Annotated in this window: 101 protein-coding genes, 7 tRNA genes and 1 pseudogene (2 of these 109 cut by a window edge); 36 read left to right on the top strand and 73 right to left on the bottom strand. The window is 52.5% G+C overall.

Going from position 1 to position 115,343, the window contains the following annotated elements; all coding sequences use genetic code 11:
- Positions 1–620 carry the beginning of a TonB-dependent siderophore receptor gene (locus OGV71_RS21300; protein ID WP_003835658.1) on the bottom strand. 1,654 nt of this gene lie to the left of the window's left edge, so only the first 620 of its 2,274 coding nucleotides appear in the window; it begins with the start codon at positions 618–620; the stop codon falls past the left edge of the window.
- A 253-nt stretch (positions 621–873) separates the two neighbouring features.
- On the opposite strand from OGV71_RS21300, the gene fes reads away from it, so the two are divergent.
- The 4 genes from fes to wzz(fepE) all read left to right on the top strand — a co-directional run bounded on the left by fes (position 874) and on the right by wzz(fepE) (position 7,589).
- Positions 874–2,091, top strand: a complete 1,218-nt coding sequence (fes, locus tag OGV71_RS21305; protein WP_204583920.1) for an enterochelin esterase — start codon at positions 874–876, stop codon at positions 2,089–2,091.
- 30 nt (positions 2,092–2,121) lie between these two features.
- On the top strand, positions 2,122–2,340 hold the full coding sequence (locus tag OGV71_RS21310) for an MbtH family protein (RefSeq protein ID WP_003022015.1): 219 nt from the start codon (positions 2,122–2,124) through the stop codon (positions 2,338–2,340).
- The gene (gene entF / locus OGV71_RS21315; protein ID WP_286533988.1) at positions 2,337–6,227 is read left to right on the top strand and encodes an enterobactin non-ribosomal peptide synthetase EntF; all 3,891 of its coding nucleotides are present in this window, start codon (positions 2,337–2,339) and stop codon (positions 6,225–6,227) included. Before OGV71_RS21310 ends, entF begins: the two co-directional genes overlap by 4 nt.
- 228 nt (positions 6,228–6,455) lie before the next feature.
- Complete coding sequence (gene wzz(fepE) / locus OGV71_RS21320; RefSeq protein ID WP_054528176.1) at positions 6,456–7,589, top strand: LPS O-antigen length regulator Wzz(fepE); 1,134 nt, start codon at positions 6,456–6,458, stop codon at positions 7,587–7,589.
- Positions 7,590–7,635: 46 nt separating this feature from the next.
- Here wzz(fepE) and fepC read toward each other — a convergent pair whose 3' ends face one another.
- The 3 genes from fepC to fepD are packed head-to-tail and all read right to left on the bottom strand — an operon-like array spanning position 7,636 to position 10,426.
- Positions 7,636–8,433, bottom strand: a complete 798-nt coding sequence (gene fepC / locus OGV71_RS21325; RefSeq protein ID WP_003022023.1) for an iron-enterobactin ABC transporter ATP-binding protein — start codon at positions 8,431–8,433, stop codon at positions 7,636–7,638.
- The gene (gene fepG, locus OGV71_RS21330) at positions 8,430–9,422 is read right to left on the bottom strand and encodes an iron-enterobactin ABC transporter permease (protein WP_003022026.1); all 993 of its coding nucleotides are present in this window, start codon (positions 9,420–9,422) and stop codon (positions 8,430–8,432) included. The genes fepC and fepG overlap by 4 nt, the downstream gene beginning before the upstream one ends.
- Positions 9,419–10,426 carry a Fe(3+)-siderophore ABC transporter permease gene (gene fepD / locus OGV71_RS21335; RefSeq protein WP_204583916.1) on the bottom strand — a complete coding sequence of 336 codons (1,008 nt, stop codon included), beginning with the start codon at positions 10,424–10,426 and terminating at the stop codon, positions 9,419–9,421. Before fepD ends, fepG begins: the two co-directional genes overlap by 4 nt.
- A gap of 109 nt (positions 10,427–10,535) precedes the next feature.
- On the opposite strand from fepD, the gene entS reads away from it, so the two are divergent.
- Positions 10,536–11,771 carry an enterobactin transporter EntS gene (entS, locus tag OGV71_RS21340; RefSeq protein WP_204583914.1) on the top strand — a complete coding sequence of 412 codons (1,236 nt, stop codon included), beginning with the start codon at positions 10,536–10,538 and terminating at the stop codon, positions 11,769–11,771.
- Positions 11,772–11,832: 61 nt separating this feature from the next.
- On the opposite strand, the gene fepB is transcribed toward entS, so the two are convergent.
- Entirely contained in the window at positions 11,833–12,789 is a 957-nt protein-coding gene (gene fepB, locus OGV71_RS21345) for a Fe2+-enterobactin ABC transporter substrate-binding protein (protein WP_003835643.1), read from the bottom strand.
- Positions 12,790–12,976: 187 nt separating this feature from the next.
- Between fepB and entC the strand changes: the two genes are divergently transcribed.
- From entC to entH, 5 genes are read left to right on the top strand one after another with little or no spacing between them, the layout of a single operon-like run.
- The gene (gene entC / locus OGV71_RS21350; protein ID WP_071696161.1) at positions 12,977–14,152 is read left to right on the top strand and encodes an isochorismate synthase EntC; all 1,176 of its coding nucleotides are present in this window, start codon (positions 12,977–12,979) and stop codon (positions 14,150–14,152) included.
- 31 nt (positions 14,153–14,183) lie between these two features.
- Positions 14,184–15,794: a (2,3-dihydroxybenzoyl)adenylate synthase gene (gene entE, locus OGV71_RS21355; RefSeq protein ID WP_204583912.1), complete on the top strand. Its 1,611-nt coding sequence runs from the start codon at positions 14,184–14,186 to the stop codon at positions 15,792–15,794.
- A 13-nt stretch (positions 15,795–15,807) separates the two neighbouring features.
- The gene (locus tag OGV71_RS21360) at positions 15,808–16,665 is read left to right on the top strand and encodes an isochorismatase (protein WP_204583910.1); all 858 of its coding nucleotides are present in this window, start codon (positions 15,808–15,810) and stop codon (positions 16,663–16,665) included.
- Positions 16,665–17,420 carry a 2,3-dihydro-2,3-dihydroxybenzoate dehydrogenase EntA gene (gene entA / locus OGV71_RS21365; protein ID WP_071696163.1) on the top strand — a complete coding sequence of 252 codons (756 nt, stop codon included), beginning with the start codon at positions 16,665–16,667 and terminating at the stop codon, positions 17,418–17,420. Before OGV71_RS21360 ends, entA begins: the two co-directional genes overlap by 1 nt.
- A gap of 2 nt (positions 17,421–17,422) precedes the next feature.
- Entirely contained in the window at positions 17,423–17,836 is a 414-nt protein-coding gene (gene entH, locus OGV71_RS21370; RefSeq protein ID WP_003022055.1) for a proofreading thioesterase EntH, read from the top strand.
- A 116-nt stretch (positions 17,837–17,952) separates the two neighbouring features.
- Here the strand turns inward: entH and OGV71_RS21375 are convergent, their stop codons facing one another.
- Positions 17,953–22,308, bottom strand: a complete 4,356-nt coding sequence (locus tag OGV71_RS21375) for an autotransporter outer membrane beta-barrel domain-containing protein (RefSeq protein WP_286533992.1) — start codon at positions 22,306–22,308, stop codon at positions 17,953–17,955.
- Positions 22,309–22,901: 593 nt separating this feature from the next.
- Here OGV71_RS21375 and cstA point away from each other — a divergent pair.
- Positions 22,902–25,007, top strand: coding sequence for a pyruvate/proton symporter CstA (cstA, locus tag OGV71_RS21380; protein ID WP_003022061.1), 2,106 nt, complete (start codon positions 22,902–22,904; stop codon positions 25,005–25,007).
- A gap of 63 nt (positions 25,008–25,070) precedes the next feature.
- Positions 25,071–25,268: a YbdD/YjiX family protein gene (locus OGV71_RS21385; RefSeq protein ID WP_204583908.1), complete on the top strand. Its 198-nt coding sequence runs from the start codon at positions 25,071–25,073 to the stop codon at positions 25,266–25,268.
- A gap of 114 nt (positions 25,269–25,382) precedes the next feature.
- On the opposite strand, the gene OGV71_RS21390 is transcribed toward OGV71_RS21385, so the two are convergent.
- On the bottom strand, positions 25,383–26,471 hold the full coding sequence (locus tag OGV71_RS21390; RefSeq protein WP_204583906.1) for an oxidoreductase: 1,089 nt from the start codon (positions 26,469–26,471) through the stop codon (positions 25,383–25,385).
- A 131-nt stretch (positions 26,472–26,602) separates the two neighbouring features.
- Between OGV71_RS21390 and OGV71_RS21395 the strand changes: the two genes are divergently transcribed.
- Positions 26,603–27,763, top strand: coding sequence for a pyridoxal phosphate-dependent aminotransferase (locus OGV71_RS21395; protein ID WP_204583904.1), 1,161 nt, complete (start codon positions 26,603–26,605; stop codon positions 27,761–27,763).
- On the opposite strand, the gene OGV71_RS21400 is transcribed toward OGV71_RS21395, so the two are convergent.
- The 4 genes from OGV71_RS21400 to dsbG form a co-directional block, all read right to left on the bottom strand.
- On the bottom strand, positions 27,764–28,381 hold the full coding sequence (locus OGV71_RS21400) for an IbrB-like domain-containing protein (RefSeq protein ID WP_046669852.1): 618 nt from the start codon (positions 28,379–28,381) through the stop codon (positions 27,764–27,766). It lies immediately after the preceding gene.
- Positions 28,366–29,589, bottom strand: a complete 1,224-nt coding sequence (locus tag OGV71_RS21405) for a phosphoadenosine phosphosulfate reductase (protein ID WP_286533996.1) — start codon at positions 29,587–29,589, stop codon at positions 28,366–28,368. The genes OGV71_RS21400 and OGV71_RS21405 overlap by 16 nt, the downstream gene beginning before the upstream one ends.
- A 150-nt stretch (positions 29,590–29,739) precedes the next feature.
- A complete protein-coding gene (gene citR / locus OGV71_RS21410) occupies positions 29,740–30,660 on the bottom strand; it encodes a DNA-binding transcriptional repressor CitR (protein ID WP_286533998.1) in 921 nt (306 codons plus the stop codon).
- A 204-nt stretch (positions 30,661–30,864) separates the two neighbouring features.
- Complete coding sequence (gene dsbG / locus OGV71_RS21415) at positions 30,865–31,611, bottom strand: thiol:disulfide interchange protein DsbG (RefSeq protein WP_204583900.1); 747 nt, start codon at positions 31,609–31,611, stop codon at positions 30,865–30,867.
- A 366-nt stretch (positions 31,612–31,977) separates the two neighbouring features.
- On the opposite strand from dsbG, the gene ahpC reads away from it, so the two are divergent.
- The 6 genes from ahpC to OGV71_RS21445 all read left to right on the top strand — a co-directional run bounded on the left by ahpC (position 31,978) and on the right by OGV71_RS21445 (position 38,627).
- Complete coding sequence (gene ahpC / locus OGV71_RS21420; RefSeq protein ID WP_002894394.1) at positions 31,978–32,541, top strand: alkyl hydroperoxide reductase subunit C; 564 nt, start codon at positions 31,978–31,980, stop codon at positions 32,539–32,541.
- 154 nt (positions 32,542–32,695) lie between these two features.
- The gene (gene ahpF, locus OGV71_RS21425) at positions 32,696–34,261 is read left to right on the top strand and encodes an alkyl hydroperoxide reductase subunit F (RefSeq protein WP_003835619.1); all 1,566 of its coding nucleotides are present in this window, start codon (positions 32,696–32,698) and stop codon (positions 34,259–34,261) included.
- A 223-nt stretch (positions 34,262–34,484) separates the two neighbouring features.
- The gene (locus OGV71_RS21430; RefSeq protein WP_003022087.1) at positions 34,485–35,039 is read left to right on the top strand and encodes a TorD/DmsD family molecular chaperone; all 555 of its coding nucleotides are present in this window, start codon (positions 34,485–34,487) and stop codon (positions 35,037–35,039) included.
- Entirely contained in the window at positions 35,036–37,306 is a 2,271-nt protein-coding gene (locus tag OGV71_RS21435; RefSeq protein WP_204583898.1) for a molybdopterin-dependent oxidoreductase, read from the top strand. The genes OGV71_RS21430 and OGV71_RS21435 overlap by 4 nt, the downstream gene beginning before the upstream one ends.
- On the top strand, positions 37,303–37,860 hold the full coding sequence (locus tag OGV71_RS21440; protein ID WP_003022094.1) for a 4Fe-4S dicluster domain-containing protein: 558 nt from the start codon (positions 37,303–37,305) through the stop codon (positions 37,858–37,860). Before OGV71_RS21435 ends, OGV71_RS21440 begins: the two co-directional genes overlap by 4 nt.
- Positions 37,860–38,627 carry a dimethyl sulfoxide reductase anchor subunit family protein gene (locus OGV71_RS21445; RefSeq protein ID WP_071696173.1) on the top strand — a complete coding sequence of 256 codons (768 nt, stop codon included), beginning with the start codon at positions 37,860–37,862 and terminating at the stop codon, positions 38,625–38,627. Before OGV71_RS21440 ends, OGV71_RS21445 begins: the two co-directional genes overlap by 1 nt.
- A 69-nt stretch (positions 38,628–38,696) precedes the next feature.
- Here the strand turns inward: OGV71_RS21445 and uspG are convergent, their stop codons facing one another.
- A complete protein-coding gene (uspG, locus tag OGV71_RS21450; RefSeq protein WP_003022101.1) occupies positions 38,697–39,125 on the bottom strand; it encodes a universal stress protein UspG in 429 nt (142 codons plus the stop codon).
- 183 nt (positions 39,126–39,308) lie between these two features.
- Complete coding sequence (gene rnk, locus OGV71_RS21455) at positions 39,309–39,719, bottom strand: nucleoside diphosphate kinase regulator (RefSeq protein WP_057064786.1); 411 nt, start codon at positions 39,717–39,719, stop codon at positions 39,309–39,311.
- 578 nt (positions 39,720–40,297) lie between these two features.
- Here rnk and OGV71_RS21460 point away from each other — a divergent pair.
- Both OGV71_RS21460 and OGV71_RS21465 read left to right on the top strand, forming a co-directional pair.
- Positions 40,298–41,128 (top strand): alpha/beta fold hydrolase, encoded by an 831-nt coding sequence (locus OGV71_RS21460; protein WP_204583896.1) that lies wholly within the window; start codon positions 40,298–40,300, stop codon positions 41,126–41,128.
- A gap of 96 nt (positions 41,129–41,224) precedes the next feature.
- Entirely contained in the window at positions 41,225–41,848 is a 624-nt protein-coding gene (locus OGV71_RS21465) for a flavin reductase family protein (RefSeq protein ID WP_003022109.1), read from the top strand.
- Between the two features lie 41 nt (positions 41,849–41,889).
- Here OGV71_RS21465 and rna read toward each other — a convergent pair whose 3' ends face one another.
- The 8 genes from rna to citC form a co-directional block, all read right to left on the bottom strand.
- Positions 41,890–42,696, bottom strand: coding sequence for a ribonuclease I (rna, locus tag OGV71_RS21470; protein WP_003022111.1), 807 nt, complete (start codon positions 42,694–42,696; stop codon positions 41,890–41,892).
- Between the two features lie 110 nt (positions 42,697–42,806).
- Complete coding sequence (gene citT, locus OGV71_RS21475) at positions 42,807–44,270, bottom strand: citrate/succinate antiporter CitT (RefSeq protein ID WP_003022114.1); 1,464 nt, start codon at positions 44,268–44,270, stop codon at positions 42,807–42,809.
- 25 nt (positions 44,271–44,295) lie between these two features.
- Complete coding sequence (gene citG / locus OGV71_RS21480; RefSeq protein WP_003835603.1) at positions 44,296–45,201, bottom strand: triphosphoribosyl-dephospho-CoA synthase CitG; 906 nt, start codon at positions 45,199–45,201, stop codon at positions 44,296–44,298.
- On the bottom strand, positions 45,170–45,724 hold the full coding sequence (gene citX / locus OGV71_RS21485; protein WP_003022118.1) for a citrate lyase holo-[acyl-carrier protein] synthase: 555 nt from the start codon (positions 45,722–45,724) through the stop codon (positions 45,170–45,172). The genes citG and citX overlap by 32 nt, the downstream gene beginning before the upstream one ends.
- Before the next feature lie 3 nt (positions 45,725–45,727).
- On the bottom strand, positions 45,728–47,260 hold the full coding sequence (gene citF / locus OGV71_RS21490; RefSeq protein WP_003022120.1) for a citrate lyase subunit alpha: 1,533 nt from the start codon (positions 47,258–47,260) through the stop codon (positions 45,728–45,730).
- A gap of 9 nt (positions 47,261–47,269) precedes the next feature.
- Entirely contained in the window at positions 47,270–48,178 is a 909-nt protein-coding gene (locus OGV71_RS21495; RefSeq protein WP_003022123.1) for an aldolase/citrate lyase family protein, read from the bottom strand.
- Positions 48,175–48,471, bottom strand: a complete 297-nt coding sequence (citD, locus tag OGV71_RS21500) for a citrate lyase acyl carrier protein (protein ID WP_003022125.1) — start codon at positions 48,469–48,471, stop codon at positions 48,175–48,177. The genes OGV71_RS21495 and citD overlap by 4 nt, the downstream gene beginning before the upstream one ends.
- Positions 48,468–49,544, bottom strand: a complete 1,077-nt coding sequence (gene citC, locus OGV71_RS21505; RefSeq protein WP_032948797.1) for a [citrate (pro-3S)-lyase] ligase — start codon at positions 49,542–49,544, stop codon at positions 48,468–48,470. The genes citD and citC overlap by 4 nt, the downstream gene beginning before the upstream one ends.
- A 389-nt stretch (positions 49,545–49,933) precedes the next feature.
- Between citC and dpiB the strand changes: the two genes are divergently transcribed.
- Together dpiB and dpiA are read left to right on the top strand one after the other, a co-directional pair.
- A complete protein-coding gene (gene dpiB / locus OGV71_RS21510) occupies positions 49,934–51,595 on the top strand; it encodes a sensor histidine kinase DpiB (protein WP_109544346.1) in 1,662 nt (553 codons plus the stop codon).
- Positions 51,564–52,244 (top strand): two-component response regulator DpiA, encoded by a 681-nt coding sequence (gene dpiA, locus OGV71_RS21515; RefSeq protein ID WP_003022133.1) that lies wholly within the window; start codon positions 51,564–51,566, stop codon positions 52,242–52,244. The genes dpiB and dpiA overlap by 32 nt, the downstream gene beginning before the upstream one ends.
- Positions 52,245–52,360: 116 nt before the next feature.
- On the opposite strand, the gene dcuC is transcribed toward dpiA, so the two are convergent.
- Complete coding sequence (gene dcuC / locus OGV71_RS21520) at positions 52,361–53,746, bottom strand: anaerobic C4-dicarboxylate transporter DcuC (protein WP_003022136.1); 1,386 nt, start codon at positions 53,744–53,746, stop codon at positions 52,361–52,363.
- A 462-nt stretch (positions 53,747–54,208) separates the two neighbouring features.
- Between dcuC and pagP the strand changes: the two genes are divergently transcribed.
- Together pagP and cspE are read left to right on the top strand one after the other, a co-directional pair.
- Positions 54,209–54,772, top strand: a complete 564-nt coding sequence (pagP, locus tag OGV71_RS21525) for a lipid IV(A) palmitoyltransferase PagP (protein WP_048219344.1) — start codon at positions 54,209–54,211, stop codon at positions 54,770–54,772.
- 189 nt (positions 54,773–54,961) lie between these two features.
- Positions 54,962–55,171: a transcription antiterminator/RNA stability regulator CspE gene (cspE, locus tag OGV71_RS21530; RefSeq protein ID WP_000034825.1), complete on the top strand. Its 210-nt coding sequence runs from the start codon at positions 54,962–54,964 to the stop codon at positions 55,169–55,171.
- 52 nt (positions 55,172–55,223) lie between these two features.
- On the opposite strand, the gene crcB is transcribed toward cspE, so the two are convergent.
- On the bottom strand, positions 55,224–55,607 hold the full coding sequence (gene crcB, locus OGV71_RS21535) for a fluoride efflux transporter CrcB (protein WP_003831281.1): 384 nt from the start codon (positions 55,605–55,607) through the stop codon (positions 55,224–55,226).
- Between the two features lie 90 nt (positions 55,608–55,697).
- On the opposite strand from crcB, the gene OGV71_RS21540 reads away from it, so the two are divergent.
- Both OGV71_RS21540 and tatE read left to right on the top strand, forming a co-directional pair.
- Positions 55,698–56,486 carry a deaminated glutathione amidase gene (locus tag OGV71_RS21540; protein WP_061548066.1) on the top strand — a complete coding sequence of 263 codons (789 nt, stop codon included), beginning with the start codon at positions 55,698–55,700 and terminating at the stop codon, positions 56,484–56,486.
- A gap of 128 nt (positions 56,487–56,614) precedes the next feature.
- The gene (gene tatE, locus OGV71_RS21545; protein ID WP_003022699.1) at positions 56,615–56,818 is read left to right on the top strand and encodes a twin-arginine translocase subunit TatE; all 204 of its coding nucleotides are present in this window, start codon (positions 56,615–56,617) and stop codon (positions 56,816–56,818) included.
- Positions 56,819–56,916: 98 nt separating this feature from the next.
- On the opposite strand, the gene lipA is transcribed toward tatE, so the two are convergent.
- From lipA to OGV71_RS21595, 10 genes are all read right to left on the bottom strand, one after another.
- Positions 56,917–57,882 (bottom strand): lipoyl synthase, encoded by a 966-nt coding sequence (lipA, locus tag OGV71_RS21550; RefSeq protein ID WP_003022702.1) that lies wholly within the window; start codon positions 57,880–57,882, stop codon positions 56,917–56,919.
- A gap of 206 nt (positions 57,883–58,088) precedes the next feature.
- Complete coding sequence (gene lipB / locus OGV71_RS21555) at positions 58,089–58,730, bottom strand: lipoyl(octanoyl) transferase LipB (protein ID WP_003022703.1); 642 nt, start codon at positions 58,728–58,730, stop codon at positions 58,089–58,091.
- A 114-nt stretch (positions 58,731–58,844) separates the two neighbouring features.
- The gene (ybeD, locus tag OGV71_RS21560; protein WP_003022706.1) at positions 58,845–59,108 is read right to left on the bottom strand and encodes a DUF493 family protein YbeD; all 264 of its coding nucleotides are present in this window, start codon (positions 59,106–59,108) and stop codon (positions 58,845–58,847) included.
- 106 nt (positions 59,109–59,214) lie between these two features.
- Entirely contained in the window at positions 59,215–60,426 is a 1,212-nt protein-coding gene (dacA, locus tag OGV71_RS21565; RefSeq protein ID WP_003022711.1) for a D-alanyl-D-alanine carboxypeptidase DacA, read from the bottom strand.
- 142 nt (positions 60,427–60,568) lie between these two features.
- Positions 60,569–61,696, bottom strand: coding sequence for an endolytic peptidoglycan transglycosylase RlpA (gene rlpA / locus OGV71_RS21570; RefSeq protein WP_286534004.1), 1,128 nt, complete (start codon positions 61,694–61,696; stop codon positions 60,569–60,571).
- 10 nt (positions 61,697–61,706) lie between these two features.
- The gene (mrdB, locus tag OGV71_RS21575) at positions 61,707–62,819 is read right to left on the bottom strand and encodes a peptidoglycan glycosyltransferase MrdB (protein WP_003022718.1); all 1,113 of its coding nucleotides are present in this window, start codon (positions 62,817–62,819) and stop codon (positions 61,707–61,709) included.
- A gap of 2 nt (positions 62,820–62,821) precedes the next feature.
- The gene (mrdA, locus tag OGV71_RS21580) at positions 62,822–64,723 is read right to left on the bottom strand and encodes a peptidoglycan DD-transpeptidase MrdA (RefSeq protein WP_286534006.1); all 1,902 of its coding nucleotides are present in this window, start codon (positions 64,721–64,723) and stop codon (positions 62,822–62,824) included.
- 30 nt (positions 64,724–64,753) lie between these two features.
- The gene (rlmH, locus tag OGV71_RS21585) at positions 64,754–65,221 is read right to left on the bottom strand and encodes a 23S rRNA (pseudouridine(1915)-N(3))-methyltransferase RlmH (RefSeq protein WP_003022725.1); all 468 of its coding nucleotides are present in this window, start codon (positions 65,219–65,221) and stop codon (positions 64,754–64,756) included.
- A 3-nt stretch (positions 65,222–65,224) separates the two neighbouring features.
- Positions 65,225–65,542, bottom strand: coding sequence for a ribosome silencing factor (rsfS, locus tag OGV71_RS21590; protein ID WP_003022728.1), 318 nt, complete (start codon positions 65,540–65,542; stop codon positions 65,225–65,227).
- Between the two features lie 254 nt (positions 65,543–65,796).
- Entirely contained in the window at positions 65,797–66,408 is a 612-nt protein-coding gene (locus OGV71_RS21595; protein ID WP_016149777.1) for an adenosylcobalamin/alpha-ribazole phosphatase, read from the bottom strand.
- Positions 66,409–66,504: 96 nt separating this feature from the next.
- Here OGV71_RS21595 and cobD point away from each other — a divergent pair, with 96 nt between their 5' ends.
- Positions 66,505–67,599, top strand: a complete 1,095-nt coding sequence (gene cobD / locus OGV71_RS21600) for a threonine-phosphate decarboxylase CobD (protein WP_204583892.1) — start codon at positions 66,505–66,507, stop codon at positions 67,597–67,599.
- Here cobD and nadD read toward each other — a convergent pair.
- Genes nadD through leuS form a run of 4 tightly spaced genes read right to left on the bottom strand, consistent with a single transcriptional unit; the run spans position 67,574 to position 72,444 of the window.
- A complete protein-coding gene (gene nadD, locus OGV71_RS21605) occupies positions 67,574–68,215 on the bottom strand; it encodes a nicotinate-nucleotide adenylyltransferase (RefSeq protein WP_003022738.1) in 642 nt (213 codons plus the stop codon). The genes cobD and nadD overlap by 26 nt on opposite strands.
- A 1-nt stretch (position 68,216) precedes the next feature.
- Positions 68,217–69,248 (bottom strand): DNA polymerase III subunit delta, encoded by a 1,032-nt coding sequence (gene holA, locus OGV71_RS21610; protein WP_003022740.1) that lies wholly within the window; start codon positions 69,246–69,248, stop codon positions 68,217–68,219.
- A complete protein-coding gene (gene lptE, locus OGV71_RS21615) occupies positions 69,248–69,847 on the bottom strand; it encodes an LPS assembly lipoprotein LptE (RefSeq protein WP_003022742.1) in 600 nt (199 codons plus the stop codon). The genes holA and lptE overlap by 1 nt, the downstream gene beginning before the upstream one ends.
- Positions 69,848–69,861: 14 nt before the next feature.
- Positions 69,862–72,444 carry a leucine--tRNA ligase gene (leuS, locus tag OGV71_RS21620; RefSeq protein WP_048998184.1) on the bottom strand — a complete coding sequence of 861 codons (2,583 nt, stop codon included), beginning with the start codon at positions 72,442–72,444 and terminating at the stop codon, positions 69,862–69,864.
- Positions 72,445–72,679: 235 nt separating this feature from the next.
- Between leuS and OGV71_RS21625 the strand changes: the two genes are divergently transcribed.
- Entirely contained in the window at positions 72,680–73,162 is a 483-nt protein-coding gene (locus OGV71_RS21625; protein WP_003022748.1) for a zinc ribbon-containing protein, read from the top strand.
- Positions 73,163–73,258: 96 nt separating this feature from the next.
- Here the strand turns inward: OGV71_RS21625 and rihA are convergent, their stop codons facing one another.
- From rihA to miaB, 10 genes are all read right to left on the bottom strand, one after another.
- Complete coding sequence (gene rihA, locus OGV71_RS21630) at positions 73,259–74,194, bottom strand: pyrimidine-specific ribonucleoside hydrolase RihA (RefSeq protein WP_204583890.1); 936 nt, start codon at positions 74,192–74,194, stop codon at positions 73,259–73,261.
- A 116-nt stretch (positions 74,195–74,310) separates the two neighbouring features.
- Positions 74,311–75,036 carry a glutamate/aspartate ABC transporter ATP-binding protein GltL gene (gltL, locus tag OGV71_RS21635; protein WP_003022754.1) on the bottom strand — a complete coding sequence of 242 codons (726 nt, stop codon included), beginning with the start codon at positions 75,034–75,036 and terminating at the stop codon, positions 74,311–74,313.
- Positions 75,036–75,710, bottom strand: coding sequence for a glutamate/aspartate ABC transporter permease GltK (gene gltK, locus OGV71_RS21640; protein ID WP_003022757.1), 675 nt, complete (start codon positions 75,708–75,710; stop codon positions 75,036–75,038). The genes gltL and gltK overlap by 1 nt, the downstream gene beginning before the upstream one ends.
- Positions 75,710–76,450: a glutamate/aspartate ABC transporter permease GltJ gene (gene gltJ / locus OGV71_RS21645; RefSeq protein WP_003022759.1), complete on the bottom strand. Its 741-nt coding sequence runs from the start codon at positions 76,448–76,450 to the stop codon at positions 75,710–75,712. The genes gltK and gltJ overlap by 1 nt, the downstream gene beginning before the upstream one ends.
- A gap of 159 nt (positions 76,451–76,609) precedes the next feature.
- Positions 76,610–77,518, bottom strand: a complete 909-nt coding sequence (gltI, locus tag OGV71_RS21650; RefSeq protein WP_003022762.1) for a glutamate/aspartate ABC transporter substrate-binding protein GltI — start codon at positions 77,516–77,518, stop codon at positions 76,610–76,612.
- 356 nt (positions 77,519–77,874) lie between these two features.
- Positions 77,875–79,413, bottom strand: coding sequence for an apolipoprotein N-acyltransferase (gene lnt / locus OGV71_RS21655; RefSeq protein WP_204583888.1), 1,539 nt, complete (start codon positions 79,411–79,413; stop codon positions 77,875–77,877).
- Between the two features lie 24 nt (positions 79,414–79,437).
- Entirely contained in the window at positions 79,438–80,316 is an 879-nt protein-coding gene (gene corC, locus OGV71_RS21660) for a CNNM family magnesium/cobalt transport protein CorC (RefSeq protein ID WP_003022770.1), read from the bottom strand.
- Between the two features lie 158 nt (positions 80,317–80,474).
- A complete protein-coding gene (gene ybeY, locus OGV71_RS21665; protein ID WP_003022773.1) occupies positions 80,475–80,948 on the bottom strand; it encodes an rRNA maturation RNase YbeY in 474 nt (157 codons plus the stop codon).
- On the bottom strand, positions 80,945–81,991 hold the full coding sequence (locus OGV71_RS21670) for a PhoH family protein (protein WP_192474639.1): 1,047 nt from the start codon (positions 81,989–81,991) through the stop codon (positions 80,945–80,947). The genes ybeY and OGV71_RS21670 overlap by 4 nt, the downstream gene beginning before the upstream one ends.
- Positions 81,992–82,197: 206 nt before the next feature.
- Positions 82,198–83,628 (bottom strand): tRNA (N6-isopentenyl adenosine(37)-C2)-methylthiotransferase MiaB, encoded by a 1,431-nt coding sequence (gene miaB, locus OGV71_RS21675; RefSeq protein ID WP_048219325.1) that lies wholly within the window; start codon positions 83,626–83,628, stop codon positions 82,198–82,200.
- Positions 83,629–83,773: 145 nt separating this feature from the next.
- On the opposite strand from miaB, the gene ubiF reads away from it, so the two are divergent.
- Entirely contained in the window at positions 83,774–84,949 is a 1,176-nt protein-coding gene (gene ubiF / locus OGV71_RS21680) for a 3-demethoxyubiquinol 3-hydroxylase (protein WP_204583886.1), read from the top strand.
- A gap of 120 nt (positions 84,950–85,069) precedes the next feature.
- On the opposite strand, the gene OGV71_RS21685 is transcribed toward ubiF, so the two are convergent.
- The 12 genes from OGV71_RS21685 to nagB form a co-directional block, all read right to left on the bottom strand.
- Positions 85,070–85,144 (bottom strand) — tRNA-Gln (locus OGV71_RS21685).
- A 36-nt stretch (positions 85,145–85,180) separates the two neighbouring features.
- Positions 85,181–85,255, bottom strand: a tRNA-Gln gene (locus tag OGV71_RS21690).
- A 43-nt stretch (positions 85,256–85,298) separates the two neighbouring features.
- Positions 85,299–85,375 (bottom strand) — tRNA-Met (locus OGV71_RS21695).
- A 21-nt stretch (positions 85,376–85,396) separates the two neighbouring features.
- Positions 85,397–85,471, bottom strand: a tRNA-Gln gene (locus tag OGV71_RS21700).
- A 37-nt stretch (positions 85,472–85,508) separates the two neighbouring features.
- Positions 85,509–85,583, bottom strand: a tRNA-Gln gene (locus tag OGV71_RS21705).
- A gap of 23 nt (positions 85,584–85,606) precedes the next feature.
- A tRNA-Leu gene (locus OGV71_RS21710) sits at positions 85,607–85,691 on the bottom strand.
- 9 nt (positions 85,692–85,700) lie between these two features.
- Positions 85,701–85,777 (bottom strand) — tRNA-Met (locus OGV71_RS21715).
- A gap of 223 nt (positions 85,778–86,000) precedes the next feature.
- Positions 86,001–87,665: an asparagine synthase B gene (asnB, locus tag OGV71_RS21720; RefSeq protein ID WP_003835552.1), complete on the bottom strand. Its 1,665-nt coding sequence runs from the start codon at positions 87,663–87,665 to the stop codon at positions 86,001–86,003.
- A 299-nt stretch (positions 87,666–87,964) separates the two neighbouring features.
- Positions 87,965–88,717: a ribonucleotide monophosphatase NagD gene (nagD, locus tag OGV71_RS21725; RefSeq protein WP_003022792.1), complete on the bottom strand. Its 753-nt coding sequence runs from the start codon at positions 88,715–88,717 to the stop codon at positions 87,965–87,967.
- Between the two features lie 166 nt (positions 88,718–88,883).
- A complete protein-coding gene (nagC, locus tag OGV71_RS21730; RefSeq protein ID WP_003022796.1) occupies positions 88,884–90,104 on the bottom strand; it encodes a DNA-binding transcriptional regulator NagC in 1,221 nt (406 codons plus the stop codon).
- A gap of 8 nt (positions 90,105–90,112) precedes the next feature.
- On the bottom strand, positions 90,113–91,261 hold the full coding sequence (nagA, locus tag OGV71_RS21735; RefSeq protein WP_003022800.1) for an N-acetylglucosamine-6-phosphate deacetylase: 1,149 nt from the start codon (positions 91,259–91,261) through the stop codon (positions 90,113–90,115).
- 60 nt (positions 91,262–91,321) lie between these two features.
- Positions 91,322–92,122: a glucosamine-6-phosphate deaminase gene (nagB, locus tag OGV71_RS21740; RefSeq protein ID WP_003022803.1), complete on the bottom strand. Its 801-nt coding sequence runs from the start codon at positions 92,120–92,122 to the stop codon at positions 91,322–91,324.
- Positions 92,123–92,467: 345 nt separating this feature from the next.
- Between nagB and nagE the strand changes: the two genes are divergently transcribed.
- The 4 genes from nagE (at position 92,468) to OGV71_RS21760 (ending at position 98,495) form a co-directional block, all read left to right on the top strand.
- The gene (nagE, locus tag OGV71_RS21745) at positions 92,468–94,417 is read left to right on the top strand and encodes a PTS N-acetyl glucosamine transporter subunit IIABC (protein ID WP_003847374.1); all 1,950 of its coding nucleotides are present in this window, start codon (positions 92,468–92,470) and stop codon (positions 94,415–94,417) included.
- Positions 94,418–94,603: 186 nt separating this feature from the next.
- Positions 94,604–96,271, top strand: coding sequence for a glutamine--tRNA ligase (glnS, locus tag OGV71_RS21750; protein ID WP_071696184.1), 1,668 nt, complete (start codon positions 94,604–94,606; stop codon positions 96,269–96,271).
- A 435-nt stretch (positions 96,272–96,706) separates the two neighbouring features.
- Complete coding sequence (gene chiP, locus OGV71_RS21755) at positions 96,707–98,113, top strand: chitoporin ChiP (protein ID WP_003022813.1); 1,407 nt, start codon at positions 96,707–96,709, stop codon at positions 98,111–98,113.
- Between the two features lie 49 nt (positions 98,114–98,162).
- The gene (locus tag OGV71_RS21760) at positions 98,163–98,495 is read left to right on the top strand and encodes a ChiQ/YbfN family lipoprotein (RefSeq protein WP_003022817.1); all 333 of its coding nucleotides are present in this window, start codon (positions 98,163–98,165) and stop codon (positions 98,493–98,495) included.
- Between the two features lie 54 nt (positions 98,496–98,549).
- Here OGV71_RS21760 and OGV71_RS21765 read toward each other — a convergent pair.
- The 9 genes and pseudogenes from OGV71_RS21765 to ybfF all read right to left on the bottom strand — a co-directional run.
- Positions 98,550–99,215: pseudogene (locus OGV71_RS21765) on the bottom strand (MFS transporter); the annotation flags it as partial.
- Between the two features lie 53 nt (positions 99,216–99,268).
- The gene (gene tcuB / locus OGV71_RS21770) at positions 99,269–100,408 is read right to left on the bottom strand and encodes a tricarballylate utilization 4Fe-4S protein TcuB (protein WP_204583884.1); all 1,140 of its coding nucleotides are present in this window, start codon (positions 100,406–100,408) and stop codon (positions 99,269–99,271) included.
- Complete coding sequence (gene tcuA / locus OGV71_RS21775) at positions 100,395–101,798, bottom strand: FAD-dependent tricarballylate dehydrogenase TcuA (RefSeq protein WP_016149788.1); 1,404 nt, start codon at positions 101,796–101,798, stop codon at positions 100,395–100,397. The genes tcuB and tcuA overlap by 14 nt, the downstream gene beginning before the upstream one ends.
- 97 nt (positions 101,799–101,895) lie before the next feature.
- Positions 101,896–102,822, bottom strand: coding sequence for a tricarballylate utilization LysR family transcriptional regulator TcuR (gene tcuR / locus OGV71_RS21780; RefSeq protein ID WP_044701004.1), 927 nt, complete (start codon positions 102,820–102,822; stop codon positions 101,896–101,898).
- Positions 102,823–102,951: 129 nt separating this feature from the next.
- Positions 102,952–103,398: a ferric iron uptake transcriptional regulator gene (gene fur / locus OGV71_RS21785; protein ID WP_003022836.1), complete on the bottom strand. Its 447-nt coding sequence runs from the start codon at positions 103,396–103,398 to the stop codon at positions 102,952–102,954.
- Positions 103,391–103,477: a ryhB-regulated fur leader peptide gene (locus OGV71_RS21790; protein ID WP_049259739.1), complete on the bottom strand. Its 87-nt coding sequence runs from the start codon at positions 103,475–103,477 to the stop codon at positions 103,391–103,393. Before OGV71_RS21790 ends, fur begins: the two co-directional genes overlap by 8 nt.
- A gap of 210 nt (positions 103,478–103,687) precedes the next feature.
- Positions 103,688–104,218 (bottom strand): flavodoxin FldA, encoded by a 531-nt coding sequence (gene fldA, locus OGV71_RS21795; RefSeq protein ID WP_003022839.1) that lies wholly within the window; start codon positions 104,216–104,218, stop codon positions 103,688–103,690.
- A 155-nt stretch (positions 104,219–104,373) separates the two neighbouring features.
- A complete protein-coding gene (ybfE, locus tag OGV71_RS21800) occupies positions 104,374–104,661 on the bottom strand; it encodes a LexA regulated protein (RefSeq protein ID WP_003022842.1) in 288 nt (95 codons plus the stop codon).
- A 128-nt stretch (positions 104,662–104,789) separates the two neighbouring features.
- Positions 104,790–105,563, bottom strand: coding sequence for an esterase (gene ybfF / locus OGV71_RS21805; protein WP_204583882.1), 774 nt, complete (start codon positions 105,561–105,563; stop codon positions 104,790–104,792).
- Between the two features lie 194 nt (positions 105,564–105,757).
- On the opposite strand from ybfF, the gene seqA reads away from it, so the two are divergent.
- Together seqA and pgm are read left to right on the top strand one after the other, a co-directional pair.
- Positions 105,758–106,300 (top strand): replication initiation negative regulator SeqA, encoded by a 543-nt coding sequence (gene seqA, locus OGV71_RS21810; protein WP_003022848.1) that lies wholly within the window; start codon positions 105,758–105,760, stop codon positions 106,298–106,300.
- Between the two features lie 24 nt (positions 106,301–106,324).
- Positions 106,325–107,965 carry a phosphoglucomutase (alpha-D-glucose-1,6-bisphosphate-dependent) gene (pgm, locus tag OGV71_RS21815; RefSeq protein WP_003022854.1) on the top strand — a complete coding sequence of 547 codons (1,641 nt, stop codon included), beginning with the start codon at positions 106,325–106,327 and terminating at the stop codon, positions 107,963–107,965.
- A 100-nt stretch (positions 107,966–108,065) separates the two neighbouring features.
- Here the strand turns inward: pgm and kdpE are convergent, their stop codons facing one another.
- The 5 genes in view from kdpE to kdpA are tightly spaced (at most 20 nt apart) and all read right to left on the bottom strand, a layout consistent with a single transcriptional unit that may run on beyond the window.
- Entirely contained in the window at positions 108,066–108,743 is a 678-nt protein-coding gene (gene kdpE, locus OGV71_RS21820) for a two-component system response regulator KdpE (RefSeq protein WP_204583880.1), read from the bottom strand.
- A complete protein-coding gene (gene kdpD, locus OGV71_RS21825; RefSeq protein WP_204583878.1) occupies positions 108,740–111,424 on the bottom strand; it encodes a two-component system sensor histidine kinase KdpD in 2,685 nt (894 codons plus the stop codon). Before kdpD ends, kdpE begins: the two co-directional genes overlap by 4 nt.
- Before the next feature lie 10 nt (positions 111,425–111,434).
- A complete protein-coding gene (kdpC, locus tag OGV71_RS21830; RefSeq protein ID WP_032948832.1) occupies positions 111,435–112,001 on the bottom strand; it encodes a potassium-transporting ATPase subunit KdpC in 567 nt (188 codons plus the stop codon).
- An 8-nt stretch (positions 112,002–112,009) separates the two neighbouring features.
- Complete coding sequence (gene kdpB / locus OGV71_RS21835) at positions 112,010–114,058, bottom strand: potassium-transporting ATPase subunit KdpB (protein ID WP_061548073.1); 2,049 nt, start codon at positions 114,056–114,058, stop codon at positions 112,010–112,012.
- 20 nt (positions 114,059–114,078) lie between these two features.
- Positions 114,079–115,343: the 3' portion of a potassium-transporting ATPase subunit KdpA gene (gene kdpA, locus OGV71_RS21840; RefSeq protein ID WP_003022865.1), read on the bottom strand. The gene runs 415 nt beyond the window's last position; the window shows 1,265 of its 1,680 coding nt (coding positions 416–1,680); its start codon lies beyond the right edge, outside the window — the gene reads right to left on this strand; it ends in the stop codon at positions 114,079–114,081.

The following is a 115,343-nucleotide window of genomic DNA, read 5'->3' on the forward strand; positions in this document are numbered from 1 at the left end:
CCATTCAGGCTAAAGTTGGTGCGCTTGGTCGATCCTTCGTCTTTGTGTTCCGGGGCGTTGAAATAGGTATCCCAGGAACCGTGCCATTCATTGCTGCCTTTTTTGGTGATGATATTCACCACGCCGCCAGCTGCGCCATTGCCATAGCGTGCCGCGGCAGGACCGCGCAGCACTTCAATACGCTCAATCATTTCCGGTGGAACCCAGGCGGTATCGCCGCGGGTATCACGCTCGCCGCGCCAGCCCTGGCGTACGGAGTTACGGCTGGTAACCGGTTTACCGTCGATCAAAATCAGGGTGTTTTCTGGCCCCATGCCGCGAATATCGATCTGGCGGTTGTTGCCGCGCTGACCGCTGGTTGAGTTACCGGTCAGGTTAACGCCAGGCATGGTACGGATGATTTCCGACACATCGCGAGCGGGAGGGTTCTTACGAATTTCATCAGCGGTAATGGTTGAAACGCCCGGCGCCTGTAGGTTCTGCTGGGCGGCGGTAACGACGATGGTGTCTTCATGAGAGACAGCTACGCTATCGGTTTGATCTTCTGCCATTGCTGGCAGGGCTACCCCGTAAATCCCTAAATTGACCAATAAGGCCAGTGAATGAATCTTGTTGTTCATTGTATGTCCTGCTGTTCTTTTAGCCACGAGTACCAATGTGCCTCGGTGCGGCATTTGGTCTGATGTCGCCCGCATCTGCGTAAACTATCCATTCCAGAAAAAGTACGCAGTGCCAGGTCGGTTTATAAGTGGTGAAAAACTGTGCGCGCTTCCCACAGCGCGACAATACGCTATTGCAAATGCAAATAGTTATCAATAATATTATCAATATATTTCACGCTAGATCATAAAATTTCACAATAAACATGGGGTTATGGCGGTGACGACGTTAAAGATGGGAAGCGAGGCGTGGTGGCAGTCAAAAAAAGGCCCGGAGTGGGAGCGTGAAGACAACGGAAATTATCGTGTAACCTTCTGGTGGCGTGACCCGCAGGGAACGGAGAAAGAGTCAGCCATTCATCGCGTGTGGGTCTATATCACTGGCGTCACCGATCATCATCAAAACGCTACCCCTCAGTCGATGCAACGCATTGATGGAACAAATGTTTGGTGCTGGCGTGTTTCTCTCAGCGCCAACTGGCGCGGCAGCTACTGTTTTATCCCGACAACACGAAACGATATCTTTTCCTCGCTGGCGGTGGGCGCAGCGCCTGACCGAAGCGCACTGCGTGAAGGCTGGCGGCAATTGCTGCCGCAGGCCATTGCCGATCCCCTTAATCCGCAGAGCTGGCAGGGCGGTCGCGGTCATGCGGTGTCTGCGCTGGAAATGCCGGAGGCGCCCGTACAGCCCGGATGGGATCGACCTGAAAACCCCGATTCACCCGCAGTTTGCCTGCAATGGCGTAGCGCAAGGCTTGGTAATACGCGTCGCGTATGGGTATTTACCACCGGTGAGGCCCAAGCGGAATCTCGTCCGCTGGCTATCCTGCTGGATGGGCAGTTTTGGGCACAGAGTATGCCGGTCTGGCCTGCGCTAACTTCACTTACGCATCGTGGACACCTTCCTCCTGCCGTTTATCTCCTGATTGATGCCATCGACACGACTCACCGTAGCCGCGAACTGCCGTGTAACGCGGATTTTTGGTTGGCGGTACAAGAGGAGCTGTTGCCGCTGGTGAAGACGACGACCGCATTCAGTGACGATCCGCAGCGTACTGTGGTCGCCGGACAAAGTTTTGGCGGGTTGTCATCGCTGTATGCCGGGCTGAACTGGCCCGCGCGCTTTGGCTGTGTTCTTAGCCAGTCGGGCTCTTACTGGTGGCCGCATCGTGGTGGTGGTCAGGACGGAGCGATCGTCGAGCAACTGAAGACCGGGACCATCAGCGCTCAGGGACTGCGTATTGTCCTGGAAGCGGGGATCCGCGAGCCCATTATTTATCGCGCTAATCAGGTGTTATATGCCCAGTTACCTTCTGCACCACAGTCTATTTTCTGGCGTCAGGTTGATGGTGGACACGATGCGCTTTGCTGGCGCGGCGGTCTGATGCAAGGGCTAATGACGCTCTGGCAACCGCTTACCGACACGATTTAACCGGACGACGTTCCACGACAGGAGTTGAGTATGGAATTCAGTAACCCCTTCGATAATCCGCAGGGCCAGTTTTACATTCTGCAAAATCCCCAACGTCAGTTTAGCCTTTGGCCGCAGCAGTGTTCACTTCCTGCTGGTTGGCAAATTGCTTGCGAACCCCAATCCCAGGAAGCCTGCCAGCAATGGCTGGATGCAAACTGGACCACGCTGACGCCCGCGAACTATGTCGATATGCAGGAGGCTCCATGACTCAGCGTTTACCGTTAGTGGCGGCTCAGCCGGGGATCTGGATGGCGGAAAAACTCTCCACATTGCCCTCGGCGTGGAGCGTGGCGCACTACGTAGAATTAACCGGCGAACTGGACGCGTTGTTGCTGGCGAAAGCGGTTGTGGCGGGCCTGGAGCAGGCCGATACCTTGCGAATGCAGTTTAACGAAGATAACGGCGAGGTCTGGCAATGGGTGGATCCTGCGCTCACTTTTGCGCAACCCGAAATCATCGATCTGCGCGAAAAATCCAACCCACATGAGGCGGCGCGTGCGTTGATGCAGGCAGACCTGCAGCAGGACATACGTGCTGACGGCAATAAGCCGCTGGTTTTTCACCAGCTTATACAGGTGGGAGATAAACGTTGGTATTGGTATCAGCGTTACCATCATTTGCTGGTCGATGGCTTCAGCTTCCCGGCCATTACCCGCCAGATAGCCGCAATCTATCGCGCATGGCTAGATGGCGAGTCTACGCCAGACTCGCCTTTTACGCCGTTCGCCGAGGTGGTGGAAGAGTATCAACAGTACCGTCAAAGTGATGCCTGGCAACGCGACGGCGCCTTCTGGCGCGAGCAGCGAAAGCAACTCCCACCTCCTGCTTCGCTGTCGAACAATCCGTTGCCGGGACGCTCGGCCAGCGCGGATATTATTCGCATGAAGTTAACCGCGCCTGAAGGAGCGTTTCGCCGGCTTGCGGCACGCATGCCTGACGTTCAGCGTGCGGATCTGGCCCTCGCGCTGGTGGCATTGTGGCTGGGACGTTTATGCAGCCGAATGGATTATGCCGCCGGGTTTATCTTTATGCGGCGCATGGGCTCGGCGGCGTTGACGTCCACTGGACCGGTTTTAAACGTTCTGCCATTTGGTGTGAGGCTGGATGCGGCAGAAAACTTGCCTGCGCTTGCACAACGACTGGCCGGACAGTTGAAGAAAATGCGTCGGCATCAACGTTATGATGCCGAACAAATCGTTCGCGACAGCGGGCGTGCAGCCGGTGCAGAGCCGCTGTTTGGCCCGGTGCTGAACGTGAAAATATTCGACTATCATCTGAATATTCCCTGCGTTCAGGCGCAAACTCATACGCTGGCGACAGGACCGGTGAACGATCTTGAACTGGCGTTGTTCCCGGATGAAAACGGCGGGCTGAGTATTGAAATCCTGGCCAATAAACAGCGCTATGATGCAGAAACGCTGGCGCAGCATGCCTCGCGTTTAATCGGGCTTATCGAGCAGTTTGCTGACAATCCGTCGCTATGCTGCGGCGACGCCGGGATGCTGTTGCCTACAGAACATGAGCGGCTGGCGAAGATTAACGACACGACCGTGGAGATCCCGTTCACTACGCTTAGCGCACTGGTGACACAGCAGGCCGATAAAACGCCGGATGCCCCGGCGCTGGCCGATGCCCGTTATCAGTTTAGCTATCGCGAAATGCGCCAGCAGGTCGTGGCGCTGGCGAGCCTTCTGCGCGAACGCGGCGTCCGTCCTGGCGACAGCGTAGCTGTGGCATTACCGCGTTCTGTGTTCCTGACGCTGGCGCTGCACGGTATTGTGGAAGCCGGAGCTGCCTGGCTGCCGTTGGATACCGGATACCCGGACGATCGCCTGCGGATGATGCTCGAAGACGCGAAGCCAAAATTGTTGATAGCGACTGAAGAGCAACTGGCGCGTTTTAGCGATATCCCAGGGCTGGAAAGTCTCTGCTATGACTCGCCGCTGCCAGCAGAAGATGCTGCTCCGTTGGCGCTATCTCAACCCAATCATACGGCCTATATCATTTTTACTTCCGGTTCTACCGGTAGACCAAAAGGGGTGATGGTTGGGCAAACCGCCATCGTTAACCGTCTGCTGTGGATGCAAAATCACTATCCGCTGACCGCAGATGATGTGGTGGCGCAAAAAACGCCATGCAGTTTTGACGTCTCGGTATGGGAGTTTTTCTGGCCGTTTATTGCCGGGGCAAAACTGGTCATGGCAGAACCTGAAGCGCACCGCGATCCGCTGGCGATGCAGCAGTTCTTTGCCCGTTATGGGGTGACGACCACGCACTTTGTCCCCTCTATGTTGGCCGCTTTTGTCGCTTCACTGACGCCGGAAACCGCGCGGGAGAGTTGTGCCTCTCTGAAACGGGTATTTTGCAGCGGCGAAGCCTTGCCAGCCGATTTATGCCGTGAGTGGGAGCAGTTGACTCATGCGCCACTGCACAATTTGTACGGACCAACGGAAGCTGCGGTCGATGTGAGCTGGTATCCAGCCTGGGGAGAAGATCTCGCTGCCGTAACCGGCAACAGCGTACCGATTGGCTATCCGGTATGGAATACCGGTTTACGCATTCTGGATGCCATGATGCGCCCGGTGCCTTTCGGCGTAGCGGGTGACCTGTATCTGACGGGGATCCAACTGGCGCAAGGCTATCTGGGGCGTCCGGATCTGACGGCGAGCCGCTTTATCGCCGATCCGTTTAACGTCGGTGAACGTATGTACCGTACCGGAGATGTGGCGCGCTGGCTGGAAAATGGCGCGGTGGAATACCTCGGGCGCAGCGATGACCAGCTTAAAATTCGTGGACAGCGCATTGAGCTCGGCGAGATTGACCGGGTGATGCAGCAGTTGCCTGATGTCGAGCATGCCGTTGCCCATGCTTGCGTATTCAACCAGGCTGCGGCGACAGGCGGCGATGCGCGCCAACTGGTGGGGTATCTGGTGTCGCAATCGGGTTTACCGCTGGATACGGCTGTGTTGCGGGAAAAGCTGCGCGAAAAACTGCCTGCGCACATGGTACCGACGGTATTGTTACAACTGGCGGAGTTGCCGCTTAGCGCGAATGGTAAACTGGATCGTAAAGCGCTACCGATGCCGCAGTTGACGTCGCGTGTTTCCGGGCGCGCACCGCGAGCAGGGACTGAGACCACCATCGCGCAGTCTTTTGCGGCCTTGCTGGATTGTGAGGTGAATGATGTAGAGGCTGATTTCTTTGCGCTTGGTGGGCATTCGCTGCTGGCGATGAAGCTGGCGGCACAGTTGAGCCGCATTTTTGAGCGTCAGGTGACGCCCGGGCAGATTATGGTGGCTTCCACCGTGGAACAACTGAGCGCATTGCTGGAGAGCAATGATGATGAACAGTCGCAGCGTCTGGGGTTCGAGACGCTATTGCCACTGCGTGAAAGTCACGGCCCAACGTTGTTCTGCTTCCATCCGGCGTCGGGTTTTGCCTGGCAGTTTAGCGTGCTGTCGCGTTATCTCAGCCCTCAGTGGTCGATTATGGGTATTCAGTCGCCACGACCGGATGGCCCTATGCAGACGGCGGAAAATCTCGACTCGGTATGCGAACATCACCTGGCAACGCTGCTCAGTCAACAACCTCACGGACCTTACTATTTATTAGGTTATTCGCTGGGTGGCACGCTGGCACAGGGGATCGCCGCGCGCTTACATGCCAGAGGAGAGTCGGTTGCATTCCTCGGGCTGTTGGATACCTGGCCGCCAGAGACGCAAAACTGGCAAGAAAAAGAGGCCAATGGGCTGGATCCAGCGGTGCTGGCGGAGATCGAGCGTGAACGCGAAGCCTTTCTGGCGGCGCAGCAGGGGAATGCGTCAGAGGCCTTATTTAACGCTATCGAAGGCAACTACGCCGATGCGGTTCGCCTGCTCACCACGGCGCACAGCGTGCCGTTTGCAGGTCACGCCACGCTGTTCGTTGCTGAGCGTACCTTAGTGCCGGGTGTCAGCCCTGAACGTAGCTGGGCCCCGTGGATATCCAGTCTGGATGTTTACCGCCACGACTGCGCGCATGTTGATATTATTTCCCCCACCGCGTTTGAGGCGATAGGACTTGTAATAAATACACTGATTAATAAATCTGTGTAACCAGACGAATATTGCAATCGCGATGATCGAACAGCTCCACAATGTAAAAAATATGTTGTGGAGATGTTATTTTTATGCGGTGCAAGGTGATGAAAGGGGTGAATAAATTCCGAATATAATTTTTGGTAGGGCGACAAGCACAAAGAGTGTTTCGGATAATTCTGACTAGCTGGTAGACTTCTCCCACAGAAATGTTTTTCTTTTAGGAAAGTTTTCAGGTCACGCAACATGTCATCATTAAATATTAAGCAAGATAACGTTTCGGAATTTACTGGCTATCCTCAGCCAGCGGCAAACGCAAATGAAATCGATTTAGTGAACCTAATCGAAATCTTATGGCGAGCAAGAACGAAAATTATCGCGACCGTTTTCGCCTTTGCTTGTGTGGGTATTCTGGTATCTTTCCTGCTTCCGCAAAAATGGACCAGTCAGGCAATCGTGACCCCCGCAGAACCGGTCCAGTGGCAGAGTCTCGAGAATACGTTGACCAAATTGCGCGTGCTGGATATGGATATTAGCGTTAGCCGTGGTGATGTGTTTAACCTGTTTATCAAAAAATTCCAGTCGCCTTCATTGTTAGAAGAATATCTGCGCTCTTCACCTTACGTGATGGATCAATTGAAAGGCGCTGATATCGACGAAATGGACCTGCACCGGGCAATCGTGAGGCTCAGTGAAAATATGAAAGCGACCGACAGCAATGCAGCAAAAAAGAATGAAACCTCGCTGTATACCGCATGGACGCTGAGTTTTACCGCGCCGCTAGCCGAAGAAGCCCAGTCTGTGCTGAAGGGCTATATCCAGTATATTTCTGATGTTGTAGTGAAAGAAACGCTGGAAGATATTCGCAATAAACTATCCATCAAAACCAGCTTCGAGAAAGAAAGGCTGGAGATGGATCGCGTCAGGCTCAAGAACCAACTGGAAGCAAATATCCAGCGACTGAACTACTCGCTGGAGATTGCCAATGCCGCCGGGATTAAAAAGCCGGTCTACAGTAATGGCCAGGCGGTGAAGGATGATCCCGATTTCTCTATTTCACTGGGTGCTGACGGCATCGAACGTAAATTAGAAATAGAAAAATCAGTAACGGATGTTGCTGAAATTAACGGTGAATTACGTAATCGGCAGTATCACGTTGAGCAACTGTTAGCGATGAATGTGAGCGACGTAAAATTCACACCGTTTAAATATCAACTTACGCCTTCGCTGCCGGTGAAAAAAGATGGCCCGGCTAAATCAATGATCGTTATTCTGGCCGCATTACTAGGTGGAATGGTGGCGTGTGGTGGCGTTCTGCTGAACTATGCCATGGTGTCGCGTAAGCAAAAAATGACGTTTATTGATCAGCAACTGGTGTGATGAATTATCGTATGGCGGCAAGCCAGCCGCCTTACGATAACGCGTGTTATTTGCTGCGTCCAAGCGGCACTACTAACGGCGTTCCGGCAACTGGATCGTCGATAATCATACAGCGCAGTCCATAGATTTTTTCAATAAGCTGCGCGGTGACGATCTCCTTCGGTGCACCCTCGGCAATAATTTTTCCATCTCGCAGCGCAATCAGATGCGTCGCATAGCGACAGGCCTGATTCAGGTCGTGCAAAACGGCGGCCAGCGTGTAGCCTTTTTCCCGGTTTAACTCACTCAGCAGTTCCAGCAGATCGATCTGATGACTGATATCCAGCCAGGTGGTGGGTTCATCAAGCAGCATAATCGACGTTTCCTGCGCCAGCACCATCGCAATCCATGCACGTTGACGTTGTCCGCCGGAAAGGGTATCCACACTTTGTGATGCCAGGTGGGTGATACCCGTCGCCTGCATGGCGTTTGAGACCGCAATTTCATCCTCTTGCCGCCAGCGGGTAAACAGCGGCTGGTGCGGATAGCGCCCGCGGGCAACCAGCTCCTGTACCGTAATATCTCCCGGCGTGGTGGCGTTTTGCGCCAGCAAACCTATTCTTCGGGCGACTTCCTTGCTGGCATAGTGTTGAATATGCTCGCCGTCGAGCCACACCTTGCCGTTCGCGGGTGTCATCAGGCGACTAAGCGTGCGCAGCAATGTCGATTTCCCGCAGCCATTTGGCCCGATAATCGCGGTGAAGTGACCGTCGGGAATCGACACATTGAGGTTTTCCGCCACGGTAAACTTGCCATAACCCAGCGTTAGCTGGTCGCCACGCAAACGGGCTACTGATTCGGTCATTTTTTGCGGGACTCCTGAATTAACAAGACGATAAGATAAATACCGCCGAGGCTTACGGTGACAACGCCCACCGGAAGCTGATAAGGCATAAACAGCTGTTGGGCGCATAAATCCGCCATCAGCAGCAGCAACGCGCCGCACAGCGCTGACAGGGTTAATCCCCAGCGCGATGTGCCGCTTATACGTCGCGCGATATGCGGCGCGACAAGGGCAATAAACGAGATAGGACCCGCCAGCGCGGTGGCGGCAGCGGTCAGTACAACCGCAACCAGCATCATCATCAGACGCGAGCGCTCAACGCTGACACCAAGCGCACAGGCGCTGTCATCACCCATTTCCAGTAAGCGCATCCGGCGTACCAGCAATGTGGCGCATACCAGCATGATGATAATCAGCGGGGCAGACGGCCAGGTTTTGGCCCAGGTCAGGCCATTGAGCGATCCAGCGTTCCACAGTCCGGCCGTTAGCGCGGTTTCTAATGATGCTTTCAGCAGTAGCCAGGTGTTGAACGCCACCAGCATGGCGCGTATGCCGATACCAATAATAATTAGCCGGAAGGTGTCGATCCCATTGCGCCAGGCGAGCGCCCAGACCACCAGAGAAGTCAGGATCCCACCGAGCATGGCCGCCAGCGCGATTGCGGTAAGATGCTGTCCGAACAGCACCATTGCCACCAGCACACCGCTCCAGGCCCCGGTATTGAAACCCATCACATCCGGGCTACCCAGCGGGTTACGCATCAGCGACTGAAATATTGCGCCGCTCACGCCGAGCGCTGCGCCAATCAATAGCGCCATGAGCACGCGTGGCAAACGCCATTCGGTCACCACCAGGGTAATACTGCGCGGCGCATCGCCGAGCAGGGCGGCAATAATTTGCTGGGTTTCCAGCGTAACAACGCCGCTACGCAGGCTCCATAAACCAATGACGAGACAACCTGCAACCAGCAGCAGGCTGCTGATTATCAGGCGGCGGGAGAGGTGCATCATGCGCCACCCCCGCGCGATTTACGGCGTACCAGAAAGATAAGCACCGGCGCGCCGATGAAAGCGCTGACCACCGACACGCGCAGCTCGCCGGGAACAATCAGGCGACCGATGATATCGGCAATCAGTAACAGAGAAGGGGTTGCCAGCAGGGTGACGGGCAGTGACCAGCGGTGATCCGCCCCCACCAGCCAGCGCGCCATGTGAGGTATCATCAGGCCGATAAAGGCGATAGGACCGACAATCGCGGTCGCGCTGCCGCACAGTACGGTAATCACCAGCAGGCCAATAAACTGTGTGCGAGCGACTTTACTACCAAGCGCGGTAGCTGTGTCGCTCCCGAGGCTCAGGCTATTCAGGGCACGACTGAGGAACAGTGCGACAGCCGCGGCAATCAGTACTGGTACCAATACCACCTTCAGCGTTTGCAGGCTGCGGATATCCAGTGAGCCAGCTTGCCAGAAACGCAGCTGATCGTAAACGTCCGGGTTGAGCAGGGCGATGCCGGTGGATAATCCTTCCAGCACCGCGCCCAGGGCAACGCCCGCCAGCGTCAGACGTACCGGGCTTAACTGCCCACCGCCCTGACTACCGGTAAAAGCTACGATCAGCGACGCAGCCAGCGCACCGCAAAAGGCCATCAGCAGTTGTTCTTGCGCAGAGGAGAAGCCGAACAGCGCGGCCCCCAGCACAATAGCAAAGCTGGCACCAGAGTTGACGCCCAGAATACCGGGATCGGCGAGAGGATTACGCGTGAGCGTTTGCATTAAAGCGCCAGCCAGGCCCAGCGCACCACCGGCGAGTAGCCCTGCCAGCGTGCGCGGCAGACGTGCGTCTAGCACGATGGTGCAATCAGCGCTTTGACAAGTGCCCGTGAGCGCATCCAGCACCACGGAGGCAGGTAGCGACTTGGCGCCAATAACCAGACTTAATACCGTGGTCAGAACAAGTAATAACAATAGTCCGGGCACGGCGAAGGCGCGTGTCGCGGAAACAGAGCATGACATATCAACTTCCCTGATAATGATAGTAATTATCGTTATCGATCTTATTTGGATATGTTAGCATGTGCAGCCATCGAATGGATATTGAAAAAGTACCTGGTAAGGCTCTGTAATGAATCGACAATCATGGCTGCTCAATCTCAGCCTGTTAAAGACCCACCCTGCATTTCGTGCAGTCTTCCTCGCCCGTTTTATTTCCATTGTCTCTCTGGGGCTACTCGGCGTAGCGGTTCCGGTACAAATCCAGATGATGACCCAGTCGACCTGGCAGGTCGGTTTGTCGGTGACGCTGACCGGCAGTGCAATGTTTATTGGCCTGATGGTGGGCGGTGTGCTGGCCGACCGCTATGAGCGTAAAAAAGTGATCCTGCTGGCGCGTGGTACCTGTGGCATTGGCTTTATTGGCCTGTGTTTGAATGCGTTACTTCCCGAACCGTCGTTACTGGCAATTTATCTGCTTGGCTTATGGGACGGTTTCTTTGCTTCGCTGGGCGTGACTGCTTTACTGGCGGCGACGCCAGCGCTGGTCGGGCGGGAGAATCTGATGCAGGCCGGGGCGATTACCATGCTGACGGTGCGTCTGGGATCGGTAATTTCGCCGATGCTTGGCGGGGTGCTGCTCGCGACCGGCGGCGTAGCCTGGAACTACGGACTGGCGGCGGTGGGGACCTTCATTACCTTACTACCGTTGCTGAGTCTTCCCGCGTTGCCGCCTCCGCCGCAGCCGCGTGAGCATCCGCTGAAATCGCTGCTGGCAGCATTCCGCTTTCTGCTTGCCAGCCCACTGATTGGCGGTATTGCACTGCTCGGTGGTCTGTTAACCATGGCGAGCGCCGTGCGCGTGCTGTATCCGGCGTTGGCGATTAACTGGCACATGTCGAGTGCGCAAATTGGCCTGCTGTATGCGGCTATTCCGCTGGGGGCAGCCGTGGGTGCATTGACCAGCGGACAACTGGCGCACAGTCTTCGTCCTGGACTGATTATGCTTGCATCGACCGTGGCTTCATTTCTGGCTATCGGTCTGTTTGGCTTGATGCCCGTTTGGCAGCTTGGTGTGGTTTGTCTGGCGCTGTTCGGCTGGTTGAGTGCGGTCAGCTCTTTGTTGCAGTACACCCTGTTACAGACGCAGACGCCGGAAGCGATGCTCGGGCGAATTAATGGTTTGTGGACCGCACAGAACGTCACCGGCGATGCGATTGGCGCGGCGTTGTTAGGTGGTCTGGGCGCGATGATGACGCCAGTTGCTTCGGCAAGCGTGAGTGGGTTTGGGCTGGTGATTGTCGGTCTTTTACTGCTGCTGTTGTTGGGAGAAGTGCGCCGATTCCGGCAAGTCCCCGTAAATGTCTGATCGCGTTGTGCTCTACGGATTGTAGGCCGGATAAGGCGTTAGCCGCATCCGGCGCTGGCAATTAAAACAGAGCCGACAGACGTTGCAGCAGCAGCATTGCGCTGTAGTAGTCGAGACGGAAGGTTTCCGTACCCAGGGCGTAAACACGTTTATTTTGTACGGCTGGCAGATGCGCCAGAAGCGGATTAGCGTAAATAGCATCGGCATCTTTGCTGTCGCCAGCAAACAGGAACAGCGCTTCGCCGTTCAGGCCTGCCGCCAGGTTCTCACCGCCAAGCTGGATGATATCGTGGCGTTTGCCCTGACTCTGGCTGGTATGCAAGTTGGCAGGCAGCGTTGCCAGCGTGAACCCTAACTGCTCCATCAGCTTGCCTTGCGCTGACTCAGGCGTCCACAGGTTGGCGCTGTGCGCCGCGGCGGTATATACCAGCGCGCTGACCGGCTGTGGTGGCAGGGTAATACGTTGCTTAACTGCCTGTAGTTGCTTATCAAACTCGGCAATACGCGCAGCAGCCTGTTGCTCCTGACCGGTAATTTCACCTAACTGGGTCAGCAGCGACTGCCAGCTTTTATCGTCGTAATTAATGATTAGCGTTGGCGCAATGGTGGACAGCTGATCGTACAGCGCGAGGGCAGAATCGCCCCCGGTGGCGCTTACCAGAATCAAATCCGGCATTTGCGCCGCAACGGCCTCCGCGCTCGGTTCGCCGATATACAGGCGGCTCAGTTTGCGTTCTTTTGCCACTTCGCTCCACTGGCGTAAAAAGCCCTGCGCATCGCCGATGCGATTGTTCGGCGTAGTGGCACCGCTGGCGATGACCGGGGCATCAATCGCCAGCAGCGAACCGGTGAGGGTCACGCTGGTGGAGACAATTCGCTGCGGTTTATGCTCCAGCGTATGCGTGCCGCGGCTGTCAGTAACCTGACGCGGCCAGTCGGCGGCGTGACCTGAAGAAATTCCTGAAAGAGATAAACCTGCCAGTAAGAGCACGGTGCGGCAAAAAGAGGGGAGACTCACGAATCAGCTTCCTGTTATCAATATAAGTAATGCTTCTCATTTTCATTGTTAGCGAGCAAGGATGCAAGCCAAAGTCGCACATTGTGCTACCACAAGAGTTGACATACCGCCGCTTTACTTTTAGGTTAGCGACCGAAAATATAAATGATAATCATTATTAGAGCCTTTATCATTTTTGGAGGATGATATGGATACGTCACTGGCCGAGGAAAAAACGCAGACTATGCCGACGCTCGCTCCCGACAGTTTTTTCTTTATGTCGCCGTACCGTAGTTTTACGACGTCAGGATGCTTCGCCCGCTATGCGGAACCGGCAATTGATGGCGATTCGCCAGACAGCCCTTTCCAACAAAAAATGAACGCACTGTTTGCTGATGCCAAATCGCAGGGTATCGCGAACCCTGTCATGGTCGGGGCGATCCCTTTTGACACCCGCCAGCCATCATCGCTGTTTATTCCCCAATCGTGGCAGAGCTTTTCTCGTACGGCGAAGCAGCAATCATCACGTTACTTTACCGCGCATCAGTCGCTGAACGTCGTGGAACGTAAATCGATCCCGGAACAGGACTTTTTTGAAGATATGGTCGCCCGGGCGGCTGCGCTGACGTCCACTCCGGAAGTCGACAAAGTGGTGTTGTCACGCCTGATCGATATCACCACCGATGCCAACATTGACAGCGGTGCGCTGCTGGAGCGTCTGGTGGCGCAAAATCCAGCGAGCTACAACTTCCATGTGCCGATTGAAGACGGCGGCGTATTGATTGGTGCCAGCCCGGAATTGCTTCTGCGCAAAGAAGGCGAGCGTTTCAGTTCTCTGCCGCTGGCGGGCTCTGCACGTCGTCAGCCTGATGATGTGCTGGATCGCGAAGCAGGGATCCGCCTGCTGGCATCTGAGAAGGACCGCCATGAGCACGAACTGGTGACGCAGGCGATGAAAAATGTATTGCGCGATCGCAGCCGTGAACTGCAACTGCCTTCTTCTCCGCAGCTGGTTACTACGCCGACGCTCTGGCACCTCGGCACGCCGTTTGAAGGTAAAGCCAACGCGCAGGAAAACGCCCTGACGCTGGCGTGCCTGTTGCACCCGACGCCTGCACTGAGTGGCTTCCCACATCAGGTTGCGCGCAAGCTTATCGCCGAGCTGGAGCCGTTCGATCGCGAACTGTTCGGCGGTATTGTCGGCTGGTGTGATGCCGAAGGTAACGGTGAGTGGGTAGTGACGATCCGCTGTGCGAAGCTGCTGCGCAATCAGGTGCGTTTCTTTGCCGGAGCAGGAATTGTTCCAGCCTCTTCCCCGGTTGCGGAATGGCGTGAAACGGGGGCCAAGCTATCCACGATGTTGAATGTTTTTGGACTGCATTAAGAGCCTTGTGGACTGGTTTTAAGGAGCAAAAATGAGTATTCCATTCACCCGCTGGCCGGAAGAGTTTGCCCGCAGGTATCGTGAAAAAGGTTACTGGCAGGATTTGCCGCTGACCGACATTCTGACCCGTCACGCCGACAGCGACCATACGGCGGTTATTGATGGTGAACGCCACCTGAGCTATCGCCAGCTGAATCAGGCCGCTGACAATCTAGCCTGCAGTTTGTGTCGCCAGGGGATTAAACCCGGTGAAACCGCGCTGGTACAACTGGGCAATGTGGCTGAGCTGTATATCACCTTCTTTGCGTTACTCAAGCTGGGCGTAGCTCCGGTGCTGGCCCTGTTCAGCCATCAGCGTAACGAACTCAACGCCTATGCCAAACAGATTGAACCGGCGCTGCTGATTGCCGATCGCCAGCATACGCTGTTTAGCGGGGACGATTTTCTAAACACTTTTGTGGCCGAACACAATTCAGTGCGCGTGGTGCAACTGCACAACGACGAAGGTGAACACAATCTACAAACGGCGATAAGCCAACCTGCGACTGATTTTACTGCTACACCGTCGCCCGCTGATGAGGTGGCGTACTTCCAGCTTTCCGGCGGGACGACCGGGACGCCAAAGCTGATTCCTCGCACTCATAACGATTACTACTACAGCGTACGTCGCAGCAATGAGATTTGCCACTTCACCGGGGAAACGCGTTATTTATGCGCAATCCCGGCGGCGCATAACTACTCCATGAGCTCGCCAGGCGCGCTGGGCGTGTTCCTTGCGGGTGGAACCGTCGTGCTGGCGGCCGACCCGAGCGCTACCCTGTGTTTCCCGCTGATTGAACAGCATCAGGTTAACGTCACGGCGCTGGTGCCACCTGCGGTGAGCCTGTGGCTGCAGGCGATTGCGGAGTGGGGCAGCAATGCGCAATTGGCTTCGCTGAAACTGCTACAGGTCGGTGGAGCGAGACTTTCCGCCACGCTTGCGGCGCGTATTCCGGCTGAGATTGGCTGCCAGTTGCAGCAGGTCTTCGGCATGGCGGAAGGGCTGGTGAACTACACCCGTCTGGACGACAGTCCTGAGCGCATCATCAATACCCAGGGTCGCCCGATGTGTCCTGATGATGAAGTCTGGGTAGCAGACGCTGACGGCAACCCCTTAGCCCTGGGAGAGACCGGACGCCTGATGACACGTGGTCCGTACACCTTCCGTGGTTATTTCAAAAGCCCTGAGCATAATGCCAGCGCCTTTGACGCCAACGGCTTTTACTGTTCCGGCGATCTGATCGCTATCGACCCGGATGGCTACATCACCGTTCAGGGACGCGAAAAGGATCAGATCAACCGCGGCGGGGAGAAGATCGCTGCTGAAGAGATTGAAAACCTGCTGCTGCGCCATCCAATGGTTATCCATGCAGCGCTGGTCAGTATGGATGACGAACTGATGGGCGAGAAAAGCTGTGCCTGGCTAGTGGTAAAAGAGCCGCTGCGCGCGGTTCAGGTGCGCCGTTTTCTGCGCGAACAGGGTGTGGCGGAATTCAAATTACCCGATCGTGTTGAGTGTGTTGAGTCATTACCGCTGACTCCAGTGGGGAAGGTAGATAAAAAACAATTACGTCAGTGGCTGGCATCACGTTCACTGGCCTGAAGGAGAAATAGAAATGGCAATTCCTAAACTGCAGGCTTATGCGCTACCAACGGCGCTCGATGTTCCGGTGAACAAAGTCGACTGGGCATTTGACCCTGAACGCGCCGCGCTGCTGATCCACGACATGCAGGATTATTTTATCGGCTTTTGGGGCGATAACTGTCCGATGATGGAGCAGGTCGTCGCGAACATCGCCGCGCTGCGCCAGTACTGCAAAGAGCATAATATTCCGGTGTATTACACCGCTCAACCGAAAGAGCAGAGTGATGAAGACCGCGCTCTGCTCAATGATATGTGGGGACCGGGCCTGACGCGTTCGCCGGAACAACAAAAGATCGTTGAGGCGCTGGCGCCAGATGAAGCGGATACCATTCTGGTGAAATGGCGTTATAGCGCATTTCATCGCTCCCCGCTGGAACAGATGCTCAAGGAAACCGGGCGTAATCAACTGATCATTACCGGGGTGTATGCGCATATTGGCTGTATGACCACCGCAACTGACGCTTTCATGCGTGACATCAAGCCGTTTATGGTTGCCGATGCGCTGGCGGACTTTAGCCGTGATGAACACTTGATGTCGCTGAAATACGTGGCGGGACGTTCCGGGCGTGTGGTTATGACCCAGGAATTATTACCGGCGCCGGTTCCGGCCAGTAAAGATGCGTTGCGCAGCGTTATTCTGCCGCTGCTGGATGAGTCCGAAGAGCCGATGGATGACGAAAACCTGATCGACTATGGGCTGGATTCCGTGCGCATGATGGCGCTGGCGGCGCGCTGGCGTAAGGTTCATGGTGATATTGATTTCGTGATGCTGGCGAAAAAACCGACCATTGACGCATGGTGGGCTCTGCTCTCCCGCGAGGTGAAGTAATGGCCGGATTTGATTTTGCCGGGAAAACCGTCTGGGTAACCGGGGCGGGAAAAGGGATTGGCTACACCACGGCGCTGGCGTTTGCGAATGCAGGTGCTGAGGTGACTGGATTCGATCGCGAATTTCCTCAGGATAACTACCCGTTTACGACCGAAGTGCTGGATGTGGCGAATGCCGGACAGGTAGCTGAGGTGTGCCAGCGCGTCCTCAAAGCGCGCGAGCGTTTGGATGTGTTGGTCAATGCCGCAGGTATTTTGCGTATGGGTGCCACCGATGCGCTAAGCGCTGAGGAGTGGCAGCAGACGTTTGCGGTTAACGTTGGCGGAGCGTTCAATCTGTTTCAGCAGACGATGGCGCAGTTTCGTCGCCAGCAGGGCGGGGCGATCGTGACCGTCGCGTCGGATGCGGCGCACACGCCGCGTATCGGCATGAGTGCTTACGGTGCGTCAAAGGCCGCGTTGAAAAGCCTGGCGCTGACCGTCGGACTTGAACTGGCAGGCAGCAGTGTGCGTTGTAACGTGGTTTCTCCGGGGTCGACCGATACCGACATGCAGCGTACGCTGTGGGTCAGCGATGACGCGGAGCAACAGCGCATTCGTGGATTTGGCGAGCAGTTTAAGCTTGGGATTCCGCTGGGGAAAATCGCCCGGCCGCAAGAGATCACCAACACTATTTTATTTCTCGCTTCCGATCTGGCCAGCCACATTACATTACAGGATATCGTGGTGGACGGCGGTTCCACGCTGGGGGCATGACGATGATCTGGAAACGTCATTTGACGCTGGATGAACTCAATGCCACCAGTCAGAACACGATGGTGGCGCATCTGGGAATGGTCTATACCCGACTGGGTGATGATGTGCTGGAAGCCGAAATGCCGGTGGATAGCCGAACGCATCAGCCGTTTGGCCTGCTGCATGGCGGCGCGTCGGCGGCCCTGGCGGAAACGTTGGGTTCGATGGCGGGTTATCTGATGACGCGCGACGGGCAGTGTGTGGTGGGGACGGAACTAAACGCCACGCATCATCGGGCGGTATCGCAGGGGAAAGTACGCGGCGTTTGTCAGCCGTTGCATCTTGGGCGTCAAAATCAAAGCTGGGAAATCGTCATCTTTGATGAGCAGGGACGACGCTGTTGCACCTGCCGTTTAGGCACGGCGGTGATGGGGTGAAAGATAAAACGCGTCTGAGCATACCAGACGCGTTTTTGTGTAGATTACCAGCTATAGTGCAGGTTAACGCTGCCACTGAGATCGCTGAAATCGTTGTTTCCTTTCTGCCCTGTTGCCTACGCGCTAATGTTCCATTGATTGTTGATAGCGGCCTGGATCCCGAGTTTTATTTCAGCGCGATCGGCGGGAAGATCCAGGTTTACCGCTGAGTTATCAAAGGATACCGCCATATCATCGGTCATATGTAGCCAGTTGACTTCGGCGAATGGCTGAAGAACCGCATTGGTTGTCGGTGACGAACCCTCGACGCGAAGACCGAGGCGAGTGGTCCAGTTTTCGCTATTTTGACCGTCAATACGCGTATTGTGTGCTTGCACGCTGTCCGCTTTGTAGCTTTGCCAGACAACCTGTAATTGCGGTATCAGACTTAACGATTGGTTACTGGCGAAGTCCATCGTATATCGATAGCCGCTTTCCAGAGAGAGCGCGTTGGCGGTTGAGTCGTAATGTGTTGTTCCTGCATCACCGTTTTCAACGCTATTATCGTAGAAACCATATTGATACCAACTGTCGACATACCAGCCACGATGACGCATAGCATCAGCATACCAGGTTGCGTAAACGCCCAAATTGTAGCCGTCGATATCTCCGGTGGCTGAAAACTGGCTGCCATCTGCGCCGCGGTTTCCTGTGCTATCTGTACTGCCATTGATATAGCTTCCCATGAGTCCCAGCGTCAGACTTTGCTGACCGTTGTTCCAGGTGGCGATATCCCCGCCAAGTTGGAACTGGACGTAATCGCTGTCCATGTCGACATTTCCATCCGCAGCAGTAGAGTCCGCGTTTCCGCCTTTTACACGTAGCCATAAGTCGCCTTCATGTGAACGATACTGGCTATCTTCACGGTCGAAAAGCGTTTGCATTTGTAGCTCGCGAGCCAGCCACTGATTCCCCAGATAAGCGCCGATATCGGCACGGTATTGTGGATTTGATGGTTTACCGTCGCTGCCGCCGTCGTCGGGGTCGACAGGGGTTACGTCGCTGCCGCTGTCGTCGGGGTCGACAGGGGTTACGTCGCTGCCGCCGTCATCGGGGTCGACAGGGGTTACGTCGCTGCCGCCGTCATCGGGGTCGACGGGGGTTACGTCGCTGCCGCCGTCGTCGGGGTCGACAGGGGTTACGTCGCCGCCGCCGTCGTCGGGATCGACAGGGGTGACGTCACTGCCATCGTCGTCAGGATCGACAGGAGTAATATCTCCCCCGTCATCGGGTGTCTCCGCCTGTGAGCGCAAATACCAATTTTCATTATCTTCGTATAAGCGATATTCGTACGGCCCAATCAGGACCCGATTGCCCAGCGAGAAAGCATCATCTGTTGATGTACCGCCAACATTCACAATTTCAATACCCTGGTCGGTGAATGCGCCTTCCCCTCCAGCCTGGTTGATGTACAGCGTGGTTTTACCGTCCACGTCACCCGCTACAATCAGTTCATCGGTCGGCGAGCTATCGTCGCCTAAATAAGTATTGAGTGTCAGGTTACCGCCAGTGCCAGTGTAGTTGCCGTTAATAGTCAATGTATTGCCCGGCGTCGTCCCCGAGCTTGCGATACTGCTCTTGTTGGTGACATTACCGTTTATGATAAAACCGCTTTGGGCGGCAGTATTATCGCCAAAGCGTAATGTTCCAGCGTTGTCCACGTTGCTGTTAACGGCGCCATTGCCACCTAAGGTTGAACCTTGCCCGACGGTGACATACTGCTGACTGCCTGCGGCACCAATAACGCCTGTCTCTGTTAGCCATAACGTCCCCTCCTGCACGGCGGTGGTACCGCTATAGGTGTTATTCGACGTCAGAGTGAGTGTGCCTTCTCCTTTTTTGGTCAGGCTCTTACCGTCCCAACCGCTGCGCGTGTCTGATGCGACGTCTTCCAGTTGGCTATTGACAGTAAACTGCTTGCCGCCATCGAGGGTGAATGTGCCGTGAGCAGGGGTGGCGACGGAGCCAGACTGTCCGGCATACCAGCTCAGGCCAACACCCAATTGGTATTGGGTGTTATCTGTGGCGCTGATTTGTCCGAATACTGACAGGTAATCCGGTATTGAGTCAGTATCCGTTGATAAGCTGGCAAAATCTTCGGTGATTGCAGTGTCTGTATCAATCAACGTAATAGTTTCAATGTCTTGTAATTGAGCGTCAGAGGTGAGTGTGCCGATATCCAGCGCATTGCCGCTATTACTGATATGTAAATCACCGCCTAACGCAATCTCACCCCCGGTAATCAATGGTGCGCTATTGGCGCTGGCCAGGGCTGCTGCGCTAAGATCAACATTCAGGATGCTACTTTCCTGCAACGTCAGGCTATTAGCATGTAATGTGCTGTCGGCTGCCAGTTCTACGGTACCCGCATTGTCCAGCGATGTCAGGGTTGAACTGTCAGTAACGAGCCATTTTCCTTGATCGGCGAGCGTAAGGCTAAGCTCAGAGTCCAGGCCCCGGGTGTTAAAGTCGTGATTGATGGATGTTGCGCCCTCAAAATAAGATCCCGCATCCATTGTCAGATTGATATATCCCCAGCCGCTGTTAACGATGTCGCCGATAATCGTCATTTTTCCCGTACCGTTGATGGTGCCACCGGGCAATATATTGCTGCCGGACGACACTTTAGGTACCCAGATAGCGACTCCATCGTCGTTGGTTTTAATCGTTGTGTCACCACTCAGATTGACGATGCCGCCCTGTTGAACCATAACGCCAGAAGCGTTGATGGCTCCTGTCATGTCGATGTTCATGTTGCTGGCATTAATAATGCCTGCGCGGGTAAAACTGTTATCGCCTATAGCCGAAAGCCCGTAGGAATTGGCTCCGTTCATAATGATGTCGGTATTGGAGATATTAATAGTTGAACCACTAAATTGTGCTGATGCGCCATAGCCTCCCGAGGCATAAATTGTGTTTCGATTATCCTGAGAACCGTTGAAATTGATCGTTGATGGGTCAGAAAAAGATGTGTTGGCTATCAGCCCGTACGTTTTGGCGGTGTCGATTCGTCCGTCGATCGTACTGCCTTCACCAATATTAACGACTGTGGCATACATGCTACTTTGGGCTGTTATCGCTGTTCCTTGCGCTGTTTTTACCGTCAGGTTATCCGCGTCAAGTTCCCCGTATCCTCGGCCAGTGAGGTAAATAGTTGATGCCGTTCCGGTGGCGCTGATGGAACTGCCTGAACCGAGATCTACCAGACCTCCCTCTATACGGATACCTTCGGTTTTGCCGCCGGTTACTTCAATTGTCAGGTTTTCGGCATGTGCTGCGGCAGTGACGTCTTCTTTTTTTGTCGCCGAATAATCTCCGACAAACAGACCATATCCTTCGGAAAAGCCTGCCACGGTTATGGTCGAGTCGTGGCCAAAGTCGATGTTGCCTGAGATGTCTGCGCCGCGGCCACTTGTGTGTTCTGTAGAGGTAGTGGATACATCGATCGTCAGGTTATTAGCAGCGATCTGACTTCCCCTTCCTGACGTCAATCCATAGGCCGTTCCACCTGGAGTGGAGAGCGTTATCTTACTGCCTTCACCCAGATTAATATGGTTGTTTGACCCTGTCTGGATTCCATAAATCATCACGGTATTTGCTGAGTCTGCCGTTGTGACATCGATAACCAGGCCGTTCGCATTGAGCGTTGTATCTTTGCCGAAATAGAGACCACTGCCTCTCTCGGTACCACTGTTGATTTCTATGTGGGTGTTGTCTCCCAGATTGAGCGTGGTTTTCTCTGCCCTGGAGGTATCGATACCCGTCGCTTTACCGGCGGAGTTGGAGGTGACATGAATGGAGCCACCATCCATGGTGAATGTATTACCGCCATCATAGAAAAAGACACCGGTACTATTTCCGTTCTGGGATTCAACGTTGATTTTGCTTCCTTGCCCGAAGTCGAGAGATGAATCCATACCGTGAATATAAACACCATAGGCGGTGTTGTTACTGGCAACGTTAATTAATAGGTTGTTGGCATCGATGCGAGTACCTGGATTTACTTTATTAATGTAAACACCATTTGTTGAGCTTGTAGTGGTTGAACCGGTATCGGTTACGTTAATCTGTGTATCGTTTCCTAAATCATTTATCACACCGTTATCGAGTTTAACGCCGATTGAACCGCTATCCCCCGTAACGTTAATTGATGCCTTACCCTCAATTTGCACTCCTTGACCACCGGTCACGGTGCTATCGATACCCGTCTCTCCTGATAATGACGTTATAGTGTCACCATTGTTCAGGATGATGGTTTCTCCGCTCTGTGGGCCTTTATCTGCGGCAAGGGCGGCGCTGGTCATGATGCCGACGGTTGATAAAAGCACCCCGGCAACGGTGGTTCGTACCCGATTATCGCCACGAGAGCGTTCTGACACGACGATGAACATGTTTCGCGCGATATTCCAGACAATGCGATAGCATTTATTCATTATTTATATCCTTATAAAATTATGCCGCTATTAATGAATAACATTCTGCGTAAAAAGATTTTGGATGTTTCTATGTATGCTTTTTAAATATATGTTAGAAGGTGGTGGTGATATTTTTATGTAATTTCACTTAATCAATGTTGCATTGGATTATAGGTAGGGGGTATCGCTAAAGGTAGCTTTTGATGTCTGATTTTTTATCAGGATTAATAAAAGCATTCCATGTATAAAAAATGAGAATATCCTAAGATTATTAATGGTTTTATAATTAAGGATGTTGCTACTTATGGTTTTAAAATAAGGGCACATCGCCAGAGTGATGAAATGCTAAATAATTATAATTTACTGTAAATGTATCTATGTTGATGATGAATTCTGTAATTGGCCTCCTGGGCAAGCAAAACGCTGGCCCAGCCGCATAAGTAACGTAATTGTTTCAGCTATAGTTGTAGCAAAGGTGATCCAGTTAACAATGCAATGTAAATAGTCAGTGATGTCTCAGGTTTATGTGGTTGTCAGGTTGTTAAAATCAGGAAAGATGTTATAGAAACAAAATGTAACATCTTTCTGGATCACGCAAACGGACAACAACTATGAATAAATCAGGGAAATACCTCCTCTGGACATTGCTCTCCGTTATCGGAGCATTTGCCCTGGGATATATTGCGTTAAATCGTGGTGAACAGATCAACGCGTTGTGGATAGTCGTGGCGTCAGTCTGTGTCTACCTTATCGCTTACCGTTTCTACGGCCTGTACATCGCGAAAAATGTACTGGCGCTGGACCCGACGCGTATGACGCCAGCCGTGCGTCATAACGATGGTCTGGATTATGTTCCCACCGATAAAAAAGTACTGTTTGGTCACCATTTTGCGGCGATTGCTGGAGCGGGTCCGTTAGTTGGACCGGTGCTGGCGGCGCAAATGGGCTATCTGCCGGGTATGATCTGGCTGCTCGCCGGGGTGGTACTGGCAGGGGCGGTGCAGGACTTCATGGTGTTGTTTGTTTCTACCCGTCGCGATGGTCGTTCCCTTGGCGAACTGGTGAAAGAAGAGATGGGCCCTACGGCGGGTGTTATTGCGCTGGTGGCCTGTTTTATGATCATGGTGATTATCCTCGCGGTACTGGCGATGATTGTCGTGAAAGCGTTGACCCACAGCCCGTGGGGAACTTACACCGTAGCGTTCACTATCCCGCTGGCGATTTTTATGGGGATTTACCTGCGCTATCTGCGCCCGGGCCGCATTGGTGAAGTGTCGGTCATCGGTCTGGTATTCCTGGTGTTTGCCATTATTTCCGGCGGCTGGGTAGCGGAAAGCCCGACCTGGGCACCGTACTTTGACTTTACCGGCGTACAGCTGACCTGGATGCTGGTGGGCTACGGTTTTGTCGCCGCCGTGCTGCCGGTGTGGCTGCTGCTGGCCCCGCGTGATTACCTCTCTACCTTCCTGAAAATCGGCACCATTGTTGGTCTGGCGGTAGGGATTCTGATCATGCGTCCGACGCTGACCATGCCAGCTCTGACCAAGTTTGTTGACGGTACTGGTCCGGTCTGGACCGGTAACCTGTTCCCGTTCCTGTTTATCACCATTGCATGCGGTGCGGTATCTGGCTTCCATGCGCTGATCTCCTCCGGAACCACGCCGAAGATGCTGGCGAATGAAGGGCAGGCTTGCTTTATCGGCTACGGCGGAATGCTGATGGAATCCTTTGTCGCCATTATGGCGCTGGTTTCCGCGTGCATCATCGATCCGGGCGTGTACTTTGCGATGAACAGCCCGATGGCGGTGCTGGCTCCTGCGGGCACGGTTGATGTAGTGGCTTCTGCGGCACAGGTAGTCAGTAGTTGGGGCTTTGCTATTACGCCAGATACTCTGCACCAAATCGCCAATGAAGTGGGTGAGCAATCCATTATCTCCCGCGCAGGTGGTGCGCCGACGCTGGCCGTCGGGATGGCGTACATTCTGCATGGCGCACTGGGTGGCATGATGGATGTGGCGTTCTGGTATCACTTCGCCATTCTGTTTGAAGCTTTGTTTATTTTGACGGCGGTTGATGCCGGTACACGCGCTGCGCGCTTTATGCTGCAGGACTTGCTGGGCGTGGTGTCACCGGGCCTGAAACGTACCGATTCGTTGCCTGCGAACCTGCTGGCGACGGCGCTGTGCGTGCTGGCCTGGGGTTACTTCTTACACCAGGGCGTGGTGGATCCTCTGGGTGGTATTAATACCCTGTGGCCGCTGTTTGGTATTGCTAACCAGATGCTGGCCGGTATGGCGTTGATGCTCTGTGCTGTGGTGCTGTTCAAGATGAAACGCCAGCGTTACGCGTGGGTGGCACTGGTCCCAACCGCCTGGCTGCTGATTTGTACCCTGACCGCTGGCTGGCAGAAAGCGTTTAGCCCGGATGCAAAAATCGGCTTCCTGGCTATCGCCAACAAATTCCAGGCGATGATCGACAGTGGTAACATTCCGGCGCAGTACACCCAGTCGCAGCTGACGCAGCTGGTGTTTAACAACCGCCTGGATGCGGGTCTCACCATCTTCTTCATGGTAGTCGTTGTGGTGCTGGGTCTGTTCTCCATCAAAACTGCGCTGGCAGCATTGAAAGAGGACAAACCAACTTCGAAAGAGACGCCGTACGAGCCGATGCCAGAGAATGTCGAAGAGATCGTGGCGCAGGCGAAAGGCGCGCACTAATATTCTCTTAACCAATGAGCCCTCTCCTGAACGGGGAGGGCGTTTGTACGACAGGGAATCACTATGTTTGAAACACTCGCCAAAGCCGGGAAGTATTTAGGTCAAACCGCCCGATTAATGATAGGTGTGCCGGATTACGACAACTATGTTGAACATATGCGCGCCACGCATCCGGAGCAAACGCCAATGACCTACGAAGAATTTTTCCGCGAGCGCCAGGATGCGCGATATGGGGGGAAAGGCGGCGCGAAGTGCTGTTGATTTTTTGCCGGATGGCGCTGACGCTTATCCGGCCTACAACATCGCATTTGCCGTTATAATTAGTCGTCGTAGGCCTGATAAGGCGAAGCCGCTATCAGGCATCCCATACACTAATCATACCGTAAACGACTCTACCTTTTCGAATGCTGCGCGCAGTATCTCCGGCGTTAACGTTACCGGCAGGGCGTGAATGGACTCCACCGGGCGCAGGGTGTGGGTAATCACTTTGTCGATTTCTGCGCGATTATTGATGTCCACGTCCAGTTGAGCTAATCGGGTTGGCAGGTTGAAGCGCTGATAGGCGGTAATTAACTGCGCCAGCACGGCATCTTGTCCCAACAACGCACTCTGCACCAGGATGCCGTACGCCACTTTAGTGCCATGTAAAAACTTCTCTGTTTGTGGGAGGACGGTCAGGCCATTGTGAACAGAATGTGCCGCCGCCACGCGGGTGTAGCGCTCGCCCAGACCACCAACCATGCCGCCTCCGGCAATAATCGCATCCACTACATCGCAAAACGCGCGGCTTAACGAGCTTTGTTGTTTGTCTGTCAGCGCCTGCTCGCTGCTTTCCAGCAGGACGTCGCGGATCGTCTGCGCGGCATCGATACCCAGACGAACAGTTAATGGCAGGATTTCTGGCTGAGGCGCAAGCACGACGGCCTCGTACCACTTCGCCAGCGTGTCGCCGATCCCCGCCAGTAGATATTCCTCTGGCGCATTGAGAACGATCTCGGGTTCGACCAGAACGAGGAAATTGGCATCAGGGAAAATTTCAAAATGCAGCGCCTGGCCTGCATCGTTATACCAGACGGAGAGCGGCGTCCAGGCAGCGCAGGTCGCCGCAATCGTAGGAATACCGACAAACGGCAGATCCAGACGACGGGCCAACGCTTTAGCGGTGTCGAGCAATGTTCCTCCGCCCACGCCAATCACCACGCTGCGATTCTCTCCCGACTCTTTTGCCAGTTGAGCAACATCGGTTTCGCTGCAATGTCCCGTAAACAGCAGGCGCTTAGCCTCGGCGAGATGAAATGTCTCTGGCAGATAAGGGCGGGCCGCATCGATAGCGCGCTCACCATAAACCCATACGGCGCGTGAAAGTTGGTCGGCAGTGAAAAAATCGTTGAGTCTCGACAGGCTGCCGGGATGGGAAAAATAGTTGGCCGGGCCGGTGACGACGCGAATCTCGGTATTACTCATGTTGTGTTGTCCTTTGGCTGTCCTGTCCAGGCAGGTTATTTTTATATAGACGTCTGAACGTCTTGATTGCCAAATACTAGCATCGTGTTATAGTGGCTTCAACCACAACATCACACGCTGGGATAACAATAATGAGTAATAACCCGCTGATTCCGCAAAGCAAACTGCCTAACCTGGGCACTACTATCTTCACGCAAATGAGTGCGCTGGCGCAGCAGCATCAGGCCATTAATCTCTCGCAGGGATTTCCTGATTTTGACGGTCCGCTCTTTTTGCAGGAGCGTCTGGCGTATCACGTCGCGCACGGTGCAAACCAGTATGCACCGATGACGGGCGTGCAGGCGCTGCGCGAAGCCATCGCGGATAAAACGGCAGACCTGTACGGCTACAAACCCGACGCGAATAGTGAAGTGACCATCACGGCGGGGGCCACAGAAGCGCTGTATGCCGCGATCACTGCGCTGGTGCGCCCAGGTGATGAGGTGATTTGTTTTGACCCGAGCTACGACAGCTATGCACCTGCGGTTGAATTATCCGGCGGGGTGGTTAAACGTATCGCGCTGCAACCACCGTCTTTTCGCGTCGACTGGCAGGCTTTTAGTGCCTTACTCAGCGACCGTACCCGATTGGTTATCCTGAACACGCCACATAATCCTTCTGCCACCGTGTGGCATCACGCCGATTTTGACGCGCTGTGGCAAGCAATTAAAGAACGCGAGATCTTTGTCATCAGCGACGAAGTTTATGAGCATATCTGTTTCGTCAGGCAAGGGCATGCCAGTGTGCTGGCACATTCAGAGCTGCGGGAACGCGCTGTTGCTGTTTCATCGTTTGGTAAGACCTACCATATGACCGGCTGGAAGATTGGCTACTGCGTTGCGCCAGCCGCCATTAGCGCTGAGTTACGCAAGGTACACCAGTATCTGACGTTTTCCGTCAACACGCCGGCTCAGTTGGCCCTGGCGGATATGCTACGAGAAGATCCTGCACACTATCGCGAGCTGCCTGCGTTTTATCAGAAAAAACGCGACGTGTTGGTGAACGCTCTGCGTGACAGCCGACTGGAAATTCTGCCGTGTGAAGGCACGTACTTTCTGCTGGTCGATTACAGCGCCGTTTCCACGCTTAACGACGTGGAATTTTGCCAGTGGCTGACCACTGAAGTGGGCGTTGCGGCGATACCGCTGTCGGTGTTCTGCGCCGATCCTTTCCCGCATAAACTGATTCGTCTCTGTTTTGCCAAGCAAGAATCGACGCTGTTAACAGCAGCTGAACGTCTGGTGTCGCTGTAGCTATTTCACCGTCCAGGCTTTGGAGAATCGACGGTCGGCGAACAACTCTTGCAGACCGTTGATTTGCTTCAGGCGTAACACCTCGTCGTTGTCCATGCCGAGATCCTTGCCAATTCTTTCTTCACTCCATCCCAGTTGCGATAGCTCGCGGACAATCTCGGACATGGCGTGGATTTGATGACGCCCACGGGCGCGGTTGTGGCGAATGGTCGCCGCCATACGCTCATGGCGTTCTCGTTCTAAACAGGCAACCGGCAGATATCCTTTAAGCCTGGGCCTCAGTGAGGCTTTGGCTTTACCTAACTCGTGGCGGTGGAAACCATCGACAATTTCGTATTCCTCTGCCGTTGAGTGAACCACCACAATGGGTTGTGTAAACCCGTCTGCTTCAAGGGACTTCAGCAGCAGCTTTTTCTCCGGCGGCGCAACGTTATTGGGGTTGTAGTCATTGGGTGAAATGTGATCATTTTTAACCCAAAGTACGCAATCTACGGGTTCCTCGCGAAAGGGACTGACGCTGTGTATCGCCCGTCTGAATTCATTGATGGCTTCAATTCGTTCTTCTTCTGACAGGCCAGAAAGAAAGCCGAGGAGTTCGTGAGTTAGTCGGTGTTGCATAAGATTCCCCATTCCTGGCGTTTTGTTTTCATACGTTCGTTATAGCGTTGGTAGTTTTTGGGTTTCGTTGGACTGAATGAAAGTGCCCGACACCAGTAGTCATTATTCAACAGGACTTTGCAGATACGTCGCCATGAAGGAATATCTTTCGAACCAATATCGCCTTCCTGAGTTTGCGGGATATTATCCATGCCTTTTTTCTTATACCACTGCAAATAGACGGCGATTTTATTGCGGTAATGCTCTGCGGTAGTCTCCGGCATGCTGTTCAATAGCAGCATGGCATATTCCTGCCAGCTTAAATGTTCTGGTTTAAGTATTTTCCGATGACCGTAAAAATGGTTGTCATGACCGGCATAAATACCCCCGCTTTTAACACCGCTGACGCGGGTGCACATAGCCGCCCAGCGCTCGGGTTCAATGACATGATATAGCCATAATCCCTGACGCTGTTCTGGGCCAAAGGGCTCACAAATACGCATGTAGCGCGTGGGAACACCAGCCTGATACATTAGATTGTATAATGGATTACACGGCATTCTGGTTTTTGCAAACCAGGTCCATATATCGGCGGTTTTCCAGTCATAGAGAGGATAAATATACCAGGTGTGTCCGCCGGGGGCGCTTGTAGTCCAGGGTTTATCATCGGCAAAGCGCTGTTTTTGCAAGTTGGCAATGGCAACAAAGCGGTTATATGACTCATCGGCGCGGATGCCCACCATCATGGCAGCCGGTCGTTTCTGTGAAAACCAGTCAGCGAACTCACGAACAAATTGTTCAAAAGTCATGCCGGGTTGATAGAAGGAGAAATATTCAGGATCGGTTATGGCATCTGCGGGCGGCTGGCGAACCCATTGTGTACCCGGCTCCCAACACTGCCATTCGGGTTGAAATTGTGACAGTGAATTTTGGGTAGTGAGCGGTAAGGCCACCCAATAAAATTGTTCGATGACATCGGCATAATGTTCACGTAGAGCTCCTACATAGTCGATAGTGCAGGAGAATTGTGCTTCCCAATCGATAAACAACACATTTATTTTTTTATGCAGTTGGCGTGCAAGCATGGCTGTCAGATGTAGCATTAGCCCTGAATCCTTCCCGCCGGAAAAGGAGACACAAACACGAGGTAGGGTTTCAAGTGTCCAGGTTATGCGCTCCAGAGCGGCTTCCAGCACGTTTTGACCAAGCGGGATTTTATAAATAGACATATTGAACTCATATCAGAATTATTATTCAAAATAATAACAAATGCTGACAATAAGATATGCTAATTTTTATTGGGTGCAACTTTTTTAATGTATTCATAATTATTTTGAATCGCATTTATTCATACAAATTCAAAATGAATTGATAAAGGTCTACTTGTTAGTTTTTAGGCTGTGCTTGCCGTCTATTTTTTTAATGAAATCGTCAAACCCAGTATTATTGAGTGACGCTCTGTTATACATCAAAAATAAATTTATTTTAGGTAGTGGGAACTCGGTGTTAATTTCTTTTAAATTAAATGTGCCGGCATATTGCTCATAAATTGCTGTTGGTAGTAAACCAATGATATCTGTATTTGAAATGATGTTAGCAATCGTTATTAATGAGTCGCTACGGAAACCAATGTCACGATTTTCCAGAAAGAATTTGGTTTGTTGCCTATATTCTTTAATGCCCGGGTCTTCAGAAAGAAGCTGCGTAAACTGTTCTTTTAATATATTTTCAAGCGTGGTTTTCTCATTAATTCTGGGGTGGTTTTTGTTACAGACTAATACTGTTTCGATGGTTTTAAATGGCGAACATATGATCGAGCGATTACTCACTGGAGCGGTAGTAATGACTAAGTCTGCCTTTCTGTAAGCCAACAGGTTTTCCGCATTTTCAGCAGTGATGAGTATGTCACGGTGCTCAATTTCGACATGTGAGTCTTCTCTGAGAAAATGAATAACTTCCGCGATATTAATAGTTGTTGTTAGTTGCGGGCAATAAATAATAAATTTTTTCTTCAGGCTGGAGTTATGCATAATGTTGATTGTCTGCTCCAGACTGTTGAGATTTTTCTCAAGATGCTGATGTAGGTTAATTCCAGCCGTCGTTGGGGTGATTCCTTTACCTGAGCGAATAAACAGCGGGTCATTAAACTGTGTACGTAGTCTCTGCAATGACTGACTGACAGCAGAGGGTGTAATATACAGTGTTTCCGCCGCTTTACTGATGCTCAAATGTTGATATATGCATTCAAATATAATCAACAGGTTGAGATCGAACTTTTTGAGGTCATAGAGGTTAGCCATGCGTACCTTCCTGTGATGGTAATGTATTGAAAAATTCAATTCTAGAATAGTTTAAAGGGTAGTTATTCTTGAAATTTATGTTTGTGTGCTTAATGAATAATTAACTTTAGCTAAAATAGCACAAGTTGCGTAATTTTCAGCAGGAAAGTTAATTTAAATGAGTGATTGATATGAGAACGATAACAATCACTCATCTTGTTACTTTTATTTATTTCCCATGATAATGTTTAATTTTTCTTTATCCGGTAAGCCTACTTCCTGTTGTAACGTATCGTCTTTACTCATGTAATAGATAGCCGGCGTTACGTTGGCCCCCAAATCATCCATCAACTTTTGGTTGATATTCAGTAACTTCATTTGCTCCGCAGGGACCGAAGCCGGGATTTCCAGCTTCATTTTCCCACCGGATGCCTCATAGTCATGCCAGGTTTTGGCCGGATCTTTGGCTGCCAGAATTGCAGCGGCGGTGGCCGGACTTTCAGGTTTAATTACGCCAACTAATAATGTACGCAACTGAACTTTACCGGATTCTACCCACGGACGCGCCTGCTGCCAGAGCTGTTTACAATAGGGACAGAAGGGATCGGCAAACACGTACACAATAACCGGTGCCTCTTTTTTCCCGTCCAGAATCCACGACGCTTTTTCCATTCGCTGCCACATCTCACGTCCGGCAGGGGCATAGATCTCTTTTTCTATGAGCGCATTACTGAGGTTTTCGCCTTTTTCATTATACATGTAGCCGGAGATGGCATGTTTACCGTCAGGCGTGACATAGATAGTGACCCCCATGTCCTGGTATTTTCCCAGATAGCCTTTCATTCCACCCGGTGCATCGAAAGGCTTCAGGATGGTAATGCCCTGTTTCTCAATAGCTTTAACGGGAGCAGGCAGTTCTTCGGCATGCACCACGGCAGGGAGCAGGGTTAAAAGTAAGGTACGTTTAAACATTGATTTTCCTTATAAAATCAGCAGGAAAGGGGGCTTAATTGCAAAACCTATCGCAGCCATAGGTAAGATCGACGGTCCGTCGATTGCCCTTTCTTGAGTTGGGTGATGTAATCCCAATCGCTGTTACGACCTTTGTTAAGGTAATGTAGAGCGCAACACATAGCCAGCCCTGCTGGCACTGACGTTACCTGCGGGTAGCTCGGGTAATGAGGCTCCCTGCATAGGGGGCCTTTTTTACTTTTGTCTTTTAGGTTCGATTGAGTAAGTTGTTAGTTAACGCTTATTGATTTGATAAAGGAAACGCATTAGCCCTGCTAAGAGATTTTCGTTAACTTATCTCTCAACGAAAACACGGAGGAAGTACAGATGTCTTTGATTAATACCAAAATTAAACCTTTCAAAAACCAGGCGTTCAAAAACGGTGAGTTCATCGAAGTAACCGAGAAAGATACCGAAGGTCGCTGGAGCGTCTTCTTCTTCTACCCGGCTGACTTTACTTTCGTATGCCCGACCGAACTGGGTGACGTTGCAGACCATTACGAAGAACTGCAGAAACTGGGCGTAGATGTGTATTCCGTATCTACTGATACCCACTTCACCCACAAAGCATGGCACAGCAGCTCTGAGACCATCGCGAAAATCAAATACGCGATGATCGGCGACCCGACTGGCGCCCTGACCCGTAACTTCGACAACATGCGTGAAGATGAAGGTCTGGCTGACCGCGCAACCTTCGTTGTTGACCCGCAGGGTATCATCCAGGCAATCGAAGTTACTGCTGAAGGTATCGGCCGTGATGCATCTGACCTGCTGCGTAAAATTAAAGCTGCACAGTATGTCGCTTCTCACCCAGGTGAAGTTTGCCCGGCGAAATGGAAAGAAGGTGAAGCAACCTTAGCTCCATCTCTGGACCTGGTTGGTAAGATTTAAGTCGCATTATTTGTAGGCCGGATAAACGTAGTGCATCCGGCATTCCACAGGCGCAAATCTGCGCCTGTTTTATTCCAGCACCATGACGCAAGTTGCATTAATGCAGTCCCGCAAAATCGGCTTGCATGATGATGTTTTCAGAGAGGGAAGAAGAATGCTCGACACAAATATGAAAACCCAGCTCAGGGCTTATCTTGAGAAACTGACCAAACCTGTTGAGCTGATTGCTACGCTGGATGACAGCGCTAAATCGGCAGAAATCAAGGAACTGCTGACTGAAATTGCTGAACTGTCAGAAAAAGTCACCTTTAAAGAAGACAATACTCTGGCGGTGCGTAAGCCATCGTTCCTGATTACCAATCCCGGTTCTCACCAGGGACCGCGTTTTGCCGGTTCTCCGCTGGGTCATGAGTTTACCTCTCTGGTGCTGGCTCTGCTGTGGACCGGCGGTCATCCGTCAAAAGAGGCGCAGGCGTTGCTGGAGCAGATCCGCGATCTCGACGGTGATTTTGAATTTGAAACCTATTATTCGCTCTCCTGCCACAACTGCCCGGACGTGGTGCAGGCGTTGAACCTGATGTCGGTACTGAACCCACGTATCAAACATACGGCGATTGACGGCGGTACATTCCAGAACGAAATCACCGATCGTAACGTGATGGGCGTTCCGGCGGTATTTATGAACGGCAAAGAGTTCGGCCAGGGTCGTATGACGCTGACTGAGATCGTGGCGAAAGTGGATACCGGCGCAGAAAAACGTGCGGCTGAAGAACTGAATAAGCGCGATGCTTATGACGTGTTGATTGTCGGTTCTGGTCCTGCGGGGGCGGCGGCAGCGGTGTACTCTGCACGTAAAGGCATTCGCACCGGTCTGATGGGCGAACGTTTTGGTGGTCAGGTTCTTGATACCGTTGATATTGAAAACTACATCTCAGTACCGAAAACTGAAGGTCAGAAACTGGCAGGTGCGCTGAAAGCACACGTTGATGATTATGATGTCGATGTGATCGACAGCCAGAGCGCAAGCAAACTGATCCCGGCAGCGCAGGAAGGCGGTTTGCATCAGATTGAAACAGCCTCCGGCGCGGTGCTGAAAGCACGTAGCATTATCATCGCCACCGGCGCGAAATGGCGCAACATGAACGTTCCGGGCGAAGATCAGTATCGCACCAAAGGTGTAACCTATTGCCCGCACTGTGATGGTCCGCTGTTTAAAGGTAAGCGTGTTGCGGTAATTGGCGGCGGTAACTCCGGCGTTGAAGCGGCTATCGACCTGGCAGGTATTGTTGAACATGTGACACTGCTGGAGTTTGCTCCAGAAATGAAGGCAGACCAGGTGCTGCAGAATAAGCTTCGCAGCCTGAAAAATGTCGACATCATTCTGAACGCGCAAACGACAGAAGTGAAAGGCGATGGCAGCAAGGTCACTGGCCTGGAGTATCGTGACCGCGTGAGCGGGGATGTTCACAATGTGGAACTGGCCGGTATCTTTGTACAGATTGGTCTGCTGCCGAACACCAACTGGCTGGAAGGCGCCGTTGAACGTAATCGCATGGGTGAAATCATCATCGATGCCAAGTGTGAAACCAGCGTGAAAGGTGTTTTCGCTGCCGGTGACTGCACCACCGTACCGTATAAGCAGATTATCATCGCGACCGGTGAAGGCGCGAAGGCCTCGTTGAGTTCGTTTGATTATCTGATTCGCACGACAGTAGCATAAAAAAAGTAAGACTCACCTGCAATGTCAAAACCGCCAGTCATCCGCTGGCGGTTTTTTATTTCCATATACTCAAATTGTCAATTCTTGAAACAATAAACCGTATAAAACATTCACTTAATTAGCCTGATCATTATTTTTATCAAAGAAAGAGAGGGCGTTATCTTTATTATATTAACCTGCATTATTTTTTCATTTGTTGTGTGAATAAATGGTTGGTTAATTCATGGGTGAAATATATGAAACCCTGACGATCTTTGAATCGACAGGGTTATTGCTACGTGATTTTTTTATCTCTCACGATAGTTGCACGCTGAAAGCGGCTTATTCAGCTTTAGATACAAATGCCTCGGCGCTAACAGAGCAGGAGTGGCTGGAAGCGGAGTACGACTTCAATGCGCTGTTTGTCGGACCGCAGAAGCTAAAGGCCGCGCCGTTTGCTTCGGTTTATCTTGAAGAAGATGCCCTTGTAATGGGTAAATCAACCCTTAGCATTCGGGAATTCATGGCAAATATAGGGTTATCTATAAATGTCGGGAATAATATTCCGGATGATCATATTTCCTGTGTATTGGAATTGGCGGTTTTATTATCAGCTAATTCCAGAGCATCGTCAGAATACCAGGTGACCCTTACTCGATATGCATCTGAGTATGTCGCGGTGTGGGTGCCCGAGTATATAGAAAAAATAAATATAAATGCACAAACCGCCACGTTGAAAAACGTAGCTGGAAGATTGTCTTCTTGGCTTGATGAATTAAAAACGAGAGTATCAGTATGAGTAATGAACCGGGAGTTCTGAACAGACGTTCATTTTTGAAAGGGTTGATTGCCCTTGGCACGGTCGCAGCCCTGCCTGGGGGATTGCTGACTTCACGCTGTGCATTGGCGCAACCGCCCATTCCATTTAACCCCAAAACCTACAAAATCTATCGTAACGCCTGTCCGCGTAACTGCTATGACACTTGTAGCCTGAAAACCTGGGTGAAGGATGACGTCATCACCTTTGTGGAGGGTGCGCCTGAGTCAACGTTTACGCATGGCACGCCGTGTGTGAAGGGACTGAGCTACCCGCGTCGGGTATACAGCCCGGATCGCATTAAATATCCGATGGTTCAGGATGTTCGCGGCAGTGGGAACTGGCGTCGTATTTCCTGGGACGAAGCAATGCAGCGCATTGCGACCAAGATGCTGGAGATTAAAAAGAAAGACGGTTCAATGCTGGGTCTGGCGATGACCAAATATTCCGGCAAATTTGGGGTATTGAACTATGCGGTTGAAGGGATGATGTCTTCGCTGGGTTACACCACGCGTTTTGCCGGAACACCTTGCTGGCCAGCCGGTATCGATGCCCAGAACTACGATATGGGTGATATGTGGTGTAACGACCCGGAAGATTTTGTGAAAGCAAAATACATCATTATCTGGGGCGCTAACCCGGCCTGGTGCTCTATGCACACCATGAAGTATATCTACCAGGCGCGGGAGAAAGGGGCGAAAGTGGTCGTTATCGATCCGCTGTTAACCCAGACTGCCGCGAAAGCCGATCTCTACTTGCGTGTCCGTCCAGGCTCAGATGGCGCTCTGGCGCTGGGTATGGCACGTCATTTGGTGGATAAAGGTCTGGTGGACCAGGATTTCGTCAACAACTATTCCCATGGTTACCCGGAATTCGAAGCCTATCTGCGCAACAGCGTTACCGTAGAGTGGGCGTCTGAGATTTGCGGGCTGTCGGCGGATGTTATTCGCCAGTTGGCGGAAGAATTTACCGCGGTTAACCCTGCTACCGTGTGGATTGGCTACGGCATGCAGCGTCATGTTAACGGCGGCGCTAACGTACGGGCGATCGATGCCTTTGTAGCAATGACCGGCAATATTGGCATTGAGGGCGGTGGCGCTCGCTACGGCCACCTGCATACCTGGGGCTTTAACTACAATGCCATGATGCAGAAGCCACCGGTAGGCTCCATCGGTATGCCAGGTGCAGCGGGAACTACCAGCGAGTTTGGTTCTGCGGGGGAAGTTGCACAGTATTCCGATCGCTCATTGAATATCAACCAGACCGCCAAGGGAATTCTGGAAGCCAACGAGCCGCCTGTCCGAATGCTTTGGGTTGCCTGTAAGAACCCGTTTGCTCAGGATTTTGATCGCAGCAAGATGGAAAAAGCATTCGAAAAACTGGAAATGGTGGTCTGTGCCGATCAGTTCTTTAACGAGACCGTCCAGCATGCCGATATCGTTTTGCCTGTCACCACGGCCTTTGAAGAGTGGAACGTAGACGCCTCATATTGGCACTACTGGCTCTCAATCAACCAGCCTGCAATTAAGCCAATGTACGAGGCAAAATGCGATCTGGAAATCGCCGTTTTACTTTCCCGCACAATCAACAAGCTGGAGCCGGGTTCTTGCACATTCCCGCAGGAGTTCAATCATAAGCGTTGGCTGGACCAGGAATTCAATGACGGAATGGCCAAAATGTTTGGCATCTCCTCATGGGATGACTTACTGGATGGCCCGAAAAAAGCCATTTTGCCGAGTTCTGCGGCCTGGTATGACCGCAAATTTAAAACCCCCTCAGGAAAGTTTGAGTTCAGATCTGAGCTGTGTGAGAAAAATGGCCATACGGCGCTGCCGGAATACAAACCGGAGGCGAAAAGCACGCTGCCATTCCACTTGTTTACACCGCATGTGCAGTTCGGTATCCATTCCCAATTTATCAACCTTGACTGGATGCAGGTCTTCTATCCGGAGCCGTTTGTCTATATGCATCCGATTTCCGCAGAAAAAAGAGGCATTGCCGAAAACGACCTGGTGAAAGTGTTTAACACCGTAGGTGAAGTAGAACTGCGTGCGAAGGTGACCGCTAACGTTCCGGAAGATTTCCTGGTGATGTATGAATCCTGGTTTAATAAGCTTAGTTACAACGTACAGAACGTGGTGGCAGATACCCCAGCCGATATGGGGTTGATGAAAACCGGTGCGCCAGGTGCGGCTATCCACAGTCAGTTTGCGGACATCATTTTGATCAGTAAAGGAGCAGCGGCATGAGACGCGCGTTTTTAGTTAATAGCGATAAATGCATCGGCTGCCGTGGCTGTGCAATGGCGTGTAAGAGTTTTAACCAGTTGGAACCTGAACGTTTCTGGCGCTATGTCTACCCGCTGGATAAAGAAATTTATCCGCATGAAGAGCGGGCGTTCTATTCGCTGGCCTGTAACCACTGCGAAAACCCGGCCTGTCTGGCGGCGTGTCCGGTAGAGGCGTACACCAAGCGTGAAGATGGTGTCGTGGTGCATAACCCAGAGCGCTGTATTGGATGCAAAAACTGTATCCGCAACTGCCCATACGGTGCGCCGCGTTTTAATGAGGAGACGAAGAAAGCGGAAAAATGCAGCATGTGCTACGAGCGCCTTGATGTTGGTATGCAACCGGCTTGCGTGAATGCCTGTCCGGTAGGTGCGCTGACGCTTATCGATCTGGATGCCGATCCTATACCTGACAATGCCGTACAGTATCCGCCGGGATTCCCGCGTATGCCGCAGCTTAATCCTGGCACGCGTTTTATCCTTGCGCGTCAGCCGAAGCAGCCGGAGGGCAAGTAATGGAAAAGTATGAACTTCCGCTGGTTATTTTTACCGTATTGAGCCAGATGTCGGTTGGGATCACGCTCATTCTGACGCTACGCACGCTGCAAGGAAAACTGGAAAGCAAACGCCTGTACTGGTTGGTAAGTGGGCTGGTTCTGGCGGTGGCGTCCGTTGCAGCGATCCTGCACCTTGCGCATCCGGATCGCGCCTACGATGCCCTGATTAACCTGCAGCACGCCTGGCTGAGCCGTGAAATTCTTGGCGCCACCTTATACGGTGCGGCGGTCGGGGTGACGTTTTTGGCAAAAGGGCACAAAGCGCCAGCTGTTCTGGCCTCTGTTCTCGGTATCGCGCTGGTGGCGGTGCAGGGGATGACCTATGCTGCCCCGGCAATGGTGGCGATCGCCAACGGTCTGACAATGCTGTTGTTCTTTATCACGGTGTGGGTGATGGGGTGTGCGGCGATTCCACTGCTTAACCTTGCACCTGCCGTTGCCGCATTACGCCAGGGGATTGTTGTGTGTATGGCGGTCATGATCGCCGCGCCCATTATCTGGCTAAGCGGCGGCACCATCATGCAGATGACGGCGCATGCCTGGCTGACGTCGCCGCTTTATCTGGCGAGTCTGGTGTGTCTGGCGGTGGCCTTTGTGCTAAGCCGTCAGGGAGAGCGTCGCGCAAAAGCGCTTTTTGTCCTGCTGTTTGTTGGCATATTCCTGAGTCGTCTGACGTTCTTTGGCGATACGATCAGCACCATCGTGAATATCGGTCATTTGTATTGATCGTGAGGTAATAAAAACCCCTGTCAGGCGTTAACCTGGCAGGGGTTTTCTTTAGCGAATCAGTGGCTGTTAACGAACAACCAGCACTGGCAAAGTCGCGTGGCGGACAACGCTAGAAGCGTTTGAGCCGAGCAGATGGGTGCTGATTGATGGGTTACGCGACCCAATGACAACGACATCTGCATTCAACTCTTCACCCAACTCGTTGACCACATCACGGACACTGCCAAAGCGGACGTGTTGCTTAATACGGGAAGGATCGATGCTGAAGTGACCGACCATCGTTTGCAGACGGGTTTCCGCTTCGTGTTGCAGATGCTCTTCAAAACGACGGACATCGGCCGCAAAGCGGTGCAGGCTTAAGCTCGCTGAGCCTGGCAGCACATGCAGCAGATGGATAACCCCTTTATCCTGGGCCAGAAATTCTGCATGGCGAATAGCCTTGTCGCTCAGTTCCATTTCGAATACATCAACAGGCATTATGATTGTGTTGTACATAAACATTCTCCTTGTCATTACATGAACACATAACAGCATAGTATTAAAAATGATTCTGTCAGTCACGACACAGATTTATGTTTTGCGAACAGGAAAGAAAGCGAGGAGCAGGGAGATCTAACCGGAAAGAGGATGCAGATGCATCCTCTGTAAGATAAAGCGAGTGGCTTTGATAAGACAGAGTTAGCGCAGGTAGTCGCCTGCAGCTTCAGGCTGGTACTCAAGCTCAATAACTTCGAGGTGCGTTGAGGCCCCGCCTGGCAGTTCCCAGTGAATGGTATCACCAACGCGCAGCCCCAAAAGTGCAGCGCCGACAGGTGCCATTACCGAAAGCTGTGTGCTGCTGTCAGTCATAGTGGCCGGATACACCAGGGTACGCACACGGACTTCTCCATCACTCAGATTGCGGAATTTCACGCGGCTGTTCATGGTCACGACATCGTGCGGCATGGTTTCTGGAGAACACATTTGGGCACGATCCAGCTCGGCGTTAAGGGCGTCGGCAATCGGTAAACCAGCAAACGCAGGTTGCTCCAACAGGCGGTCAATGCGTTCCGCATCGAGGTCGTTAATGATGATAGTTGGTCTGGACATTTATTACTCCATGTCGTCGATACTGCGGGTGCGCAGGTAAATAATCCCAAAAGAAAACCCTCACCGTCAGGCGGCAAGGGTTTAGCTTTTATGATGATACTGAGACTTACCCCATGTTTGAAGTGATTTAGTTCACATTCAGGCAAATCATCAATATTGTCGCGTATGGTGTAATGTCAGTCAGTTAACGAACCTAAGGTAATAAATCTGTTGCCTCCGTCGCATTGCTACGTTCACCTTATGTTATTCACTTCTCTGAAACCATCCTACCTGTGAACGTGTTAAGGGTACTATCGCCGTACCCTTAACAATCCCGGCGGGAGCCTGGGTTGCAAGGGAGGCGGCGGTGAGCCTCCCTTGCTCGTTCACGGGTATCAGTGCTTCAGAGAAGTGATACCGCTGAGGTGTACGGAACCCTGAGCCGGGATCACATGTCCCTATAATGCTTAACTGACAAGCATTACGCGTATGGTGTGATTTTAGCCGAAAAACGTGATCGTTCTCCAATTTGCATTATGCTTTTTAAGCGCTCGCTGCGGGCGCGTCAAACAACTCAGTGTTCCGCGACAGGAGATCTCATGAGCCAGTACGACAAACTTACCTTGAAAGACGGCAGCTATTTGCATTTTAAAGACTGGGGAAGTGGACAGCCCATTGTCTTCAGTCATGGTTGGCCGCTGACGGCAGATGCGTTTGAGGATCAGATGTTATTCCTCGGGTCGAAAGGATTTCGTGTGATCGCCCATGACAGGCGTGGGCATGGGCGTTCGGCCCAACCCTGGGATGGTCACAATATGGATCAGTATGCTGACGATCTGGCTGAACTTACCGCGCATCTCAATCTTAAAGATGCCGTCCATGTCGGACACTCTACCGGCGGTGGGGAAGTGGCTCGTTATATTGGCCGGCATGGGACGCAGCGGGTGGCAAAAGCGGTGTTAATTGGCGCGGTGACGCCCATCATGATCAAGACTGACTTTAATCCAAATGGCGTGCCGAAAGAGGTATTCGATGGCATCCGTGAGGGGGTTGTGAACGATCGCGCCGCCTTTTTCTATGAATTGACCGCTGCATTCTATGGCTACAACCGTCCTGGCGCAAAAGAGTCGAAAGCCGTCAGGGAAAGTTTTGTTGAACAGGGTTTACAAGGTTCCATCAAAGCGTTGTACGACTGTATCCACGCGTTTTCGGAAACAGATCTGCGTGAGGACCTCAAAAAGATGACCATCCCGACGCTGGTGATCCACGGTGATGACGATCAGATTGTCCCGTTTGAAACCTGCGGAAAGGTTGCGGCGGGAATACTGCCTGATTCGCAGTTGAAGGTATATGTCGGCGGCTCGCATGGCATTTGCACCACCCATAAACAACAGATCAACGGTGACCTGCTCAACTTTATTCAGTCGTAATCGTTGGCAGATTGTTCTACGCTGATCTTCTTTTTCCAGGGGGATGAGCGAAGCATAATTTGTGCTGCGCTGACGTTAACTTCAACAGGGAACGCTATGTATTTCTATCAACCGTCACAGGGACACGGCTTACCGCATGACCCGCTAAATGCCATCATTGGACCGCGCCCGATTGGCTGGATTGCGTCACGTGACGGCAATGGTCGGCACAATCTGGCACCATACAGTTTCTTTAACTGTTTTAACTATCATCCGCCGATTATCGGTTTCGCCAGCAGCGGCTGGAAAGACAGCGTGCAGAATATTATTGAAACCGGTGAATTTGTCTGGAACCTGACGACTCTTGAGCTGGCCACTGCGATGAACGAAACGTCAGCCAGCTTGCCGCACGGTGAGGACGAGTTTTTTGCCGCCGGGCTTAGCAAGGCAGATAGCCGGATAGTCAACGTGCCGCGCGTGGCGCAAAGCCCGGTCAATTTTGAGTGTCGCTTATCGCAAAGCCTGCAACTGACTACCGCTGATGGCTCACCGGTTGATACCTGGCTGGTATTGGGGGAAGTGGTGGGCATCCACATCGATGAAACGCTCCTGGAAGACGGCATCTATCAGACGGCGAAAGCGAAGCCGGTACTGCGCGCAGGTGGGCCAACGGCATATTATTCGATCAGTGAAACACACCGTTTTGATTTAGTTCGCCCGGACGCCCGAGCAAAACGCTAAGCTTACGGACCGACGCCAGCTTGCAGCGTCGGTCGCAAGTTTCAATATCCCACTTTGTCGATAATAAACTGTTTACCGCAGCTACCTGGATGCGGTTGCGGTAAGAATGACTGTGCAGATAACGTCTGGTTGATGTTGTCGGCTTTCAGGGATAACTGGATCTCAGTGAGATACGCCGGATTGCCGTGGCAGCTTAGCTTCACAGCTTTGACGTTCTCTTTACCCCAGCTTTTGGCAACTACGGCGTCAAATGCGTTACGGCTGACGGTTTTGCCGTAGTTTTCCGCCAGGAATTTGCCCACCTCGCTGTTCTTAACCTCATTATTCAGCCGTACCATCGTGCCAAAGTACGCGTCGGGATCAAAACCGAAACACGCGCCATGTTTGGCATACTCGTAACGTTCCAGACAGGATCTCCCTCCAGCGCCGGGCATTACGGCGCTGAGTTTTGCTGCGCTTTCCAGCGACAGCCCGGTTTCGGGGGCCGCGCATTTACGGCTGGCACGTGCTTCAGGCAGGTTGGGAATAGGGCGAGTCGCGCAGCCAAAACGCATCCAGCGGCGGTTGTCGACTCCACGGGCGGCAATGGATTTAGGCAGGCTGGGCCATAAACCGTGAACGGTCAGGAAATCCGCTTTGTCTGCGCTCTCTTTTTGTAAACGACATTCGTCAGGCTCCTGACGATTACGCTCGTGTTGGCTCTGACAAAATCCAGTTTGCCAGGAGAGGGCCAGCACGTAGCTGTCAAAATCAGTGTATTGTTTTGCCTGAAGTTCATCGGCCTGAGCTGCAGAAACTGGCAGCAGAAGCGCTGCCAGTAATGAAGAATAACGCCATGTTGATGTCATGATGATTTCGGATACTTATATAAATTCTGAATATCATCTATTTAATCATAAAAAATGCCAGTCAGGTTTAGCTGACTGGCATCATTTTCATCAGGTGTGAACCGAAATGATTAGCTCCACATTGCCAGAATCGGCCAGCCGACCAGCAGAAGCATAGAGATGTAGATAACGCCGAAGATAGCACCCAGACGCCAGTAGTCTTTGGACTTCACATAACCACAGCCGTAGATGATAACGCCAGGGCCTGTTGCATATGGAGTCAGACAGCCCATGATACCGATGGACAGTACCAGCAGGATACACAGATGTTCCATCGGCACGCCCGGGATACCTTTACCGACAGCCAGAATAACCGGCAGCATGGTGGCAGTGTGTGCAGAAAGGCTGGCAAACAGGTAGTGAGCAAAGTAGAACACCAGCACCAGCACGATTACGGTCGCGTTAGGCGAGAAGCCTTCCAGGTGTGTGCTCATGGTGTTGGCGAACCAGTCGATGAAGCCTGAACGGGTTAAACCATTCGCCATAACGACCAGCGTGGCGAGGTTAACCAGTGTGTTCCATGCGCTGTTATAGCGGGTAATGTCTTTCCACGGTACCACGTGCAGCGCCAGCATCAGGGAGACAGCCAGCAAACCCACTGCGGTTGCATCAATCAGTTTACCACCGAAGACCCACAGGCCCAGGCTGAGCAGAACCAGACCGATCAGCGTTATCTCTTTACGGGTCAGTTTACCCATGCCTTTCAGTTCATCACCGGCCCATGCGGCAACTTCAGCACTGTGAGTGACCTCTGGTTTGTACAGAACGTATGACAACCACGGAGCAACGATCAGCAAAATAATACCAACCGGCAGGAAGCTGAGGAACCATTGCAGCCAGCTGATTTGAATACCGGCAATTTTGTTGACGAATTCCAGACCCAGTACGTTTGGCGCAGCGCCGGTCACGAACATAGAGGAGCTCAGGCTGGTACTGATTACCATCATCCACATCAGGTATCCGCCGATACGGCGCGCGGAAGGATCGTTCGGGAATGATTTAAACAGCGGCGGCAGGTTTTTGATAACCGGGAATACGGTACCACCGGTACGCGCGGTGTTAGACGGTGTAAACGGCGCCAGCAGAATGTCGATGATAACAATCGCATAGCCCAGCGTCAGGGTGCGTTTACCCATGAATTTCACCAGGAACAGCGCGATACGACGACCCAGACCGGTGACTTCATAACCCAGTGCGAAGATAAACGCACCAAACACCAACCACACGGTGGTGCTGGAGAAGCCCGCCAGACCCCATTTCAGCGCTTGCTTACCCGCTTTAAATGCCGGGTCGGCCAGTTCTGAAGCATCAAACAGCAGATAGTTGCTGCCGATAACGCAGATCGTTACGGCGATAAAGCTGATCGCTGTTGCCGGAATTGGCTCCAGGATCATACCGACGATCATCGCCACAAACACGGCAAAGTAGTGCCAGGCCTGTGGAGGCATTCCATCAGGGACGGGGATAAGAAACATGACGCCCATTACGACCAATGGGGCCAGTAACTTCCATATTTTATCTTTTGCTAAAGACATGTGTGTGATTCTCCGGAAAGGATCTTTAATTGTGATAATGATGAACTTGTGAAATCTGAGCTAAGAACCAGGTGACGATCAGCAGATCGGCGCAGCCTCCGGGACTGAGGTTGCGTTCAATGCACTGTTGGTCGAACTGGTGTAGGTATTCGAGATCGGCAGGGGTACGAATCCCCCCTTGCTGCATCAGGGCGGTGGCCTGCTGCTGTAGCCAACGCAGACCTTCTGCGCCGCCACGTGAAGCCACGTTGGTGTCGCCGTTGATAGACATCAGCAGCAATAAAGTGTCGAGTAACGCCAGTTCAGGGTCGCGGCCCTGAGTCAGCAGTGCGCGGTAGTGCGGCAGGGCATGCTGGATGACTAGCGGGTATCCCGCTTCGGCTTCGCCCCGTGCGCCGGTTAATCCCAGTTGCTGATAAAGACGTTGGCCTGCCGTGAGTTGTTGATTGTTCTGGCGCAGTTCGCGCTCGGTCAGACCACGGCAAAATGTTGCTGCCGTAGAGCAAATGGTTTCAGCGGTAACAGTTAGTTGGAGCTGGTGCAGGCGGCCAATGGCGGCGCACAGCAGGCCCAGAGAAAAGATGCTGCCTTTGTGGGTATTCACCCCTGCGGTGGCGCGAAACATATCAGCTTCGCAGGCCATGCCCAGCGGGCGCAGTCCTTTCAATACATCCTCAGGCGACAGCTGTGCGCTAAACGCCCCATATTCAATAAAACGTGGCAGCCAGGCCTGAATAGCCTCGGCGCTACGATGAAAATCTTCCAGCGCCATATCTTTATGCGCGCCGTTGTTAATACGATCTACCAGACCGGGTTTAGGTGACAGGTTGACTTCAGTCAGCATGGCGCGCCACGCGAGCGTTGCGTAAGCATCAGGCAGATCCAGAGGAAGGACTGCATTATTGGTTGATGTTGCGGGAATCGGCATCATGCAGCAGTGCCTCCATCTGAGTGAGTAAGTCGGAAAGTGCGTGGGTTTTACCCCGCGCACAGTCGGCAGCACTTTGCTCGCACAGCAGACAGCGGCGGGCAGGGAGTGCGAAATGACGCCGGGACAGAATTTCCCCTTCAGGGGTCAGGACATCGATGTCCCATAGCCGTCCCAGCGGGTGTGAATGCTCAAGTTCAATCGTGGCGAGCTTGAGGTCGTGGGCCGGAGCCTCAATAGACAAAAGACCTTCTGGACCGCTGGCAGAAACCAGCGCTGTTTGCTCCCTGACAATCCAGGCTGATTGTTCCGCCAGCGCGAGCAAGGCGGTTACGCCGTGATTAAAGATGCGACGGGTTAATGCGCTGTCTTTAATCGGACCCGGTGCAACCACGGTGAACGAGACCAGTGGTGCAGAGTGGCGTGTCAGCCAGTCCTGTTGCCTTGCTTGTCTCTTATCGCGGCTGGCGAGCAGCTCGGGAATCGAAACCGCGTGTTGGGTGGCGAGTTCAGGGAGCAGGTGCATGGCTTATTCCTTCACCTGATGCACAACGTCAATCACTGAACCGTCGCGATAACGCACAACGGCAATCACGCGGTCAGTGAATTCGATAGCGCGTGGCTGACCGGTGAGTTGCTGTGCACGTTCGCGCAGCCATTCAATGGACACCACTTTCATACCGGCTTCTTTCAGTCGTTCTGCCAGTTCCGGACGTGCAGGGTTGACGGCGATACCGTGGTCAGTGACCAGAATGTCAACGCTGGAGCCAGGGGTTACGCAGGTCAGCACGTTATCAACCAGCGTCGGGATGCGTCCGCGAACCAGCGGTGCGACGATGATGGAAAGCGCTGCGGCCACAGCCGTATCACAGTGTCCGCCGGATGCGCCTCGCAGTACGCCGTCAGAACCGGTCAGTACGTTCACATTGAAGTTGGTGTCTACTTCTAATGCGCTCAGTACCACCACATCCAGACGGTCAACGGATGCGCCTTTTGAACCCCAGTTGGCATACTGGTTTGCACTGATTTCAATGTGGTTTGGGTTGCGGGCCAAGGACTCAGCCGCGTTACGGTCGAAGCTCTGCACGTCCAGCAGTTTGCGAATCAGGCCTTTTTCATGCAGATCCACGATGGTGGCGGTGATGCCGCCCAGCGCGAAGTCAGCACGGATATCGCGGCTGCGCATTTTGTCTTCCAGGAAACGCGTCACGGCCAGAGAAGCGCCGCCGGTGCCTGTCTGCAGTGAGAAGCCTTCATTGAAGTAGCCGGAGTTAGCAATGACCTCTGCCGCGCTACGGGCGATTAACAGTTCACGCGGGTTAGTGGTCATGCGGGTCGCATCAGCACCGATTTTGTCCGCATCGCCGACCTGATCGATCTGCACGATTAGATCTACCTGATCCTGTGTAATGCTGGCCGGGTTATGTGGATAGGTCAGCAGTTGTTCAGTCAGCAGGACAACCTGTTTCGCGTTTTCCGCGTCTACGCGGGCATAGCCCAGTGAGCCGCAGCATGCTTTACCGGTATAACCGTTGGCGTTACCAAACTGGTCGCAGGACGGTACGCCGAGGAACGCCACATCAATGCTGAGTTCGCCGCTTTGTACCAAGTGTACACGTCCACCGTGGGAGTGAATCTGTACCGGTTCGGCCAGCAGGCCACGGGAGATCTCTTCCGCCAGCGGGCCACGCAACCCGGAGGTATAAATACGGCTGACCACGCCCTGACGGATGTGCTCAACCAGCGGAGCATGGCAATCGCTCAGAGAGCTGGAGGCCAGCGTCAGATTTTTAAAGCCCATACTGGCGATGGCATCCATCACCAGATTAATGGTCAGATCGCCACCGCGAAAAGCGTGGTGGAAAGAGATGGTCATGCCATCCTGTAAACCTGAACGACGAATGGCGTCTTCCAGGTTAGCGCACAGCTTTTTGTCGCGCGGTTTTTGCGCCTGTAGTTCTACTTTTGCGGTGCTCTGATAAGCGGAAAGCTCACTTTCTGCATGACGGCTCCAGGTCGCCACGCGATCCTGGCGTTGAGACTGTTCGATTTTCTGCGTCATTTTTTTGCCTTATTCTTCGCGAATGCCGGAAAGTTCTGCACGGGAGATAACCAGAAGGGCGCGCTCGATAACCGGGCTGTCGACCATTTTGCCGTTCAGGGAAACAACTCCACGACCTTCGCGGGCAGCGGCTTCAGCGGCTTCTACGACCAAACGGGCGTGAGCCAGCTCTTTGCGCGTCGGGGCGTACAGGTTATGCAGGAGTTCGATCTGGCGCGGGTTGATGAGCGACTTGCCGTCAAAACCCAACTGCTTGATGTGTGCGGCTTCGTGCAGGAAACCTGCTTCGTTGTTGGCATCGGAATACACGGTGTCGAACGCCTGAATACCGGCAGAACGTGCAGCCTGCAAAATAGAGCAGCGGGCAAACAGCAGTTCAGTACCCTCCGGCGAGCGTTCAGTGCGCAGGTTACGCACATAATCTTCAGCACCCAGAGCAATACCGATCAGGCGCTCGGAAGCGTGGGCAATTTCTACCGCACGGGTAATGCCTAACGGCGACTCAATGGCGGCTAACAGGCCGGTGCTGCCGGGTTCACGGCCACAGGCGTTCTCGATGCGCAGAATTTCACTTTCGATGTCGATGACATCCTGCGCGGTATCGGTCTTCGGTAAACGTACGATGTCAGCACCGCCGCGTACCACGGCTTCAAGGTCGTTGATGCCCCATTCGGAGTCGAGGGCGTTTACACGCACGATGGTTTCAACGTCGTGATACAGCGGATGCTGCAGCGCGTGGTACACCATGCGGCGAGCGGTATCTTTTTCACGCAACGCGACGGAGTCTTCCAGGTCGAACATCAGTGCATCTGCCGGGTAGATGAACGAGTTGCTGACCATGGCGGCATTGGCACCCGGTACGAACAACATGCTGCGGCGAGTACGGGTTTTACGTTGTTGCAAAGATGCGGAAATCACTGGCAATCCTCCCATGGCAGTGCCGGAATACCGCCAGCGCGGGCCAGTAGTGCTTCCAGTCGCGCACGTAAAATGCAGTCCAGTGCGCCTTTATCATCAACATTTAATTGCACGCCGCGTACGTTGTAGCGGGACAGAACGTCCAGGATGGTGGTCCGAATGGCATCACCGAACTGTTTTTCGACGCTACTGTTAACCTGCAGGTCAATATCCTGCGAATCGAGTGGGGCGATGCGAATCATCACATCACCGGACTCGAGTGTGCCTGCGACGGCTGCCTGGTTTATTTTCATTTTTCACCTGTTGCTAATGCGGGGGTATTTTGGCGGACTGCCGCACCCGATGAGGCTCGTTCAACCATGCTTTGCAGATAGTGCAGCGTGGCGTCAGGGACCAGGGATGCGATAGCCGTGAGATCTTTTTTAACCAGCAGCTTGCGCACCCAGGAGGCGGAAATCGGCATCTCCTGGAAGCACAGCCGCTCAATTTCCACCAGTTCAATCGGTGGGGCGGGAAGCGTTGGGGTCTCCAGCCAGTAGCGCATATCGTTGTTGTACTGGGAGGTGACGGAGCAATACGGCTCGGTACCGACGAAACGATGTGTAACGCCGAGAGCCGGTGCCAGGTACTGGCGGAAGATTTTCAGGTCTATTTCGGTGTAGCAGTGGTTAATAACGCTCTGCTCTTTGATGAAGTAGCACGGGAACGTGGCGCGGGAAATGATGTATTCCGAACCGCGATGCACGGTTAAACGTGGAATATCTTTTGTCCCTTTAAGCACCAGATCCAACCGGTCTTCATACGGAAACCGTGAGGTATCCTCTTTGACCAAAAACAGATGCAGCCAGTCACATTGTGCGGCCGCCTGTTGGATCAGAAAACGATGTCCGTTGGTGAAGGGGTTGGCGTTCATGACGATGCAACCAATTTTTTTCCCTTCACGACGCTGTTTTGCCAGAGATTCAGCGTAACGTTTCAGACGCGTGGTGCTGTTTTCCATCAGCACCATAATGCCGGGAACGCTGGTCAGCGTAGAAAAGCCACACTGTTTAAACAGCGATTCGTACTCGGTTTTGGTATAGATGAAGAGGTGCGTACAGTGGCGCTCATAGGCGAGGTTGATTAACTCGGTCGCCAGCGTCAGCGCTAAGCCTTCGCCCCGTACGGATTCGCAGATGGCGACACATTTTATAATATTCCCAGCGATACCGCCGCAGGCAATCAGGCGGTCGTCTCGGGTGACGGTGATAAATACTTCGACGGTGGTGTCAACGCTCAAATCATTCTCTTTCAGAAATTGCGTGATAGCCGCCATCTTTTTATTTTCTGAGCGTTTAACTTGCGTGAATATATTATTACCGAACATAGTGAATAGAGCCCCGATGCTATATTTGTTACTGGGTTTCTGTTTTTGTTGCTCTGCTTAGCAACCTGATAACGTTTTGTTTGCAATTGAAGGGAATGGTTTTTTATTACGGAGTATTTCTTTTTTTCCCTGCTGCATACATCGTAAGGGGTATTTTGGAGGTAATTTTTGATTTATTTCACAATAAGTTAGAAGGTTTTAATGTGTTTTATGGTTTTAAGTTTTTTAATTAATTTAACCTCGAAATAGCGTGTGGTTTTAATTTGTTTAATTGATTTAAAGTGGGGAATCTGCAACGATCTTGTTTTATACCGTAACGTGTAAATAAAACATTTCTATTACAACTACAATGAGAAATAAGTTTCGGGCAACGTGGATGAGGAAGATATATGGCTGAGCAGAAAAATAAAACACGGTTTCCTTTTTTCCGCAGCCTGGCGTTTCCTTTACGCATCTTTCTGCTTATTTTGGTCGTTTCTGTTTTTATCATCGCCGCCCTGGCACAATACTTTACCGCCAGCTTTGAAGATTATCTGGCCGCGCATGTCCGCGATATGGCAATGAACCAAGCCAAAATCATCGCCTCTAACGACAGTATCATCACGGCAGTTAAACATCGTGATTACAAGCGTTTGGCGACGATTGCCGACAAACTGCAGAGCGGAACTGACTTCGACTATGTGGTTATCGGGGATACCAACTCCATTCGTCTATATCATCCGAACCCGGAAAAGATTGGCTACCCGATGCAGTTCACCAAACCCGGTGCGCTGGAAAAAGGGGAAAGCTACTTTATTACCGGTAAAGGGTCCATCGGGATGGCAATGCGCGCTAAAACGCCCATCTTTGATGACGATGGCAAAATCATTGGCGTAGTCTCAATTGGTTATCTGATCAGCAAAATCGATAGCTGGCGATCGGATTTCTTACTCCCGATGGCCGGTGTGTTTATCTTGCTGTTGTTGGTACTTATGCTGCTATCCTGGTTTTTCGCTGCCCATATTCGTCGGCAGATGTTGGGTATGGAACCGAAACAAATTGCGCGGGTGGTACGTCAGCAGGAAGCGTTGTTCAGCTCGGTATATGAAGGATTGATTGCCGTGGATCCTGATGGATATATCACCGCAATAAACCGCAGTGCGAGGAAAATGCTGGGGCTGTCTTCACCAGGGCGAAAGTGGCTTGGAAAACCGGTGAGTGAGGTGGTTCAGCCAGCGGACTTTTTCACCCAACAGATTGCGGAAAAACGACAGGATGCGATGGTAAACTTTAATGGCCTGAGCGTTATCGCCAACCGTGAAGCGATTCGCTCTGGTGACGAACTGCTTGGGGCAATCATCAGTTTTCGTAGTAAAGATGAAATTGCTACCCTTAATGCGCAATTAACGCAGATCAAACAGTATGTAGAGAGCCTGAGAACGCTGCGTCATGAGCACCTGAACTGGATGTCGACCATCAATGGCCTGCTGCAAATGAAAGAATATGACAAGGTTCTGGCCATGGTGCAGGGAGAATCCCAGGCGCAACAGCAACTGATTGACAGCCTGCGTGGCGCGTTTGCCGATCGTCAGGTCGCCGGTCTGTTGTTTGGCAAGGTTCAGCGCGCACGGGAACTGGGCCTCACCATGACTATCGTTCCGGGGAGCCAACTGCATCAACTCCCCGAGGGGCTGGATAGCACAGAGTTTGCAGCAATTGTTGGCAATCTGCTTGATAATGCATTTGAAGCGAGCTTACGCACCCAGCAAGGCAACAAGGTCGTAGAGCTCTATTTGAGCGATGAAGGGGATGACGTGATCATCGAAGTTGCCGATCAGGGATGCGGTGTGCCGGAAGCATTGCGTGAGAAAATATTTGAACAGGGTGTGAGCACCCGTACCGATGAACCAGGTGAACATGGCATCGGTTTGTATCTGATTGCAAGTTATGTGAGGCGCTGTGACGGGGTGATTACGCTCGAAGATAACTCCCCTTGCGGTACCTTATTTTCTTTATTTCTTCCGAAAGTGAAAAAAAATAATGACGGAACCATTAACGCTGTTGATCGTTGAGGATGAAACGCTACTGGCGGAAATGCATGCTGAATATATCCGCCATATACCCGGTTTCAGCCAGATATGGCTGGCGGGTAATCTTGAGCAGGCGAGGATGATGATTGAGCGTTTTAAGCCCGGTCTGATACTGCTCGATAACTACTTGCCGGACGGCAAGGGAATTACGTTGCTGCATGAGCTGACCCAGGCGCGCTATCCGGGCGGCGTAGTGTTTACCACGGCGGCCAGCGATATGGAAACGGTCTCCGAGGCTGTGCGCAGCGGTGCGTTTGATTACCTGGTCAAACCCATTGCCTACGAGCGGCTGGGGCAGACCCTGACGCGTTATCAACAACGTCGACGCATGTTGGCGGGGAATGACAGCGCCAGCCAAAAGCAGATTGATGAAATGTTTAATGCCTACGCGCGGGGCGAACCGAAAGGGGATTTACCGACTGGGATTGATGCGTTAACACTAAATGCAGTGTTGAAATTATTCGCCGACCCGACGGTACACCATACTGCGGAAACGATCGCCCAGGCGCTTACCATCAGCCGAACGACTTCCAGACGCTACCTGGAGTACTGTGCCAGCCGTCATTTGATTATTGCGGAGATTATTCACGGTAAGGTGGGTAGGCCGCAGCGTATTTATCATGGCGGCTAAATGCTGATTTCTGACGTAGGCCGGATAAGATATTTTAGCATCGACATCCGGCAACGGTGCGGTTTAAATGCCGGATGCGGCGTAGATGCCTAATCCGGCCTACATTTCACTGAGTATCAGCCGCCAACGACGGCTGAAGAAGAACCTGGTACCATCACTTCAGTTGCGATAATCACAACCAACAGCCCAACCAGAACCGGAACCGAGGTACGTTTCACCACTTCGAACGGAGAAATCTTTGCCATACCTGCGACAGCGACAACCACGCCGGAGACCGGGGAGATGGTGCGCCCAAGGTTTGACGCCTGCAGCATCGGGATAACAAGGTAAGCCGGGTTAATGCCGGAAGAATGCGCCAGCTTAGGGATCATTTCAACGAAGGCGTAGAACGGGGCGTTACCGGAACCCGTAGTCATTGCCGCCAGCATAGTCAGGATCACCAGCACCATCATCAAGATAATGCTCGCTGAACCAAACGAGGTGGCGATAGAAATCAGACTCTGAATAAAGCCGATTGTGCTCAGACCCTGGGCAAAAACACCCGCAGCGACTAACAACATCACCACGTTAGCAAAGGCATCCGCCATGCCACGGTAAGCGACTTCCAGACCAGAGAAAACCTTTTGGGTGTTGAACCCACGTACGAACTCCAGAATAGCCGCGATGAGCATGCACAGAACCAGAATCGTAATGATGTGCAACTGCGGGCCCCATTTACCATCAAAAATCAGGACGCCAACGATCGGGGTAAACGGCAGAATGGCGTAAAATGACGGGGCAGTCGTGGTGATTTCAGCCACATCTAACATTTCATGAGAAATGTTCTCTTTTTTATCCAGAAAACGCTGCCAGAAAAAGTGGGCAATCGCCATAGCAATGATGGCGGCAATAGAAATTGGCAGCGTGGTTTTAAAGGCGAAATCGATCAGCGGCATTTCCGCAGCTTTTGCCGCCAGCACCACATCACCGGATGTTGGTGAAAGAATAATTGCAGCAGGGGAGGCACAAATAGCCGCTGCAGCGCCACGGCTGATTCCAACGTTAACCATGACCGGGAACAGTGTTGCCATCAGCAATACGCCCAGACCGGTTGCTGAAGAAACCGCCAGTGACATCAGGCAGGCGACAAAATAGGCGGCAATCATTAGCAGGTAAGGAGAGTTGATGTATTGCAGGGGCTTGGAGGCCAGCTTAACGACCATATCGTTCGCGCCAATATGGGTCATATAGGCGGCAAAACCACACAGCATCATGATCATCATGCCGAGATCGCCACCACGGCTCATCAGCAAAATTTTAATATATTCAACAATGTCTGTTGCCGTATAGCCCGTCGATGCCGCGCTGGATGGCAACACTTTATGCCCCATCAGCGCACTGATAATCAACAAAACCAGACCGCCAACAAACAGTACGCCTGTCGCGGAATAACCTTTAATGATGTAGCGCGCTACACCTACAATAACCACAACCCCAATAAGGAGTTCAATAAATGTCAACATCGTTTCCCCTGTCGCATTGCTGCCCAGAAAGTAAAAAAACTAAAAAAAGTAAAAAGTGGTGACAGAATGTGCCTAATAAATCGATAACTCTTGCTGATTAAAATCAATAAAAATACGGATTCAAGCGATGGCTTAGCCGTTTTTTCAGCATCGTGGTTAAAAAAAGAATCTCACAATAAAAAACTGTGAAGTGCAGCGCCGGTGTGTGTGTTTTGTGGTGATATTGATTCTTAATTGTTAATTTATTGTAATGTTATTTAACTTTTCTCGGAGTAAAGAACAATTTATTGGCAATAAAGAGAAAATAGTTCCTATGAAATGGCTCAATAAATTAAGGGCTAATTATCTTAAAAATTTCATGCTGAGGAATATTCTGATTTTTTAGCTGCGCATTTTTGTTAAGCTAACATTAAGGTTGGGTTTGCTACAATTAATAATAAATCCTAGGATGGTAATTAAGTTGTGATTGTCGCTAAACGATATTTTCTCATTTTTTCATTTCTTTTTATTCAGTTAGCTTTCATTCCCCAGAGCGCTGCTGAAGATAAAGGCTGGTTCGCTACTTTTAAAGACAACGTCAGTGAAACCTGGCAGCAGCCGGAACATTATGATTTGTATATACCGGCTATTACCTGGCATGCACGCTTTGCCTACGATAAAGAAAAAACGGATCGCTACAATGAACGCCCGTGGGGGGCAGGATTTGGTCAATCCCGTTGGGATGATAAAGGTAACTGGCATGGACTTTATATAATGGCCTTTAAGGATTCCTACAATAAATGGGAACCTATTGGTGGTTATGGCTGGGAAAAAACCTGGCGACCGCTGGCCGATGAAAATTTCCATACAGGTCTCGGTTTTACCGCCGGTTTTACCGCGCGTGATAACTGGAACTACATTCCGGTACCCGTGCTGTTACCGCTGGCATCGATAGGGTATGGTCCGGCAACGTTCCAGATGACCTACATTCCGGGAACGTACAACAACGGTAACGTCTACTTTGCGTGGATGCGTTTCCAGTTTTGATGGACTACCTGTATTGTCAGGTGGATTATTAAAAAGTCTTTTTAAAACAGTGTGATATCAGCGTTAACTGAAAAATAACGCGACATTTATCACTTTTTGATAAAGTTCGACTGGACAAAGTGCACCACAATTGTTGTACTGATACCCGACACAGCATTTGTGTCTATTTTTCATGTAAAGGTAATTTTGATGTCTAAGATTAAAGGTAACGTTAAGTGGTTTAATGAGTCCAAAGGATTCGGTTTCATTACTCCGGAAGATGGCAGCAAAGACGTGTTCGTACACTTCTCTGCAATCCAGACCAATGGTTTTAAAACTCTGGCTGAAGGTCAGCGTGTAGAGTTCGAAATCACTAACGGTGCCAAAGGCCCTTCTGCTGCAAACGTAATCGCTCTGTAAGCATACGACAGCAAGCATTCAAAACCCGCTTAATTGCGGGTTTTTTTTCGCCTCAGTGTGCGGGAGAGGCCGAAACCAGCCAGAATGCCAGGGCGGTCATCGCAAATGATCCCAGCAGATTCACCAGCACATTCACCATAGCCCAACCAAAGCGTCCTTCCTGTAACAAAAACACCACCTCAGCCGAGAAAGTGGAAAATGTTGTTAGCCCCCCGCAAAAGCCAGTTGTAATCAGTACCTTCCACATTGGATCAATGTTTGTCATGCGATTAAACCATGCCAGACCCATACCAATGATAAATGCGCCAAGTAAGTTTGCAGCCAGCGTACCGAATGGAATGGCCTGATGTAGCGGGTTAAACCTCATGCTCAACATCCATCTTGCTACACTACCTGTACCACCACCGATAAAAACCGCTAAAAGGAGTTGTAACACTGCGTAATCCTGCTATTTGATTGTATATAGGATGAGTGTAACGCTGAATAATCGTGGTTGGCGAGCCTAACAACGTTTTCTGGAGGGAATATGTTCGTTGCAGCAGGGCAATTTGCCGTGGGACCTTCATGGGAAAAAAATGCAGAAACCTGCGTTTTACTGATGTCTCAGGCTGCGGGAGAGGGGGCATCGTTACTGGTATTACCGGAAGCGCTTCTGGCCCGTGACGATCTGGACCCAGACCTGTCAGTGAAATCAGCTCAATTGCTGGAAGGTGGATTTTTGACGCGCTTGTTGCGAGAAAGCGCGCAAAACGAGATGACGACAATCCTGACGATTCATGTTCCCTCTGTGCCTGGACGGGCGTATAACATGCTGGTGGCGCTACGGGCTGGTCAGGTAGTTGCCCATTACGCTAAATTACATCTCTACGACGCCTTTTCGATTCAGGAGTCACGAAATGTGGATGCAGGGGACGTCATAGCGCCGCTGCTGGACGTAGACGGGTTAAAAGTAGGGTTAATGACCTGTTATGATCTGCGCTTCCCAGAGCTGGCGCTGGCGCACGCATTGCAGGGAGCGGAAATTCTCGTATTACCCGCAGCCTGGGTACGGGGATCGCTTAAAGAGCATCACTGGTCTACGCTTTTAGCTGCAAGAGCGTTAGATGCAACGTGTTACCTGATTGCGGCGGGAGAGTGTGGTAATAAGAATATCGGCCAAAGCCGGGTCATCGACCCTTTTGGTGTGACCATTGCTGCTGCGGCGGAAACGCCTGCGCTAATTATGGCCGAGGTTTCTGCAGAGCGGGTAAGGCAGGTCAGAGCACAACTTCCGGTGTTAAGTAACCGACGTTTTGCGCCACCGCAATTATTATGACGTTTTTTTAAACAAGGCTTGATTCACCTTGTTACAGATTGCTATTGTGTGCGCGCGTCGAAAGGCCGTTAATATTCTCAGGTTAATATGGCGCTTTATGCAGCCTGGTTTAAGTGAAGAAGGTATCTATGGGTGAGATTAGTATTACCAAACTGCTGGTGGTTGCCGCACTGGTTGTTCTGCTGTTTGGTACCAAGAAGTTACGTACACTGGGTGGAGACCTGGGAACGGCAATCAAGGGCTTCAAGAAAGCAATGAATGACGATAATGCCGATGCTAAGAAAGATGCTGATGGTAGCGTTCAGGCTGAGAAGCTTTCTCATAAAGAGTAATGTCAGGAGCATGATGCTCATACTGCATACTCTGCATGAAAAAAAACCGGCAATTTGCCGGTTTTTTTATTACTGATATGTAAGTGAGTATTACACGATTACTTCACTTCCAGCCCTTTGGCCTGCATGTCAGCATGGTATGAAGAGCGAACGAATGGACCGCAGGCTGCATGGGTAAAGCCCATGGCCATAGCTTCGGCTTTCATCTCATCGAACTCATCCGGGCTTACATAGCGTTGAACCGGCAGGTGGTGGCGGCTTGGCTGTAAATACTGCCCCAGCGTCAGCATGGTCACGCCATGACTGCGCAGGTCACGCATGACCTCAATGATTTCTGCATTGGTTTCGCCCAGACCAACCATCAGACCTGATTTAGTCGGAATCTCCGGGTGCGCTTCCTTGAAACGTTCCAGAAGCTTCAGCGACCAGTTGTAGTCCGCCCCCGGACGTACATTGCGATAAATACGCGGTACGTTTTCGAGGTTGTGGTTAAACACGTCTGGCGGCGTGGCGGTGAGGATATCCAACGCGCGATCCATACGACCACGGAAGTCAGGCACCAGCGTTTCGATTTTAATCGACGGGCTTTTCTCACGAATAGCGGTGATACAGTCAGCAAAGTGCTGAGCGCCGCCGTCACGCAGATCGTCGCGGTCAACGGAGGTAATGACGACATAGCGCAGCGCCATGTCAGCAATCGTCTGAGCAAGTTTTAACGGCTCGTTAGCATCCGGAGCAACCGGACGACCATGGGCAACGTCACAGAATGGGCAACGGCGGGTACAGATTGCGCCGAGGATCATAAAGGTTGCGGTTCCGTGATTGAAACATTCAGCCAGGTTAGGGCAGGAAGCTTCTTCGCAGACAGAGTGCAGGCCATTTTTGCGCATTGCCGCTTTGATGCCCTGGATGCGAGTGGAGTCCGCTGGCAGTTTTATTTTCATCCATTCCGGTTTACGCAGCAGGGCTTCACGCTCTGTTGCCACATTTTTTACCGGGATAAGAGCCATCTTATCGGCATCGCGGTATTTAACACCGCGTTCCATCACAATGGGTTTACTCATAGCTTGCGTGTTCCAGTTGCGAATTACGAAGGAAAGCGTTTCAATTCAAGGGAATGTTGCATTTATCAACTATTTTTGAATTAGTGATACGCAGTATATCATTGAAACGGGCCAGAAAGCAGCCTGACAGGCTGGCAAAATGTAAAATAGTTGTTGTTTTGTGCCATTTGCCACAACATTTGCCGTGGCAAAGTATGACCGTATTTTCAGTCTGCAACGTACTCGTGCGGTGGGTTACCCAACAGCGCTAATATGTTGGCCAGCAGGCGTGGGCGAACGCTCTCGGTCGTGGCTGCGCTATCCCACTGCGATACTTTCGCCATCTCCATTCCGGCGTAACCACAAGGATTGATACGCAGGAAAGGCGACAAATCCATATCCACGTTGAGCGCTAAGCCGTGAAACGAACATCCTCTACGAATACGTAATCCCAAAGAGCAGATTTTCTTCTCCCCGACGTATACGCCAGGCGCATCGGCTCGCGGGTGGGCATCAATGCCGATTTCCGCAAGTGTATTGACGACGGTTTGTTCCAGCAGCGTAACCAGTTCACGAACGCCAAGTTTGCGACGCTTCAGGTTCAACAGCACATACATGACCTGCTGGCCCGGCCCGTGGTAGGTCACCTGGCCGCCACGATCGCTCTGGATCACCGGAATATCGCCCGGCATCAGTACGTGCTCTGCTTTACCTGCCTGACCCTGGGTAAAAACAGGATAATGCTCTACCAGCCAGATTTCGTCATAACTGTTTTCATCGCGGGTATCGGTGAATTCGTGCATGGCCAGAGAAACTGGCTCGTAAGGTTGAAGACCGAGCTGGCGGACCAGAATTTTATCCTGATACAAAACGGCATCTCCGTAGATACTCACATAGAGTAGAGAATATAAAAGAGGGGGAAAAGTATATCACAGGAGGGAGGGGTTACCCGAGCGGGGATGCAGCGGGTAACCAACAGGATTTTACAATACCATGCGTACGATATCGATATTGCCTAATTCTTCGTACAGCGTTTCAACCTGCTCAATGTGTGTAGCAGTAATAGTGATTGAGACCGAGTGGTAGTTGCCTTTGCTGCTCGGTTTTACCGTCGGAGAGTAATCACCTGGCGCATGGCGCTGTACCACTTCAACCACCTGATCAACCAGCTCAGGCAACGCCTGCCCCATTACTTTGTAAGTAAATGGAGTAGGGAATTCAAGCAGTTCGTTAAGTTTGGTTTTCATGTCAGCTCCGGCGTTACATCAATAAATAATAACTCCCACAGCGTGTGGGAGTTATCTGGATACCTAGTATATGGGGACGTAAATCACACTTTCAAGTGTTCGATTTTTAGCCAAACCAGTGATGGAACATTAATTTAATGTAATCAATGATTTTCCCAAAGAAGTTGCCTTCAGGGATTTCCTGCAGGACTACCAGCGGGCGCTGTTCGATGGTTTTGCCATCCAACTGGAAGTTGATGGTGCCGACAACCTGGTTTTTCTGCAGCGGTGCATGCAGTTCTGTGGTGTTCAGCACATAGCTTGCTTTCAGATCTTTCATGCGGCCGCGCGGAATGGTCAGGTAGACATCTTTATCTACGCCTAACGATGCACGATCTGTGTTACCAAACCAGGCCGGTTCTGAAGCAAACTCTTTACCGACTTTCAGTGGATTCACGGTTTCAAAGAAACGGAAGCCCCAGGTCAGCAGTTTTTTACTTTCGGTTTCGCGACCTTTATAGGTGCGGCCACCCATGACGGCAGAGATCAGACGCATCTGACCTTCGGTTGCGGATGCAACGAGGTTATAGCCAGCTTTGTCGGTATGACCGGTTTTGATACCGTCGACATTCAGGCTGTTATCCCACAGCAGGCCGTTACGGTTTAACTGACGAATACCGTTAAAGGTGAACTCTTTTTCTTTATAGATAGAGTATTCGTTAGGCACGTCACGAATCAGGGCCTGGCCAATCATCGCCATGTCGCGAGCCGAGCTGTACTGACCGTCAGCATCGAGACCATGAACGGTCTGGAAGTGGGTATTTTTCAGGCCCAGCGCGTTCACATAGCTGTTCATCAGACCGACGAAAGCATCCTGGCTACCGGCTGCGAAGTCCGCCATTGCCACACACGCGTCATTCCCGGATTGTAGGTTGATACCACGGATCAACTGGGAAACAGGAACCTGCATTCCAGGTTTCAGGAACATCAACGATGAACCTTTAAAGACCGGGTTACCAGTAGCCCAGGCGTCATTGCCGACAGTGACCAGATCGGTTTCTTTGAACTTGCCGGCTTTCATCGCCTGGCCGATGACGTAGCTGGTCATCATTTTGGTCAGACTGGCGGGGTCGCGGCGAGTGTCTGCGTTCTGTTCTGCCAGAACTTTGCCTGAATTGTAATCAATCAGGATATATGACTCCGCATCGATCTGCGGAACACCCGGAATCATGGTTTTAATATTCAGGTCATCGGCATGGGCAGCAGAGAGAGAAGCTGCGCAGAGAGCCGCGGTGAGCGCCATACGCTGCACGAAACGAGCGGAAAAAGTGGTCTTCATGGTCTGAACTACGACGTCCGTGATGAAATTAAAAAAAGTGCCCTACTATAGCAAATGCAAAACGGGCAGGCATCTGACTTTCCGCGTGACTTTGTTAATGTCATTTACAGAAACTGACAATTCAGATACCTGATTTACGTTATTACACGCCGGTGATGAAGGACTGTAATTGCGCCTCGGATTGAAGACGCTGCTGCAATGTGGAGGCTTCAGCTTTGCTGGCGAACGGCCCCATCTGGATACGCCAGACTGCGCCATTTTGTACCACCCGACCTGGGACGCCAAACTGCTGGCTTAAACGTTTTTGATACTGCTGCGCACGCGACTGCTCGCTGACTGCGCCAACCTGAACCACGTAACGTCCGTTGGCTACTGCCGCTGGAGCTGGTGCCGCGACGGCGGCTGGTGTTGCTGCTGGTGCGGTTGGTGTTGCCGGTGCGGTTGGTGTTGCCGGTGCGGTGATGGTCGGTTGCGGAGCCGGAGTCGGCTCGCTACCTTCCAGCACGCCTGCGGCGAGGGTGGTTGGCGCACCGAGGAATCCACCGCTGTTCACTGGCGCACCGGTTGGATCATCGCTTTTCAGCGTGGAATTGCTGATCGGACGAATATCGCCTTGCGGCTGACCCGCATCCGATGGCGAAGGCATACTTCCCATATTACCGCCACCGCTTAAATCAGGACGCGCGGGCAGGGCATAGGTTTGCTTTGCGACTGTCGTACACGCCATACCCGGACCGGACAATGAACCATCCTGGGCGACGATGATTGGGTCGATACGCACTTTGGTGTTGTTGGAGGTATTCAGACGGTCTGCTGCTGCACGTGAAAGTGAAATCACGCGATCGTTGCCATAAGGGCCGCGATCGTTTATGCGCACGACAATCATCCTGCCGTTTGCCAGGTTAGTTACTCTGGCATAGCTTGGGACTGGCAGAGTCGGATGCGCTGCGGTCAGTTGCATCGGGTCGAACGCTTCACCAGACGCGGTTAAGTTGCTTCCGGGTTCCGCATCATAGATAGCGGCAAGCCCTGCCTGGCTAAAGCGGGAAGGGTCCTGGACGATTTTGTAGCTCTTACCATCACGCTGATAGTCCTGATTCGCCGTTGGGTTCAGGGGTTCAAAGCGCGGATCGGCCCCGCTGATTTCAACAATCGGACCATTACACACCGCAGGCTGCGGCGCGACAGCACCCTGTTGCTGACCATCATCACTCGAACACGCCGCGAGCATTCCTGCTGCGATGCAGATACCAAGCCACTGCTTACGCATTGCGTACCCCTTACACGCTTTTCGACAACATTTTTCTATGGGTGTGGATCGACATAACAATCCCGAACCCGGCCATCAGCACGATAAGTGCCGAGCCTCCGTAACTGACCAGTGGGAGAGGAACGCCAACCACGGGCAGAATACCGCTCACCATACCAATATTTACGAAGACATAAACGAATAATATCAACATTAAACCACCTGCCATGACGCGACCAAAGGTGGTTTGCGCGTGGGCAGCGATCCATAATCCGCGCATAATCAGCAAAATGTACAGCGCAAGCAGAATTAAGATCCCTACCAGACCCAGCTCTTCTGCTAATACCGCGAAGATAAAGTCCGTGTGACGTTCGGGTAAAAATTCAAGCTGCGACTGCGTACCGTGCAGCCAGCCCTTGCCGCGTAGACCGCCGGAGCCAATAGCAATTTTAGACTGAATAATATGATATCCCGCACCCAGTGGATCGGTTTCTGGATCGAGCAACATCATGACGCGCTGACGCTGGTAATCATGCATCAGGAAGAACCACAGTATCGGGATAAACGCCGCAACCAGAACCACCGCAACACCGATTAAACGCCAGCTTAAACCAGAAAGGAACAGAACAAACAGACCGGAAAGGGCGACCAGTATTGAGGTACCGAGGTCAGGCTGAGCGGCCACCAGCAGGGTGGGCATAAATATCAGCACCAGTGCAATGGCGGTATTTTTTAGCGATGGCGGGCAAACATCACGGTTGATGAAGCGTGCGACCATCAGCGGCACGGCAATCTTGGCAATTTCGGAAGGCTGAAAACGCACAATACCCAAATCCAGCCAGCGCTGCGCCCCTTTGGATATCGCGCCGAAGGCATCTACCGCCACCAACAGGATGATGCAGAATATATAGAGATAGGGTGCCCAGCCTTCATAAACCCGGGGCGGGATTTGCGCCATCACCACCATGATGACCAGGCCCATTGCGATCTGGCCGACCTTGCGCTCCATCATGCCGATATCCTGGCCGCTGGCACTCCAGATGACCAGCGAGCTGTAAACCAGCAGCGCCAGCAAAATAAGCAACATCGTGGGATCGATGTGGATTTTGTCCCAGAATGTTTTTTTGTTCGGATTATCCGTCACGATTATTGGTCCTCCGCTGCTGCAACCGCGGGGTTTTCTGCAGGCAGATTGGTGTTGTTGTCGCCCAACATAATGTGGTCAAGGATCTGGCGCATAATGGTACCCACAGCCGGGCCCGCGCCACCGTTTTCAAGGATTATGGCGACAGCAACCTGGGGCTTATCATAGGGTGCGAAGGCCGTCATCAGCTTGTGGTCACGTAAGCGCTCGGCGATCTTGTGCGCGTTATAGGTTTCATTGGCTTTCAGGCCAAAGACCTGGGCAGTACCGGATTTCGCCGCAATTTTGTAAGGTGCGCCAGCGAAATACTTGTGCGCAGTACCGTTAGGACGGTTTGCTACACCGTACATACCGTCTTTTGCGATTTCCCAGTAACCGGAATGAATGTCACCAACGGGGGGTTCGTGTGGCTGTACCCACGGTACTTGCTTGCCGTTTTCTGCCGTACTCATCAGCAGATGCGGGACTTTTACCAAACCGTCGTTGATAAGGATCATCAGCGCTTTACTCATCTGGATAGGGGTTGCCGTCCAGTAACCCTGACCGATGCCGACCGGAATGGTATCACCCTGGTACCATGGTTTTTTAAACCGTTTTTGCTTCCACTCGCGAGTTGGCATGTTTCCCGCGCGCTCTTCGGCAAGATCGATGCCCGTATATTGGCCGTAGCCAAACTTGCTCATCCACTCTGAAAGTCGGTCTATCCCCATATCATAGGCGATTTGATAGAAAAACGTATCCGCCGACTCTTCCAGAGAACGGGTGATGTTCAGATGGCCGTGCCCCCATTTTTTCCAGTCACGGTAACGTTTTTCAGAGCCCGGTAATTGCCACCAACCTGGATCGAACAGACCAGTATTGCGGGTGATGACACCTGCACTTAATGCAGAAACTGCGACGTAAGGTTTAACTGTCGAAGCCGGTGGGTAAACACCCTGCGTGGCGCGGTTAACCAATGGGGTGTTCGGGTCATTGAGCAACCCGGAGTAATCTTTACTGGAGATACCATCGACAAACAGGTTCGGGTCGTAGCTCGGCATGGACACCAGCGCGAGAACGCCGCCGGTACGCGGGTCGGTAACCACCACGGCGGCGCGACTGCCTGCCAGCAGCGTTTCAATGTACTGCTGGAGTTTCAAATCGAGGGTGAGATAGATATCGTGCCCGGCCTGCGGCGCCACTTCTTTCAGCTGGCGAATGACGCGGCCGCGGTTGTTCACCTCAACCTCTTCATAACCGGTCTGGCCGTGAAGTACATCTTCGTAATAACGTTCAATACCCAGCTTGCCGATGTCGTGCGTCGCCGCGTAGTTAGCCAGTTTGCCGTCTTTGTCCAGGCGGTCTACGTCTTTACCGTTGATTTTTGATACGTAGCCAATGACATGGGTCAGCGCAGAGCCGTAGGGGTAGTAGCGGCGTTTATAACCTTTAACTTCGACGCCAGGAAAGCGATATTGATTAACGGCAAAGCGTGCGACCTGAACTTCACTCAGGTTAGTTTTTACCGGAATGGATGTGAAACGGTGTGAACGGGCGCGCTCTTTTTTAAAAGCGGCAATGTCATCGTCCGTCAGGTCTACGACGTTACGCAGAGCGTCGAGGGTATCCTGAACGTTGTCGACCTTTTCTGGCATCATTTCTATCTGATAAATGGTGCGGTTAAGGGCGAGCGGAATTCCGTTACGGTCATAAATGATGCCGCGGCTGGGGGCGATAGGCACCAGTTTGATGCGGTTTTCGTTCGAGCGGGTCTGATAATCAGTAAAGCGAACGATTTGCAGATTATAAAGGTTGGCGATCAGCACGCCGGTGAGCAGCAAAATCCCCAAAAAAGCGACCAGCGCCCGGCGCACAAACAGCGCAGACTCAGCCGAATAGTCGCGAAAAGAATTCTGTAGTTTCATCCGCTGCTTAATCTACTCAAGAATCAATGATCACTCACGGTGATAAGGATGGTTGGTGGTAATGCTCCACGCCCTGTACAGACTCTCCGCAACCAGAACCCGAACAAGAGGGTGAGGAAGGGTTAACGCTGAGAGTGACCAGCTTTGTTCCGCTGCTGCTTTACAGGCAGGAGAAAGACCTTCCGGCCCACCAATCAACAAACTGACGTCACGACCGTCCAGTTTCCAGCGTTCCAGTTCGGTCGCCAGCTGCGGCGTGTCCCAGGGTTTGCCAGGGATATCAAGGGTGACGATGCGGTTTTTGCCTGCGGCAGCCAGCATCTGTTCACCCTCTTTGTCGAGAATGCGTTTAATATCCGCGTTCTTGCCGCGTTTTCCTGCCGGGATTTCGATCAGCTCAAAGGGCATATCTTTCGGAAACCGACGGAGATACTCCGTAAAACCGGTTTGCACCCAGTCAGGCATTTTCGTACCCACAGCGACAAGTTGCAGCTTCACGCATTAACTCCAGAGTTTTTCCAGTTCATACAGGCGACGGCTTTCTTCCTGCATCACGTGGACAATCACATCACCGAGGTCAACGACGATCCAGTCTGCGACGTTCTCGCCTTCTACGCCGAGCGGCAGCAGACCAGCAGTGCGGGACTCCTGAACAACGTGGTCTGCGATAGACATTACATGACGGCTGGACGTGCCAGTACAGATAATCATGCAATCAGTGATGCTGGATTTGCCCTGAACGTCTAAGGCGATGATGTCTTGACCTTTCAGGTCATCAATTTTGTCGATTACAAAATCCTGAAGTGCTTTACCCTGCAAGTGTTCCCCCTGGGTGAAAAGAGTTAAAAACGTCTGTTAGTATACCTGAACCAGAGGCGATATCGGGACAAATGTCTCCGAAAGCGCTTGTGAAGTGCGCTATCATCCCACCCCACGCCGCAGAATGCATCGCCATTTTTGTAAAACAATTTCTGCAAAGCTCTGAAGGGCGGGAAAAGTCAGGTTGCGGAGAATAACAGCCTGTCATGGGGTGTCAATGGGAGAGAAGCCCTTCGGCAGAAAAAACAGTGCTTTCACTCTCCGTCGTGCCATACAGCCCGGCTGTTAAGTACTTTCAGAACCGCAAAATCGTCGCAAAAATCAATCGCGCTCCAGCAACCTTGTTCGACGCGAAAATGCCACATTGCTGCTGCCGGCATGGACAACAAACGGGCGATCAACACGCTCAATACACCCTGATGGCTCACCACCAGCAGGTTTTGGCACATTTTGTAATCATCGAGTTGAGCAATGAAGCGTTCCACGCGCAGGGAAAATGCCTGAAAACCTTCGCCATTAGTGGGCGTCGCGTTCTGCCAGTCGTTACACCACACGGCGTAGTTTTCGGCGTCTTCGCGCGCCAGATCGCGATGGTGGCGCATTTCCCAGTCGCCAAAAAACATCTCATTGAGCTCAGGCATGTTACGCACAGGAATCTCGCGATCGCCTAAGATCAACTGCGTTGTATGGCGGGCGCGCTCCAGCTCGCTGCACAGAACGTTGTCGACAGGCACATCGCGTAACAGCGTACTCAGCGTTTGCGCCTGAGCTATTCCCCGTTCTGTTAGTGGTGTGGGAGCGTGGCCGCTATATAAACCCGCGACGTTGGCTTCAGTTTCGCCATGACGTACCAACCAGAGTCTCATTTTTTCCTCTTGGGGTTATTCGCACAAAACATGATGTTTGCCCTGATTGTGCAGAGATTTTTCACTAAAATACCTTTTTTTACGTGGAGCGGCACGATGTCTTTATTGAAGAGCGCGCATGGTGGTAATACCCGAGAAGCCGCCGAACTGTTGGGCGTCTCGCCTGAGCAATTGCTGGATTTTAGCGCGAATATTAATCCGCTGGGTATGCCAGCAGGTTTAAAACGCTCAATTATCGACAATATGGACTGCGCGGAGCGTTACCCGGATGTCGATTACGCGCAACTGCATGCAGCGTTGGCGGAGCATCATCAGATTCCGGCCTCGTGGATCCTGGCCGGAAACGGTGAGACCGAGTCTATTTTTACCCTGGTAGATAGCCTGAAGCCACGTCACGCGATGATCGTGACGCCTGGGTTTGCTGAATATCGTCGGGCGCTGCAATGGGGAGACTGTACGATCCATGAGTTTGCGCTGCGCGAAGACGATGGCTGGCAGCTTACCGATGCGATCCTCGATGCGTTAACTCCAGAGCTGGACTGCCTGTTTCTCTGCACGCCCAACAACCCCACCGGGTTACTACCGGATAACCGCCTGCTACGTGAGATTGCCTTACGTTGTGAGCGGCTTGGGATCAATCTGATCCTTGATGAAGCGTTTATCGATTTTATTGCCGGGGAGCCGGGGTTTATTCCGCTACTTCGGGATAACCCGCATATTTGGGTGCTGCGCTCGCTCACCAAGTTCTATGCGATACCGGGGCTGCGTCTGGGGTATCTGGTCAACAGTAACGAGCAGGCCGTTGTACAAATGCGCAGCCGACAAATGCCGTGGTCAATTAATGCGTTTGCTGCTCTGGCTGGCGAGATTATTTTACGCGACAGCGCTTATCAGCAGGCGACGTGGAAATGGCTGGAACAAGAGGGAGCGCGGTTTGAGCAGCAGCTACAAAACCTGCCCGGCCTGACGGTGTATCCCGGCCAGGCAAATTATCGTTTATTACGCTGCGATCGCGCGGATATTGATTTGCAACGGATGTTGCTGGAACAGCATGTCTTGATTCGCAGTTGTGCCAATTACCCTGGGTTGGACGCGCGTTATTACCGAGTTGCTGTTCGCAGTCAGGAAGAAAATGACCGCCTGCTGGCGGCATTAAACAACACGCTTAGCGGTACAACCCCTGCTGATTAATATAGTCAAGCACTGCGCCTGGCATCAGGTCGTCGCACGGCTCGCCTTTTTCCAGTCGCTCGCGAATGAGCGTGGCGGAGATGTTGAACCACGGCGTTTCGGCCAGGTAGATTTTCCCGCAAGGCAGGTTGTGCAGGTCATCCGGCGAATGAGTCAGGTGATCTTCCAGCCATTGCTGGTGCTTTTCCTGCGTCATTTCGAGAGGATAACCTGGACGTCGGCATACGATGAGATGGGTATTATCCAGAATCGTGTGGTAGTCGTGCCAGGAAGGGAAGGTCAGCAGCGAATCCTGACCAATGATAAACGCTAACGGCACATTCGGGCCTTGTTCCTCGCGCCACTCTTTTAGCGTTTGCGCGGTGTAGGAGGCCGTGTCGCGTTTCAGTTCGCGTTCATCCAGGGAAAACAGCGGTTTATCAGCAATGGCCAGTTCAACCATGCGCTTACGTTGCTCACCGGACGCTTCAGGCTGCGCACGATGCGGCGGCACGTTATTGGGCATGATGATGACCCGGGAAAGACCAATCAGATTCGCCAGAATTTCAACCGGTTTAAGATGACCATAATGCACCGGATCAAAGGTGCCGCCGAACAGAGCCTGCAATGATTTCATATCAACCATCAATAAAAACATCGGCCAGTGATTTATGGCAGAGCAAAAGGGACAGTCCCTCAAGTTCCGCCCACACTGACTGACCATAGTCTTGTTTAAGCGTAATTTCTGTACGCGTTAACAGCGTTACCGCCTGACGCAGCTGCGCCGGGTTCAGCCGGTTTAGCGCATCACCCATCATGCCCCGGCGATTTTGCCACACCCGGTGTTTATCAAACAACGTGCGCAAGGGGGTATTCGCCGACTGCCGTTTTAGGTTGACCAGCAACAGCAATTCACGCTGTATCGTACGCAGCAAAATAACCGGCTCACTGCCTTCCAGACGTAGCTGTTGCAGAATGTGCAGCGCGCGTTTGCTTTTGCCCATCAGCAGCGCATCCACCCAGTGGAACGGGGTAAAGTGCGCCGCATCGTTAACGGCTTTTTCTACGCGAGGCAGCGTTAGTTTGCCATCAGGCCAAAGCAATGCTAACCGTTCCAGCGCTTGCGCCAGTGCTAACAGGTTACCTTCATAGCAATAGCACAACAGCTGATTGGCTGCGTCATCCAGTTGCAGGTTATTGAGTTTAGCCCTCGCGGCGACCCAACGCGGGAGCTGTGCTTGCTCCGGCGTCTGGCAGCTGACCTGCACCGCATTATTGGCAAGTCCGGTATACCATGCGGCGTTTTCCTGCGCTTTAGTCAGCTTGTTACCACGAACAATCAGCAGCAGGTCGTTATGTAGCAGTGTGACGAGTGAAGCGAGCTGTTCGTTAATGGCGGCATTGGGGCCATTTTCAGGCAGTTGCAGGAGCAGGGTTTGACGGTTGGCAAACAGGCTCATCGCCTGGCAGAGTGAAAAAATCTCTCCCCAGTCGGTGCTGTTGTCTAGAGTGAAGGCGTGGTGTTCTTCGAACCCTTGTGTGGCAGCAGCCTGACGGATGGCATCCTGGCTTTCCTGCAATAAGAGGGGATCGTTACCTAAGAGCAAATACGCCGCGCGCAGCCCTTCATTGAGCTGTGCGCGGAGTTGTTCAGGGTACAACTTGAGCATCAGTTACCCAGCGTGGTGGAGACACGCGCCGGAGATGACGCAGGCTCTGCGGCTTTTGTCGCAGCTGGCTTAGCATCATCATCAGCATTGGATGACAGAGTATCAGCCAGATGTACGCTTGGCAGCTTACGAATTAACTGTTCAGCCGCTTTGTCATACATCTCTTTTACGATCATCTCCTGCTCGTTATCCTTCGCCAGTGCAGCCTGTGGGTTGTCAAAGAACGAACGATAAACTTTTGCGCTGATAGGGTAAATATCATGTCCTGGAATCAGCACGGTAGCGCTTACGGACATCACCATCTGGTATTCAGCCGTTTGACCGTTCTGGAATACCGACGCCGTATCCTGCGAAATGCTGACCGCGCCAAGACGTAAAGACGTCACATCTTTACGCATTGTACCGTCTTCAAGCAGCGTCACACCGTTCAGACGCAGCTGGTTACGGACCGCACGGCTTAACGGGCCGTTCGGATCGCCAGAGTTCAGGATCATGGTTTTCATTGAGGGTGGAACCTGAGTAGTACTACGCAGATGCCAGCCACACCCGGCGGTGACAAGCACCGCCAGAGATAACAACAATGTTGTCAGAAGTCGCACGCTTCCTCCCGCGCTTAGCCAACGACCAGATTGAGGAGTTTACCCGGTACATAAATCACTTTACGTACGGTAACGCCATCAAGATATTTTGCCACCAGATGCTCCTGGCCAGCACGTTCACGAACCTGTTCTTCTGTCGCATTTACCGGAACGGTAATTTTGCCACGGACTTTACCGTTCACCTGAACAACAACCAACGTCGAGTCTTCAACCATTGCGGCTTCGTCAGCTACCGGCCACGGTGCGTTGTCGATATCGCCTTCACCTTTCAGCGCCTGCCACATCGTGAAGCAAACGTGTGGGGTGAACGGGTTCAGCATGCGAACGACGGCCAGTAACGCTTCCTGCATCAGGGCTCTGTCTTGTTCGTCTTCCTGCGGTGCTTTCGCCAGCTTGTTCATCAACTCCATAATCGCCGCAATTGCGGTGTTAAAGGTCTGACGACGGCCGATATCATCGGTCACTTTAGCAATGGTTTTGTGCACGTCGCGACGCAGCGCTTTTTGGTCTTCGCTCAACACATCAACGTTCAGTTCAGCTACATCACCTTTGGAGGTATGTTCGTAAACCAGCTTCCAGACACGTTTCAGGAAGCGGTTCGCCCCTTCAACGCCGGATTCTTGCCATTCCAGCGTCATATCAGCCGGAGAAGCGAACATCATGAACAGACGTACGGTGTCGGCGCCGTAACGTTCAACCATAACCTGCGGGTCGATACCGTTATTTTTCGACTTGGACATTTTGCTCATGCCGGTATACACCAGTTCATGGCCTTCTGCGTCCTGAGCTTTGACGATACGACCTTTCTCGTCGCGCTCAACGATGGCATCAACCGGAGAAACCCAGTTACGCTCACCGTTTGCACCAACGTAATAGAACGCATCGGCCAGCACCATACCCTGGCACAGCAGCTGTTTAGCCGGTTCGTCAGAGTTGACCATACCCGCATCGCGCATCAGCTTGTGGAAGAAGCGGAAGTAGAGCAGGTGCATGATGGCGTGTTCAATACCACCAATGTAGATATCAACCGGAAGCCAGTAGTTTGCAGCTTCTGGATCCAGCATCCCTTCGTTGTACTGCGGGCAGGTGTAGCGCGCGTAGTACCAGGAGGATTCCATAAAAGTATCGAAAGTGTCGGTTTCGCGCAGTGCAGGCATGCCGTTAACGGTGGTTTTTGCCCACTCCGGATCGGCTTTGATTGGGCTGGTAATACCATCCATAACCACGTCTTCCGGCAGAATAACCGGCAACTGGTCTTCTGGCGTCGGCAGTACGGTACCGTCTTCCAATGTCACCATCGGAATCGGCGCGCCCCAGTAACGCTGACGGGAAACACCCCAGTCACGCAGACGGTAGTTCACTTTACGCTCACCCACGCCAAGAGCCACCAGCTTGTCAGCAATGGCATTGAAGGCTGCTTCGAAGTCGAGGCCGTCAAACTCACCGGAGTTAAACAGCACCCCTTTTTCGGTCAGAGCTTGTTCGGACAGATCCGGCTCTGCGCCTTCAGCGGTCAGAATTACAGGCTTGATGGTCAGGCCATATTTAGTCGCAAACTCGTAATCGCGCTGATCGTGCCCCGGAACGGCCATGACTGCGCCCGTACCGTATTCCATCAGGACGAAGTTTGCTGCCCAAACCGGGATCTCTTCGCCAGTCAGCGGGTGAACGGCTTTAAAGCCCGTGTCGACGCCTTTCTTCTCCATGGTTGCCATTTCGGCTTCAGCAACCTTGGTGTTGCGGCATTCGTCAATGAAGGCGGCCAGTTCCGGGTTATTTGCAGCGGCTTTCTGCGCCAGCGGGTGACCTGCGGCAACGGCCAGATAGGTCGCACCCATAAAGGTGTCCGGACGGGTTGTGTAAACGGTCAGCGTGTTGTCGTAATCGTTCACATCGAAGGTGATTTCTACGCCTTCAGAACGGCCAATCCAGTTGCGCTGCATCGTTTTCACGGTGTCAGGCCAGTGATCCAGGTTATCCAGGTCACGCAGCAGTTCGTCAGCGTAAGCGGTGATTTTGATGAACCACTGCGGGATCTCTTTACGCTCGACTTTGGTATCACAACGCCAGCAGCATCCGTCGATAACCTGTTCGTTCGCCAGTACGGTCTGGTCATTCGGGCACCAGTTGACCGCAGACGTTTTCTTGTACACCAGGCCTTTTTTGTACAGCTCGGTGAAGAATTTCTGTTCCCAACGGTAATATTCCGGGGTGCAGGTCGCCAGCTCACGGCTCCAGTCGTAACCGAAACCCAGCATTTTGAGCTGGTTTTTCATGTATGCGATGTTGTCGTACGTCCACGGTGCTGGTGCGGTGTTGTTTTTAACCGCAGCACCTTCTGCAGGCAGACCGAACGCATCCCAGCCAATTGGCTGCAGTACGTTTTTGCCCAGCATGCGCTGGTAGCGGGCGATCACGTCACCGATGGTGTAGTTACGTACGTGGCCCATGTGTAGTCGACCAGAAGGATAGGGAAGCATAGACAGGCAGTAATACTTCTCTTTGCTCTCGTCTTCGGTAACTTCAAATGTGCGCTTCTCATCCCAGTGAAGCTGTACTTTGGATTCTATCTCTTCCGGGCGGTATTGCTCTTGCATGGCAGCCAGTGGTCCTGTTTTCAATACAGCTACAAACGTAGCTCTAGATGTGGTGTTTCAGATCCGCATAGCATAGCCCAAACGCCCGCGCCAAAACAGCCTTTCGCGCATTCAGCGTTGAATTCCCGCAAGGATAATTCTTGCACGAATTTACACACTCTGTGGACAGTCTTGCAAAGCGTAGCGTAAATAACGTCTATTATTATAGACAGTTAACGACCCAGGAGGCGAAGCGATGAACAAGGTTGCTCAATATTACCGTGAACTGGTAGCTTCACTGAGCGAACGTCTGCGTAATGGCGAACGCGATATCGATGCGTTGGTGGAGCAGGCGCGTCAACGAGTTATGCAGACCGGGGAGTTAACGCGAACCGAGGTGGAAGAGCTCACTCGGGCCGTCAGACGTGACCTGGAAGAGTTTGCTCTGAGCTATGAAGAAAGTCTCGATGAGGAGACAGACAGCGTCTTTATGCGGGTTATCAAGGAGAGTATCTGGCAGGAGCTGGCCGATATTACCGATAAAACGCAGCTCGAATGGCGCGAAGTGTTCCAGGATCTCAGTCATCACGGTGTTTATCACAGCGGCGAGGTGGTCGGATTAGGTAATCTGGTCTGCGAGAAGTGCCACTTCCATTTAGCGGTTTACACCCCGGATGTGCTGCCGCTGTGTCCGAAATGCGGACACGATCAGTTTCAGCGCCGACCGTTTGAACCGTAATTGCTTATTGCCGGATGGCGACGCAAAGCGTCTTATCCGGCCTACAAATTGCACGATTTTGTAGGCCGGCTAAGCGTTAGTGCCATCCGGCGTGTATTAGGCGTAAAACTTCAGCCGTTCTGCCAGCAAATCGACAAATCCCTGGCGATCAACATCCACCATCACGGTGGCGTTTGGCTTATTGCCGCTCAGGAAGTAGTAGTCCACCACGGTCATTCCCTGGGTATATTTACCCTGAGTTTCCACGCCAACCCAGCGTTCAACGGTGGTAAACAGTTCAGGTTTCAGCAGCCAGGCAATGGTGCATGGGTCATGTAGCGGTGCACCGATGAATCCCCATTTTTCATCTTTGTGATATTCAAAGAAGAAATCGAGTAGTTCAGCAACGATCGTCGAAACAGGATTGCCGATAGCGCGGAACTGCTCGGTATCTTCACGATGTATTTGTGCTTTATGCGTGACGTCCAGCCCGGCCATCACCACCGGAATACCCGACTGGAATACGATCTCCGCGGCTTCGGGATCCACAAAGATGTTGAACTCGGCGGCGGGTGTCCAGTTTCCGAGGCCCATTGCACCACCCATAATCACGATACGGTCGATTTTGGCGTGCAGTCCAGGATGGCTATTCAGTAGCAATGCCACGTTAGTTTGCGGCCCGGTGGAGACAATCGTCATCGGTTCCGGGCTTTCACGCAGGGTTTTCGCCATCAGTTCCACAGCGGTACAGTCTTGTGGCGCAAAAGTGGGTTCCGGCAGCGCCGGACCATCCAGCCCACTCTCGCCATGGACGTTATCGGCGATAATCAGATCGCGCATCAGTGGTTTCATAGCGCCACCGGCGACGGGAATATCCGTACGCTTGAGCAACGTCAGCATGCGCAATACGTTACGCAGCGTTTTGTCGGGAGTCTGATTCCCGGCTGACGAGGTTATCGCTTTCACATCCAGTTCAGGTGAGGCGAGGGCGAGAACAATTGCGATAGCGTCGTCATGACCTGGATCGCAATCAAACAGGATCGGAAGTGCCATTGTTGCTCCTTGTAAGTGGGACTTTGTGACAAGGTTAACGCTGGGCTGTATGTGTTTCGAGAGGCGAAGGAATAAAGCGTGAGGTGGCGCGCACATGGAGATGCGCGCCAGCAAGATTAGTGCAGGATTTTCGCGAGGAAGTCTTTGGCGCGGTCCGATTTCGGATTAGCGAAGAACTCTTCTTTCGGTGAGTCTTCAACAATTTTTCCTTCATCCATGAAGATCACCCGGTTCGCCACTTTACGCGCAAAGCCCATTTCGTGGGTTACCACCATCATGGTCATCCCTTCATTGGCCAGTTCAACCATAACGTCCAGTACTTCGTTGATCATTTCAGGATCAAGCGCCGATGTCGGTTCGTCAAACAGCATGGCGATAGGATCCATACATAGTGCCCGGGCGATAGCGACACGCTGTTGCTGGCCCCCGGAGAGTTGGGCCGGGAACTTCTCGGCATGTGCTGACAGACCAACGCGTTCCAGTAACTTTTGCGCTTTGTCGCGGGCCGGCTTTTTATCGCGCTTAAGCACTTTTACCTGCGCCAAAGTAAGGTTCTCAATGATCGACAGATGCGGGAACAGTTCAAAGTGCTGGAACACCATACCAACACGAGAGCGCAGTTTGGCCAGATCGGTTTTTTTATCATTCACCACGGTACCATCAACGGTGATGACGCCCTGTTGCACCGGCTCCAGCCCGTTCACCGTTTTGATAAGCGTTGATTTACCTGAACCTGACGGGCCGCAAACCACCACCACTTCACCTTTTTTCACTTCCGTGGAGCAGTCGGTCAGCACCTGAAAGTGACCATACCATTTAGAAACATTTTTCAGGGTAATCATTAAACTGTCCTTTTCTTCAAATAGCTGACCAACAACGATGCGCTCAGACTGAATACAAAATAAACGGCGCCAGCAAACAGGATCATTTCAACCTGTGTGCCGTCACGCTCGCCAATGGTGGAGGCGGTACGGAAGAAGTCTGCCAGACTCAATACATAGACCAGCGAGGTATCCTGGAATAGTACGATGCCCTGGGTCAGCAGCAGTGGTACCATCGCGCGGAAGGCCTGTGGCAGAATGATCAGCTTCATCGACTGCCAGTGTGTCATCCCCAGCGCCAGCGCGGCGCTGGATTGCCCACGAGAAATACTCTGGATACCGGCACGGATAATCTCGGAATAGTACGCAGCTTCAAACATCGAAAACGCGACCATCGCTGAGATCAGGCGAATATCGGTTTTAGGCGACAGACCCAGTACGTTTTGCAAAAAGCCGGGCACAATCAGGTAGAACCACAGCAGCACCATGACCAGCGGAATAGAACGAAATACGTTGACGTAGCCTTTCGCAAACCAGGCAATCGGCGCGAAGCTGGACAGACGCATTACTGCAAGGATGGTTCCCCAGACAATACCAATGACGACTGCCGTAACGGTGATTTTCAGGGTGATGATCAGCCCGTCCAGCAGATACGGCAGGGAAGGGACGATAGAACTCCAGTCAAATTCGTACATTATTTGCCTCCCAAATTGCCAGGCAGGCGGATTTTGCGTTCGACGAGATTCATCACCAGCATGATGACGGCGTTAATCAGGACGTAGGCCAGCGTGATGGCGGTAAACGATTCCCATGCGTGGGCGGAGTAATCCAGTAGTTTTCCCGCCTGCGCCGCCATATCGACCAGGCCGATGGTGGAGGCGATCGCGGAGTTCTTCACCAGGTTCATCATCTCTGAGGTCATTGGCGGAACAATCACGCGGTATGCGTTTGGCAGCAGCACATAGCGGTAGGCCTGCGGCAAAGTCAGCCCCATCGCCAGCGCGGCGTTTTTTTGCCCGCGAGGCAGGGACTGAATCGCGGCGCGAACCTGCTCACAGACGCGCGCGGCGGTAAACAGCCCCAGACAAAGCATGGATGAGAGGAAGAACTGAATGTTGGGATCCAGTTCCGACTTGAACCACATGCCAATGTTTTCCGGCAGCAGTTCAGGAATGACCAGATACCAGGTAAAGAACTGAACGATGAGCGGAACGTTACGAAACAGCTCAACGTATAGCGTGCCGATCCCGGAAAGGAAACGATTTGGGACGGTACGTAAGATGCCGAATAAAGAGCCTATGAGGAAAGCGATAATCCAGGCAGTGATAGATAACGCGACCGTGACCTGGAAACCACTCCAGAGCCAGCCGAGATAGGTGGTGTTGCCGAACGGGGCCTGTTGTAAAAAAATACCCCAGTTCCAGTCTATAGACATAAATCTACTCCAGAAAAAAAAGGGTAGCAGCGCTACCCTCGAAGATTGTTATTCGGCGTTTTGCGGTTTTCAGGCCTGATGGGGAACGACCATCAGGCTTATAGTCTGTCCGTGCCGAGTAACAATCGAGAGGGAGGGGAAGCCTCCCATTTATTTTAGTTAGTTAAGCGCTTTATCATTCGGTTCTTTGAACAGGGCTTTCATCTCGTCTGACAGTTCGAAATTCATGTTCAGGTTCTTCGGTGGAATTGGATTTTTAAACCACTTATCAAACCATTTCTCAGCTTCGCCTGAGGTCTGCGCCTTGGCGATAGTGTCGTCCATCAGCTTTTTGAACTCAGGGTCATCTTTACGCAGCATGCAGCCGTAGGCTTCCTGAGATTGTGGCTTGCCAACGATCTCCCAGTTGTCTGGTTTCTTCGCTTTCGCGCGTTCGCCAGCCAGCAGGGCGTCATCCATCATAAAGGCAACAGCACGACCGCTTTCCAGAGTACGGAAAGAGTCACCATGGTCTTTCGCGCTGATGATGCGCATATCCATTTTTTGTTCTTCGTTCAGCTTGTGCAGCAGCACTTCTGATGTGGTACCTGAAGTCACGACCACGGCTTTGCCTTTCAGGTCAGCGAAATCTTTGACGTCGCCGCCTTTTTTCGCCAGCAGACGGGTACCGACAACGAAAATGGTGTCAGAGAAGGCTGCTTGTTTCTGGCGCTCGACGTTGTTGGTGGTGGATCCACATTCAAAGTCGAAGGTGCCGTTTTGCAGCAGCGGGATACGGTTTTGTGAAGTAATCGGGATCAGTTTTACCTGCAGATCGGGCTTGTTCAGCTTTTTCTTCACCGCTTCAACGATCGCGTTGGAGTAATCCTGTGAATAACCGACCACTTTTTGCTGATTATCGTAGTAAGAAAACGGTACCGATGATTCACGGTGACCGACAACGATCACGCCATTTTTGGCGATCTTATCCAGCGTGCTGCCTGCCGCGGGTGCTGCGTCTTCTGCGTGCGCCAGACCGGCGGACATTCCCATGACCAGCATGGCAGTGGCGAGCTTACGTAATTGCATATCCAACTCCTTTATCGTCTGCGCCAGGGACGCATTGATACCCATTGTGATGTTGTTATTGTTTGCTACTAAAACGTGCAGTCTTGTATGTGTTTGTTAACATTTAGTTTGGATGAATGTAAAGAATTTGCTGTGTTATTGTTTATTTTTGCGAAGTGCGCCGCACCATTTGGGGGCAAAAATATCTTGTTGCACTTTTCAGGTGCTACCGGCGCTCAACTTTGGTGCGACCAGGTTGCACATTCAGCCAAAACAGCGTTTGCCTTGTAGAACAAAGCAATAGACGTGCCAGAATGGGATGTGGGAAATGTTTGTGGGCCGGATAAGCGAGGCGTTATCCGGCCGGGGAAGGAAGGTTACTTACGACGTTGACGCAGGCTCATGACCACCGCACCAAAGCCAAACAGTGCAGTCAGCAGCCAGAGCGGCCAGTTACCGGTACGGGCATAAGGGGTCAGGCCCGTGGTTGGCGTCACGCTGGTGGTCAGAACCTGACGGGTAAACTGCGGGATCATCGCCTGAATCTCACCCTGAGGACCAATCACCGCCGTAATACCATTGTTGGTGCTACGCAGCAGGGGGCGCGCCAGCTCAAGGGAACGCATCCGCGCCATCTGGAAGTGCTGCCACGGGCCAATGGACTTACCAAACCAGGCATCGTTGGAGATAGTCAGCAGGTAGTCCGTATCCGGACGGAAGTTATCCCGAACCTGTTCGCCAAGAATGATTTCGTAGCAAATGGCAGCGGTCAGCTTAAAGCCGTGTGCATGCAACTGTGGCTGTACGTACGGGCCACGGCTGAACGAAGACATTGGCAGGTCAAAGAACGGCGCTAACGGTCGCAGGATTGATTCCAGCGGGACAAACTCGCCAAACGGTACCAGATGGTTTTTGTTGTAGCGGTTGCTGGAGTCGTAGCTGTATGGACTGTCTTTACCCAGTGTGATGATGGTGTTGTAGGTGTCGTAACGATTCTGCTTGTTCAGACGCGCGTCCACGATACCGGTAATTAGTGTGCTGTTTTTCGATTTCAGCAGGTCATCCATCATGCTCAGAAAACGCTGTTGGTTAATTTCCAGATCCGGAATAGCAGATTCTGGCCAGATGATTAGCTGTGATTTGCCCATCTCGGGTTGGGTGGCGTCGAGATAAATCTTCAGGGTGTTGAGTAACTGACCTTCATCCCATTTAAGCGACTGCGGAATGTCGCCCTGCACCATCGAGACCTGGGTGGTTTTTTCCGGCTCAAGCGTGTACCACTGGATATAGCGCAGTGGAAAAGGCAGAGCAAAGAGCACGAGTGCGACAACCAGCGGCTTCCAGTTACGTCTCACCAGCGCCAGCGCCAACAGGCCGCTAACCATCATCAGCAGGAAGTTAATCGCCTCAACGCCCATTACCGGCGCCAGCCCCTTTAACGGACCGTCGATCTGGCTATAACCGAACTGCAACCACGGGAAGCCGGTCAGTACCCAACCGCGCAGGAATTCCGTGATTTGCCAGACTACCGGCGCGGCAATTGACACCCGTAGCCAGGTGGTTTTCGGCCACAAGCGCGCCAACACGCCGGCAAACAGACCGGTGTAGAGGGAAAGGTATGCGGCAAGCAGAACCACGAGGAAAATGTTAACCGGGCCGGGCATACCGCCAAACTGCGCGATACTGACGTAAACCCAGTTGATGCCTGAGCCAAACAGTCCCAGCCCCCAGAAGTAGCCGATAGCGGCAGACTGGAGCGGACGGCGGTTGAAGGTGAGAGCCTGCAGGCCCATCAGCGAAACAATCGCAGCGGGCCAGATGTCATACGGTGAGAAAGCCAGTGTCCCGCAGGCACCGAATAATAACGCCAGCAGCAGGCGAATGCGCTGGCGTTCAATTAATGGGGCAAATGCCATGTAGTCTTAGATCCAGTTTCGGGTTTATTCGTCCAGTTTTGGCTGGGGTGAGTCGTCCGGAATTCTGACATGAACCTGAATAATACGGCGGCTGTCGGCCATTGCCACTTTAAACTGGTAACCATCAATGTCGATAGTTTCCCCACGCGCGGGCAGATGACCAAAGGCCTGCATGACCAGCCCGCCAATGGTATCGACTTCTTCGTCGCTAAAGTGGGTCCCGAAAGCTTCGTTGAAGTCTTCAATCGGCGCCAGCGCGCGAATAGTCCAGGTGTGGCGACTGAGCTGACGGAAATCAATATCGTCTTCTTCGTCGTACTCATCTTCAATTTCACCGACAATCAGTTCAAGGATGTCCTCAATGGTCACCAGACCTGAGACACCGCCAAACTCGTCGATGACGATAGCCATATGATAACGCTGGGAGCGGAACTCTTTCAGCATGCGGTCAACCCGCTTGCTTTCAGGTACGACAACCGCCTGGCGTAACACTTTCTCCATGCTGAAGGCTTCGGCATCGCTGCGCATAAACGGCAGCAAATCTTTGGCCATCAGAATCCCTTCAATGTGATCCTTGTCTTCGCTAATCACCGGGAAACGCGAGTGAGCAGACTCGATAATGACATCGAGACATTCGTCCAGGGTCTGGTTGCGTTTCAGGGTAATCATCTGGGAGCGAGGGATCATGATGTCGCGCACGCGTTGGTCCGCAATATCCATTACCCCTTCGAGCATATCGCGCGTATCTTCATCGATAAGGTCGTTTTGCCCGGAATCACGGATCAGCTCCAACAGTTCGTCGCGGTTTTTCGGTTCACCGTGGAAAAGTTGGCTCAGTAACAGGGAAAAAAATCCCTTTTTGCTGTTTAAGGTGTCACTACTGTGTGAATTGTCGTCGCTCATGGCGTCGTATGGGTTCTCATGTTAGTTAATACAAAGCGCGTCATGCGTATACTCAGCTGTTGACGGCATGTTTTGCCTGATGGCGCTACGCTTATCAGGCCTATGAAAGGCATGAATGTAGGCCGGATAAGGCGCAAGCGCCGCCATCCGGCAAGCTACTATTCTGCAATCTTCTCGGCAATGTACGGATCCTCATAGCCCAGAGCAAGCATAATCTCTGTTTCGAGGGATTCCATTTCTTCCGCTTCATCGTCTTCGATATGGTCGTAGCCGAGTAAATGCAAGCTTCCGTGCACCACCATGTGCGCCCAGTGGGCCTCAAGCGGCTTACCTTGTTCCTGCGCTTCTTTCTCGACGACCTGACGGCAGATGATCAAATCACCCAGCAGCGGCATCTCAATGCCCGGCGGGGCTTCAAACGGGAAAGAGAGCACGTTGGTGGATTTATCTTTCCCGCGATAGGTCAGGTTGAGCTCATGGCTTTCCGCGTCATCGACCAGACGAATGGTTACTTCAGACTCTTCCTGAAACTGCGGGATCACCGCATCCAGCCACCCCTGAAACTGGCTTTCTGTGGGTAAACCGGATTCGTCTTCACATGCCAGCTGTAAATCGAGAATAACCTGACTCATTTTTGTTCCTGCTCCTGAGCTTCGCGCTTGCGTTCTGCAGCCTGCTCGGCTTTACGTTTCTGTTCTGCTTCTTCCCAGGCTTCATACGCCGTGACGATACGAGCCACCACCGGATGGCGAACCACGTCTTCGCTATGGAAGAAATTAAAACTAATCTCGTCGACGTCAGCCAGTACTTCAATGGCATGACGCAGACCGGACTTGGTACTACGCGGCAGGTCAATCTGGGTGATATCGCCGGTGATGACCGCTTTGGAGTTAAAGCCGATACGGGTCAGGAACATTTTCATCTGTTCGATGGTGGTGTTCTGGCTCTCATCAAGAATGATGAACGCATCGTTTAACGTACGGCCACGCATATAGGCCAGCGGCGCAACTTCAATGACGTTACGTTCAATCAGCTTTTCAACCTTCTCAAAACCGAGCATTTCGAACAGCGCGTCATACAGCGGTCGTAAATAGGGATCGACTTTCTGGCTGAGATCACCCGGCAGGAATCCCAGTTTTTCGCCCGCTTCCACTGCCGGACGGGTCAGCAGAATACGACGGATCTCCTGACGCTCAAGCGCATCAACCGCAGCGGCAACGGCGAGATACGTTTTACCCGTACCCGCAGGGCCAACGCCAAAGGTGATGTCGTGGTCGAGGATATTTGCAATGTACTGTGCCTGGTTCGGCGTACGCGGCTTAATTACTCCGCGCTTGGTCTTGATGTTCACCGCTTTGCCAAATTCAGGCACGCTGTCTGCGCTTTGCTCAAGCACACGCGCTTCTTTGATCGCCAGATGAATTTGTTCAGGCTCGATGTCCTGCGTCTGACCGCGCATTGGGGCGGTATCGACGTACAGACTACGTAAAATATCTGCCGCAGCGGTGACGCAAATTGGGCGGCCGGTCAGTTTAAAGTGGTTATCACGGCGGTTAATTTCGATGCCGAGGCGACGTTCCAGCTGTTTGATGTTGTCATCAAATGGGCCGCAAAGGCTCAACAGGCGGGCGTTGTCTGCGGGTTCAAGGGTGATTTCGCGAGTGTCTATGTTCAAACTGTTCCTCTTATGCATGTCTCGCCGGACGCTGAACATTTACCGGCATCTAAGGAAATTATTCACGCCATGGGGGAAAGGCGCAAGCATTGCAATAAATATGGGGATGCCAGGGCTGATTACAAGGCCCGTCGGGACAGCGAGCCCAGAAGTGTAGGCCCGATAAGTGTAGCGGTATCGGGCCTTTTTTACGTCTTTCAGCAGGATTAAGGCTGATAAATACCAACACCCAGATCGTTTTCTTTGCGGGTACGCGCAATGACCGATTCAGGGGATTCTGCGATGCGCAGGCCCATTTCGTCTTCGGTACGCACCACTTTGCCGCGCAGGGAGTTCGTCCAGACATCGGTAATTTCAACATCCACAAACTTACCGACCATATCCGGGGTACCTTCAAAGTTCACCACGCGGTTATTTTCGGTACGCCCTGACAGTTCCATAATGCTCTTACGCGATGTGCCTTCAACCAGGATGCGCTGGATCGTACCAACCATACGACGGCTCCAGGCCATAGCTTGCTGGTTGATACGCTCCTGTAGAATGTACAGACGCTGTTTCTTCTCTTCTTCTGGTACGTCATCAACCATATCGGCGGCAGGGGTGCCAGGACGCGCAGAGAAGATAAAGCTGTAGCTCATGTCAAAATTGACGTCAGCGATCAGCTTCATGGTCTGCTCGAAATCCTGCGTGGTTTCACCTGGGAAGCCAACGATGAAGTCGGAGCTAATCTGGATATCCGGACGCGCAGCGCGCAGTTTGCGGATAATCGCTTTGTATTCCAGCGCCGTGTGGGTACGTCCCATCAGGTTCAGTACGCGGTCTGAGCCGCTCTGTACCGGCAGGTGCAGGAAGCTCACCAGCTCTGGCGTATCGCGATAAACTTCAACGATATCATCGGTGAATTCGATCGGATGGCTGGTGGTGAAGCGGATACGATCAATGCCGTCGATCGCTGCTACCAGACGCAGCAGATCGGCAAAGGATCCGATCGTGCCGTCGTAGTTTTCACCACGCCAGGCGTTCACGTTTTGCCCCAGCAGGTTCACTTCACGCACGCCTTGGGCTGCCAACTGGGCGATTTCAAACAGAATATCATCCGCCGGACGGCTGACTTCCTCACCGCGGGTGTAGGGAACCACGCAGTAAGTACAATATTTATTACAACCTTCCATGATGGACACAAACGCGCTTGGACCTTCAGCACGCGGTTCCGGCAGGCGGTCGAACTTTTCGATCTCCGGGAAACTGATATCAACCACCGGGCTACGGGTCGTGCTTCCACGCACTTTGTTGATCATTTCCGGCAGGCGATGCAGCGTTTGCGGCCCAAAAATAATATCGACGTAATGCGCGCGCTGGCGAATATGATCGCCTTCCTGAGACGCAACACAGCCACCGACCCCAATGATGAGCTTGGGATTTTTCTCTTTTAACAGTTTCCAGCGGCCCAGTTGATGGAACACTTTTTCCTGAGCCTTCTCACGGATTGAGCAGGTATTCAGCAGCAGCACATCCGCTTCTTCCGCCACGTCAGTCAGTTGATACCCATGAGTGGCATCCAGCAGATCGGCCATCTTCGATGAATCGTATTCGTTCATCTGACAGCCCCAGGTTTTAATATGGAGTTTTTTGGTCATCGACTTGCTCTTGCGAAATTGTGGCTGAAATGCAGGGCGCATAGTGTACTGCTTTGGCGCGGTTGTGACCAGTATGACGGATGTCAGCCTCAAGGGGTAAAAAATCCTGTAAACTTACACAATACATGTAACTGGAAAATTGACCATGACAAATCAACCAACGGAAATTGCCATTGTCGGCGGGGGGATGGTCGGCGGCGCGCTGGCGCTAGGACTGGCGCAGCATGGATTTACGGTAACGGTGATTGAACATGCCGTTCCCGCGCCGTTTGTGGCTGATGGACAGCCTGATGTCAGAATTTCGGCCATTAGCTCCGCCTCCGTGTCGTTGCTGAAAGGGCTGGGCGTCTGGGATACGGTTCAGGGAATGCGTAGCCATCCTTACCGTCGTCTGGAAACATGGGAATGGGAAAATGCCCATGTGATGTTTGATGCCGCCGAGCTTAAGCTGCCTTTGTTGGGCTATATGGTGGAGAACACGGTCCTGCAACAGGCGCTCTGGCAGGCGCTGGAAGTTCACCCTAAAGTTACGCTGCGCGTGCCGGCGTCGCTTCTCTCTTTGCATCAACATCACGATCGGCATGAACTTGAACTGGCAGATGGTGAAAAAATCAGCGCGAAGCTGGTCATCGGCGCGGATGGTGCCAATTCTCAGGTGCGGAAAATGGCCGGGATTGGCATTCATGCCTGGCAGTATGCGCAGTCCTGTATGTTGATTACCGTGCAATGCGAGCATTCGCCGGGAGACAGTACCTGGCAGCAATTTACCCCTGACGGTCCGCGCGCGTTTTTACCGTTGTTCGATAACTGGGCCTCGCTGGTGTGGTACGACTCACCAGCTCGCATCCGCCAATTGCAAGCGCTGAATATGCCGCAACTGCAGGCGGAGATCGCTAAACATTTCCCTTCACGACTCGGTAACGTTACGCCTGTGGCGGCGGGGGCATTCCCACTTACGCGTCGTCATGCGCTGCAGTATGTGCAACCGGGGCTGGCGTTGGTAGGTGATGCCGCGCATACCATTCACCCACTGGCGGGGCAGGGCGTTAATCTGGGTTTTCGTGATGTCGATGCGTTGATTGATGTGCTGGTGAATGCGCGTAGCTACGGTGAATCCTGGGCCAGTCAGCCGGTGCTCAAGCGTTATCAGAATCGCCGTATGACTGACAATTTCATCATGCAAAGCGGTATGGATCTGTTCTACGCCGGATTCAGCAATAACCTGCAGCCGCTGCGCATCATGCGTAATCTCGGGCTCATGGCCGCAGAGCGCGCTGGCGTACTGAAACGTCAGGCACTGAAGTATGCGTTAGGGTTGTAGCTCGAGTGGTGCCTGATGGCGCTACGCTTATCAGGCCTACAAGTCATGTAGGCTTGGTAAGTCTTGCCATCACCCGACGTTAGAAAAGCAAAAAGCTCGCCGAAGCGAGCTTTTTTAATATGGCTGGGGTACGAGGATTCGAACCTCGGAATGCTGGTATCAGAAACCAGAGCCTTACCGCTTGGCGATACCCCAACGGGTGCACCCACAAAGTGGACGACTTTTTGAAATTGGCTGGGGTACGAGGATTCGAACCTCGGAATGCTGGTATCAGAAACCAGAGCCTTACCGCTTGGCGATACCCCAACAATTTTTTGGATTTACCGAACGAGTCGATACGTCCTTAATATGGTGGCTACGACGGGATTCGAACCTGTGACCCCATCATTATGAGTGATGTGCTCTAACCAGCTGAGCTACGTAGCCAGATACTATCATATTCTTCGATGGCTGGGGTACCTGGATTCGAACCAGGGAATGCCGGTATCAAAAACCGGTGCCTTACCGCTTGGCGATACCCCAATGACCGTTGCGGTGAACCGCTATATCGAAGAAAAAATGGCTGGGGTACCTGGATTCGAACCAGGGAATGCCGGTATCAAAAACCGGTGCCTTACCGCTTGGCGATACCCCATCCGTGCAACGCTTACGGGTGAATGGTGCGGGAGGCGAGACTTGAACTCGCACACCTTGCGGCGCCAGAACCTAAATCTGGTGCGTCTACCAATTTCGCCACTCCCGCAAAAAAAGATGGTGGCTACGACGGGATTCGAACCTGTGACCCCATCATTATGAGTGATGTGCTCTAACCAGCTGAGCTACGTAGCCATCTTTTTTTTCGCGTAACCTTATCGGCGTTGCGGGGCGCATTATGCGTATTGAGCCTTGAAGCGTCAACCCCTTTTTCATTGAAAATAGCTGGAATGTGACTGTTTGGTTAGGTTGCGAACAGCATGACGCAATATTCGGCAATTATTAGTTATTAATTGTTTTTTTGCACAGAAAACAGACATAAAAAAAGAGCCCCGCTGGGCCCTTTTCTAAGGATTACTTATTTATAAGCAGACTGGTGTACGCCAACCGCACGACCAGACGGATCGTTCATGGTTTTAAACGCTTCATCCCATTCGATCGCTTTAGCGGAAGAACAGGCTACAGACGGCCCGCCAGGTACGCATTCCGCAGCGCTCGCAACCGGGAACAACTCTTCGAAAATTTCACGGTACAAATACGCTTCTTTAGATGATGGCGTGTTGTATGGGAAACGGAAGCTGGCGGTTTCCAGTTGTTGGTCAGAAACTTGTTCAGCAGCGACTTCTTTCAGTGTATCAATCCAGCTGTAACCAACACCGTCAGAGAACTGCTCTTTCTGACGCCATGCGACGCTTGCCGGCAGGTAGGACTCAAAACATTCGCGCAGAACGTGTTTTTCCATTTTGCCGTTGCCGCACATTTTGTCCTGCGGGTTGATGCGCATCGCCACATCAAGGAATTTCTTATCCAGAAACGGCACGCGTGCCTCCACGCCCCAGGCTGACATCGCTTTGTTGGCACGGGCGCAGTCGAACATATGCAGTGCCTGCAGCTTGCGCACGGTTTCTTCGTGCAGTTCTTTTGCATCTGGTGCTTTGTGGAAATAGAGATAACCGCCAAATACTTCGTCCGAACCTTCGCCCGACAGCACCATTTTAATGCCCATCGCTTTAATTTTACGCGACATTAAGTACATTGGCGTCGAGGCGCGAATCGTCGTGACATCGTAAGTTTCGATGTGATAAATAACGTCGCGGATAGCATCCAGACCTTCCTGCACGGTGAAGTGGATCTCGTGGTGCACGGTACCCAAATGGTTCGCCACCTCTTGTGCAGCTTTCAGATCAGGAGCGCCTTCCAGGCCGACGGCGAAGGAGTGCAGCTGTGGCCACCAGGCTTCGCTACGTTCCTGATCTTCAACACGGCGTGCCGCGTATTTTTTTGTGATCGCGGAAATGACGGATGAATCCAGACCGCCGGACAGCAGTACTCCATAAGGAACATCTGACATCAGGTGGCTTTTCACCGCATCTTCCAGCGCCTGGCGCAGCTCGTTTTTATCGGTAACGTTGTCTTTGACTGCATCGTATTCAAACCAGTCGCGCTGGTAGTACTGACGAATTTCACCGTCTTTACTCCACAAATAACTACCGGCCGGGAATTCTTTGATTGTGCGGCAGACAGGAACCAGCGCTTTCATTTCAGACGCAACATAGAAGTTACCGTGTTCGTCGTAACCCATATACAGCGGGATGATCCCAATATGATCGCGACCGATCAGATACGCGTCCTGCTCGCTGTCATACAGGGCAAAGGCAAACATGCCTTGCAGATCATCCAGAAACTCTGGGCCTTTTTCCTGATACAGCGCGAGGATAACTTCGCAGTCGGAACCGGTCTGGAACTGATAGCGATCGCCGTACTCAGCGCGCAGCGCCTGGTGGTTATAAATTTCACCGTTAACCGCCAGGATATGCGTTTTCTTCACGTTGTACAGCGGCTGAGCACCGGCGTTGACGTCGACGATGGACAGACGTTCGTGTGCCAGAATGGCGTTATCACTGGCGTAAATACCCGACCAGTCCGGGCCGCGATGGCGCATCAGACGAGACAATTCCAGGGCTTTTTTACGCAGTTCAACTGCGTCAGTTTTAATATCGAATACGCCAAAAATAGAACACATAACCTTCTCCGTTAACCTGTTGCGTGATGCTTTTTATGTTTGCTTGATAAAGAAAATGCCGCAAAGCGGGAGAGGGCGCAAGCGAATTGCGGGTCAGAAAATAAAAAATGCAATGGTCATTGTGGATTGGTGAAAAAAGATTACAGAATAGACGTGTTTATTGATGAATCGACAGTTTTATGGCGGTTTTATTGAATGGATGGACTTCGTGGGGCGAATAAGGCGATGACGCCGTCATCCGGCAATAACGCTGCAAAATTGCCGAATAAGACGAACTCATGTCTTATCCGGCCTGCGAATCAAATCACATCAATTTCAGCAACAGACGGGTAAATCCAGCTTGGTCTGAACGGCATGTTGTCAATATCATCGAGCTTGGATACGCCAGACAGTACCAGGATAGTTTCCAGACCCGCCTGAAAACCTGCCAGAATATCGGTGCGCAGGTTGTCGCCAACAATGACGGTTTCTTCTGAGTGCGCCTGCATTTTGTTGAGCGCCGCGCGAATAATCCACGGGCTGGGTTTGCCGACATAAAATGGTTTACGACCTGAGATCTTCTCAATACCGGCACAGAGTGCTCCACAGGCGGGATAAAAGCCGCGACCGTGGGTATCCGGGTTAGTGGCGATAAAACGAGCGCCGTTGGCGACAAAATACGCCGCTTTATGCATCATGTCCCAGTTATAGGAACGCGTCTCGCCAACAATCACAAAATCGGGGTTCACGTCGGTAATGGTAAATCCAGCTTTATACAGTTCGTGAATTAACGCGCCTTCACCTACCACATAGGCCTTTTTTCCTTCCTGGCGACGAAGAAAATCAGCGGTAGCCATCGCGGAAGTATAAAAGACGCTATCAGGGACATTCACACCTGCGGTGGCGAAGCGGTTTGCCAGATCTTGCCCGGTCTGCGAAGGGTAGTTAGTCAGCAGGACTAACGGCAGACCTTTTTCCAGGATCCCAGTCAGAAATTCTGCCGCACCCGGTACGGCAACATTGTCGTGCATCAGCACGCCGTCGATATCACAAATTACATTCTTAATGGCCATGGACAATCCGACATTAAAAAAAGAAGGCATTACTATACACAAAATACACTACATCATTCGAGTCGCATCAAGGCGGCAAGTCTGCGAACCTCCGGAGCTTACTGAAGTAAGTGACCGGGGTGAGCAGATGCAGCTAACGCAGAGGCAGCTTGAAGGATGACGTGTATTAGCTTTCCAGCAAACGTTGCAGCAAAGTCCCGTTAAGCATTGCGCGTTTCACCAGCGCAAAGGCGCCAATGGCGGAGCGGTGATCCAGCGTGGACCGAACCACCGGTAAATTATGGCGAAACGCCTTCAACGCCTGCGTGTTGATACAGCTTTCTATTGCAGGCAGCAGTACTTTATCAGCCTCGGTAATTTCGCCCGCAATGACGATTTTCTGCGGATTAAACAGGTTGATGGCGATAGCGATGGTTTTACCCAGATGGCGGCCAACATGCTCGATGACTTCTGCTGCCAGATTATCGCCTTTATTCGCTGCCTTACAGATGGCTTTGATACTGCAATCATCCAGCGTGAGCCGGCTTGGATAGCCTTGCTTTAGCAAGTTTTGTACGCGGTGTTCGATAGAGGCGTTGGCCGCAATGGTTTCCAGACAGCCGAAATTACCGCAGTGACAGCGCTCACCCAGCGGCTCAACCTGAATATGACCAATCTCACCGACGTTGCCATTGCGACCGATGAAAATGCGGCCATTGGAAATAATTCCCGCGCCGGTTCCGCGGTGCACTCGCACCAAAATGGAGTCTTCGCAATCCTGGCTTGCCCCGAAATAGTGCTCAGCCAGCGCCAGGCTGCGAATATCGTGACCAACAAAGCAGGTAACTTTGAAGCGTTTTTCGAGCGCTTCGACCAGCCCCCAGTTTTCGACCTGAATGTGTGGCATATAGCGGATGACGCCGCTTTCAGGATCGACAAGGCCTGGCAGGATGACAGAAATTGCGATCAGCTCGCGGATTTTCCGCTGACAGCTCTCAATAAAGATGGCAATGGTGTTGAGCAGCGCATATTCCAGCGTTTCCTGGGTGCGCTCCGGGAGAGGGTAATGCTCTTCGGCGACCACTTTACTGCTCATATCATAGAGAGTGAGCGTCGTATCGTGGCGCCCCAGGCGTACGCCAATGGCGTGGAAATTGCGGGTTTCTGTGACGATAGAGATAGCGCGGCGGCCCCCGGTGGAGGCCTGCTGATCGACTTCTTTGATCAGCCCGCGTTCGATCAACTGACGCGTAATTTTGGTTACGCTGGCGGGGGCAAGCTGGCTTTGCTCGGCAATTTGAATTCGCGAGATTGGCCCATGCTGGTCAATCAGGCGATAAACCGCCGCGCTGTTAAGCTGTTTTACGAGATCAACATTACCTATTTGAGCTTGTCCGCCTGGTGTCATTCTTTCTCTTACTCAGTAACGACCTCGTTGCCATTAACGATGGTCTTGATAATTTTAAAGTCGTGCGTGAACGCAGTCAGGTTGGCTACTTTGCCTGGCGCGATACTGCCGAGTTGTTTGTCGACGCCAATGGCGCGAGCAGGGTAGAGCGTTGCCATGCGCAGGACTTCGTCGAGAGCGATATTCGCATGTTCGACCAGATTGCGTACACCTTCAATCATGGTTAATGATGAACCGCTCAACGTACCGTTCTCATCAACACACAGTCCATTGCGGTAGTATATTGTTTTACCAGCGAAAATGAACTGTTCAATGTTTGCACCTGCTGGCGCGGTCGCGTCGGTGACCAGGCACAGCTTGTCGCCTTTCAGGCGCTTAGCATTACGAATGTTAACGTAATCAACGTGCAGGCCATCGGCGATGATACCGCAGTAGATATCGGCTTCATCAAGAATTGCGCCCGCCAGACCTGGTTCACGACCGGTAATGTACGGCATCGCGTTGAACAAATGGGTCGCAAAGCTGATGCCTGCGCGGAAACCGATTTTGGCTTCTTTGACCGTTGCATTGGAGTGACCCGCAGAAACCACGATACCGGCATTAACCAGTTTGGTGATGACCTCTACCGGGACCATTTCTGGTGCCAGTGTGACTTTGGTGATCACATCCGCATTATCGCACAGGAAATCAACCAACGCAGCGTCCGGCTGACGGACAAATCCCGGATTATGGGTACCTTTTTTCACAAGGTTCAGCCACGGGCCTTCAAGATGAAGTCCTAATGCCTGATTCGGGTGTTTCGCCAGGTATTCACGCATCACGCGAACACCCTGTTTCATCAGGTCATCGCTGGTGGTGATAAGCGTTGGCAAATAGTTGGTGCAGCCAGATTTTTCATTGGCTTTCTGCATGATTTCCAGCGTTTCAACGGTCACGGCTTCTGCCGTATCGTTAAACTGTACACCGCCGCAGCCGTTTAGCTGTACATCAATAAAACCGGGGGAAACAATGGCCCCATTCAGTGAGCGCTGTTCAATTCCTGACGGTAACTCAGCCAGTGGGCAAACGCTGTCAATCAGGCCATTGGCGACAACAATCGCATGGTCATCAAGAATTTCGTGACCGGTAAAGATCCGGCCCTGGGTTAAAGCATACATTCCGACCCCCGATTTCAAAAAATGCCGCCCTGCAACTCATCGACAGGGCGGAGACATCAATTACAGACCTTTAATATTTTCCGCTTCTAACTCGTTGAAGTATTTCAGCGTCTTCACTTTCAGTTCCATGGTGGAAGGCTCATCGCAGACCACAACGGCTTTTGGATGCAACTGCAGGCAGCTGATGGTCCACATGTGGTTAACGTTGCCTTCAACGGCGGCTTGCAGCGCCTGTGCTTTCTGGTGGCCCAGAACCAGGATCATCACCTCTTCGGCATCCAGCAGGGTACCCACGCCAACGGTCAGCGCATATTTAGGCACCTGGCTTACGTCGCCGTCAAAGAAGCGTGAGTTAGCAACACGTGTGTCGTGAGTCAACGTTTTGATACGGGTACGGGAAGCCAAAGAGGAAGCCGGTTCGTTGAACGCGATGTGACCATCGTTGCCTACACCGCCCATAAACAGGTGGATTTTACCGTAAGAACGGATTTTTTCTTCATACTGACGGCATTCTGCATCAATATCCGGCGCGTTACCATTGAGGAGGTTGATGTTTTCTGCTGGAATATCAACGTGATCAAAGAAATTGCGGTGCATAAAGCTGTGGTAGCTTTCCGGATGTTCTTTCGGCAGGCCAACATATTCGTCCATATTGAAAGTAACAACATGCTTGAAGCTCACCTGGCCCGCTTTGTGCATTTCAACCAATGCTTTATAAGCTGTCAGCGGAGTACCGCCAGTCGGCAGGCCCAGAACGAACGGACGATCTGCCGTTGGTTTGAACGCGTTAATACGGTTAACGATATGGCGAGCAGCCCATTTGCCGACTTGTTCAGCGGTATTCAGGGGGATCAGTCTCATTCTTCACCTCAAAAGTAAATGTAAGCAATTGGCGGATTGAGTCTCTGTGCAGTATTAAGCGTAACCTGGTTTTGCATCGGTAAGGATCAATCCGTTTCGATTTTTTGAATGATAAAATAAGTTTTCACAGTTAGCCAGTGAAAGGGAGGGTTGATAACGATATTTGGTGACTGTAATCACAAAAAACACGCTTTTAATTTGCGATACGAATTAATTTTCCACACACTCTGAATGTAGATGAATGGTTAATATTGTTGTTCCAGAATCTATCGTTTGTCAGAAATGGTCGCACAATAAAAATATGGCTTCAAAGGAGCCTAATCGGGGTCTCGTAGGGGGAATAAAATGAATATATTAGGTTTTTTCCAGCGGCTGGGTAGGGCGTTACAGCTCCCCATCGCTGTGCTGCCAGTCGCGGCACTGCTGCTGCGATTCGGCCAACCAGATTTACTTAACGTACCCTTCATCGCGCAAGCGGGTGGGGCCATCTTTGATAACCTCGCGTTAATATTTGCGATCGGTGTTGCTTCCAGCTGGTCAAAAGACAGCGCAGGTGCAGCAGCGCTGGCAGGTGCGGTCGGTTATTTCATATTGACCAAAGCAATGGTTACCATTAACCCTGCAATCAATATGGGCGTGCTGGCTGGTATCATCACCGGTCTGGTCGGCGGTGCCGTGTATAATCGCTGGTCTGGTATCAAACTGCCTGACTTCCTGAGCTTCTTTGGCGGCAAACGCTTCGTGCCGATCGCCACTGGCTTCTTCTGTCTGGTGTTGGCTGCTATCTTCGGTTACGTATGGCCACCGGTACAGAACGCCATCCATGCGGGTGGTGAGTGGATCGTGGGCGCTGGCGCGCTGGGTTCCGGTATCTTTGGTTTCATCAACCGTCTGCTGATCCCAACCGGTCTGCATCAGGTGCTGAATACTATTGCCTGGTTCCAGATTGGCGAATTTACTAACGCTGCAGGTACCGTATTCCACGGTGACATCAACCGTTTCTACGCGGGTGACGGCACTGCGGGTATGTTCATGTCTGGCTTCTTCCCGATCATGATGTTTGGTCTGCCGGGTGCGGCGCTGGCGATGTACTTCGCGGCTCCGAAAGCACGTCGTCCGATGGTTGGCGGTATGCTGCTGTCCGTTGCGATCACCGCGTTCCTGACCGGTGTTACCGAGCCGCTGGAATTCCTGTTCATGTTCCTGGCTCCGCTGCTGTACCTCCTGCACGCACTGTTAACGGGTATCAGCCTGTTCGTTGCAACACTGCTGGGGATCCACGCGGGCTTCTCCTTCTCCGCAGGTGCTATCGACTACGTGTTGATGTACAACCTGCCGGCAGCAAGTAAGAACGTCTGGATGCTGGTGGTGATGGGTCTGGTGTTCTTCGTCATCTACTTTGTGTTGTTCAGCGCGGTTATTCGTATGTTTAACCTGAAAACGCCGGGCCGCGAAGATAAAGAAGACGATATCGTTACTGAAGAAGCCAACAGCAACACTGAAGAAGGTTTGGCTCAACTGGCAACCAGCTACATTGCAGCGGTTGGCGGCACTGATAACCTGAAAGCGATTGATGCCTGTATCACTCGTCTGCGTCTGACCGTTGCCGACTCCGGTCGCGTAAACGATGCGATGTGTAAACGTTTAGGAGCATCGGGTGTCGTTAAGCTGAATAAGCAAACAATTCAGGTCATCGTGGGTGCGAAAGCTGAATCCATCGGCGACGAAATGAAGAAAGTTGTCGCGCGTGGCCCGGTGGCAGCAGCGTCTGGTGAAAGTGCGCCAGCAGCAGCGGCTCCGGTAGCAAAACCGCAGGCGGTAGCGAATGCAGTCACCGTTGAAGCGCTGGTTTCTCCGATCACCGGTGACGTAGTTGCGCTGGAGCAGGTTCCTGATGAAGCCTTCGCCAGCAAAGCTGTAGGCGACGGCGTGGCGGTGAAACCAACGGATAAAATCGTGGTTGCTCCGGCTGCGGGCACCATCGTGAAAATCTTCAACACTAACCACGCGTTCTGCCTGGAAACTGTTAAAGGCGCGGAAATCGTGGTCCATATGGGCATCGACACCGTCGCGCTGGAAGGTAAAGGCTTTAAGCGTCTGGTTGAAGAAGGTGCGGAAGTTACTGCAGGCCAACCGATTCTGGAAATGGATCTGGAGTTCCTGAACGCTAACGCACGTTCTATGATAAGCCCGGTTGTGTGCAGCAACAGCGATGATTTCGGCGCTCTGGTCATTAAAGCCGAAGGTCACGTGGTTGCCGGTCAAACACCACTGTATGAGATTAAAGGTAAGTAACTGCTCCTGAGTAAAGTGAGTTAAGTGCCTTAAGCGGCGGGGGATAGTCCTCCGCCGCTTTTTTTTGCAGCAAATGCCCTCATATCTCCTGCTGAACAGCTTTTTTGTGCAACTAATAGTTGTCTCCTGACGTCGCTTATAAGATCATACTCCGTTATACGTTGTTTACGCTTTGAGGAATCCACGATGAGTGAGGCTGAAGCCCGCCCGAGTAACTTTATTCGTCAGATCATCGATGAAGATCTGGCCAGTGGTAAGCACACCACTATCCATACCCGTTTTCCGCCGGAGCCAAATGGCTATCTGCACATTGGCCACGCGAAATCCATTTGTCTGAACTTTGGCATTGCGCAAGATTACCAGGGCCAGTGCAACCTGCGTTTTGATGATACGAACCCGGTTAAAGAAGATATCGAGTACGTTGAGTCGATTAAAAACGACGTTGAATGGTTAGGTTTCCACTGGACTGGCGACATTCGCTACTCTTCGGATTACTTCGATCAGCTTCACGCCTATGCGGTAGAGCTTATTAATAAAGGGCTGGCGTACGTTGACGAACTGTCAGCGGACGAAATCCGCGAATACCGTGGCACGTTGACTCAGCCAGGTAAAAACAGCCCGTACCGCGATCGTAGCGTTGAAGAGAACCTGGCGCTGTTCGAAAAAATGCGTACCGGTGGCTTTGAAGAAGGTAAGGCCTGCCTGCGTGCGAAAATCGATATGGCTTCGCCGTTTATCGTGATGCGCGATCCGGTGCTGTACCGCATTAAGTTCGCCGAACACCATCAGACCGGCAACAAGTGGTGCATCTACCCGATGTACGACTTTACCCACTGCATCAGCGATGCGCTGGAAGGCATTACGCATTCACTGTGTACGCTGGAGTTCCAGGATAACCGTCGTCTGTACGACTGGGTGCTGGACAACATCACCATTCCGGTTCATCCGCGCCAGTACGAATTCTCGCGCCTGAATCTGGAATACACCGTGATGTCCAAGCGCAAGCTGAACGAGCTTGTGACCGACAAGCACGTTGAAGGCTGGGACGATCCGCGTATGCCGACGATCTCTGGTCTGCGTCGTCGCGGTTACACCGCTGCCGCGATCCGTGAGTTCTGCAAACGTATTGGTGTGACCAAACAGGACAACACCATTGAGATCGCTTCTCTGGAATCCTGCATCCGCGAAGATCTGAACGAAAATGCTCCGCGCGCGATGGCGGTTATCGATCCGGTGAAACTGGTTATCGAAAATTACCCGCAGGGCGAAAGCGAGCTGGTCACTATGCCTAACCATCCGAATAAACCGGAAATGGGTAGCCGTGAAGTACCGTTTAGCGGTGAAATTTGGATCGATCGCGCAGACTTCCGCGAAGAAGCGAACAAGCAGTACAAGCGTCTGGTGATGGGTAAAGAAGTACGTCTGCGTAATGCTTACGTGATCAAGGCCGAACGTGTTGAGAAAGATGCAGAAGGGAAGATCACCACCATTTTCTGCACCTACGATGCTGACACCCTGAGCAAAGATCCGGCCGATGGTCGTAAAGTTAAAGGCGTTATTCATTGGGTGAGCGCGTCCCATGCGCTACCGATTGAAATCCGTCTGTACGACCGTCTGTTTAGCGTGCCAAACCCAGGTGCGGCGGAAGACTTCCTGTCCGTTATTAACCCTGAATCGCTGGTCATTAAGCAGGGTTACGGTGAGCCGTCGCTGCAGGCTGCGGTTGCAGGTAAAGCGTTCCAGTTTGAGCGTGAAGGTTACTTCTGCCTGGACAGCCGTTATGCAACGGCTGACAAGCTGGTGTTTAACCGTACCGTTGGTCTGCGTGATACGTGGGCTAAAGCGGGCGAATAAGTCGCAACACATCCTCTCTAAACGCCGCTTCATGCGGCGTTTTTTTTCGCAATAAAACCGTTTGACAGGCTCCGTTTGCGCAGCGAATTAATTACATGTCTGTAATAATAAATCGGCTGAATGTTTTTACGTTTAAATAACTTACCTCAATGTGAAATGGGCTGAAACCGATTTCATCTCTATGGAAAACAAGCGATTTTTTCATTTTATCAACGCTTTTTTATCTCCCAATGAAAATGTAACAGAAAGCAATGAAATATGTGCGGTTGCTCATACTATTACATACTCGTTACAGAAAGAGATTGATAATTCGCGTCGCGAAAAATAGTCTATTCATTGTAGTCACTGAGGTTTTCTTGGCGCTACTTTTTTAATTTTTGTTTTTTCGCTGTCCGCTTATATCGGCAGCATTTTTATGTCAAAGAGGATTAACATATGCGTACGTTTAGTGGCAAACGTAGTACGCTGGCGCTGGCTATCGCCGGTATCACAGCAATGTCGGGTTTTGTTGTCGCTCCGCAGGCACACGCCGAAGGATTTATTGATGACTCAACCTTAACCGGCGGCATCTATTACTGGCAGCGTGAGCGTGACCGTAAAGATGTGACCGATCATGACAAATACAAAACCAACCTTTCTCACTCCACCTGGAACGCTAACCTCGACTTCCAGTCCGGTTATGCGGCCGATATGTTTGGTATTGATATCGCAGCATTTACCGCTATTGAAATGAACGAAAGTAGCGAAAGCGGCCATCCAAACGAAATCGCATTCTCTTCCAAAAATAAAGGCTATGACGAGGATTACTCCGGCGATAAGAGCGGGATTAGCCTTTATAAAGCAGCAGCTAAATTTAAATACGGCCCAACCTGGGCGCGTGCCGGTTACATTCAACCAACCGGGCAGACTCTGCTGGCACCGCACTGGAGCTTTATGCCAGGTACCTATCAGGGGGCTGAAGCCGGTGCCAACTTTGACTATGGTGATGCTGGCGCACTAAGCTTCTCCTATATGTGGGCTAACGAATATAAAGCACCGTGGCACACCGAAGTCGATAAATTCTATCAGGCTGATAAAAAGACCAGCGTTGATTACCTGCATTCAATCGGCGCGAAATATGACTTCAAAAATAACCTGTTGCTGGAAGCGGCATTTGGTCAGTCTGAAGGCTACGTCGATCAGTACTTCGCCAAAGCCAGCTACAAATTCGATTTAGGCGGTAACCCGTTTACTACCAGCTATCAATTCTACGGCGCACGTGACAAAGTTGACGATCGCACCGTGAACGATATTTATGACGGCACGGCCTGGCTGCAGGCGCTGACCTTCGGTTATAAAGTAGCGGAAGTGGTTGACCTGCGTCTGGAAGGCACATGGGTTAAAGCAGATGGGCAGCAAGGCTACTTCCTGCAGCGTATGACCCCGACCTACGCCTCATCAAACGGTCGCCTGGACGTGTGGTGGGATAACCGTTCTGACTTCAACGCCAACGGCGAAAAGGCAGTCTTCTTCGGCGCAATGTATGACCTGAAGAACTGGAACCTGCCGGGCTGGGCAGTGGGCGCGTCCTACGTTTACGCATGGGATGCCAAACCCGCTACCTGGCAGCTCAACCCGGATGCGTACTACGACAAAAACCGCACTATCGAAGAATCTTCTTACAGCCTGGATGCGGTTTACACCCTGCAGGATGGTCGTGCGAAGGGCACTATGTTTAAACTGCACTTCACCCAGTACGACAACCATTCAGATATTCCGAGCTGGGGTGGTGGTTACGGCAACATCTTCCAGGATGAGCGCGACGTGAAATTCATCGTTATTGCTCCGTTCACTATCTTCTAATGCCAATAGCGGCAGGCCGTGCGCCTGCCGCCTCGTTGAGGAACGTGCTATGAAAAAACTGATACTCATCGCCGTTATGGCATCAGGGCTGGTGGCTTGTACGCAATCCCCTGCACCGAAAGAAGACAGCCGTCTGAAAGAAGCCTACAGCGCGTGTATTAATACCGCTCAAGGATCGCCGGAAAAAATAGAAGCCTGCCAAAGCGTGTTGAATGTACTGAAGAAAGAAAAACAGCACCAGCAGTTTGCCAATGAAGAAAGCGTACGCGTGCTGGATTATCAACAGTGTATCCAGGCCACGCGCACGGGTAACGATCAGGCCGTTAATGCTGATTGTGATAAAGTCTGGCAGGAAATCCGCAGCAAGAATGCCGCGCAGTAATTCAAAAAATGAAAAAGACAACGGGCGGAGAATTTTCCGCCCGTTTGCATTTCAGAGCTTATTTTCCACTGGTTGATAACCCCGACTCAGCCGGACAAACAGCATTGCCGTGGCGGCGAGTCCGCAAAGTGCCGCGCACACAATAAAGAAGGGTATGCGCCAGCCCCATTCCGAGATCTGATCGTGTCCCAGGGTGGCGTTCAGACCGTAACCAATCAGCGCCGCCACCACAATGGCGACCTGTTGACTGGCCGACTGCCAACTGGTGTAGAAGCCTTTATTGCCAGGCGTGGCGATTTCCGAAAGATAAACCGAGACGCCGCCTAACTCTACGCCTGCAGAAAATCCCTGTAATAGTCGTCCAAGTAATACCAGCACGGGAGCCAGCAGGCCAATACTGTGATAGCCAGGTACCAGGGCTATCAGCAGGGTACCGCAGCCCATAATCGCCAGCGTCACCATCAGGCCTTTACGACGACCAATTCTGTCGATATAAGCACCCAGCACAATGGCGCCAACGGGTCGCATTAAGAAACCCGAACCAAAAACAGCGAAAGTTAACATTAGCCCGGCAAATTCACTCTCCGCGGGAAAGAAGGTCTTTGCAATATAGGTGGCGTAAAACCCGAACAGAAAAAAGTCGAACTGTTCGAGAAAATTACCGCTGGTTACCCGCAGTATTGCGCCGAAAGTTCCGGCGCGCGATGGTTGTTGTGTCATTGGGTTTGCTCCACTGTCTTATCATAATATTTATAGAGGTAAGAGTGTGCGGGTTAGTTGTCTGTGACCCCCACCTGTTTGCCGCGCCGTTTCTCAATCGCCCACTTGAGTAAGGCTGCGCAGCGGTAAAATCCATGGGCAAATTTTCCGTAAGGAATGGTCAGAAAGAGCGCCATGACCACGCCGAGGTGGATGGCGAGCAAAATAGCCATCCAGGACGAGTCTCTTCCTGCCAGCAGAGCTAAACCGGTCAGACTGGTCAGCAGCAGCAGTAAAATAAAACCGCGATCCATCGGTTTTTGCCGCGCGTCGCCATGTAGCGGTGAGCGCTTGAGATTGAGCCATAGCAAGCCAGCCGGGCCGACAACCAGGCCAATGCCGCCTAATGTGCCCAACATCACCGGCAAGCTGAAGAACGGATAGGGCGCTTCAATACCTGCGAAATAGTGATAGCCCGTCGCCACCACGGTGGCGGCAAAGCAGAGCAGAAAACCGTAGAAAGTGAAGTGATGAAAACGGCGCCGCATCAGAGTGAAGGCATCATCTGCTTCATTACAACCTTTACCGTGCCCACCATCGAGATACTTTAGCGTCAGCGCATCGTGTGAAGCTTCAGCAATTTCGACGGAACGTGGCATACCGGGAGAGATCTCACGCCAGAAGCGGATAACGCCCGCCATCAACAGACCTATCGCCAGAATAAATACCAAACCAAACATCCAGGCCAGCAGGTTATGCGGGAAAATTTGGTAGAAATCTCCGGCCAGCGGTGGATGGAGTAACGAGCCTTTTAACCCCATGGCGAGCAGTAAAAACAGAATCAGACCGAAAACCAGCGCCAGCGTCACGGTGACGCCTGCGCGACGATAAAGCGCGCCAAAGGCCGCGGGTTGCGCGTAGTTCTGATAGGTTTCAAGCCGGACTTCTGCCATCGCCTTCGGCACGTTGATGGCAAACTCATGAGGCGGGGCATACTGACAGGCGTGCAGGCAGGCACCGCAGTTATGGCACAAGTTTGCCAGATAATTGATATCCGCTTTACCGAATTCCAGGCGCTGCGTCATTGCCGGGAACACGGCGCAAAATCCTTCACAATAGCGACAGGCGTTGCAGACCTGCATCACGCGTTCAACTTCCGCTTCCGGTTCGGTGATAATTTGCGCGTCGATAATCAGTTTCTCAAGCTGCCTCATGACGAGTCTCCTTACGTGCGGCCAGCGCGGCTTCTTTTCCGGCAATACGGCCAAAAGTGGTACCGATTGACATGCCCACGCCTGCGGTGTAGCCCTTGCCCAGCACGTTGCCCGCCATCATCTCTCCGGCGACGAACAGGTTGCGGCTTGGCTGCCCGGCAAAGTGTACGGCAGCGCGTTCATTTACTTTTAACCCGAGATAGGTGAAGGTGATCCCTGGCCGCAGGGCATAGCCGTAGTAAGGCGGCTGGTCCAGTGGTCGCGCCCAGTGTGTCTTCGCGGGGGTTAACGCTTTTGTCGTGCAGTTATCCAGAATGGTATGGTTGAACTGGCCGGGCTGGCAGGCGTTGTTGTACTCCGTCACGGTGTGGGTAAAGTGTTCGCCATTCAGCCCCAACTGATGAGCCAGTTCCGCCAGCGTATTAGCCTGTGCGCCAGGAAAGACCGGAGGCATGAAGTGACCGATGGCTTTACTGTCGATAATGGAGTAGCCAATCTGCCCGGGCTGTTGGGCGACCAGTCGTCCCCAAATGGCGTAGCGTTTGGGCCAGAAATCTTCGCCTTCATCATAAAAACGCTCAGCGTCACGGTTGACGACTATGCCGAGAGAAACACAGTCCACGCGGGTACAAATCCCGCCGTCATATAACGGCGCTCTGGCGTCAATAGCTACGCAATGTGACTGGGAGGGTTCGCCGATGATGTCGGCTCCGGCATCGATCATAAATTTGAGCAGTACGCCCTGGTTAAAGCGCGTGCCGCGAATCAGAAAGTTATCTGCAGGCCATTCGCCGCGCTCGTTCTCTCCCCACGCTTCTCGTAGCCATTCGCGGTTTGACTCAAACCCGCCAGCGGCAAGCACGCAGGATTTAGCTGTGATGCGCTCTTCACCTGCCAGCGCCGCCACGAACTCGCCATTACGCAGTTCAAGCGCCTGAACGGGGGTGTTATAGCGGATCTGCACTCCCAGTTTTTCTGCGCTGCGATAATAGGCATTCACCAGGGCCTTGCCACCGCCCATAAAAAAGGCGTTGGTTCGCGCCACGTGTAAAGCGCCAGAGAGAGGAGGTTGAAAATTGACGCCGTGTCGGCGCATCCAGTCGCGACACTGTGAAGAGGTGCGGATCACCAGACGAGCCAGGGCTTCGTTGGTATTTCCTTCCGTGACGCGCTGCAGATCTTGCCAGAACTCCTCTTCCGGATAGCTTTCCACCAGCACATCCTGCGGTGCATCATGCATACAGCGCAGGTTACGCGTGTGTTGGGAATTTCCCCCACGCCATTCCCGGGGAGCCGCTTCGAGTAGTAAAACGGAAGCGCCTTGCTCCCGGGCGGTAAGGGCAGCGCATAAGGCAGCATTGCCACCGCCAATCACCAGAACATCAACCATCGTATACTCCATTACCATTTAACCAATTGTTAAATTTGTAATTAAAATGTATGCGAACGGCTTGTGCGGGCGCTATGACGTAGTGCTAAAGAGGGCTTTAGTTATTGTAAAGGATGGCGCCTGGCCAGCGTCCTGCTTCCACCAGTTGATGCATCACTTTCGTCAGCACTACGCGGGCTGCGAGGCCCGCCGGGGTGAGCTCATCGTCAGAGAGGCTCACCAGAAAGTTGGGGCGGCTAAGTATCGGATTATGGACGCCGATCACTCTTAGCGTCTCTTTATCGAGATGGGAAATCGCCGCTCCGGGTTGAAGAGTGGCGCCAATGCCACTGCGCACGGCGCGCATCAGCAGCGCCAGACCATCAATTTCTGTAGCAATCTCAATGTTCAGCGCGTGTTCCTGACAAATTGCTTCCAGCCTGCCGCGCAGACCGTGGCCTGGGCTTGGCATTATCAATGGAATACGTGCCAATTCGGCTGGAGAAATATTGTCATCGGTAATATCAGCCAGTAGGGCATGGGTCCCAATCAAAAACAGCCGTTCTTCGAGAATCGGTCTGGCACTCCAGCGCAGGATCTTTTCTTTTTGAAACACCACAGCCAGATCAATCTGTCGGGTATTAATCATCCGTTCCAAATTACCAGAGAGACTTTCCACCACATGCAGGCGAACATCGCTATAGCTTTCCCGCATGGCGTGAATAAAAGGCATACCGAGAACTGAAGCGGTACTGGGAGCCATGCCGACGCTGACGTGCCCGGAAAGCCGGGATTCACGCGCGGCGAGGATTGCATCGTCTGCGTGACGGAGCGCCAGCTGCGCCTGGGAGTAAAAAGCCAGTCCGGCGCTGGTGGGGGTCACGCCTCGCGAAGTGCGCTGCAGCAGGCGAATAGCGAGTTCGTTTTCCAGACGCGACATTTGCTGACTGAGTGCCGAAACCCCGATATTGAGATCGAGCGCCGCGCTACCCATGCTGCCGGTTTCTACAATGCGCACAAAATAGCGTAGCTGGCGAAGTTCCATTTCGACTCTCCGGAAGGGGGCAATTGATTTTTACATTAAAGCAACACAGGAGCGGAGGGAAGGGGAAAAGGGCAGGTAACGCCCATAAAAAAAGCCAACCGGATGGTTGGCTTTTCAGAAAGCATTACATTATTTGCCGTCGTGGGCGTGCTCATCTTCGCGGCAATCGCCTTCGGCACAGTGACCGTAAAGATAGAGGCTATGGTTAGTTAAGCGAATGCCATGTTTAGCCGCAATCTCACGTTGGCGGGCTTCGATGGAATCATCGCTGAACTCGACCACTTTGCCGCAGTCAAGGCAGATGAGGTGATCGTGATGATGCTGTTGAGTCAATTCGAAGACGGATTTACCACCTTCAAAATTATGGCGGGTCACGATACCGGCATCATCAAACTGGTTCAGCACGCGATACACGGTCGCCAGACCAATTTCTTCACCCATATCGATCAGGCGTTTGTATAAGTCTTCCGCACTGACGTGATGGTTATCCGGTTCCTGAAGAACTTCCAGAATTTTTAAACGAGGAAGCGTTACTTTCAGGCCAGCCTTCTTTAATGCGGTATTGTTGTCAGTCATGCGGAATCTGTCCTGTAGCTAAACGATTCACTTCATTAACAGAAGTGACAGAAATTGCACTTGAGATAATGCGATTCATTATAGAACTGCCATGGCTAAATGAAAACTGCAAGTCTCTGGCATATATTGTTAATCAAAACGTGGTATCGCCGACAAACACACTGTGCAACACCCGATTGGCATCCAGCCATTGTACAGGGTCAGACGAAAAAGTTACAAATTTGTAGCAATTATTTTGATTGGTTTTATCTATTGATGCGGCGCAGATGGAAATCTGCGCCACACGAAATCAGGCATTAATGATTTCGTCGAGGTGCAGCTCTTCAGAGATCTGTTTAACCCATTTCTCTACGCGTTCTGCGGTCAGTTCAGGTTGGCGATCTTCATCGATAGCCAGACCGACAAAGTGGTCGTCGTCAGCCAGACCTTTGGACGCTTCAAAGTGATAACCCGCCGTTGGCCAGTGACCAACGATGGTTGCGCCGCGCGGTTCGATGATGTCGCGAATGGTCCCTAACGCATCGCAGAAATATTCTGCGTAATCTTCCTGGTCGCCACAGCCGAACAATGCAACCAGTTTACCGTTAAAATCAATGTCTTCCAGGGTAGGGAAGAAGTCGTCCCAGTCGCACTGCGCTTCACCGTAGTACCAGGTTGGGATGCCGAGCAGCAGTATGTCATACCCTTCGAGGTCTTCTTTGCTGCTTTTTGCAATGTCATGAACATCGGCAACGTCTTTACCAAGCTGTTTTTGAATCATTTTTGCGATGTTTTCGGTATTACCGGTGTCGCTGCCGAAAAAGATGCCAGTGATTGCCATGAGTAAAATAACCTCTTGAAACTTATTGAAATGGTGGTGGCGCATTGCCCACGGATAAGGGCAATCATAGCAGAACAGTCAGGCATGCGGAAACAGCAAACACGCAGGACTGCACTCTGTGCTACACGATTTATGATTTAGAGCAGAAATTCAGACTATGCCTGACCGCGCAATGCGCTGAGTTGGTTCATCAGCATCTCTTCGATGAGTTCACTGCGACTCATGTTGCGTGCCTCAGCCAGCTCGTTCAGAGCGTCAACGGCATCAGCGTTCAGTTTCAGTTCGACACGCTTAAGCCCGCGAACTTTGTCACGCTTAAGCTGATTACGTTTATTAATACGTAACTGTTCATCACGCGAGAGCGGATTAGTTTTGGGTCGTCCCGGGCGACGCTCCTGCGCGAACAGATCTAATGTCGTACGGTCCGTTTGTTCTTTGGCCATGATCTTGGTGACTTCGGGGAAACAATCAGCCAGGCGTCTGCCCGGATGGATAGCGCGCCATAATACATCAGCAGGGGAGACACGCCAACGCCCGCGCGCGTAATCGCGCGCAGACGCTGAGTTTTTAATCAGTTAGCCTGCTCGCTCAGATAACGACGGATGGCGCGCAGCACCGCCTCCGGTTTTTCGGCATGCACCCAATGCCCGGCGCCAGCTATAACGTGCGCACGAGCTTGTGGGAATTGCGCCAGCAGTTGTTCGCGATACGCTTCGGTAACATACGGTGAGTTGCCGCCTGGGATAAACAGCGCCGGGTGCTCCCACGCAGGAATGGTTTCCCAACCGACGATATGCGGATATTGATCCCACAATACGGGAACGTTAAAGCGCCACTCGCCGTCAACAAAGGATTTCAGCAGAAACTGGATAACACCTTCCTCTTGCAGGTGCTGGCGCATGACGCTTGCCGCCTGCTGGCGTGAGGACGCTTGTGCATCGGTTACGGCATTGATTGCCGCAAAAATCTCATCGTGGCGGCGAACATGGTAGTTAACGGGAGCAATGTCGATGGCGACCAGCCGTTCGACGCGTTCCGGAGCCAGAGCAGTCAGCGCCATGACGGCTTTTCCGCCCATCGAGTGGCCAATAAAGATCGCTTTTTCGATCTGCCGATCGTCCAGCGTATCCAGCAGATCTTGCGCCATGGCCGGATAATTCATCTCAGGTGAACGAGGGGAGAGGCCATGGTTTCGCATATCGACCTGGATGATGTCGTGGTCGGCTACTAGATCGCGTGCCAGGATCCCCAGGTTATCCAGGCTGCCAAACAAGCCGTGAACCAGGACGATGGGAGAATTATTGTGCAGGTTTTGCGCAGATTGCGCTCGGATATTCAATTTCATGGCAAAGTTCTTTTTTTCACACTCGCGGGTTAGGGTATCATGTTGACCATTCTGCCACATGGCTGCAACAACTACGGTTACTCTGAGTTTTGCAGGCCACCAGGCTTGACGCTATCCGCTGTTGGGATTTGCCTTTACACTACGTGTGTTTACCCCGACAACTTGTATTCAGCTAAACACTGCACTGGATTAAGATGAAAACGATTGAAGTTGATGATGAACTCTATAGCTATATTGCCAGCCACACCAAGCATATTGGCGAGAGCGCATCCGACATTTTACGGCGTATGTTGAAATTTTCCGCCGCATCACAGCCTGTCACTCCGATAGTCAAAGAAGTCCGCGCTGTGCAACCTGTCGTGGAAGCCAAGCCGGTTAACCCCGTAAAAGATAAAGTGCGCGCGATGCGTGAGCTGCTGCTGTCCGACGAATACGCGGAACAGAAGAAAGCAGTAAATCGCTTTATGCTGGTGCTGTCTACACTCTATTCACTGGATCAAAACGCGTTCGCCGAAGCAACGGAATCGTTGCATGGTCGTACGCGTGTTTATTTTGCAGCTGATGAACAGACGCTGCTGAAAAATGGTAATCAAACCAAACCGAAGCACGTGCCAGGCACGCCGTACTGGGTGATCACCAATACCAATACCGGCCGTAAATGCAGCATGGTTGAACACATCATGCAGTCAATGCAATTCCCTGCGGAATTGATTGAAAAGGTTTGCGGAACAATTTAATCCTTGCATTAGAAGGACCAGGCAATGGCAATCCACAATCGTGCAGGTCAACCTGCGCAACAGAGTGATTTGATTAACGTCGCCCAACTGACGGCACAGTACTATGTACTGAAACCAACGGCAGGGAACGCTGAGCACGCTGTTAAGTTCGGTACGTCCGGACATCGCGGCAGTGCAGGTCGTCATAGTTTTAATGAGCCGCATATTCTGGCTATCGCCCAGGCGATTGCTGAAGAACGTGCGAAAAACGGGATTACTGGCCCGTGCTATGTGGGCAAGGATACCCACGCGCTGTCTGAACCGGCTTTTATCTCTGTACTGGAAGTGCTGGCGGCGAACGGTGTTGACGTCATCGTGCAGGAAAATAACGGCTTTACGCCAACCCCTGCTGTATCGAACGCTATCCTGGTCCACAACAAAAAAGGCGGCCCGCTGGCTGACGGCATTGTGATCACGCCGTCCCACAACCCGCCGGAAGATGGCGGCATTAAATACAACCCGCCAAACGGTGGTCCGGCAGACACCAATGTCACCAAAGTGGTGGAAGACAGAGCCAACGCGCTGCTGGCGGCCGGTCTGCAAGGCGTGAAGCGTATGTCGCTGGACGCTGCGCTGGCATCTGGTCATGTGAAAGAGCAGGATCTGGTTCAGCCGTTTGTTGAAGGACTGGCTGACATCGTAGACATGGCGGCGATCCAGAAAGCGGGTCTGACGCTGGGTGTCGATCCGCTGGGCGGTTCCGGTATCGAATACTGGAAGCGTATTGCTAAGCACTACAACCTGAACCTGACTATCGTTAACGATCACGTTGATCAGACTTTCCGCTTTATGCATCTCGACAAAGATGGCGCAATCCGCATGGACTGCTCCTCCGAGTGTGCGATGGCGGGGCTGCTGGCGCTGCGCGACAAGTTCGATCTGGCCTTTGCCAATGACCCAGACTACGACCGTCACGGTATCGTCACCCCGGCAGGGCTGATGAATCCGAACCACTATCTGGCGGTGGCGATCAACTACCTGTTCCAGCATCGTCCGCAGTGGGGCAAAGATGTTGCCGTCGGTAAGACGCTGGTGTCATCGGCGATGATTGACCGTGTAGTGAATGACTTAGGGCGTAAACTGGTTGAAGTGCCGGTGGGCTTTAAATGGTTTGTTGACGGTCTGTTTGACGGCAGTTTTGGCTTTGGTGGGGAAGAGAGCGCGGGGGCATCTTTCCTGCGTTTCGACGGTACACCGTGGTCAACCGACAAAGACGGCATCATCATGTGCCTGCTGGCGGCAGAAATTACCGCAGTGACCGGTAAGAACCCGCAGGAGCACTACAACGAACTGGCTGCTCGCTTTGGCGCACCGAGCTACAACCGCCTGCAGGCAAGCGCGACCTCCGCGCAGAAAGCGGCGCTGTCTAAGCTGTCTCCGGAAATGGTGAGCGCCAGTACGCTGGCGGGCGACCCGATCACCGCGCGTCTGACGGCTGCACCGGGCAACGGCGCTTCTATCGGCGGTCTGAAAGTGATGACTGACAACGGCTGGTTTGCTGCGCGTCCTTCTGGTACGGAAGACGCTTACAAGATCTACTGCGAAAGCTTCCTCGGTGAAGAACATCGCAAGCAGATCGAAAAAGAAGCGGTTGAGATCGTCAGCGAAGTGCTGAAGAACGCGTAAACCGTAGGCCGGATAAGACGCTAGCGTCGCTATTCGGCATGAATAATGAAAAAGCCGGACAGCAAATACGCTGGTCCGGCTTTTTATATTCAACTTAACGTCATGGCATGAACCGATAACCAATCCCGGTTTCGGTCAGAAAATGACGCGGACGTGCCGGGTCCAGTTCCAGTTTCTGGCGCAGGTGTCCCATGTAAATTCGCAGATAGTGGCTGTGTTCGACGGCGTTTGGTCCCCAAACCTGATTGAGCAACTGGCGCTGCGTCAGTACCTTTCCGGCATTATTCAGCAGTACCGCTAGCAGGCGAAACTCAATCGGCGTCATATGAATCCCTTCATCACCACGATGTACGAGCCGGGCGGCGATATCTACTTTTACGTTGGAAAAATGCACCACCGGCTCGGGAGACGTGCCGCTGGCGTGGCGACGCAATGCCACGCGCAATCGCGCCTGTAGCTCGCCAATACCAAAGGGTTTACTGAGATAGTCATCGGCACCGGCATCCAGGGCGGCAATTTTATCGCTTTCTTCGCTGCGGGCTGAGAGCACAATTACCGGTATCGCGCTCCATTGTCGCAGGTCACGAATAAAATCAATGCCGTCACCGTCCGGCAGGCCGAGATCGAGAATGATGAGATCGGGTTTTCGCGTGGCGGCTTCCAGCAGACCACGTTGCAGCGTTTCCGCTTCATATACACGCAGACCATCGGCTTCCAGCGCAGTGCGCAGAAAGCGACGGATAGCCTGTTCATCTTCAACAATCAGTACGTTCGTCACATATCCTCATGAAAATCTTCAAGTTCAGGGGGGATTTCCTGGGGCAGTGTAACACGGAAACATGCTCCTCCCTGTGCGCGATTGTGGACGGAAATTGTACCGCCGTGCACGTCCACAATGGCCTGGCAGATTGCCAGCCCCAGCCCAACGCCCGGTACAGATGACTCTTTGTTTCCCCGGGAGAACTTGTCAAAAACTCGTTGCTCCATTCCCGATGGAATGCCAGGGCCATTATCCCAGACGTCCAGTTGCAGATGCTCGCCATCGACGCTGGCATCAATACCGATTTGCGCCGCTGGACCTGCGTATTTAACAGCGTTTTCCAGCAGGTTAATCAGCACCCGTTCAAATAGCGGGCCATCGACGTGGATCAGCGTCAACGGCGCGGGTAGCGACAAATTAATAGGAGCAGAGAGTCCTGGCTCCAGCATCTGCAGGGCACTGCCGACCACCTCTTCCAGCGTTAACCACTCTTTCTTAAGATTAAAGCCGCCAGACTGAATTCGCGCCATATCCAGCAGGTTATTAACCAGTCGGGTCGTATTCAGGACGTGCTGGCGAATTTCGCTGGCCTGACGCGCGTGCGGCGATCCTTCGCTTGCCAGATCCAGCGTTAAGATCTCTGCCTGACCAAACAACACCGTCAGAGGTGTGCGTAAATCGTGGGAAAGGGCGGCGAGCAGGGCATTGCGAATGCTTTCACGCTCGCTGGCAAACCGGGCCTGCTCTTCGCTGGCGGTGAGCGTCAGGCGTTCCAGCGCACTGGCGACCAGTAAAGTGAAAGTTTCCAGCAGGCGTTGCTGTTCGGGGATCATCAGCTGGCGTAAATTTCCTGGTTCCACAACCAGCAACCCATGCGTTTTGTCGGCGCTTTTTAACGGTAAAATTTGATACGGCACACCGGGTAAGGTGTCAGTGCCTGCGCCGGCCGGTTGCCCTTTATCAAAGCTCCACTGGGCAATGGCGTCATCCCACGGCGTCATGCCCTGTTGATGAGTGAGAGGGGCCAGCTTACCGTTCTCACCGGGCAGTAAAACTTGGCTGCGGGCCTGGAACGTTGAGGCAATAAACTGTTCGCTGGTGGCGGCGATATCCTGCTGGCTCCGTCCGACGGCCAGCGCTTTCGACATCTCATATAAATGACGCGTACGCTGTTCACGATAACGCGCTACCCGTGCCTGATAACGCACTCCGGCGGTGAGATTACCGATAACCAGCCCTACCGTTAGCATCACGGCAAAGGTAAGCAGGTACTGGACGTCGGAAACGGCCAGCGTACCGCGTGGGGCAATAAAGAAGAGATCGAAGCTGGCAACGTTAATAAAGGTTGCCAGCACTGACGGCCAGCGTCCGTAAAAGAGGGCGATAACCACCACACCCAATAAATAGACCATCACCAGGTTGGCGGCGTCAAAGGCCATCAACCACTGCATGGCAATCAACGTAATGATGGCGCACAGCGCGACGGCAACCACGCAACCCTGAATTTGAACCCGCCACTTATCCTTAAAGGTACGGCTATCTGCAGTTTGCAGCACAGGGCGCGAAGGTGGTTCGTCGAGCGCAACAATCATCAGATCGAGATCCGGTGCGTGATGGGCCAGTTTGTCAGCAAAGGAATCACTGCGCCACCAGCGTCGCGTAGTCGGACGTCCGAGGACAATTTTTCCCAGATTATGCTCACGGGCGTAGCGGATTACTGCTTTATCTTCAGCGGGATCGGAAAGGGTGGCGGTTTCTGCACCCAGCTCCTGAGCTAATCGCAGAGCGCTTAAAATTGCGCGGCGCTGTTTTTCGGGCAGTCGGTGCAGCGCTGGCGTTTCGACATACACTGCATGCCATACGCTGCCGAGGCGCGCTGCCAGACGCGCGGCGGCACGCACGAGCTTTTCGCTGCCGGTGTTGTGTCCAATACACAGCAATATGGCGTCGCGGGTATGCCAGACTTTCTCCTCTCCCGGACGTCCACGCCAGGCACGCATCTGATCGTCAACCCGATCGGCCGTGCGGCGCAGGGCCAGCTCACGTAGCGCGATCAAGTTACCTTTACGAAAGAAATGCTCGATGGCTCTTTCCGCCTGACCGGCGATATAGACCTTGCCTTCGTTCAGGCGCTGGCGCAAATCGTCGGGGGGAAGATCGACCAGCACCACATCGTCAGCGGCATCGAAAAAAGGATCGGGGACGGTTTCGCGAACCTGAATGCCGGTGACGCCGCTGACCACATCATTGAGGCTTTCCAGATGCTGCACGTTGACGGTAGTAAAAACGTCAATACCGGCTTCCAGCAGCTCTTCAATATCTTGCCAGCGTTTAGGGTGGCGTGAGCCTGGCGCATTACTGTGCGCCAGTTCATCCATCAAAATGAGTGCCGGACGGCGGGCCAGCGCCGCGTCGAGATCGAATTCGCTGATATGACGACCATGGCGCGCCTGTCGCTTGAGCGGCAGGATGCTGAGACCGTCCAGCAGCGCGGCGGTCTCTTTGCGTCCGTGGGTTTCCACCACGCCAATCAGCACATCTAATCCCTGCGCCCTTAGCCGCTGGGCCTCTGCCAGCATGGCCCAGGTTTTACCGACGCCTGCACACGCGCCGAAGAAAATTTTCAGTTTTCCCCGGTGCGGAGCGGTGGTCTGCTCCAGCAGGCGATCGGGGTCGGGGCGTAATGGGTCGTTATGCATGTCCTTTTTCTCAGTGCTTATCCAGCGCTAAATTAAGTTCTACCAGGTTCACCACCGGTTGGCCGATAAAACTGACCAACGGCTTTTGCGTGTATTGTGCAACCAGGCGTGTGACCTCTTCAACGCTGAGGTTACGAGCCTGCGCCACGCGGGGGATTTGCCAGGCCACCGCAGCTGGCGTCAGGTTGTTATCCAGCCCGCTGGAAGAAGCCGTTACCAGCTCTACCGGAACGGCAGGATTTGCCTGCGGGTTAGCGGCACGCAGCGCGGCAATCCGGCTTTGCAGCTGTTTATCCAGTTCCGGGTTGCTGGCTGCCAGATTGCTGCCGCCTGAAGCCATTGGATTATAGGGCATTTCCGCTGTGGCTGAGGGGCGTCCCTGAAAATAACCGGCAGCGGTAAACTGTTGCCCAATGAGCTCGGAGCCGCGAACAATCTGACCTTCGCGGAGAAGCGAACCGTTAGCTTGGTGGGGAAACCACCATTGCCCCAGCGCAGTGGTCAGCAGCGGGTATGCCCCGCCGGTGATAAGCATCAGGAAAATCAATGTTGATAATGCAGGACGTAATCCACTCATCAGAAACCTCACACCAGACCCAGCAGGGTCAGCAGTAAATCAATTGCTTTGATACCGATAAACGGCACAACCAGACCACCCAGTCCATAGATCCACAAATTGCGGCGCAGCATCGCGGAAGCGGATAACGGTTTGTAACTCACGCCTTTCAGCGCCAGTGGGATCAGAAAGACGATAACCAGTGCGTTAAAGATAACCGCGCTGAGGATCGCCGAGTCCGGCGAATGCAGCCCCATCACGTTCAGCGCATTGAGCTGCGGGTAGGTGGCGGCGAACGCGGCCGGGATAATGGCGAAATACTTTGCCACGTCGTTGGCGATACTGAAGGTGGTCAGCGAACCACGCGTCATCAGCATCTGTTTACCAATGTGCACCACTTCAATCAGTTTGGTGGGGTTCGAGTCGAGGTCCACCATGTTACCCGCTTCTTTCGCTGCCTGGGTTCCGGAGTTCATGGCAACGGCAACATCGGCCTGCGCAAGGGCAGGTGCGTCGTTAGTTCCGTCGCCGGTCATCGCCACCAGACGACCTTCCGCCTGATACTGACGAATCAACGCCAGCTTGGCTTCCGGTGTGGCTTCGGCTAAGAAGTCATCCACTCCGGCTTCCGCGGCGATTGCGGCGGCGGTCAAACGGTTGTCGCCAGTGATCATCACCGTTTTGATCCCCATTTTACGCAGTTGGGCAAAACGCTCTTTAATCCCGCCTTTTACGATATCTTTCAGGGCAATCACGCCAAGTACGTGGGAGCCTTCAGCAACCACCAGCGGCGTAGCGCCAAGGCGTGCGACGTTTTCGACCTTCTGCTCAACGTCGGCGGGGAAGTGGCCGCCGTTGGCTTCGACGTGACGACGAATAGCATCGACCGACCCTTTGCGGATCATACGGTTGTCGATGTTGATCCCGCTCATCCGACTTTGGGCGGTAAACGGTACAAAGGTGGCGTGCAGCGATTGCACGTCGCGTATACGCAGATTAAAGCGCTGTTTAGCCAGAATCACGATGCTGCGGCCTTCCGGCGTTTCATCGGCCAGGGATGAAAGCTGCGCGGCATCGGCCAGCGTTTTTTCGTCCACGCCGTGGGCGGGCAGAAAATCTGAAGCCTGGCGGTTACCTAGCGTAATGGTGCCGGTTTTATCCAGCAGCAGTACATCCACGTCACCCGCCGCTTCTACTGCACGTCCGCTGGTGGCAATGACGTTCGCACCCAACATGCGGCTCATCCCGGCTACGCCAATCGCGGAGAGCAGCCCGCCTATCGTCGTAGGGATTAAACACACCAGCAGCGCAACCAATACCGTGACGCTGACTGCGCTACCGCCCCAGGCGGAAAACGGCCACAGCGTGGCCGTAGCCAGTAGAAAGACGATGGTCAGGGCTATCAACAGGATCGTCAGGGCAATTTCATTGGGCGTTTTACGCCGCTGTGCACCTTCAACCATGGCGATCATCCGGTCGAGGAACGTTTCACCAGGGTTTACGCTGCATTCGATAACCAACCAGTCGGAGAGGATTCGAGTCCCGCCGGTGACGGAGGCGAAATCACCACCGGATTCACGAATCACCGGCGCGGATTCACCGGTAATGGCGCTTTCATCTACCGACGCGCCGCCTTCGATCACCTCGCCGTCACACGGGATAATATCGCCAGCTTCCACCAGCACGATATCGCCTTTACGTAAATCATCGGCAGGGACGTGATCCATTGCCGCGCCGTATTTCGGTTCGCGAAGCTTGCGGGCAAAGGCGGTTTTTTTGACGCCTTTCAGGCTGTTGGCCTGAGCTTTACTGCGTCCTTCCGCCAGCGCTTCAGCAAAGTTGGCGAACAGAACGGTAATCCACAGCCACAGACTTATCGCGCCGGTAAACCAAGGATTACCCTGCATATGGCCTGTTGCCATCGCCACGGTTAACAGGGTCGTTAACAGACTGCCCAACCAGACGATAAACATCACCGGATTACGCCATTGGGTATGTGGGCTTAATTTTTTCACGGCGTCCATCAGCGCCTGTGCGACCAGAGAGGGTTCGAACAGCGCCAGTTGCTTGCGACTCATAGTAATGTGCTCCGCATCACTCAGTGTAATGACAGGTATTCTGCGACCGGGCCAAGCGCCAGGGCAGGAACAAAGGTGAGAGCGCCAACCAGTAACACCGTACCGATCAACAACCCGACAAACAGCGCACCGTGGGTAGGTAGTGTGCCGGAGCTGGCTGGCTGGATCTTTTTACTGACCAGCGATCCGGCAATCGCCATCACGGGAATGATCACGCCGAAGCGACCGAAGAACATGCATAAGGCCAGCAGGCAGTTCCAGAACGGGCTGTTGGCGCTTAACCCGGCGAAGGCGCTACCGTTGTTGTTCGAGGCGGACGACACTGCATACAGCACTTCGCTAAACCCGTGTGGACCCGGATTAAGCATGGCGCTGCGGCCAGCTTCGGTCATCATGGCGATCGCTGTGCCGATCAGGACCAGCGCAGGGGTGACCAGAATCGCCAACGCGGTCATTTTCATTTCGCGCACGTCGATTTTCTTACCCAGATACTCTGGTGTGCGGCCAATCATTAACCCGGCGATAAATACCGCCAGCAGCACGAACAGCAGCATGCCGTACAGACCTGAACCCACGCCGCCGAAGACCACTTCACCAATCTGCATTAACCACATCGGCACCATGCCGCCCAGTGCGGTGAAGGAGTCATGCATAGCATCGACAGCTCCGCAAGATGCCGCTGTCGTCACGACGGAAAACAGACTCGTGGCCAGCACGCCAAAGCGGCTCTCTTTGCCTTCCATGTTGATATTGCTGTCTGCACCGAATGCCATCAGGTGCGGGTTGCCCTGAACTTCGGCCCACATCACCACGGCTACGCAGACCACAAATATCAGCGACATTGCCCACAGCAGGGTCCGTCCCTGGCGACGATCGCCCACCACATCACCAAAGGCAAAACACAGCGCGGTAGGAATTAAGAAAATAGCCAGCATCTGTACCAGATTGGTCAACGCGGTAGGGTTTTCAAACGGATGTGATGAGTTAGCGTTAAAGAAACCGCCCCCGTTAGTGCCAAGCATCTTAATCGCTTCCTGTGAGGCGACGGGCCCCATCGGCAGCAGTTGTTTAACCCCTTCAAGGGTGGTGATGGGCTGATAAGGCAACACGTTTTGCAGCACACCTTGCTGAATGAAGAACAGCGCAATGAGCAATGCAATGGGGAGCAAGATCCACAGCGTAATGCGAATCAGATCGACCCAGGCGTTGCCCAAGGTGTTCATACTCTGGCGCGTGAAGGCGCGGGTCAGGGCAAAAATCACCGCAATCCCGGTTGCCGCTGACA

The sequence above is a fragment of the Citrobacter sp. Cf088 genome (genome assembly GCF_030334295.1).
In the GTDB taxonomy this organism is placed as follows: domain Bacteria; phylum Pseudomonadota; class Gammaproteobacteria; order Enterobacterales; family Enterobacteriaceae; genus Citrobacter; species Citrobacter freundii.

Excerpts from the sequence above, each read along its gene's own strand:
- rlpA (WP_286534004.1), bottom strand. The coding sequence starts at position 61,696 with ATGCGTAAGCAGTGGCTTGGTATCTGCATCGCAGCAGGAATGCTCGCG.
- fepC (WP_003022023.1), bottom strand. The coding sequence starts at position 8,433 with ATGACCGAATCAGTAGCCCGTTTGCGTGGCGACCAGCTAACGCTGGGT.
- OGV71_RS21440 (WP_003022094.1), top strand. The coding sequence starts at position 37,303 with ATGAGACGCGCGTTTTTAGTTAATAGCGATAAATGCATCGGCTGCCGT.
- citF (WP_003022120.1), bottom strand. The coding sequence starts at position 47,260 with ATGACGCAGAAAATCGAACAGTCTCAACGCCAGGATCGCGTGGCGACC.
- corC (WP_003022770.1), bottom strand. The coding sequence starts at position 80,316 with ATGAGCGACGACAATTCACACAGTAGTGACACCTTAAACAGCAAAAAG.
- rnk (WP_057064786.1), bottom strand. The coding sequence starts at position 39,719 with ATGTCCAGACCAACTATCATCATTAACGACCTCGATGCGGAACGCATT.
- OGV71_RS21430 (WP_003022087.1), top strand. The coding sequence starts at position 34,485 with ATGGGTGAAATATATGAAACCCTGACGATCTTTGAATCGACAGGGTTA.
- tcuR (WP_044701004.1), bottom strand. The coding sequence starts at position 102,822 with ATGGAACTTCGCCAGCTACGCTATTTTGTGCGCATTGTAGAAACCGGC.
- nagB (WP_003022803.1), bottom strand. The coding sequence starts at position 92,122 with ATGAGACTGATCCCCCTGAATACCGCTGAACAAGTCGGCAAATGGGCT.
- ybfF (WP_204583882.1), bottom strand. The coding sequence starts at position 105,563 with ATGAAATTGAATATCCGAGCGCAATCTGCGCAAAACCTGCACAATAAT.
- citC (WP_032948797.1), bottom strand. The coding sequence starts at position 49,544 with ATGTTCGGTAATAATATATTCACGCAAGTTAAACGCTCAGAAAATAAA.
- OGV71_RS21310 (WP_003022015.1), top strand. The coding sequence starts at position 2,122 with ATGGAATTCAGTAACCCCTTCGATAATCCGCAGGGCCAGTTTTACATT.
- entS (WP_204583914.1), top strand. The coding sequence starts at position 10,536 with ATGAATCGACAATCATGGCTGCTCAATCTCAGCCTGTTAAAGACCCAC.
- gltJ (WP_003022759.1), bottom strand. The coding sequence starts at position 76,450 with ATGTCTATAGACTGGAACTGGGGTATTTTTTTACAACAGGCCCCGTTC.
- OGV71_RS21540 (WP_061548066.1), top strand. The coding sequence starts at position 55,698 with ATGTTCGTTGCAGCAGGGCAATTTGCCGTGGGACCTTCATGGGAAAAA.
- citR (WP_286533998.1), bottom strand. The coding sequence starts at position 30,660 with ATGGCTAACCTCTATGACCTCAAAAAGTTCGATCTCAACCTGTTGATT.
- ybeD (WP_003022706.1), bottom strand. The coding sequence starts at position 59,108 with ATGAAAACCAAACTTAACGAACTGCTTGAATTCCCTACTCCATTTACT.
- kdpD (WP_204583878.1), bottom strand. The coding sequence starts at position 111,424 with ATGCATAACGACCCATTACGCCCCGACCCCGATCGCCTGCTGGAGCAG.
- OGV71_RS21385 (WP_204583908.1), top strand. The coding sequence starts at position 25,071 with ATGTTTGAAACACTCGCCAAAGCCGGGAAGTATTTAGGTCAAACCGCC.
- pgm (WP_003022854.1), top strand. The coding sequence starts at position 106,325 with ATGGCAATCCACAATCGTGCAGGTCAACCTGCGCAACAGAGTGATTTG.
- dpiB (WP_109544346.1), top strand. The coding sequence starts at position 49,934 with ATGGCTGAGCAGAAAAATAAAACACGGTTTCCTTTTTTCCGCAGCCTG.
- gltL (WP_003022754.1), bottom strand. The coding sequence starts at position 75,036 with ATGATTACCCTGAAAAATGTTTCTAAATGGTATGGTCACTTTCAGGTG.
- holA (WP_003022740.1), bottom strand. The coding sequence starts at position 69,248 with ATGCTCAAGTTGTACCCTGAACAACTCCGCGCACAGCTCAATGAAGGG.
- gltK (WP_003022757.1), bottom strand. The coding sequence starts at position 75,710 with ATGTACGAATTTGACTGGAGTTCTATCGTCCCTTCCCTGCCGTATCTG.
- tcuB (WP_204583884.1), bottom strand. The coding sequence starts at position 100,408 with ATGAGGCAGCTTGAGAAACTGATTATCGACGCGCAAATTATCACCGAA.
- kdpC (WP_032948832.1), bottom strand. The coding sequence starts at position 112,001 with ATGAGTGGATTACGTCCTGCATTATCAACATTGATTTTCCTGATGCTT.
- ahpF (WP_003835619.1), top strand. The coding sequence starts at position 32,696 with ATGCTCGACACAAATATGAAAACCCAGCTCAGGGCTTATCTTGAGAAA.
- fepG (WP_003022026.1), bottom strand. The coding sequence starts at position 9,422 with ATGATGCACCTCTCCCGCCGCCTGATAATCAGCAGCCTGCTGCTGGTT.
- OGV71_RS21445 (WP_071696173.1), top strand. The coding sequence starts at position 37,860 with ATGGAAAAGTATGAACTTCCGCTGGTTATTTTTACCGTATTGAGCCAG.
- nagA (WP_003022800.1), bottom strand. The coding sequence starts at position 91,261 with ATGTATGCTTTAACCCAGGGCCGGATCTTTACCGGTCACGAAATTCTT.
- citG (WP_003835603.1), bottom strand. The coding sequence starts at position 45,201 with ATGATGCCGATTCCCGCAACATCAACCAATAATGCAGTCCTTCCTCTG.
- gltI (WP_003022762.1), bottom strand. The coding sequence starts at position 77,518 with ATGCAATTACGTAAGCTCGCCACTGCCATGCTGGTCATGGGAATGTCC.
- tcuA (WP_016149788.1), bottom strand. The coding sequence starts at position 101,798 with ATGGTTGATGTTCTGGTGATTGGCGGTGGCAATGCTGCCTTATGCGCT.
- cspE (WP_000034825.1), top strand. The coding sequence starts at position 54,962 with ATGTCTAAGATTAAAGGTAACGTTAAGTGGTTTAATGAGTCCAAAGGA.
- nagD (WP_003022792.1), bottom strand. The coding sequence starts at position 88,717 with ATGGCCATTAAGAATGTAATTTGTGATATCGACGGCGTGCTGATGCAC.
- citX (WP_003022118.1), bottom strand. The coding sequence starts at position 45,724 with ATGCACCTGCTCCCTGAACTCGCCACCCAACACGCGGTTTCGATTCCC.
- fur (WP_003022836.1), bottom strand. The coding sequence starts at position 103,398 with ATGACTGACAACAATACCGCATTAAAGAAGGCTGGCCTGAAAGTAACG.
- seqA (WP_003022848.1), top strand. The coding sequence starts at position 105,758 with ATGAAAACGATTGAAGTTGATGATGAACTCTATAGCTATATTGCCAGC.
- OGV71_RS21625 (WP_003022748.1), top strand. The coding sequence starts at position 72,680 with ATGAACAAGGTTGCTCAATATTACCGTGAACTGGTAGCTTCACTGAGC.
- chiP (WP_003022813.1), top strand. The coding sequence starts at position 96,707 with ATGCGTACGTTTAGTGGCAAACGTAGTACGCTGGCGCTGGCTATCGCC.
- OGV71_RS21465 (WP_003022109.1), top strand. The coding sequence starts at position 41,225 with ATGTATTTCTATCAACCGTCACAGGGACACGGCTTACCGCATGACCCG.
- ubiF (WP_204583886.1), top strand. The coding sequence starts at position 83,774 with ATGACAAATCAACCAACGGAAATTGCCATTGTCGGCGGGGGGATGGTC.
- OGV71_RS21595 (WP_016149777.1), bottom strand. The coding sequence starts at position 66,408 with ATGAGACTCTGGTTGGTACGTCATGGCGAAACTGAAGCCAACGTCGCG.
- asnB (WP_003835552.1), bottom strand. The coding sequence starts at position 87,665 with ATGTGTTCTATTTTTGGCGTATTCGATATTAAAACTGACGCAGTTGAA.
- entF (WP_286533988.1), top strand. The coding sequence starts at position 2,337 with ATGACTCAGCGTTTACCGTTAGTGGCGGCTCAGCCGGGGATCTGGATG.
- leuS (WP_048998184.1), bottom strand. The coding sequence starts at position 72,444 with ATGCAAGAGCAATACCGCCCGGAAGAGATAGAATCCAAAGTACAGCTT.
- entE (WP_204583912.1), top strand. The coding sequence starts at position 14,184 with ATGAGTATTCCATTCACCCGCTGGCCGGAAGAGTTTGCCCGCAGGTAT.
- entA (WP_071696163.1), top strand. The coding sequence starts at position 16,665 with ATGGCCGGATTTGATTTTGCCGGGAAAACCGTCTGGGTAACCGGGGCG.
- entC (WP_071696161.1), top strand. The coding sequence starts at position 12,977 with ATGGATACGTCACTGGCCGAGGAAAAAACGCAGACTATGCCGACGCTC.
- glnS (WP_071696184.1), top strand. The coding sequence starts at position 94,604 with ATGAGTGAGGCTGAAGCCCGCCCGAGTAACTTTATTCGTCAGATCATC.
- cstA (WP_003022061.1), top strand. The coding sequence starts at position 22,902 with ATGAATAAATCAGGGAAATACCTCCTCTGGACATTGCTCTCCGTTATC.
- OGV71_RS21460 (WP_204583896.1), top strand. The coding sequence starts at position 40,298 with ATGAGCCAGTACGACAAACTTACCTTGAAAGACGGCAGCTATTTGCAT.
- OGV71_RS21390 (WP_204583906.1), bottom strand. The coding sequence starts at position 26,471 with ATGAGTAATACCGAGATTCGCGTCGTCACCGGCCCGGCCAACTATTTT.
- nagC (WP_003022796.1), bottom strand. The coding sequence starts at position 90,104 with ATGACACCAGGCGGACAAGCTCAAATAGGTAATGTTGATCTCGTAAAA.
- kdpB (WP_061548073.1), bottom strand. The coding sequence starts at position 114,058 with ATGAGTCGCAAGCAACTGGCGCTGTTCGAACCCTCTCTGGTCGCACAG.
- ybfE (WP_003022842.1), bottom strand. The coding sequence starts at position 104,661 with ATGGCCAAAGAACAAACGGACCGTACGACATTAGATCTGTTCGCGCAG.
- fepD (WP_204583916.1), bottom strand. The coding sequence starts at position 10,426 with ATGTCATGCTCTGTTTCCGCGACACGCGCCTTCGCCGTGCCCGGACTA.
- OGV71_RS21360 (WP_204583910.1), top strand. The coding sequence starts at position 15,808 with ATGGCAATTCCTAAACTGCAGGCTTATGCGCTACCAACGGCGCTCGAT.
- fldA (WP_003022839.1), bottom strand. The coding sequence starts at position 104,218 with ATGGCAATCACTGGCATCTTTTTCGGCAGCGACACCGGTAATACCGAA.
- citT (WP_003022114.1), bottom strand. The coding sequence starts at position 44,270 with ATGTCTTTAGCAAAAGATAAAATATGGAAGTTACTGGCCCCATTGGTC.
- OGV71_RS21790 (WP_049259739.1), bottom strand. The coding sequence starts at position 103,477 with ATGAATCGCATTATCTCAAGTGCAATTTCTGTCACTTCTGTTAATGAA.
- OGV71_RS21375 (WP_286533992.1), bottom strand. The coding sequence starts at position 22,308 with ATGAATAAATGCTATCGCATTGTCTGGAATATCGCGCGAAACATGTTC.
- rihA (WP_204583890.1), bottom strand. The coding sequence starts at position 74,194 with ATGGCACTTCCGATCCTGTTTGATTGCGATCCAGGTCATGACGACGCT.
- OGV71_RS21405 (WP_286533996.1), bottom strand. The coding sequence starts at position 29,589 with ATGTCTATTTATAAAATCCCGCTTGGTCAAAACGTGCTGGAAGCCGCT.
- lnt (WP_204583888.1), bottom strand. The coding sequence starts at position 79,413 with ATGGCATTTGCCCCATTAATTGAACGCCAGCGCATTCGCCTGCTGCTG.
- tatE (WP_003022699.1), top strand. The coding sequence starts at position 56,615 with ATGGGTGAGATTAGTATTACCAAACTGCTGGTGGTTGCCGCACTGGTT.
- nagE (WP_003847374.1), top strand. The coding sequence starts at position 92,468 with ATGAATATATTAGGTTTTTTCCAGCGGCTGGGTAGGGCGTTACAGCTC.
- ahpC (WP_002894394.1), top strand. The coding sequence starts at position 31,978 with ATGTCTTTGATTAATACCAAAATTAAACCTTTCAAAAACCAGGCGTTC.
- rna (WP_003022111.1), bottom strand. The coding sequence starts at position 42,696 with ATGACATCAACATGGCGTTATTCTTCATTACTGGCAGCGCTTCTGCTG.
- uspG (WP_003022101.1), bottom strand. The coding sequence starts at position 39,125 with ATGTACAACACAATCATAATGCCTGTTGATGTATTCGAAATGGAACTG.
- miaB (WP_048219325.1), bottom strand. The coding sequence starts at position 83,628 with ATGACCAAAAAACTCCATATTAAAACCTGGGGCTGTCAGATGAACGAA.
- cobD (WP_204583892.1), top strand. The coding sequence starts at position 66,505 with ATGTCTTTATTGAAGAGCGCGCATGGTGGTAATACCCGAGAAGCCGCC.
- dcuC (WP_003022136.1), bottom strand. The coding sequence starts at position 53,746 with ATGTTGACATTTATTGAACTCCTTATTGGGGTTGTGGTTATTGTAGGT.
- fes (WP_204583920.1), top strand. The coding sequence starts at position 874 with ATGGCGGTGACGACGTTAAAGATGGGAAGCGAGGCGTGGTGGCAGTCA.
- dsbG (WP_204583900.1), bottom strand. The coding sequence starts at position 31,611 with ATGTTTAAACGTACCTTACTTTTAACCCTGCTCCCTGCCGTGGTGCAT.
- dpiA (WP_003022133.1), top strand. The coding sequence starts at position 51,564 with ATGACGGAACCATTAACGCTGTTGATCGTTGAGGATGAAACGCTACTG.
- OGV71_RS21435 (WP_204583898.1), top strand. The coding sequence starts at position 35,036 with ATGAGTAATGAACCGGGAGTTCTGAACAGACGTTCATTTTTGAAAGGG.
- entH (WP_003022055.1), top strand. The coding sequence starts at position 17,423 with ATGATCTGGAAACGTCATTTGACGCTGGATGAACTCAATGCCACCAGT.
- OGV71_RS21760 (WP_003022817.1), top strand. The coding sequence starts at position 98,163 with ATGAAAAAACTGATACTCATCGCCGTTATGGCATCAGGGCTGGTGGCT.
- dacA (WP_003022711.1), bottom strand. The coding sequence starts at position 60,426 with ATGAAGACCACTTTTTCCGCTCGTTTCGTGCAGCGTATGGCGCTCACC.
- lipA (WP_003022702.1), bottom strand. The coding sequence starts at position 57,882 with ATGAGTAAACCCATTGTGATGGAACGCGGTGTTAAATACCGCGATGCC.
- citD (WP_003022125.1), bottom strand. The coding sequence starts at position 48,471 with ATGAAAATAAACCAGGCAGCCGTCGCAGGCACACTCGAGTCCGGTGAT.
- OGV71_RS21395 (WP_204583904.1), top strand. The coding sequence starts at position 26,603 with ATGAGTAATAACCCGCTGATTCCGCAAAGCAAACTGCCTAACCTGGGC.
- nadD (WP_003022738.1), bottom strand. The coding sequence starts at position 68,215 with ATGAAATCATTGCAGGCTCTGTTCGGCGGCACCTTTGATCCGGTGCAT.
- ybeY (WP_003022773.1), bottom strand. The coding sequence starts at position 80,948 with ATGAGTCAGGTTATTCTCGATTTACAGCTGGCATGTGAAGACGAATCC.
- mrdA (WP_286534006.1), bottom strand. The coding sequence starts at position 64,723 with ATGAAACTACAGAATTCTTTTCGCGACTATTCGGCTGAGTCTGCGCTG.
- OGV71_RS21400 (WP_046669852.1), bottom strand. The coding sequence starts at position 28,381 with ATGCAACACCGACTAACTCACGAACTCCTCGGCTTTCTTTCTGGCCTG.